At 34.1% G+C, this 115,343-nt stretch carries 95 protein-coding genes and 2 tRNA genes (2 of these 97 cut by a window edge); 63 read left to right on the forward strand and 34 right to left on the reverse strand.

Features of this window, described 5'->3' with window-relative positions:
• The 4 genes from BLP44_RS07235 to BLP44_RS07250 form a co-directional block, all read left to right on the forward strand.
• Positions 1 to 389, forward strand: the 3' portion of a protein-coding gene (locus tag BLP44_RS07235) for an alpha/beta hydrolase (RefSeq protein ID WP_091131022.1). It extends 409 nt beyond the left edge of the window; the window shows 389 of its 798 coding nt (coding positions 410-798); its start codon lies beyond the left edge, outside the window; the stop codon is at positions 387 to 389.
• 30 nt (positions 390 to 419) lie between these two features.
• The gene (locus tag BLP44_RS07240; RefSeq protein ID WP_091131025.1) at positions 420 to 1,430 is read left to right on the forward strand and encodes a dipeptide epimerase; all 1,011 of its coding nucleotides are present in this window, start codon (positions 420 to 422) and stop codon (positions 1,428 to 1,430) included.
• A 2-nt stretch (positions 1,431 to 1,432) separates the two neighbouring features.
• Positions 1,433 to 2,467, forward strand: a complete 1,035-nt coding sequence (locus BLP44_RS07245; RefSeq protein ID WP_091131029.1) for an aminotransferase class I/II-fold pyridoxal phosphate-dependent enzyme — start codon at positions 1,433 to 1,435, stop codon at positions 2,465 to 2,467.
• Positions 2,468 to 2,565: 98 nt separating this feature from the next.
• Positions 2,566 to 3,030 (forward strand): DUF1456 family protein, encoded by a 465-nt coding sequence (locus BLP44_RS07250; protein ID WP_091131032.1) that lies wholly within the window; start codon positions 2,566 to 2,568, stop codon positions 3,028 to 3,030.
• A gap of 91 nt (positions 3,031 to 3,121) precedes the next feature.
• Here the strand turns inward: BLP44_RS07250 and BLP44_RS07255 are convergent, their stop codons facing one another.
• Together BLP44_RS07255 and BLP44_RS07260 are read right to left on the reverse strand one after the other, a co-directional pair.
• Positions 3,122 to 3,829, reverse strand: a complete 708-nt coding sequence (locus BLP44_RS07255) for a LytR/AlgR family response regulator transcription factor (RefSeq protein ID WP_091131034.1) — start codon at positions 3,827 to 3,829, stop codon at positions 3,122 to 3,124.
• A gap of 3 nt (positions 3,830 to 3,832) precedes the next feature.
• Complete coding sequence (locus tag BLP44_RS07260) at positions 3,833 to 4,873, reverse strand: sensor histidine kinase (protein ID WP_091131038.1); 1,041 nt, start codon at positions 4,871 to 4,873, stop codon at positions 3,833 to 3,835.
• Positions 4,874 to 5,094: 221 nt separating this feature from the next.
• Here BLP44_RS07260 and BLP44_RS07265 point away from each other — a divergent pair, with 221 nt between their 5' ends.
• Complete coding sequence (locus tag BLP44_RS07265; RefSeq protein ID WP_091131397.1) at positions 5,095 to 5,892, forward strand: DUF5694 domain-containing protein; 798 nt, start codon at positions 5,095 to 5,097, stop codon at positions 5,890 to 5,892.
• A gap of 207 nt (positions 5,893 to 6,099) precedes the next feature.
• On the opposite strand, the gene sucC is transcribed toward BLP44_RS07265, so the two are convergent.
• Positions 6,100 to 7,293 (reverse strand): ADP-forming succinate--CoA ligase subunit beta, encoded by a 1,194-nt coding sequence (gene sucC, locus BLP44_RS07270; RefSeq protein WP_091131042.1) that lies wholly within the window; start codon positions 7,291 to 7,293, stop codon positions 6,100 to 6,102.
• 416 nt (positions 7,294 to 7,709) lie between these two features.
• Here sucC and gltB point away from each other — a divergent pair, with 416 nt between their 5' ends.
• The 17 genes from gltB to BLP44_RS07355 all read left to right on the forward strand — a co-directional run bounded on the left by gltB (position 7,710) and on the right by BLP44_RS07355 (position 24,751).
• The gene (gene gltB, locus BLP44_RS07275; RefSeq protein WP_008462119.1) at positions 7,710 to 12,227 is read left to right on the forward strand and encodes a glutamate synthase large subunit; all 4,518 of its coding nucleotides are present in this window, start codon (positions 7,710 to 7,712) and stop codon (positions 12,225 to 12,227) included.
• 179 nt (positions 12,228 to 12,406) lie between these two features.
• Positions 12,407 to 13,861 carry a glutamate synthase subunit beta gene (locus tag BLP44_RS07280; RefSeq protein ID WP_091131046.1) on the forward strand — a complete coding sequence of 485 codons (1,455 nt, stop codon included), beginning with the start codon at positions 12,407 to 12,409 and terminating at the stop codon, positions 13,859 to 13,861.
• Positions 13,862 to 14,340: 479 nt separating this feature from the next.
• Complete coding sequence (lysA, locus tag BLP44_RS07285; protein WP_262494190.1) at positions 14,341 to 15,633, forward strand: diaminopimelate decarboxylase; 1,293 nt, start codon at positions 14,341 to 14,343, stop codon at positions 15,631 to 15,633.
• A 345-nt stretch (positions 15,634 to 15,978) separates the two neighbouring features.
• On the forward strand, positions 15,979 to 16,293 hold the full coding sequence (locus tag BLP44_RS07290; protein WP_008462115.1) for a GIY-YIG nuclease family protein: 315 nt from the start codon (positions 15,979 to 15,981) through the stop codon (positions 16,291 to 16,293).
• A 112-nt stretch (positions 16,294 to 16,405) separates the two neighbouring features.
• Positions 16,406 to 16,939: a hypothetical protein gene (locus BLP44_RS07295; protein ID WP_091131049.1), complete on the forward strand. Its 534-nt coding sequence runs from the start codon at positions 16,406 to 16,408 to the stop codon at positions 16,937 to 16,939.
• 87 nt (positions 16,940 to 17,026) lie between these two features.
• Positions 17,027 to 17,416 carry a helix-turn-helix domain-containing protein gene (locus tag BLP44_RS07300; protein ID WP_091131053.1) on the forward strand — a complete coding sequence of 130 codons (390 nt, stop codon included), beginning with the start codon at positions 17,027 to 17,029 and terminating at the stop codon, positions 17,414 to 17,416.
• Positions 17,417 to 17,516: 100 nt separating this feature from the next.
• Positions 17,517 to 18,038 carry a hypothetical protein gene (locus BLP44_RS07305; RefSeq protein WP_091131057.1) on the forward strand — a complete coding sequence of 174 codons (522 nt, stop codon included), beginning with the start codon at positions 17,517 to 17,519 and terminating at the stop codon, positions 18,036 to 18,038.
• Positions 18,039 to 18,074: 36 nt separating this feature from the next.
• Positions 18,075 to 18,527: a hypothetical protein gene (locus BLP44_RS07310; RefSeq protein WP_091131059.1), complete on the forward strand. Its 453-nt coding sequence runs from the start codon at positions 18,075 to 18,077 to the stop codon at positions 18,525 to 18,527.
• 59 nt (positions 18,528 to 18,586) lie between these two features.
• Positions 18,587 to 18,952, forward strand: coding sequence for a hypothetical protein (locus BLP44_RS07315; RefSeq protein WP_008462110.1), 366 nt, complete (start codon positions 18,587 to 18,589; stop codon positions 18,950 to 18,952).
• A 235-nt stretch (positions 18,953 to 19,187) separates the two neighbouring features.
• Entirely contained in the window at positions 19,188 to 19,511 is a 324-nt protein-coding gene (locus BLP44_RS23135; protein WP_244511695.1) for a hypothetical protein, read from the forward strand.
• 265 nt (positions 19,512 to 19,776) lie between these two features.
• Complete coding sequence (locus tag BLP44_RS07325; protein ID WP_091131064.1) at positions 19,777 to 20,244, forward strand: DUF1572 domain-containing protein; 468 nt, start codon at positions 19,777 to 19,779, stop codon at positions 20,242 to 20,244.
• Between the two features lie 19 nt (positions 20,245 to 20,263).
• Positions 20,264 to 20,974 (forward strand): M949_RS01915 family surface polysaccharide biosynthesis protein, encoded by a 711-nt coding sequence (locus BLP44_RS07330; RefSeq protein WP_091131068.1) that lies wholly within the window; start codon positions 20,264 to 20,266, stop codon positions 20,972 to 20,974.
• A 107-nt stretch (positions 20,975 to 21,081) separates the two neighbouring features.
• A complete protein-coding gene (locus tag BLP44_RS07335; protein WP_091131072.1) occupies positions 21,082 to 22,269 on the forward strand; it encodes a hypothetical protein in 1,188 nt (395 codons plus the stop codon).
• A gap of 152 nt (positions 22,270 to 22,421) precedes the next feature.
• Entirely contained in the window at positions 22,422 to 22,748 is a 327-nt protein-coding gene (locus BLP44_RS07340; protein ID WP_008462100.1) for an ArsR/SmtB family transcription factor, read from the forward strand.
• Entirely contained in the window at positions 22,738 to 23,235 is a 498-nt protein-coding gene (locus BLP44_RS07345) for an SRPBCC family protein (protein WP_066032476.1), read from the forward strand. The genes BLP44_RS07340 and BLP44_RS07345 overlap by 11 nt, the downstream gene beginning before the upstream one ends.
• Positions 23,236 to 23,281: 46 nt before the next feature.
• Positions 23,282 to 23,785, forward strand: coding sequence for an SRPBCC family protein (locus BLP44_RS07350; RefSeq protein ID WP_091131075.1), 504 nt, complete (start codon positions 23,282 to 23,284; stop codon positions 23,783 to 23,785).
• Between the two features lie 96 nt (positions 23,786 to 23,881).
• A complete protein-coding gene (locus BLP44_RS07355) occupies positions 23,882 to 24,751 on the forward strand; it encodes an alpha/beta hydrolase (RefSeq protein ID WP_091131078.1) in 870 nt (289 codons plus the stop codon).
• A gap of 55 nt (positions 24,752 to 24,806) precedes the next feature.
• Here the strand turns inward: BLP44_RS07355 and BLP44_RS07360 are convergent, their stop codons facing one another.
• The 3 genes from BLP44_RS07360 to BLP44_RS07370 form a co-directional block, all read right to left on the reverse strand.
• On the reverse strand, positions 24,807 to 26,342 hold the full coding sequence (locus tag BLP44_RS07360) for a YifB family Mg chelatase-like AAA ATPase (protein ID WP_091131082.1): 1,536 nt from the start codon (positions 26,340 to 26,342) through the stop codon (positions 24,807 to 24,809).
• Positions 26,343 to 26,424: 82 nt separating this feature from the next.
• Entirely contained in the window at positions 26,425 to 26,835 is a 411-nt protein-coding gene (locus BLP44_RS07365) for a hypothetical protein (protein ID WP_091131085.1), read from the reverse strand.
• A 28-nt stretch (positions 26,836 to 26,863) separates the two neighbouring features.
• The gene (locus BLP44_RS07370; RefSeq protein WP_091131088.1) at positions 26,864 to 27,838 is read right to left on the reverse strand and encodes a Gfo/Idh/MocA family protein; all 975 of its coding nucleotides are present in this window, start codon (positions 27,836 to 27,838) and stop codon (positions 26,864 to 26,866) included.
• Between the two features lie 316 nt (positions 27,839 to 28,154).
• Between BLP44_RS07370 and BLP44_RS07375 the strand changes: the two genes are divergently transcribed.
• A complete protein-coding gene (locus tag BLP44_RS07375; protein WP_008462063.1) occupies positions 28,155 to 29,471 on the forward strand; it encodes an ammonium transporter in 1,317 nt (438 codons plus the stop codon).
• 181 nt (positions 29,472 to 29,652) lie between these two features.
• On the opposite strand, the gene BLP44_RS07380 is transcribed toward BLP44_RS07375, so the two are convergent.
• The 3 genes from BLP44_RS07380 to BLP44_RS07390 form a co-directional block, all read right to left on the reverse strand.
• On the reverse strand, positions 29,653 to 31,734 hold the full coding sequence (locus tag BLP44_RS07380) for a protein-disulfide reductase DsbD family protein (RefSeq protein WP_091131091.1): 2,082 nt from the start codon (positions 31,732 to 31,734) through the stop codon (positions 29,653 to 29,655).
• Positions 31,734 to 33,044 carry a tRNA lysidine(34) synthetase TilS gene (gene tilS / locus BLP44_RS07385; RefSeq protein WP_091131095.1) on the reverse strand — a complete coding sequence of 437 codons (1,311 nt, stop codon included), beginning with the start codon at positions 33,042 to 33,044 and terminating at the stop codon, positions 31,734 to 31,736. Before tilS ends, BLP44_RS07380 begins: the two co-directional genes overlap by 1 nt.
• 314 nt (positions 33,045 to 33,358) lie before the next feature.
• Positions 33,359 to 34,645, reverse strand: coding sequence for an anthranilate synthase component I family protein (locus BLP44_RS07390; RefSeq protein ID WP_091131098.1), 1,287 nt, complete (start codon positions 34,643 to 34,645; stop codon positions 33,359 to 33,361).
• Positions 34,646 to 34,943: 298 nt separating this feature from the next.
• Here BLP44_RS07390 and BLP44_RS07395 point away from each other — a divergent pair, with 298 nt between their 5' ends.
• On the forward strand, positions 34,944 to 35,318 hold the full coding sequence (locus tag BLP44_RS07395) for a DoxX family membrane protein (RefSeq protein WP_008462057.1): 375 nt from the start codon (positions 34,944 to 34,946) through the stop codon (positions 35,316 to 35,318).
• A 58-nt stretch (positions 35,319 to 35,376) separates the two neighbouring features.
• Here the strand turns inward: BLP44_RS07395 and BLP44_RS07400 are convergent, their stop codons facing one another.
• The gene (locus BLP44_RS07400; RefSeq protein WP_091131101.1) at positions 35,377 to 35,919 is read right to left on the reverse strand and encodes a lipocalin family protein; all 543 of its coding nucleotides are present in this window, start codon (positions 35,917 to 35,919) and stop codon (positions 35,377 to 35,379) included.
• A 149-nt stretch (positions 35,920 to 36,068) separates the two neighbouring features.
• Entirely contained in the window at positions 36,069 to 37,472 is a 1,404-nt protein-coding gene (lpdA, locus tag BLP44_RS07405; protein WP_091131106.1) for a dihydrolipoyl dehydrogenase, read from the reverse strand.
• Between the two features lie 298 nt (positions 37,473 to 37,770).
• On the opposite strand from lpdA, the gene BLP44_RS07410 reads away from it, so the two are divergent.
• A complete protein-coding gene (locus tag BLP44_RS07410; protein WP_091131110.1) occupies positions 37,771 to 38,787 on the forward strand; it encodes an SseB family protein in 1,017 nt (338 codons plus the stop codon).
• A 233-nt stretch (positions 38,788 to 39,020) separates the two neighbouring features.
• Here BLP44_RS07410 and BLP44_RS07415 read toward each other — a convergent pair whose 3' ends face one another.
• Positions 39,021 to 39,479, reverse strand: a complete 459-nt coding sequence (locus BLP44_RS07415; RefSeq protein WP_008462051.1) for an Lrp/AsnC family transcriptional regulator — start codon at positions 39,477 to 39,479, stop codon at positions 39,021 to 39,023.
• A 280-nt stretch (positions 39,480 to 39,759) separates the two neighbouring features.
• Between BLP44_RS07415 and BLP44_RS07420 the strand changes: the two genes are divergently transcribed.
• Positions 39,760 to 41,010, forward strand: a complete 1,251-nt coding sequence (locus tag BLP44_RS07420) for an aminotransferase class I/II-fold pyridoxal phosphate-dependent enzyme (RefSeq protein ID WP_091131400.1) — start codon at positions 39,760 to 39,762, stop codon at positions 41,008 to 41,010.
• Positions 41,011 to 41,167: 157 nt separating this feature from the next.
• Here the strand turns inward: BLP44_RS07420 and BLP44_RS07425 are convergent, their stop codons facing one another.
• The 3 genes from BLP44_RS07425 to BLP44_RS07435 form a co-directional block, all read right to left on the reverse strand.
• Entirely contained in the window at positions 41,168 to 42,262 is a 1,095-nt protein-coding gene (locus tag BLP44_RS07425) for a DUF695 domain-containing protein (protein WP_091131114.1), read from the reverse strand.
• A gap of 266 nt (positions 42,263 to 42,528) precedes the next feature.
• On the reverse strand, positions 42,529 to 42,981 hold the full coding sequence (locus BLP44_RS07430) for a hypothetical protein (protein ID WP_139159184.1): 453 nt from the start codon (positions 42,979 to 42,981) through the stop codon (positions 42,529 to 42,531).
• Between the two features lie 49 nt (positions 42,982 to 43,030).
• Positions 43,031 to 44,962: an amino acid permease gene (locus BLP44_RS07435; RefSeq protein WP_091131121.1), complete on the reverse strand. Its 1,932-nt coding sequence runs from the start codon at positions 44,960 to 44,962 to the stop codon at positions 43,031 to 43,033.
• A gap of 293 nt (positions 44,963 to 45,255) precedes the next feature.
• On the opposite strand from BLP44_RS07435, the gene BLP44_RS07440 reads away from it, so the two are divergent.
• Entirely contained in the window at positions 45,256 to 46,416 is a 1,161-nt protein-coding gene (locus BLP44_RS07440; protein WP_091131125.1) for a Gfo/Idh/MocA family protein, read from the forward strand.
• A gap of 150 nt (positions 46,417 to 46,566) precedes the next feature.
• Here the strand turns inward: BLP44_RS07440 and BLP44_RS07445 are convergent, their stop codons facing one another.
• Positions 46,567 to 49,473 carry an FAD-binding and (Fe-S)-binding domain-containing protein gene (locus BLP44_RS07445; protein ID WP_091131128.1) on the reverse strand — a complete coding sequence of 969 codons (2,907 nt, stop codon included), beginning with the start codon at positions 49,471 to 49,473 and terminating at the stop codon, positions 46,567 to 46,569.
• A 200-nt stretch (positions 49,474 to 49,673) separates the two neighbouring features.
• Between BLP44_RS07445 and BLP44_RS07450 the strand changes: the two genes are divergently transcribed.
• Positions 49,674 to 50,486 carry a mechanosensitive ion channel family protein gene (locus BLP44_RS07450; RefSeq protein ID WP_091131131.1) on the forward strand — a complete coding sequence of 271 codons (813 nt, stop codon included), beginning with the start codon at positions 49,674 to 49,676 and terminating at the stop codon, positions 50,484 to 50,486.
• A 296-nt stretch (positions 50,487 to 50,782) separates the two neighbouring features.
• Here the strand turns inward: BLP44_RS07450 and BLP44_RS07455 are convergent, their stop codons facing one another.
• From BLP44_RS07455 to BLP44_RS07465, 3 genes are read right to left on the reverse strand one after another with little or no spacing between them, the layout of a single operon-like run.
• Positions 50,783 to 51,025, reverse strand: coding sequence for a hypothetical protein (locus tag BLP44_RS07455; RefSeq protein WP_091131133.1), 243 nt, complete (start codon positions 51,023 to 51,025; stop codon positions 50,783 to 50,785).
• 7 nt (positions 51,026 to 51,032) lie between these two features.
• On the reverse strand, positions 51,033 to 51,509 hold the full coding sequence (locus tag BLP44_RS07460; RefSeq protein ID WP_091131136.1) for a leucine-rich repeat domain-containing protein: 477 nt from the start codon (positions 51,507 to 51,509) through the stop codon (positions 51,033 to 51,035).
• A 14-nt stretch (positions 51,510 to 51,523) separates the two neighbouring features.
• The gene (locus tag BLP44_RS07465; protein ID WP_091131139.1) at positions 51,524 to 51,817 is read right to left on the reverse strand and encodes a hypothetical protein; all 294 of its coding nucleotides are present in this window, start codon (positions 51,815 to 51,817) and stop codon (positions 51,524 to 51,526) included.
• Positions 51,818 to 52,093: 276 nt separating this feature from the next.
• Here BLP44_RS07465 and BLP44_RS07470 point away from each other — a divergent pair, with 276 nt between their 5' ends.
• The 24 genes from BLP44_RS07470 to BLP44_RS07585 all read left to right on the forward strand — a co-directional run bounded on the left by BLP44_RS07470 (position 52,094) and on the right by BLP44_RS07585 (position 74,798).
• Entirely contained in the window at positions 52,094 to 52,327 is a 234-nt protein-coding gene (locus BLP44_RS07470) for a hypothetical protein (protein ID WP_066035086.1), read from the forward strand.
• Between the two features lie 307 nt (positions 52,328 to 52,634).
• Positions 52,635 to 53,843: an anhydro-N-acetylmuramic acid kinase gene (locus BLP44_RS07475; RefSeq protein WP_091131143.1), complete on the forward strand. Its 1,209-nt coding sequence runs from the start codon at positions 52,635 to 52,637 to the stop codon at positions 53,841 to 53,843.
• A gap of 124 nt (positions 53,844 to 53,967) precedes the next feature.
• Positions 53,968 to 55,539: a glycoside hydrolase family 10-like protein gene (locus tag BLP44_RS07480; RefSeq protein ID WP_091131404.1), complete on the forward strand. Its 1,572-nt coding sequence runs from the start codon at positions 53,968 to 53,970 to the stop codon at positions 55,537 to 55,539.
• Positions 55,526 to 56,848 (forward strand): MFS transporter, encoded by a 1,323-nt coding sequence (locus BLP44_RS07485; protein WP_008462038.1) that lies wholly within the window; start codon positions 55,526 to 55,528, stop codon positions 56,846 to 56,848. Before BLP44_RS07480 ends, BLP44_RS07485 begins: the two co-directional genes overlap by 14 nt.
• A gap of 21 nt (positions 56,849 to 56,869) precedes the next feature.
• The gene (locus tag BLP44_RS07490; RefSeq protein ID WP_091131146.1) at positions 56,870 to 57,211 is read left to right on the forward strand and encodes a tetratricopeptide repeat protein; all 342 of its coding nucleotides are present in this window, start codon (positions 56,870 to 56,872) and stop codon (positions 57,209 to 57,211) included.
• Between the two features lie 191 nt (positions 57,212 to 57,402).
• Positions 57,403 to 57,852, forward strand: a complete 450-nt coding sequence (locus BLP44_RS07495; RefSeq protein ID WP_066032493.1) for a GNAT family N-acetyltransferase — start codon at positions 57,403 to 57,405, stop codon at positions 57,850 to 57,852.
• Positions 57,853 to 57,854: 2 nt separating this feature from the next.
• A complete protein-coding gene (locus BLP44_RS07500; RefSeq protein ID WP_091131150.1) occupies positions 57,855 to 59,468 on the forward strand; it encodes a glycoside hydrolase family 3 protein in 1,614 nt (537 codons plus the stop codon).
• Positions 59,469 to 59,591: 123 nt separating this feature from the next.
• Positions 59,592 to 60,230, forward strand: coding sequence for a peroxiredoxin (locus BLP44_RS07505; RefSeq protein WP_008462031.1), 639 nt, complete (start codon positions 59,592 to 59,594; stop codon positions 60,228 to 60,230).
• A 224-nt stretch (positions 60,231 to 60,454) separates the two neighbouring features.
• Positions 60,455 to 60,763 carry a thioredoxin family protein gene (locus BLP44_RS07510; RefSeq protein WP_008462030.1) on the forward strand — a complete coding sequence of 103 codons (309 nt, stop codon included), beginning with the start codon at positions 60,455 to 60,457 and terminating at the stop codon, positions 60,761 to 60,763.
• 109 nt (positions 60,764 to 60,872) lie between these two features.
• Positions 60,873 to 61,130 (forward strand): DUF6952 family protein, encoded by a 258-nt coding sequence (locus tag BLP44_RS07515; protein ID WP_008462029.1) that lies wholly within the window; start codon positions 60,873 to 60,875, stop codon positions 61,128 to 61,130.
• 371 nt (positions 61,131 to 61,501) lie between these two features.
• Positions 61,502 to 61,999 (forward strand): thiol peroxidase, encoded by a 498-nt coding sequence (gene tpx / locus BLP44_RS07520; protein WP_091131153.1) that lies wholly within the window; start codon positions 61,502 to 61,504, stop codon positions 61,997 to 61,999.
• A gap of 13 nt (positions 62,000 to 62,012) precedes the next feature.
• The gene (locus tag BLP44_RS07525) at positions 62,013 to 62,387 is read left to right on the forward strand and encodes a diacylglycerol kinase family protein (protein ID WP_008462024.1); all 375 of its coding nucleotides are present in this window, start codon (positions 62,013 to 62,015) and stop codon (positions 62,385 to 62,387) included.
• An 18-nt stretch (positions 62,388 to 62,405) separates the two neighbouring features.
• The gene (locus BLP44_RS07530; RefSeq protein ID WP_008462022.1) at positions 62,406 to 64,865 is read left to right on the forward strand and encodes a DNA translocase FtsK; all 2,460 of its coding nucleotides are present in this window, start codon (positions 62,406 to 62,408) and stop codon (positions 64,863 to 64,865) included.
• Between the two features lie 7 nt (positions 64,866 to 64,872).
• A complete protein-coding gene (locus tag BLP44_RS07535; RefSeq protein ID WP_083219897.1) occupies positions 64,873 to 65,565 on the forward strand; it encodes an outer membrane lipoprotein periplasmic chaperone LolA1 in 693 nt (230 codons plus the stop codon).
• A gap of 8 nt (positions 65,566 to 65,573) precedes the next feature.
• Complete coding sequence (locus BLP44_RS07540) at positions 65,574 to 67,028, forward strand: LptF/LptG family permease (RefSeq protein WP_066032497.1); 1,455 nt, start codon at positions 65,574 to 65,576, stop codon at positions 67,026 to 67,028.
• 2 nt (positions 67,029 to 67,030) lie between these two features.
• Positions 67,031 to 68,164, forward strand: coding sequence for a 3,4-dihydroxy-2-butanone-4-phosphate synthase (ribB, locus tag BLP44_RS07545; RefSeq protein WP_160783599.1), 1,134 nt, complete (start codon positions 67,031 to 67,033; stop codon positions 68,162 to 68,164).
• 1 nt (position 68,165) lies between these two features.
• Positions 68,166 to 68,564 (forward strand): acyl-CoA thioesterase, encoded by a 399-nt coding sequence (locus BLP44_RS07550; protein WP_008462012.1) that lies wholly within the window; start codon positions 68,166 to 68,168, stop codon positions 68,562 to 68,564.
• A 150-nt stretch (positions 68,565 to 68,714) separates the two neighbouring features.
• Positions 68,715 to 68,799 (forward strand) — tRNA-Ser (locus tag BLP44_RS07555).
• Between the two features lie 144 nt (positions 68,800 to 68,943).
• Positions 68,944 to 69,028: transfer RNA gene (locus BLP44_RS07560), tRNA-Ser, on the forward strand.
• Between the two features lie 496 nt (positions 69,029 to 69,524).
• Complete coding sequence (locus BLP44_RS07565; protein WP_008462003.1) at positions 69,525 to 70,361, forward strand: SDR family NAD(P)-dependent oxidoreductase; 837 nt, start codon at positions 69,525 to 69,527, stop codon at positions 70,359 to 70,361.
• Positions 70,362 to 70,454: 93 nt separating this feature from the next.
• Positions 70,455 to 71,405, forward strand: a complete 951-nt coding sequence (locus tag BLP44_RS07570) for a helix-turn-helix domain-containing protein (protein WP_091131161.1) — start codon at positions 70,455 to 70,457, stop codon at positions 71,403 to 71,405.
• A 233-nt stretch (positions 71,406 to 71,638) separates the two neighbouring features.
• The gene (locus tag BLP44_RS07575; RefSeq protein WP_091131165.1) at positions 71,639 to 72,211 is read left to right on the forward strand and encodes a Crp/Fnr family transcriptional regulator; all 573 of its coding nucleotides are present in this window, start codon (positions 71,639 to 71,641) and stop codon (positions 72,209 to 72,211) included.
• Positions 72,212 to 72,288: 77 nt separating this feature from the next.
• Complete coding sequence (locus BLP44_RS07580) at positions 72,289 to 72,678, forward strand: RidA family protein (protein ID WP_008462000.1); 390 nt, start codon at positions 72,289 to 72,291, stop codon at positions 72,676 to 72,678.
• A 638-nt stretch (positions 72,679 to 73,316) separates the two neighbouring features.
• Positions 73,317 to 74,798, forward strand: coding sequence for a ComEC/Rec2 family competence protein (locus BLP44_RS07585; protein ID WP_091131167.1), 1,482 nt, complete (start codon positions 73,317 to 73,319; stop codon positions 74,796 to 74,798).
• Positions 74,799 to 74,905: 107 nt separating this feature from the next.
• On the opposite strand, the gene BLP44_RS07590 is transcribed toward BLP44_RS07585, so the two are convergent.
• From BLP44_RS07590 to BLP44_RS07625, 8 genes are all read right to left on the reverse strand, one after another.
• Positions 74,906 to 75,805 (reverse strand): ROK family protein, encoded by a 900-nt coding sequence (locus tag BLP44_RS07590; protein WP_091131172.1) that lies wholly within the window; start codon positions 75,803 to 75,805, stop codon positions 74,906 to 74,908.
• 22 nt (positions 75,806 to 75,827) lie between these two features.
• Positions 75,828 to 77,291: a glycoside hydrolase family 125 protein gene (locus BLP44_RS07595; protein WP_091131176.1), complete on the reverse strand. Its 1,464-nt coding sequence runs from the start codon at positions 77,289 to 77,291 to the stop codon at positions 75,828 to 75,830.
• Between the two features lie 6 nt (positions 77,292 to 77,297).
• The gene (locus BLP44_RS07600; protein ID WP_091131179.1) at positions 77,298 to 79,583 is read right to left on the reverse strand and encodes a GH92 family glycosyl hydrolase; all 2,286 of its coding nucleotides are present in this window, start codon (positions 79,581 to 79,583) and stop codon (positions 77,298 to 77,300) included.
• A 196-nt stretch (positions 79,584 to 79,779) separates the two neighbouring features.
• Positions 79,780 to 82,041: a GH92 family glycosyl hydrolase gene (locus BLP44_RS07605; RefSeq protein WP_091131183.1), complete on the reverse strand. Its 2,262-nt coding sequence runs from the start codon at positions 82,039 to 82,041 to the stop codon at positions 79,780 to 79,782.
• Positions 82,042 to 82,141: 100 nt separating this feature from the next.
• Positions 82,142 to 84,130 carry a beta-mannosidase gene (locus tag BLP44_RS07610; protein ID WP_244511697.1) on the reverse strand — a complete coding sequence of 663 codons (1,989 nt, stop codon included), beginning with the start codon at positions 84,128 to 84,130 and terminating at the stop codon, positions 82,142 to 82,144.
• 431 nt (positions 84,131 to 84,561) lie between these two features.
• Entirely contained in the window at positions 84,562 to 86,076 is a 1,515-nt protein-coding gene (locus BLP44_RS07615) for a SusD/RagB family nutrient-binding outer membrane lipoprotein (protein ID WP_008461989.1), read from the reverse strand.
• A gap of 11 nt (positions 86,077 to 86,087) precedes the next feature.
• Entirely contained in the window at positions 86,088 to 89,180 is a 3,093-nt protein-coding gene (locus BLP44_RS07620) for a SusC/RagA family TonB-linked outer membrane protein (protein ID WP_091131189.1), read from the reverse strand.
• A gap of 252 nt (positions 89,181 to 89,432) precedes the next feature.
• Positions 89,433 to 90,443 carry a LacI family DNA-binding transcriptional regulator gene (locus BLP44_RS07625; RefSeq protein WP_091131192.1) on the reverse strand — a complete coding sequence of 337 codons (1,011 nt, stop codon included), beginning with the start codon at positions 90,441 to 90,443 and terminating at the stop codon, positions 89,433 to 89,435.
• A gap of 392 nt (positions 90,444 to 90,835) precedes the next feature.
• Here BLP44_RS07625 and BLP44_RS07630 point away from each other — a divergent pair, with 392 nt between their 5' ends.
• A complete protein-coding gene (locus BLP44_RS07630; RefSeq protein WP_091131197.1) occupies positions 90,836 to 92,440 on the forward strand; it encodes a class I SAM-dependent methyltransferase in 1,605 nt (534 codons plus the stop codon).
• Positions 92,441 to 92,497: 57 nt separating this feature from the next.
• Here BLP44_RS07630 and BLP44_RS07635 read toward each other — a convergent pair whose 3' ends face one another.
• The 5 genes from BLP44_RS07635 to BLP44_RS07655 form a co-directional block, all read right to left on the reverse strand.
• Positions 92,498 to 94,315 (reverse strand): alkaline phosphatase, encoded by a 1,818-nt coding sequence (locus BLP44_RS07635; protein ID WP_091131200.1) that lies wholly within the window; start codon positions 94,313 to 94,315, stop codon positions 92,498 to 92,500.
• Positions 94,316 to 94,457: 142 nt separating this feature from the next.
• Entirely contained in the window at positions 94,458 to 95,993 is a 1,536-nt protein-coding gene (locus BLP44_RS07640) for a RagB/SusD family nutrient uptake outer membrane protein (RefSeq protein ID WP_091131204.1), read from the reverse strand.
• Positions 95,994 to 96,012: 19 nt separating this feature from the next.
• Positions 96,013 to 99,381, reverse strand: a complete 3,369-nt coding sequence (locus BLP44_RS07645; RefSeq protein WP_091131207.1) for a TonB-dependent receptor — start codon at positions 99,379 to 99,381, stop codon at positions 96,013 to 96,015.
• 71 nt (positions 99,382 to 99,452) lie between these two features.
• Positions 99,453 to 100,373, reverse strand: coding sequence for a FecR family protein (locus BLP44_RS07650; RefSeq protein WP_091131212.1), 921 nt, complete (start codon positions 100,371 to 100,373; stop codon positions 99,453 to 99,455).
• A gap of 113 nt (positions 100,374 to 100,486) precedes the next feature.
• Positions 100,487 to 101,044, reverse strand: coding sequence for an RNA polymerase sigma-70 factor (locus BLP44_RS07655; protein WP_091131216.1), 558 nt, complete (start codon positions 101,042 to 101,044; stop codon positions 100,487 to 100,489).
• 458 nt (positions 101,045 to 101,502) lie between these two features.
• Between BLP44_RS07655 and BLP44_RS07660 the strand changes: the two genes are divergently transcribed.
• Positions 101,503 to 102,420 (forward strand): bifunctional helix-turn-helix transcriptional regulator/GNAT family N-acetyltransferase, encoded by a 918-nt coding sequence (locus BLP44_RS07660; RefSeq protein ID WP_091131220.1) that lies wholly within the window; start codon positions 101,503 to 101,505, stop codon positions 102,418 to 102,420.
• A gap of 83 nt (positions 102,421 to 102,503) precedes the next feature.
• Here the strand turns inward: BLP44_RS07660 and BLP44_RS07665 are convergent, their stop codons facing one another.
• Positions 102,504 to 103,496, reverse strand: coding sequence for a toxin-antitoxin system YwqK family antitoxin (locus BLP44_RS07665; RefSeq protein WP_091131223.1), 993 nt, complete (start codon positions 103,494 to 103,496; stop codon positions 102,504 to 102,506).
• Positions 103,497 to 103,526: 30 nt separating this feature from the next.
• A complete protein-coding gene (locus BLP44_RS07670; protein WP_091131227.1) occupies positions 103,527 to 106,541 on the reverse strand; it encodes a hypothetical protein in 3,015 nt (1,004 codons plus the stop codon).
• A 471-nt stretch (positions 106,542 to 107,012) separates the two neighbouring features.
• Between BLP44_RS07670 and BLP44_RS07675 the strand changes: the two genes are divergently transcribed.
• The 9 genes from BLP44_RS07675 to BLP44_RS07715 form a co-directional block, all read left to right on the forward strand.
• Positions 107,013 to 109,079, forward strand: coding sequence for a Clp protease/crotonase-like domain-containing protein (locus tag BLP44_RS07675; protein WP_091131232.1), 2,067 nt, complete (start codon positions 107,013 to 107,015; stop codon positions 109,077 to 109,079).
• A 5-nt stretch (positions 109,080 to 109,084) separates the two neighbouring features.
• Complete coding sequence (locus BLP44_RS07680) at positions 109,085 to 109,510, forward strand: hypothetical protein (protein WP_091131235.1); 426 nt, start codon at positions 109,085 to 109,087, stop codon at positions 109,508 to 109,510.
• A 3-nt stretch (positions 109,511 to 109,513) separates the two neighbouring features.
• Positions 109,514 to 109,885, forward strand: coding sequence for a hypothetical protein (locus BLP44_RS07685; protein ID WP_008461958.1), 372 nt, complete (start codon positions 109,514 to 109,516; stop codon positions 109,883 to 109,885).
• Positions 109,886 to 110,275: 390 nt separating this feature from the next.
• Positions 110,276 to 113,191: a hypothetical protein gene (locus tag BLP44_RS07690; RefSeq protein WP_091131238.1), complete on the forward strand. Its 2,916-nt coding sequence runs from the start codon at positions 110,276 to 110,278 to the stop codon at positions 113,189 to 113,191.
• Positions 113,192 to 113,243: 52 nt separating this feature from the next.
• Positions 113,244 to 113,435 carry a hypothetical protein gene (locus tag BLP44_RS07695; protein ID WP_091131241.1) on the forward strand — a complete coding sequence of 64 codons (192 nt, stop codon included), beginning with the start codon at positions 113,244 to 113,246 and terminating at the stop codon, positions 113,433 to 113,435.
• A gap of 326 nt (positions 113,436 to 113,761) precedes the next feature.
• Positions 113,762 to 113,956 carry a hypothetical protein gene (locus tag BLP44_RS07700; protein ID WP_008461955.1) on the forward strand — a complete coding sequence of 65 codons (195 nt, stop codon included), beginning with the start codon at positions 113,762 to 113,764 and terminating at the stop codon, positions 113,954 to 113,956.
• Positions 113,957 to 113,973: 17 nt separating this feature from the next.
• On the forward strand, positions 113,974 to 114,444 hold the full coding sequence (locus BLP44_RS07705) for a hypothetical protein (protein ID WP_091131244.1): 471 nt from the start codon (positions 113,974 to 113,976) through the stop codon (positions 114,442 to 114,444).
• Between the two features lie 21 nt (positions 114,445 to 114,465).
• Positions 114,466 to 115,023 carry a DUF6046 domain-containing protein gene (locus BLP44_RS07710; protein ID WP_008461951.1) on the forward strand — a complete coding sequence of 186 codons (558 nt, stop codon included), beginning with the start codon at positions 114,466 to 114,468 and terminating at the stop codon, positions 115,021 to 115,023.
• Positions 115,016 to 115,343, forward strand: the 5' end (the start) of a protein-coding gene (locus BLP44_RS07715) for a hypothetical protein (protein ID WP_091131247.1). 974 nt of this gene lie beyond the right edge of the window; 328 of the gene's 1,302 nt are visible here — the first part of the coding sequence; the start codon lies at positions 115,016 to 115,018; its stop codon lies off the right edge, out of view. The genes BLP44_RS07710 and BLP44_RS07715 overlap by 8 nt, the downstream gene beginning before the upstream one ends.

Raw genomic sequence — 115,343 nt, forward strand, 5'->3', positions numbered from 1 at the left:
TCGATAAAAATTACAGAACCAAAACAAAAGCAAAAAACACTATTCTTTTTGGAAGCTCACTTGGCGGATTGGTTTCGTATTACGGTGCTTTAAAATATCCAGAAGTTTTTGGAAAAGCAGGCGTTTTTTCGCCTTCATTCTGGTTTTCTCCTGAGATTTATACTTTTACAGAAAAACAACCTAAAATCAAAACGAAAATTTATTTTCTGTGCGGCGATAAAGAAAGTGATGACATGGTAAACGATTTGACCAAGATGAAACGTTTACTAGATACAAAACGCTGTTATTGCCTTCATCTAGACAAAACTAAAATTGTAAAAGGCGGAGAACACAATGAAAAACTTTGGCGAGATCATTTCGCAGAAGCAATTCTTTGGCTGGGCTATTAATTGAAAAAAAAATAAAAACATCGCATACCAATGAAACTAATTTTAAGAGAATACAATCTCAAGCTAAAACACACTTTTACTATTTCAAGAGAGTCTATTGATTTTCAGCCTTCGCTAATTGTAGAATTGCAAAGCGATGGTTTTTCTGGTTTTGGAGAAGCCACTTCAAATCCGTATTACAATATCACGGTTCCAATGATGATGCAGGATTTAGAAAAAATCAGATCTATTATTGAAAATACTGAGAATGAAACTCCAGAAGTATTTTGGGCAAAAATCCATCCGCATTTAAAACAGGATATGTTTGCCTTGTGCGCGTTGGATTTGGCTTATAATGACTTGTATGCTCGCAAAAAAGGCAAAAAACTTTATGAATTGTGGAATTACACCACCGAAAGAAATCCGATGACGGATTATACAATCGGAATTGCTTCTATCGAAAAAATGGTGGCTAAAATGCAGGAACTTCCATGGCCGATTTATAAAATTAAATTGGGAACCAAAGAGGATATCGAAATTGTAAAAGCACTTCGCAAACATACGAATGCCGTTTTCAGAATTGATGCCAACTGCGGATGGGGAGTCGAAGAAACCATCAACAACGCTGTAGAATTAAAAAAATTGGGCGTAGAATTTCTAGAACAGCCAATGAAAGCGGATAATTGGGAAGGGCATAAAGAAGTTTTCAAACATTCTGTTCTTCCTGTAATTGCAGACGAAAGCTGCATTATTGAAGAAGATGTAGCAAAATGCCACAATCATTTTCATGGTGTGAATGTGAAATTGGTAAAATGTGGCGGTTTAACTCCTGGAAAACGCATGATTGAGGAAGCTAAAAAACTAGGCTTAAGAACAATGGTGGGTTGTATGACGGAATCTACTGTTGGAATTTCTGCCATTGCGCATTTGCTTCCGCAATTGGATTATGTAGATATGGACGGCGCACTTCTTTTAGCAGAAGATATTGCGACGGGAGTAACCATAAAAGATGGCATTGTAAGTTATTCAGATCTTAACGGAACTGGTGTTACACTTTTATAAAAATGACAGTCGATAAATTTCCAGATCGAGTTATTGAAATTGACCAAGAACAGTATTTGTATTTTGGCGGAACTGCTTATTTGGGACTTCCAACAAACAAAGAGTTTCAAGAATTAGTAATTCAAAACATTTTGAATTGGGGAACTACATACGGAAGCTCCAGAACGGCAAATATTCAGCTGTCAGCTTATGACGCAGGCGAAAGCTTTTTGGCTTCTCATATTGGTTCTGAAAAGACTGTCACAGTTTCTTCAGGAATGCTGGCTGGAAAACTGGTTTTAGAAAAATTAAAAAAAGAAACCGATTGCTTTTATCATTTAAATGAAATTCATTCGGCTATTCAGATTGAAAATAGTTTTCCAATATTGTTAAACGGAAAATTAAACGATCGTCTGTTAGATTCAAAACCTGAAAAAATAACGATTTTAACCGATGGCGTTCCGTCTTTCGAAACAAAACCTGCTGATTTATCATTTTTAGAAAAAATTTCAAAAAGCAAAGCAATTACTTTAGTAGTCGATGAATCGCATTCGCTAGGAATTACTGGCAAAAATGGTAGTGGAATTTATTCTTCAATTGAATTTCCCGTTAAAAGAAAAATAATGGTTTCTTCATTAGGAAAAGCTTTCGGATTAACTGGCGGTGTAATTGCTTCCGATTCTGAATTTATAAATCAAATCAAAGAATTGGAAACTTTTACAAGTGCCGCAGGAATGAATCCTGCTTTTGTGCAGACACTTTCTGATGCCAGAGAAATATATAAAATACAGCATCAAAAACTGCTGGATAATCTAAATTATATTGATTCGATTTTAATCAAAAACAGCACTATCTTATTTGATAAAAACTATCCTTTAATTTATCTTTTATCGAATGAATTAGTTGAAAAACTAAAACACGAAAACATTATTATTGCCAGTTTCAGATATAAAAAAGAAGCTGAGCCTTTAAACCGAATTGTGATTACTGCCAATCATCTTAAACAGGATTTAGACAAACTTTTAAACGTTTTAAATGATTTTAATTATCGTTTTTAATCATTTAAAAAAACTACCTTTGCAAAAAGTAAATAATGGTTTTTTAAGTTCAAGTAACGATTGGAAAAACCTGAAACTTTAAACATGAAACAAAAATTATGACAAATAACGATATACTTAAAAAACTTCGCGTGGCTTTGATGCTCCGTGATGACCAAATAGTTGAAATTTTAGAATTAGTAGATTTTAGAATTTCGAAATCAGAATTAGGCGCTTTTTTCAGAGCAGAAGATCATCCGAATTATATGGAATGTGGCGATCAGGTTTTACGCAATTTCTTAAACGGATTAGTAATCCATTTAAGAGGAACGAAAGAAAACCCTAAAAATCCAAACGAGGTTTTAGCAAAGCATAAAGCTGAAATTCCGAAAAGAGAAACTTCTAAAGAAAGACCAGAATTTAAAACTACACCAAAAGATTCTGAAAAATACAGAGGCGATAAAAGTCCATCAAAATCAGGTTCAGCAGCCGGAAAGCCTAAAAAGAAATCATTCCCAAAAGGAAATGGAAAACCGGTTGTTGTAGAAAAAGTGGTTTACAAAAACGGGAAGAATAAGAAATAATTTAACCTTAAAGTTTTATAGCCACGAATTCACGAATTATTTTTGATAATCTTTGAAAATAAAAATTCGTGAATTCGTGGCTATCTTTTTTTTAAATTTTATTCTCCTCGATTTTATCAAAAAAAGCATCTTTAAAAGTCGCTCCTATCGGCAGTTCTTTTCCATTGATAAATACCGAAAAATTATCTGTCGATTCAACGTGTTTTAAAGAAACAACATATGATTTATAAATCTGTATAAACTCATTTTCCGGTAACGATTCAATTACATTTTTCAAAGACGAATGCGTTATAATCTGTTGTTTTTCTGTATGAATGCAAACATAATTCTGGAGACTTTCTATATATAAAATGTCTCTCAAAAACACTTTCTGAAATTTATTCTTCCCATCTGTTTTAACAAAAAGAAAATCAGGCAGATTGCTCTGATTTGAGATTTCTATTTTAGGTTCTGAATTCAGCTTTGAAACCGCTTGATAAAAACGTTCAAACGAAATCGGTTTCAATAAATAATCGACTGCATTCAATTCAAAACCTTCTAAAGCAAAATCTGGATAAGCGGTTGTGAAAATGACTTTTATATTTTTCGAAATGATTCTAGAAAGCTGCAATCCCGTTAACTGAGGCATTTGAATATCCAAGAAAATCACATCAACAGATTGTGTGTTTAAAAATTCCAATGCTTTTAATGAATCATTAAAAACTCCAACTTTTTCAAGAAAATTTACTTTTCCTATATAGTTTTCCAATATTCTGGTTGCAGGCGGTTCATCGTCTACAATAATGCATTTAAAAGCCATAGATTATTTTTTTAGCGGTATTTTTAAGTACGTTTTAAAGGTATTATTTTCTTCTGTTTTTTCAAGAATAAATCGATCTTTGTACATATACTCAAGTCTTTTGGTAAGGTTTTCAAAACCAATCCCGGTAGAGGAATAATTTTCTCCGCTTACATTATAATTGAAAGTTGAAATCTCTAAAAAACCGTTTGTTATTTTGATAGAAATAAGAGCTTTTTCCTTTTCATCATTTAGTTTCCCGTGTTTAAAAACATTCTCCACAAAATGTACCAAAGCCGAAGAAATGAGTTTTTCGTTTGAATAATTCCCTTCAATTGTAAAATCTAAAAAAAGCTGATCTTCAAAACGTTTTTTCTGCAAATGAATATAGTTTTGAATAAACTGAATTTCTTTTGAAAGTATGGCTTCATCTTTATCTGTTTCGGTAATAACGTATCTAAGCAAATCGGAAAGCACCAAAATATCATCAGCCATTTCGTCTTCTTTCAAAACCAACTGACTATAAAAAGAATTCAACGTATTAAACAAAAAATGTGGGCTAACCTGTGCTTTAAGCATTTGAAACTCTGCTTTTTTATTCTCCAAAAGCAATTCCTGGTTTTGATGCTGTGCGGTTTGGAACTGCCAAAACAAAAAAGTTAATGCACTTAAAATTACAGCTGGCAATCCGAAGAAAAAATTGTCTTTTATGTAATAGGTAATTTCCCTTGCTTCTTCATAATAGTTGTGCATTCCTGTGATACTATACAAAACAACTTCTTCCAAAAAATAACGAACAGCAGTAAATAGCAATAACGAAACTGGAATTGTTAGAATATAAAAGAGTAATTTCTTTTTGTTTAAAAACCAATTACAAAAAAGATAAAAATTAAGAATATAGATAATAAAGACAGCCAATAAATAAGCTGGAGTAATTCCTAAGTAAATAGATTGCAATACGAATTTTACTTCTCTATTATTTAGTCCAATATCCCAGAAAATATAGGTTAGAAGTAACAAAAAGAAAAGAACAATATGATAGTAAAAAGGAATTTTTGATTTCATAGTTTTTTGATAATTAACTCAAAAATACGATTATGACTTTAAAAGAAAATGGTATTTATATGAAACCTTATTTTTTTGATGACAAACGGCTAAAAACTTTACACGAACATTTTGAAAGTGAAATTTGGATAGTTGGTCTAATGGAATCTACGTTTCATCAAAAATGAAAATTAAGTTCTAAATCTGCTGATACATTTGCCATGAATTTAAAAACAAACGTCATGCAAAAAATCATTTTATTACTCGCAATTATCACATTAAATTTAACTTCTGCTCAAACCAAGAAAAAACAGATATTATTGGTTGGGACTTTTCATTACGCCAATCCTGGTCTGGATGTTGCTAAACTGAATAGTTTCAATATCATGTCTGAAAAGAGCCAAAAGGAACTCGAAATAATGAGTGACAAGATCAAAAAATTTGGTCCTGATAAAATATTCGTTGAATGGGAGTTTACCAAACAAGCAGAATTAGATAAGCTTTATAATAAAAACACGGATAGTCTTTTTAAAAACGATAAAAACGAAATAACACAACTGGCAATTCGCACGGCTAAAAAACTGAATCATAAAAAATTGTATGGAATGAATCTTTATACTCCTTTTCGATATGATAGTTTAATGATAGCCATGGAAAAAGCAAACCAAAAGGAGTTAATGGAGAAAAACAAAGTTACAACAGGAAATTTTGAAAAAGAACATAATGAAAAAATAGCAAAAAGCTCATTACAAGAAATGATGTTGTATTACAATACAAAACAAACCGAAAATGAAAATCTTCAATGGTATTTGGAAATAGCAAATAGAGCTGGAAATCCAGATGATTTTTCAGGACCTTCTTTAGTTGCAAATTGGTACAAAAGAAACTTGTACATGTATTCTCTAATTCAGAAACTAACCGAAAGCACAGATAACAAAATAATGGTCTTAGTTGGTGCAGGTCATGCTTCAATCATTCGAGGCTTTGTAGAAAATGATCCAACATTTGAAATTGTGGACTTATCAACTGTTTTGAAATAATATTTTTTTAACCGCAAAGGACGCAAGAATTTTACCAAGTAATATATAGAAACGCAAAGTTCGCAAAGCTTTATCCATATAGCTTTGCGAACTTTGCGTTTATGTATATTCTTATACGTAGAAAATCCTTGCGCCCTTTGCGGTTAAAACAAAAAAAATCCACTCCTTTTGGAATGGATTTTCTATATAAATTGATTTCTTATTTAATTAAGAAAGAGCAGCTTTTACTTGGTCAGCAGCTTCTTGGAATTGAACTGCAGATAAGATTGGCATACCAGAGTTGTCAATTAATTCTTTTGCAATTTCAGCATTTGTTCCTTGCAAACGAACGATAATTGGCACATTGATAGCGTCTCCCATATTTTTGTAAGCGTCAACAACACCTTGAGCAACACGGTCACAACGAACGATACCTCCAAAGATGTTAATTAAGATAGCTTTTACGTTTGGATCTTTCAAGATAATTCTGAAAGCTGTTTCAACACGCTTAGCATCAGCAGTTCCTCCTACGTCAAGGAAGTTAGCAGGCTCAAAACCAGCATATTTAATTAAGTCCATAGTTGCCATTGCAAGACCAGCTCCGTTTACCATACATCCTACAGTACCGTCAAGGTCAACATAGTTAAGACCAACTTCTTTAGCTTCAACTTCGATTGGATTCTCCTCACGAATATCTCTCATTTCAGCATATTTTGGTTGTCTGTATAAAGCGTTATCGTCGATGTTAACTTTAGCGTCAACAGCTAAGATCTTGTTATCAGAAGTTTTAAGAACTGGATTGATTTCAAACATTGAAGCATCAGAACCAATGTAAGCATTGTAAAGTGCATCGATGAATTTCACCATTTCTTTGAAAGCGTTTCCAGAAAGACCTAAATTGAAAGCAATTCTTCTAGCTTGGAAACCTTGTAATCCTACAGAAGGATCAATTTCTTCAGTAAAGATTAAGTGTGGAGTGTGCTCAGCAACTTCTTCGATATCCATTCCACCTTCAGTAGAATACATGATCATGTTGCGTCCTGTACCTCTATTCAATAAAACAGAAACATAAAATTCAGAAGTTTCGCTTTCTCCAGGATAGTAAACATCTTCAGCTACTAATACTTTGTTAACTTTTTTACCTTCAGGCGGAGTCTGAGGAGTAATTAATTGCATTCCGATGATTTGTTCTGCTAACTCTTCAACTTGTTGTAAGTTTTTTGCCAGCTTAACTCCACCACCTTTTCCACGACCACCTGCGTGAATTTGTGCTTTAATTACATGCCATCCTGTTCCAGTTTCGGCAGTTAATTGTTTTGCAGCAGCCACAGCTTCAACTGCATTATTAGCCACGATTCCGCGTTGCACACGTACTCCGTAACTCGCTAAAATTTCTTTTCCTTGATATTCGTGTATGTTCATAATATAGAATTTGTCTGGTTCTGAATTTATTTCAGAATAAAAGTGCGACAAAAGTAACAAAATACAACTGAATAGTAAAATCTTTTTCAATTAAATAAATGTTATATGTAGGTATTGAGCGTTGATAATTTTTCAAAGCAAACAAATCGTTAACGGAACAATTTGTTAATGTTAACACAATTCTCAGAAAACGTTTGATATTTAACAAAAAATTCATTGGTTTTATTGGCCTCCCGACGATTTTTCCTAATATATTTTAAGAGTAATTATATTTTTAGCAATTCGGGATGCCTTCTATAATAATATTAATAATTAAGAACCCTTTTTCTAATATTACAGCAAAAATGAAAGCAAAAGCACTATTTCAATACATTATGTTTAACGAAATCTGTATTTTTGTAAAAAAAATATCAAGAATGAGAGTTAAAGAACAAGGGCTTTATCTGCCTGAATTTGAACACGACAATTGTGGTGCAGGATTTATTTGTAATTTGAATGGTATTAAGTCAAATGATATTATTCACAAAGCATTAGACATCTTAATTAAATTGGAACATCGTGGTGCCGTAAGTTCTGATGGAAGAACTGGTGACGGAGCCGGAATTTTATTCGACATTCCTCATGATTTTTTTAAGAAAGTTTGTGACTTTGAAATCCCAGAAGCGCGTGAGTATGCAGTAGGAATGGTTTTTTTACCAAAAAGCAAAAACCAGGTTTCTTTTTGTATTAATGCATTTGAGGCTACTATTAAAGATCAAAACTTAAAAGTTTTAGGTTGGAGAGATGTACCTGTTGACGTTGAAAATTTAGGTGAAATCGCCGCAGAAAAAGAACCAACAATTAAACAAGTTTTCGTTTCTAAAAACGGACAAGATTTAACTGAACAAGAATTTAATGCAAAACTTTTTGCAGCTAGAAAAATTGCTGAACATGCCGTAAGAGGATCTAAGACCTCAGAAAGCCACATGTTTTATTTTACTAGTTTATCGACAACTACTATAATATATAAAGGTCTATTGATGCCGGAAGACATCAGCCGTTATTATATAGATTTGAAAGATCCGGACTTGGTGACACGTTTAGCACTTGTACACCAACGTTTCTCTACAAATACATTCCCATCTTGGGACTTAGCTCAACCATTTAGATACATGTGTCACAATGGTGAGATCAACACACTTCGTGGAAACGTAAGCCGTATGCGTGCTCGTGAAGAGCTTATGCAAAGCGCAGTTTTTGGCGATGACATCAAAAAATTATTCCCAATTATCTTAGAAGGAAAATCAGATTCTGCTTCTATGGATATGGTGATTGAACTTTTATTAATGACTGGCCGTTCTCTTCCAGAGGCAATGATGATGGTAGTTCCTGAAGCTTGGGAAAAACACCAAACAATGTCTCCTGAGAAAAGAGCTTTCTATGAATACAATGCTTGTATCATGGAACCTTGGGATGGTCCTGCTTCTATTCCGTTTACAGATGGTAACGTAATTGGTGCTTTACTAGACAGGAATGGATTGCGTCCTTCTCGTTATACATTAACAAAAAGCGGCTTCGTAATTATGTCATCTGAAATTGGTGTATTAGACATCGATCCAGAAGATGTAATTCAGCACGGTCGTCTTGAGCCAGGAAAAATGTTCTTGGTTGATATGAACGAAGGGCGTATCATCGAAGACGAAGAAGTAAAGAAAGCGATCGTTACAAAACGTCCATACAAACAATGGGTTGACGAAAACTTATTGCCATTGGCTAGCGTTCCTTACACCAACAACCCTACTCCTGTTGAAAAATTAGATTTCTTAACAAGACAGCGTTTGTTTGGTTATACTATTGAAGATTTAAAAACAATCATCAACCCAATGGGTAGCGACGGAGCTGAAGCGATCAGTTCTATGGGTAACGATACACCTTTGGCAGTTCTTTCAGATCAGCCTCAGTTGTTGTACAATTACTTCAAACAATTGTTTGCTCAGGTTACTAACCCGCCATTGGATGGTATTCGTGAAGAAATCATTACGGATATCAGTTTAGCGATTGGTGGAGATTTCAATATTTTCGAAATCGAATCTAAACAATGTAAAAAATTAAAAATCCAAAATCCAGTTATTTCTAATGAGGATTTGGATAAAATCAGAAATATCGATCATGCAGATTTCAAATCGGCTACTATTTCTACTTTATATAAAATAGAAAAAGGAGTTAACGGTTTAGAGCGCGCGCTTGAAAAATGCGTTCAGGCGACTTTTAAAGCGGTTAATGAAGGATGCAACATCATTATCTTATCTGATAGAGGCGTTAGCGAAGAATTGGCTCCAATTCCAATGTTATTGGCTTGTTCTTATATTCACCACTCATTAAACATTTTACAAGTTCGTTCTAAATTCGGAATCATCATCGAATCTGCTGAACCACGCGAACCGCATCATTTTGCTTTATTGTTCGGATACGGTGCAAGTGCTATCAATCCTTACATGGTAAACGAAATCATTCACGATCAGGTTGAAAAAGGTTTCATTACAAAAGTAAAAGCAGATTATGCAGTTGTGAATTACAACAAAGCGATTGCAAAAGGAATCGTGAAAATCATGAACAAGATTGGTATCTCTACTTTACATTCATACAGAGCTGCTCAGATTTTCGAGATTTTAGGTTTAAACAAAACATTTACATCTAAATACTTCCCTTACACTCCATCAAGAATTGAAGGAATTGGTTTAATGGAAGTTGAAAAAGAGGTTAAAAAACGTTTCCAAAAAGCGTTCCCAAATTCAAAAATTGCAAACTTGCTTTCTCTTGAAATTGGAGGTATTTACAGATGGAGACGTGGTGGCGAAAAACACATGTTTAACCCAACTACGATTTCTAAATTACAACAAGCAGTTCGTTTAAACAGCCCAGAAAGCTATAAAGAATATGCAAATGCTGTAAACGAGCAAAGCTCAAACTTAATGACTATTAGAGGTTTGTTTGAATTCAACAACTTGGATCCAATTTCTATTGACGAAGTAGAACCTTGGACAGAAATTGTGAAGAAATTCAAAACCGGAGCAATGTCTTATGGTTCTATCAGCCAGGAAGCGCATGAGAACTTAGCAATTGCAATGAACAGAATTGGAGGAAAAAGTAACTCTGGAGAAGGTGGAGAAGATCCAAGACGTTTCCAGAAAGAAATTAACGGAGATTCTAGAAACTCTGCTATTAAACAAGTTGCGTCTGGACGTTTTGGAGTTTCGATCAACTATTTGACAAATGCCAAAGAAATCCAAATCAAAATGGCTCAGGGAGCAAAACCTGGAGAAGGTGGACAGTTACCTGGAGAAAAAGTAGTGCCTTGGATTGCTGAAACGAGAAACTCTACTCCTTATGTAGGTTTGATTTCGCCTCCACCTCACCACGATATTTATTCTATTGAGGATTTATCTCAGTTGATTTACGATTTGAAAAACGCAAACCGTGAAGCTCGTATCAACGTGAAATTAGTTTCTGAAGTTGGAGTTGGAACCATCGCTGCCGGTGTTGCCAAAGCAAAAGCTGACGTTATCTTGATTTCAGGTTATGACGGAGGAACGGGAGCTGCTCCATTAACGTCTTTACAGCACACAGGTATTCCATGGGAACTTGGTTTAGCTGAAGCACAACAAACTTTGATCTTAAACGATTTAAGAAGCCGTGTAGTTTTAGAATGTGACGGACAATTGAAAACAGGACGTGACGTTGCTATCGCAGCTTTATTAGGTGCAGAAGAATTCGGATTCGCAACGGCTCCGCTTGTAGCTTCTGGATGTATCATGATGAGAGCTTGTCACTTAAATACTTGCCCGGTTGGTATTGCAACTCAGGATCCAGAATTGAGAAAAAATTTCAAAGGAACTCCAGAGCACGTAATCAACTTCATGTATTTCATTGCTGAGGAGTTAAGAGAAATCATGGCACAGTTAGGTTTCAGAACTTTAAAAGAAATGGTAGGTCAGTCTCAAAAATTAAACGTAGACAAAGCGATCAAGCATTATAAAGCTAATGGTTTAGATTTATCAACTATTCTATACAAACCGGAAAAAGCGAAAACAGTTCCAAATCACAACACAACGACTCAAGACCACGCTCTTGAGAATGTATTGGATTTTGACATCATCAAAGAAGCTATTCCATCTATCTATAGAAAGGAGAAAACGAGAGTTACATTCAAAATTAAAAATACAGACCGTTCTGTAGGTGCGATTTTGAGTAACGAAATCTCGAAAATTTATGGCGCACAAGGATTACCAGATGACACTATTTTAGTTGATTTTGAAGGTTCTGCCGGACAAAGTTTTGGTGCATTTGCCACAAACGGATTGTCATTTAAAATTCACGGAAACTGTAATGACTATTTAGGAAAAGGTCTTTCTGGAGGAAAACTAATTGTAAAAGTACCTCCTACTGCGACTTTCAATCCTGAAGACAACATCATTATCGGGAACGTTGCCCTTTACGGAGCTATTACGGGAGAGGCTTATATTAATGGTATCGCAGGAGAACGTTTCTGTGTGAGAAATTCTGGAGCAACAGCAGTTGTAGAAGGAATTGGAGATCACGGATGCGAGTACATGACTGGTGGTACAGTAGTAGTTTTAGGAAAAACAGGAAGAAACTTCGCAGCTGGTATGAGCGGTGGTGTGGCTTATGTTTACGATCCAAATAAGAAATTCGATTCTACAGTTTGCAACATGGAAATGGTTGCATTCGATCCAATGGAAGAAGAAGATCTTACGAAACTAAGAAAACTGATCAAAAACCATTCGTTGTACACTAGCAGTCCATTAGCAAAAAGAATTTTAGCAGACTGGGAAAACCAACAACAGCACTTCGTAAAAGTAATGCCAACTGATTACAAAAAAGCATTAAAACGAATTGCAGAAGAAAAACAAATAGAAGAATTAATAGCGGGATAAATGATTTTAGAATTCAGATTTTAGATTTTAGATTTTAGATTGAAGTTAACCTCAAAGCTTTGCGAACTTAAAACACTCCAAAAAGCAAAACAAAGAACCTTGCGTACTTTGCGGTTAAAAAAAATGGAATTTGGAATTTAAGAATCGGAATTTAATCATTTAGATTTAATAAAAAAGTCATGGGTAAAATAGGCGGATTTAAAGAATATAACAGAGCCGACGAAAGTAATTTAGCAGTTGCAGAACGCGTTTCGAACTACAACGAATTTACTATTCCGGTACCAAAAGATAAATTAAGAGAACAAGGATCAAGATGTATGGACTGTGGTATTCCTTTTTGCCACAGTGGTTGTCCGTTAGGAAATTTAATTCCTGACTTCAACGACATGGTACATCAGGAAGAATGGCAGAGCGCGTTGGAGATTTTACAATCTACTAATAACTTCCCTGAATTTACAGGACGCTTGTGCCCTGCTCCATGTGAGAAATCATGTGTATTAGGAATCATCAAAGATCCGGTTTCTATCGAAAACATCGAGAAAAGCATCGTAGAAAGAGGGTTTGCTGAAGGATGGATTAAACCTCAGCCACCAAAAACAAGAACTGGAAAAACAGTTGCCGTTATTGGTTCAGGACCTGCAGGTCTTGCAGCAGCTCAGCAATTAAACAGAGCGGGTCACACTGTTACTGTTTTTGAAAGAGACAACGCAATTGGAGGTTTATTGCGTTACGGAATTCCAAATTTCAAATTAGAAAAAGGAATTATTGACCGTCGTGTAGCTATTTTGGAAGCAGAAGGAATCACTTTCAAAACAAATGTAAATGTTGGAGTTAATTTCAGCGTTGAAGAATTAAACCAATTCGATTCTATTGTTTTATGTGGAGGAGCAACTGAAAGAAGAAGCTTGCCAACTAAAGGAATTGAAAGCAAAGGTGTTGTTCAAGCAATGGATTTCTTAACGCAACAAACTAAAGTTTTATACGGAGAATCTATTCCAGACCAAGTTAAAGCTACTGGAAAAGATGTAATCGTTATTGGTGGTGGAGATACTGGTTCTGACTGTATCGGTACTTCGAACAGACACGGAGCTAAATCGGTAACTAACTTTGAGATTTTGCCAAAACCTCCAGTTGGAAGAAGCGAGTCAACTCCATGGCCTTTCTGGCCGTTGCAGTTGAAAACATCTTCTTCTCACGAAGAAGGTTGCGACAGAAACTGGTTAATCAATACTAAAGAATTCATTTCTAACGAAAAAGGTGAATTAACTGGATTAAAAACAGTTGAAGTGCAATGGAAAATGACTCCAGGTCAGCGTCCAGAATTAATCGAAAAAGAAGGTTCTGAAAAAATCTGGCCTTGCGATTTAGCTTTATTGGCTCTTGGGTTTACGGGTCCAGAGAAAACGTTAAGCGAGCAGTTAGGAATCGAAATTGACGCGAGAAACAACTATAAAGCACATAACTATCAGACAAACGTTCCTCACATTTTCACTGCTGGTGATATGAGAAGAGGACAATCATTAATCGTGTGGGCTATTTCAGAAGGTCGCGAAGCTGCAAGAGAGGTAGATTTATTCCTTATGGGATCTACAAACTTGCCTACTAAAGGAAAAGGAGATCTTCCTAGCCTGTAAAAAACCGAAAAAAAATACAACACATACTATCACAAACCCTTGATTTTATATTCAGGGGTTTTGTTTTTTTACCACTCCCGATAGTTATAGGGATAAAATGATTAGCACAGATTATTTTTGTCTGCCACGAATTGCACAAATTTTCACGAATTTTTATTTTCTGGTCGATTTCTATTTCAAACATAGCTCGTGGTTTCAACCACCGGGACGCAATATATGATTACGTCCAATCCGTACTCTTCCCATGGTTGAAACCACGGGCTATATTTTAGCATTTTGCGAAATTCTAAAATTAAAAATTTGCGAAAATTTGTGTAATTTGCGGTTAAAACATTTCAACAGCATTTATAAATTAGAGAAATTCGTGAATTCGTGGCAAAAAACTTAGTCCCGATAGCTATCGGGATAGTATCTTAACAAAGGTTATAAAATTTCAAAAACAGCAACTTTTTGTTTGAAATAAAACAATTTGTTATATTTTGTTATTTTTCTACAAATTATTTGCTGGTAATCAAAAGTGTAATAACTTTGCCCAAAATGATTTAAAAATGCAAGCAAAAGATTTACTGCAGTTAGCAGACCAATTTGGAAGTCCATTGTATGTTTACGATGCTGAAAAAATCCAATCTCAGTACAACCGATTAACTAAAGCTTTCTCTAAGGTGGAGAACTTAAGAGTTAATTATGCCATGAAGGCATTGTCTAACATTGCGATTCTACAGTTATTAAAGAACATGGGGTCTGGCTTAGACACTGTATCTATTCAGGAAGTTCAGTTAGGGCTTCACGCTGGCTATGAACCCGAAAGAATTTTCTTTACACCAAACGGCGTTTCTTTAGAAGAAATAGAAGAAGTTGCTGCAATGGGAGTACAAATCAATATCGACAATTTATCTATTTTAGAGCAATTCGGAACAAAACATCCACATATTCCGGTATGTATTCGTATCAATCCACACGTAATGGCGGGCGGAAACGCTAACATTTCTGTTGGACATATCGATAGTAAATTCGGAATTTCTGTACACCAGATTCCTCATATTTTGCGAATTGTGGAGAACACAAAAATGAGCATTATTGGAATTCACATGCACACAGGATCTGATATTTTGGATATCGAAGTATTCTTGTATGCTGCCGAAATCTTGTTCGATACCGCTAAGCATTTCAAAGATTTACAATTCTTAGATTTCGGAAGCGGATTCAAAGTTCCTTACAAAAAAGACGATATCGAAACAGACATCGAAGAATTAGGTAAAAAATTATCTAAAAGATTCAATGCTTTCTGTGCAGAATACGGAAGAGATTTAACGCTGATTTTCGAACCAGGAAAATTCTTGGTGAGTGAAGCAGGTCATTTCTTAGTAAAAGTAAACGTAGTAAAACAAACAACATCAACAGTTTTCGCTGGAATCGACAGTGGTTTCAACCACTTAATCCGTCCGATGTTTTACGGATCTTCACACCATATCGAAAACATTTCTAATCCAAAAGGAAAAGAGCGTTTTTACTCTGTTGTAGGATACATTTGCGAGACTGATACTTTTGCCAACAACCGTAGAATTGCAGAAATCACTGAAGGTGATATTTTAGAATTCAGAAACGCTGGGGCATACTGTTTCTCAATGTCATCTAACTACAACTCAAGATACAAACCAGCAGAAGTCCTTTGGATGAACGGACAAGGAATCTTGATTCGCCAAGCAGAAACATTTGAAGATTTACTTAAAAATCAAATTCCGTTGCCACAAGAAATTGCTGCTACGGTTTAACAATAGAAAAAAAAGGAATATCACCAAAGTCCCGTTTCTTAATTGAGGCGGGATTTTTTTATTTTAGATTTCTGACTTTAGATTTTAGATTGCTGTACTTTGTCAGGCTGAGCGAAGTCGAAGCACGCAAAGTAACTAACCGTCCAGTTTTGTCATTTCGACGGAGGAGAAATCTTCACAAGAAACTCCGCAAAGTATTTCGCTCAAATCATACACAAAGTAGCCACTAAGTTTGTCATTTCGACGAAGGAGAAATCTTCGCAAGTAGCTCCACAAAGATTAGAAACAAAACCGTATAAAAGAAAGAAAAATCTTAAATAATTATCTATCTTTAGCATTAAAAAAATGCTACATCAAGAAGGCTATCACACATACTACATATACATCCTAACAAACAAATACAAAACCGTTTTCTACACAGGAGTCACAAATAATTTAAGAATCCGCTTAAGTCAGCACAAAGCAAACAATACAACAGAAAACAAAACCTTTACTGTAAAATACAATGCTACTTATTTGTTGTACTACGAAAAATTCACATGGGTTCAAGAAGCAATTGCTCGTGAAAAAGAAATAAAAGACTGGCGCAGAGAAAAGAAAATCGAATTGATAAAAATTATTAATCCTGATTTGGATTTTCTTAATTATTTATTTGAATAACATTTCCAATCTTTGTAGAGCTACTTACGAAGATTTCTCCTTCGTCGAAATGACAAGATTGTGGATAAACTTTACTTAATCAAAACTAAAAAAGTATTTAATACCTAAACAAATGGACTTTGAAGTACTTAACATACGTAAAATAGACTCTTCAACAGGAAATTTCAAATTACATGAAGACTACATTCTTTCTTATGATCATTTTGATGGTTGGTCAGAAAGATTATTGAGTTTAGGGATTTATATAGATATCATTTTTGAATGTAAAGTTCGATTACATTTTCTTGATAAAAATATGGAACAAATTGAGAAACAATTTGAATGTGAAATACCATCAGAAATTAAAACCTTAATTTTAGGATTCATAAATCTCGACCAAGTAGTATTAAAACATTACTATGCAGATATGTTTTTAGAAGATGAAACTAGACAAAATTATGTTATTAATCATTCTGGAAAATCACATAACATTACCATAGGGACTTTACTCAAAAAACCGCAACCAGAAAATATACCCGAAGAATTGTTTTTTAATCTAATAGATCTTTTCAAAAAATGGCGAGAAGATATTTATCAAGAATGTTTAAAAGAATTAGCTCTATCTAATCAAATTACCATTCACGAAAAGCGTAAGCGAAGAAAATAAAAGCTTTTAAAATCATTAAGTATTACCTCAGATAAATCATATATTTACTCTTCAATAAAATCAAAAAAATTAAATACCTTTGAAATTATGAGTACAACAACAAAACCAAAACATATCGGCAGAAACATAAGCCGAATCAGAGAGCTTAAAGGTATGAAACAGGAAGCACTTGCAATTGCAATTGGCGTAAGCCAGCAATCTGTCTCTAATTGGGAAGCGAGCGAAACGATTGAACAAGAAAAACTTATAGAAATTGCAAAAGCTTTAGGCGTAACTAAAGAAGCAATCGAAAATTTTTCAGAAGAAAATGTGATTAATTATTTCAATACATTTAACGAATCCGTTTCTGGAAGTTTCATAACTAATAATGAATGCACATTCAATCCACTTGATAAAGTTGTAGAACTTTACGAACGTTTGGTTCAGGCAGAAAAAGATAAGGTTGAATATTTAGAAAAATTATTAAAAGGGAAATAATTTACTTGATAAGATAAAATTACAAACGCACAAATATCACTTTGACTTTTGTGAGTTTTTTATAATGTGAGCTTTAATTCAACAGCTATCTATTTCTTCGATGAAAAAACTTCAATTTCTTTTTATTGTTTGGTTATTCCCACTTTTATTGATATCTCAAAACAAAATTTCCAAATCTGAAGTTCAAAAAATAATTAAAGAAAGTCAAATACAAAAGAAAAATGGTCGGATTAGTTTACCTTCAATCAAATCATGGAAATTTAACAATGTAGATAGTCTATATTTTAAAAGCGACACTTTAATAGCAATTCAAAATAAGACAAATACACAAAATGATTTTTGCAAATTTATTGATTGGACTTTTTATCAAAAAAAGGCATTTATTTTAGGTCGCTGTTCTTTTTGTAAAGAACCTCCGTCACGAATGGTTACAAAATATCCTAAAGATTATTTTTCGATTGCAATCTATGAAGTTGAAAACAAAACAATGATAGATATTCTCAGATATGACAAAATGATTGTGGAATCCTTTAAGGTAATAAAAATTGAAAGTGATGAAAAATTTATTAAAATAAAATTAGTTCGAAGATTCATTCCCAAACCATATGATGAAGTTTATTAGATATATTTACATTCCAAATCAAACCCCAAAAACCAAATGAAACCTACAATCCTACTATCAACATTATTACTATTATTTTCAACCAATTCGTTCAGCCAAACCCTAGCTGATTTAAAACTAAAACCAAAAGAAATTCCGAAAGGCGGTTATATGGTAAGCGACGGGAATGTTTGCATTACGCCACAAGCCTGTAGTTTTTATAATGATATTGAAACCTACAGCAATATTGTTGGAACTGTAAAAAGTAAAGCCATCCAGAGTTTTAAAAGCAAAGCCGATCGCGGTTCTATTATGTATTTTGAATTCGATCACGTTTTTAAAGGAGATCGTTTTCTGCAAGGTTTACTTTGGGGAAAAGCAGGCGAACCAACAGATGAACATCCAGAAGAATATGTTGTAAAAGGAAAATTTCTAATCATTTGGAGTTTGAAGGCTGATAGCCCGCTAAAGGAAAAATCGGAAACCAAAATAGAAACGCTTTTGCCGTAAAACCTAATCAGAGCTTCATTTTAAATGCTTAATTTTGCTCGATAAAAAATCAATACAAAATGAAACCGCAAGTACGAATCCTCATTTATTCAATTCTTTTCTTCTTATACCTTACTTCTACACAGCTCTTGCTTGAATTAAACGAAAAGTTTAAAGGAGATGCATTTGTAACTTTAGGTGCTGGTTTTGGTATTTTGAATCTTATTTATGCTTTTACAGCCTTAAAATGGAAACCTTTGCTTAACGTACTTTGCGCTGTCGGAATTGCAGCTTTGGCTATGTTTCTAGCTTTACAGTTTACCAATTTGCACCTACTTGTCAATTACGATCCTTATCAGGTTAAAACTGCCATTTTTGCTAATGCTGTTTTTTCAATTATCTTTTGGGAGATTGTATATCAGGTGAAGATCAGAAAATCTAAATAAATACATTTTCAATTGCCTCCAGCTTTAGCTGGAGGTAAATAAAAAGTCATAAAAGGGCTTTAGCCAAATCGTTTTTTTTGGCTAAAGCCTTTTTTATATCAATATTCTACTTCCAGCTAAAGCTGGAGGCAATTCATAAAATAATTTAAAAGGATGATATTCAACAATTCATAAAGCTATATATTTTCGTACGTAATTTTTTATATTAGCATTTTAAAATTTATCTAAGCCTAATATGAAAATTAGAACTCTACTCCTTTTATCTGTACTTGCCATTTCTTGTAAAAAAGAAACAAAAACAGAATTAGAAACTCCTAAAATTGTTTCAAAAGATTCTTTGGAAGTAACTGAAAAGAAAAAGCCAGAAACACAAAAAACAGATACAATTGTACTTTCCACAAAACATAAAACCAATAAAATTTTATGCGATCTTGACGGAGATAATCTAGATGAAACTGTAGAAATCTTTAGAAGCAAAAACAACCAAAAAAGCGGTTTCAAAATCACTTACGGAAACGGAAAAAGAACTGATTATTTAGGTTTTGGAAATGATATTTAAGACAAGGTTTTGACGAAATTGATTGGGCAGGAATATTTGAAAAAGCGCCTAAAAATGAGGTTTACTTTAACAATGTAAATGAAAATGGCGATATTATTGGCGAAGAACAAGTTGCAGAAGAAGACAAAATAAAACTGCCAAATGACGGAATCTTTATTCATGCCGAAGAAAGCTGCGGAGGCGGCGTTATCTATCTGAAAAATGGAAAATACGAATGGATTCAGCAGGAATAAATTCTTAATAGTAACTCCTAAATTTATGGAACATGAAAAGTACAACAGAAATTGCCAATCGTTTCAGAGAAGTTATTTTAAACGGAACTTGGATTGCAAACACCAATTTTAAAGATCAGCTAGAAAATCTGGATTGGAAAATTGCAGTTAGTCCGATTCAGGATTTAAATACGATTGCAGCTCTGGCTCAGCATGTTCATTATTACATTAATGGAATCAATCAGGTTTTTAAAGGCGGAACATTGGACATAAAAGATCAATTTAGTTTTGACTTTCCTCCCATTTGTTCGCAAGAACAATGGAACAATTTTCTAACTAAATTTTGGAATGATGCAGAAGAATTTGCTTTGCTAGTAGAACAAATGTCTGATGAAAAACTCGATGAAGGTTTTGTAGATGTTAAATACGGAACTTACAAAAGAAACATCGAAGCTATGATTGAACATAGTTATTATCATTTAGGACAAATTGTATTAATCAAAAAACAACTCACACATTAAAATTGCACATAAGCCCTTTATGAAAAAAATCACGATCTTATTACTGTTTATTGTTCTGTTTTCAAATTGCAAACCAGAGAAAAAAGATGACGTAAAAACTGCCGTTTCAAATGGAAAACCTTCAACTGAAGAACCTTTTGTCTTAACGGTTGAAAAAATCGATTCAACTCAATTTCCTGCTTCAATTAAATACGAAGGTTTTGTAAAAAATGCTGTTAGATGGAAAGATAAATTGGGCGATAATATTGTAATTACTACAGAAACTGGTTATCACATCAACAAAAAATTTACGCACGAAACAGAAGGCTCAGATGCTGAATTATTTGGGTATCATTTTATAGTTTCAGGCAATGAAGTGAAGCAAACTTGGAAAGTTTACGATTACATTTCAGATTGTCCAGTTGACATTGTTGCTTCATTTGTCAAAAACACTTTTCAAGTTACAGATTTAGACAAAAATGGAATTGCCGAAACTTGGCTCATGTATAAAACAGTTTGTCATGGCGATGTTAGTCCTTCTGACATGAAGATTATTATGTATGAAGGGAATACAAAATATGCCATGCGTGGCGAAAATAAAGTCGCAGTTGGCATTGACGATAACGGCAAAAAACAATTTGAAGGAGGCGAATATAAACTGGATGAAAACTTTAAGAAAGGAACGAAAGTTTTTAGAGAATTCGCTGAAAAATTATGGAACGATAATGTAATTGAAAACTGGGAAGACTAATTTTTTCCTTCTTATAAAATAGCTTATTCTGCTCCTCAAATAAATTAGAAAAAGGCATAGTTGTTGAAAGTTAAAAAAGATATATTTACACCTTCAAAAAACAAACTATGCAAAAAATTACTTTTCTCATTTCTATATTGTTTTTAGCTCTTTCTTCTTGTGGGGTAAAGACAACACAATCAATGCTTAGCGATGGAAATTATGATGGCGCAATTGATCGCGCTGTTGAAGCACTTCGCACCAAAAAAGATTCTAAAGGAAAACAAGATTATGTTTATTTATTGGAAGAAGCTTTTACAAAAGCCAAAGATCGTGATCTTCGAAATTTGGAAATGCTGAACAAAGAAAACAATCCTGCCAATACAGAACGCATTTATAATACTTATTTACAGCTAAATAATCGTCAGGAAAAAATTCGTCCATTATTGCCTCTGCCTTTATTGAAGCAGGGAAAAAATGCTTATTTCCCATTTGATAATTATTCGAATGAAATTGTAAACAGTAAAAATGCACTTTCGAAATATTTATATGAAAACGCTTCAATGCTTTTGAAATCAAATAACAAATTAGATTTTAGAAAAGCTTATGATGATTTTGCGTATTTGGAAAGCATTAATCCAAATTACAAAAACACCAAAAAACTGATGGATGATGCGCAGTTTAAAGGAACTGATTTTGTTGATGTTTATGCTAAAAACGAAACCAATATGGTCATTCCGAAAATGCTTCAGGATGATTTACTGGATTTTAAAACCTACGGATTAAATGATAAATGGACCGTTTATCATAGTGCTAGACAAAAAAATGTGAATTATGACTATAGTTTAATTTTGAGTTTTAGACAAATTGCGATTTCGCCAGAGCAGATTAAAGAGAAAGAATTTGTAAAGGAAAGACAAGTTAAAGATGGCGTAAAAACACTTTTAGATAGTCGCGGAAGACCTGTCAAAGACAGTTTGGGCAAAGAGATTAAAGTAGATAATTATAAAACGCTTCGTGCTACGGTTTACGAATTCAGACAATTTAAATCTTGTCTTGTAACAGCAAAAGTGGATTATGTAGATTTAAAAAGCAATCAGCTAGTACAAACTTTCCCCATAAGCAGCGAATATGTTTTTGAAAATATTTATTCTACTTACAAAGGAAACAGAGGTGCTTGTGATGATAATTATCTGGCATATTTTGACAAACGAGCCGTTGCATTCCCAAACAACGAACAAATGGTTTACGATACTGGTGAAGACTTGAAAGCCAAACTAAAAGATATCATTGTAAAAAATAAGTTCAGGAAATAATTATATAACTCCCACATAAAGAAAAGACGCATTTTTGATGCGTCTTTTTTTGTTTAGAATATTCTAATTAAAAAAAATCGTGTTTTTTTATTGCGCAACCAAAAAGTTGCGTATATTTGCAACTGATTAGTTGCGAATTTATATTTAGAAAAATGAAAAGAGATATTTTTCAAGCTATTGCCGATCCGACGAGAAGAGCAATATTAGTTTTGATTTCTTCGAGTGCATTAACCCCAAATGCAATTGCAGAACAGTTCCAAACTACAAGACAAGCGGTTTCTAAACACATTAAAATATTGAATGAATGTGATTTATTGGAAGAAAAGAAATTGGGCAGAGAAATTTACTATCAGCTCAAAATTGAAAAAATGAAAGAAGTTGATCAATGGCTAGAGCAATTTAAAGCAATTTGGGAACAGCGTTTTAGCCAATTGGATCAAGTATTACTAAACTTAAAATCTAAAGAAAATGAAGACTGATTTATTAATGATTTTTTCTGTAGACAAGGAAAATAAAAGAGTGAATGTAAAACGCGAATTCAACGCTCCGTTATCAAATGTTTGGTCTGCATGGACAGAACCTGAAATTCTGGATTTGTGGTGGGCTCCAGCTCCGCTAAAATCTGAGACAAAAAGCATGGAGTTTAAAGAAGGCGGACGAAGATTGTACGCAATGGTTGGTGCTGAAGGTGTGCAAGGCTGGAGTACTTTTGATTATACTTCGATTTCTCCTAAAACAAATTTTAAATACACTTCTACTTTTTGCGATGCTGACGGAAATCCAAATTCTGCTTTTGGAAGTTCTTTTTGGGATGTTTCATTCTCTGAGCAGGGAGATTCTACCATTGTTGATATTGTAATTACAAGAGACAGTTTTGAAGAACTTGAAAAAATAATCGAAATGGGATTCAAACAAGGATTTACATCAGCGATGGAAGGTTTGGATAAAATCTTAGCAGAAAAATAAAATTATTTCAACCGAATTATTATTAACGAATTAAAATCTAAAAAAAATGAAATCAAATCTTTTAATGAATTTTACTGTAGATAAAGAAAACAATACTGTAAACGTAAAACGAGAATTTAACGCTTCGCTGCCTCAAGTTTGGTCTGCTTGGACAGAACCTCAAATTTTGGATTTGTGGTGGGCGCCGACTCCGTGGAAATCTAAAACCAAAAGCATGGATTTTAAAGAAGGCGGACGCAGATTATATGCTATGCTGGGACCTGAAGGCGAAGAACATTGGGCCATTGCAGATTTTACTTCAATTAGTCCGAAAACTAATTTTAAATATCTAGATGCTTTTAGCGACAGCGAAGGCAATTTAAACAAGGAATTTCCACGCTCTGACTGGAATGTGACTTTCTCTGAAAAAGACGGATCTACCTTTGTAGATGTTGTCATCAAACATGAAAAACTATCTGACTTGGAAATGATCATTCAAATGGGATTCAAAGAAGGTTTTACCATTGCAATGGAAGGTCTAGATGCTATTTTTGCTGAAAAAGCAAAATAATTTTCAATTGTATATAAAAGGCCAAAACAAAAGAAGAATTTACTGATATTAAAGTTGTATTTTCGTTTTTATAAAAACATTTTTACTTTACTATCAATGAACAAATTTTTTGCTCTGGTCTTTTTACTTTTTTCTTCTACTTTCGCATTCAGCCAAAAGAATAAAGCCAAAAACATAGAAACTTCAAAGCCTTTTGTATTGGGAGTTATTGATGAAATTCAATCCAAAGAACTAAACGAAAAAAGAATTTTAAACATTTATCTTCCTGAAGGTTATAATCCAGCAGAAGACACAAAATATCCTGTCATTTACTTATTGGACGGTTCTGCCGATGAAGATTTTATTCATATTTCTGGGCTAGTTCAGTTTAATAGTTTTGAATGGATCAATCAGGTTCCAAAATCAATTGTAGTAGGAATTGCAACTGTTGACAGAAAAAGAGATTTCACTTTTCCAACTACAATTGAAAAAGACAAAACTCGTTTTCCAACCACAGGGCATTCTGATCAGTTTATTGCTTTTATTGAAAAAGAATTGCAACCATTTATTGAGAAAAAATACAAAACAAATGATTCCAAAACCATCATCGGCCAATCTCTTGGCGGATTATTAGGAACCGAAATCCTGCTTAAAAAGCCGACTCTTTTTAATAAATATGTTATTGTAAGTCCGAGTTTATGGTGGAACAATGGCTCTCTTCTAGATTTAGATTCTGAAATGCTAAAAGAAAATTTCAATCAGCAAATCGAAATCTATATTGCTGTTGGCAAAGAAGGACTAGCTCCAACAGCAATTCCGCATGTTATGGAAGTTGATGCCAATTTACTGGCAGAAAAACTAAAAGAATCTAAAAGCAAAAACGTGAAAACTTATTTTGATTATTTCCCAGAAGAAAACCACGGTTCGATTCTGCATACAGCTGTTTTTAATTCTTTTAAATTCTTTTACCCGAAAAGTAAAGAATAATATTTTTTACAATTATCAATTATCAATTGTCAATTGACAATTGATAATTGATAATTTATCCCAGCCATCCCTCTCGATCCAAACTTCTATATTGAATTGCTTCTGCAATGTGCGATGAAACAATATTTTCTGAATGATCTAAATCGGCTATAGTTCTGGAAACTTTCAAAATTCGATCATAAGCTCTGGCAGAAAGATTTAATCTTTCCATAGCTGTTTTAAGCAATTCTTTTGAAGGTTCGTCTAAAACACAAAATTCACGAATCAGCTTACTGCTCATTTGCGCGTTGTAATGAACATTTTCAACGGTTTCAAATCGTTTGGTTTGGATTTCTCGCGCTGCTGTAACTCGTTTACGAATTTCGACACTGCTTTCTGCTTTTCGCTCATCTGATAATTTCTCAAACGGGACTGGAGTAACTTCTATATGAATATCGATTCTATCTAATAACGGACCTGAAATTTTACTCATATAACGCTGCATTTCGTGTGGCGAAGAAGTATTCGGCATACTTGGATCGTTAAAAAAACCGCTAGGACTTGGATTCATACTTGCCACCAACATAAAAGATGATGGATAAGTAATCGTAAACTTAGCACGGGAAATTGTTACTTCACGATCTTCTAACGGCTGACGCATTACTTCTAAAACATCACGTTTAAATTCTGGCAATTCATCTAAAAATAAAACACCGTTATGCGCCATCGATATTTCGCCAGGCTGAGGATAACTTCCGCCGCCAACCAAAGCCACATTAGAAATAGTATGATGCGGACTCCTGAATGGTCTTTGATTCATTAATCCGACTTCTTTTAATTTTCCGGCAACGCTATGAATTTTAGTAGTTTCCAAAGCTTCGCGTAAAGTCATTGGAGGCAAAATACTCGGAACTCGTTTGGCCAGCATTGTTTTTCCTGCACCAGGCGGACCAATCAAAATAATGTTATGACCGCCAGCTGCTGCGATTTCCATACAGCGCTTAATACTTTCTTGTCCTCGGACGTCTGAAAAATCATGCTCTGGAAAATCTAGTGTTTTATAAAATTCTGCTCTTGTATCAATAACTGTCGGTTCTAGTGTTCCTTTGCCAGCAAAAAAATCAACAATTTCTTTTAAATTTTCAACTCCGTATACATCCAGACCCGCCACAATAGCTGCTTCTTTTACATTTTGAATAGGAAGAAAAAATCCTTTATAACCTTCTTCTTTGGCTTTGATTGCTATGGGCAATGCTCCGCGAATAGGCTGTAAACTTCCATCGAGAGAAAGTTCACCCATAATAATATATCGTTCAATTTCTGGAGCTTTTATCTGATCTGAACCAACCAGAATTGCCATAGCCAATGTCAAATCGTATGAAGAACCTTCTTTTCGAAGGTCGGCAGGCGCCATATTGACTGTAATTTTCTTTCCCGGAAAAGTAAATCCGTTATTTTTTAAAGCCGCGGCAATTCTAAAACTACTTTCTTTAATTGCATTATCTGGAAGCCCAACTAAATGATAACCAATTCCTTTGTCCATATGTACCTCAACTGTAATCGTTGTGGCCTCAACACCAAATACGGCGCTTCCGTAAACTTTTACTAACATAAATAAATTCTTATAAAAAGTAAAAGTATTTAATTAAATAGAAGTAAAAAATATTATTTGTAAATATTTTACTACTTTATATTTAAAATCTATTTATGTCATTTTCTTTGTCTAACCATTTCTGATCATCTAAGTCTTTTTCATATTCAGATGTTCCGGTAAAACCATATTTTTCAAGCTTTTTCAAATAGGGAGTATAATCAAAAAAAGGTTCGTTCCACCCTTCTGTTTCCCAAATACTATCAACTACTGACGCCAACCATCTTGGTGGTGGATTATATTTCTTAAAATAAGCAATTCTTTTTTCAGTTGTTTGACAATTTTCTTCAAACCAAATATAAAAACAGTCACAAAATTCATCACCACTTCCATATCTCCAAATAATACTGTAAGGATGTGAATCTGGTTTATAAATCCAATGTGGAGGCACTTCTCCATATTTCTCAATAAACTCATTTATTTTATTCGCTAGAAATTCTGTTTTTTCAATCATATAATTACACTATTACAACAATAGATACTTAAAATGGAAGTTTAACTTGAGTTTTAATCTCCTCTACTATTCTACTCAAATCCAAACAATTCTGATGCGACCAAAGTTTACTTTCAATTTCATTATTCAGAATACAATTTTGACATTCGATTATTTCATGAGAATATCCTTTTCCTAAAGCTGGAAAAGTAAAAGTAGCTTCTTTTTCTTCATTTATAAATAGAGAATAACCATCAGCAATAAACCACGGTGCATTTAATTCTATTCGCCCTTTTGTTCCCGAAATGATGGCTTTCATATCTGATTCTGAAACTATAGAAGCATGCAAAACCGATTGAGCTGTTTCGTATTGCAAAATCATAGAAGTCTGCAAATCGATATCGTTTTTATGCTTGATTGTCTTTGCTAAAATCTCTTTTGGTTTTCCTAATACTATATAAGACAGGAATAACGGATAAACGCCAATATCAAACAATGCACCTCCGCCCAGTTCTTTATCAAAAAGCCTTTTGTTTTCTGTTTCACTTCCGTGAAAGGCAAAATCGGCTTTTATATAATTTACGTCTCCTATTATTCCATTGCCAATTTTCTGAAGAAGATTTTGAATTGACGGAATAAATCTTGTCCAGAACGCTTCCATAAAGAATGCATTGTTTTTCTTTGACGCCTCTACCATTCTCTGCGCATCTTGATAAGACAAAGCCATTGGTTTTTCGCAAAGCACATGTTTACCTTTTTCTAATGCTTTTATAGATAATTCGGCATGCGAATTATGAGGAGTTGCGATGTAAACAATCTCAACTTCCAAATCTTCAAAAAGTAAATCATAAGAATTGTACATTCTTAAAGCATTAAATTTTCCTCCAAATTCTTCGGCTTTAGTAAAATCTCTAGATGCAACTGCCGTCAGTTCAGCATTTTCAATCAATAAAAGATCTGATGCAAACTGGCTTGCAATATTTCCCAATCCTACTATTCCCCATTTAATACTTCTATTTCCCATCCTTATATTATAATCATCAAATTTGTTAAAAAGATTAAAAAATATCCATTACAACATGCAACAGACGTTTTTTAAACAACAAATATCTATTATCCTACAAAAAATAGCAATCAATTACCCTAAAAATTATCAAAAATGACAGTAAGTGAAAAAAAAATGTTGCCAAATTGTAAATTTTAAGTTTGTTTTAAGAAATTCACGCAAAATCATAGGGGTTAAATTTTAAATTTAACAAAAATTAAATAACAAACCCTATTTTTTTAGGGGGTATTAAATCATTTTATACTTTTATAAAAAATTTTAAAACTAAATAACTATGCGAAAAATTATTTTAAGTGTGATTCTTATCACGATTTTAGTCCTAAGCTTTATTTCGAACTTTATCATTGCAGACAACCCAATTCCTGCAGAAGCTGTAAAGTTTGATACTGGAGATACTGCCTGGATGATCGTTGCAACTGCTTTTGTATTGCTAATGACACCTGGACTAGGATTTTTCTATGGAGGTATGGTAGGTAAGAAAAACGTAATTAGTACTATGCTTCAAAGTTTTATGGCTATGGTAATTGTTACTATACTTTGGACTGTTGTTGCTTTTGGATTGGCTTTTGGACCAACAATTGGAGGAATTATCGGAAACCCGTCTGAGAATTTGTTCTTTGCAGGAGTTGGAACTAATACAGCTTGGAGCCTTGCACCAACAATTCCATTTATATTATTCGCATTATTTCAGGCAAAATTCGCTATTATTACTCCTGCTTTAATCACAGGTGCTTTTGCAGAACGTATTCGTTTCTGGGCGTATTTGTTATTCATGGTTTTATTCATATTATTAATATATGCTCCACTAGCTCACATGACATGGCATCCTGATGGAGTTTTCTTCAAAATGGGAGTTCTTGACTTCGCTGGAGGAACTGTAGTTCACATGAGTGCTGGATGGGCTGCTTTGGCTGGAGCTATGTTCTTAGGAAAAAGAAAAGTTCAAAAAGTTAATCCTGCTAGAATTACTTATGTATTATTAGGAACTGGTCTGCTTTGGTTCGGATGGTTTGGTTTCAACGCTGGATCTGCTTTAGGAGCAAATGGCCTTGCTGCTCAAGCTTTAGGAACAACTACTGTTGCCGCTGCTGCTGCTGCAATGGCTTGGGTTTTCCTTGATAAAATATTAGGACATAAATTATCTGCTCTTGGCGCTTGTATCGGAGCGGTTGTAGGTCTTGTTGCCATTACACCTGCTGCTGGTTTCGTAAGTATCCCTCACGCAATCTTCATCGGTTTATTCTCTGCAATTGTAAGTAACATTGTAGTAAGCAAATTCCCTAAAGGAAAAATCGACGATGCTCTAGATGTATTTGCTTGTCACGGTGTTGGTGGTATGGTAGGTATGCTTCTAACTGGTGTTTTTGCATCAAAAGCAATCAACCCTGCTGTTGGAGATAATCAAGGTTTAATCTTCGGAACTCCTACATTATTCATCAACCAATTAACTGCTCTTGTTGTAGTTTCAATCTTTGCTTTTGTTGCTTCTTATGCTTTATTCTTCATCGTAAATAAAATCACTCCTCTAAGAGTTACAGAAGAAAAAGAAGAACTAGGATTAGACATCTCTCAACACGGAGAATTCTTATAAGAAATTAATTTTCACTTTCGCTTGATAAATAAAAAAGCACTCTAAATTTGACTTAGAGTGCTTTTTGCTTTTGAATTAAACGCCTTTTATATGTTAGATTATAGATTTTAGAATGTAGCTTTTAGATTTCTGAATCATCCTCTCTCTTCTATTCTCTTGCTTCTATTCTCTTTTCTCTTGATTACTTAAAATTCGAAATTCCTTCTTTCAGCCATTGCAAATATTCTTCTGTACTCACATAACTGATTGTTGGCTTTGTGCTGTTTAAATTATTTCCTTCTAAATCCGTAATAACATACAAAGGCTGTGTATTGGTTTTATATTTGGAAATCATAAAATCGGTCCATTTATCTCCAACTGTAATGATTTTATCTCCTGCTTCAGTTGTAAACTGTTCTTCCTTTGGCAATTCACGCTTATCATCAACATAAAGTGAAATCAAAACCACATCGTTTTTAAGAATTGGTAAAACGGAAGGATCTGACCAAACATTATTTTCCATTTTTCTGCAATTCACACAAGCATAACCTGTAAAGTCAAGCATAATTGGCTTATTGATTTCTTTAGCATAAGCTAAACCTTCTTCGTAATCATGGAAAACCATAATTCCGTGAGGTCCTAATTCAGCACCTTCTGGCATACCTTTAATAGAGCCTGCCGAAACCGCTCCGTTTCCTGAACCTCCTACTCCAAACGGACTTTCGCTATACTGCGGCGGCGGCGGGAATGCACTGATTAATTTTAAAGGCGCTCCCCAAAGTCCAGGAATCATATAAATTGTAAAACTTAAAACAATTAATCCTAATGATAATCTTCCGACTGAAATATGATGAGTTGGGCTATCGTGCGGCAATGTAATTTTTCCGAATAAATAGAATGCAAGAGTTCCAAAAATAGCAATCCAAATCGCTAAGAAAACTTCTCTTTCCAAGAAATGCAATTGTAAAACCAAATCGGCATTTGACAAGAATTTGAATGCTAATGCCAATTCTAAAAATCCTAAAACAACTTTTACAGTGTTTAGCCATCCACCAGATTTTGGTAACGAATTCAACCACCCCGGAAACAATGCAAATAACATAAATGGCAAAGCTAATGCAGAAGAGAATCCTAACATTCCAACAATTGGCGCGATCCCTCCATTTGAAGCTGCTTCAACCAACAATGTCCCTACAATTGGTCCTGTGCACGAAAACGACACGATTGCCAAAGCCAAAGCCATAAATAATATCCCAACCAAACCACCTTTATCTGCTTGCTGATCAGCTTTGTTTGCCCATGAATTTGGAAGCATAATTTCGAATGCTCCTAAAAATGAAACAGCAAAAATGATTAAAATCACGAAGAAAATAAGATTGAACCAAACATCTGTCGATAACGCATTTAATGCATCTGCACCAAATATTTTGGTTACAATCAATCCTAAAATCACATAAATAGCAATGATTGATAATCCGTAAAAAATAGCATTTCTAATTCCTTTTGCTCTGCTTTTACTTTGTTTTGTAAAAAAGCTCACTGTCATTGGAATCATTGGGAAAACACATGGCGTAAATAAAGCTGCAAAACCACCTAAAAATGCAAGAAAAAAGATCGACCATAAACTTCTAGAAGGAGCTGGCGCAGGAATTTCTGCTGCTGCCGTTTCTGCTGTTTTCTCTATTTTTGGCTGTACTGCCTCTTCTTTTTTAACGGTATCAACCGCCAAACCAACTACTTTTGTTTCGTCCAATTTAGCCTCTGAAACAACTGGAACTTCGTCCATTTTAAATGATGAAGGAACAGCGATAGAGAATTTCTTGCTTGAATTGATACAAACTTCTTTACAAACCTGAAAATCAAAATCTACATCAACCGTTTTTAAATTTGGGTTAATGATTTTTATCTCTTGTTCAATATGTGCTTTGCCTTCAAAAAAAGTTTCATCTACGCCAAAAACATCGTTAAAAGCTGTTCTTGTTTTGCCTTCTTTAGCTTTTCCAATTAACTCGTAATTTCCTTTTTGGTTTTTAAACGAAATTTCCAAAGCAAGCGGTCCGCCGTCTGGAGTAAACTGAGAATACATATGCCAGTCTTTTTCGATCGTTCCATCAAAAATTAGAATAACCTTATCTCCTTTTTTCTCTATTTTAGAAGTCCATTTTACTGGTTCTAATATTTGAGCATTACTTGCTAATGCAAAAAAGAAAAAGAGTAAAAAAACGTTTATTTTATTCCAGATACTTTTTGAAATTATGGACTGATGGGCTTGTGTAAAGTTCATTATAGTAATTCTATTTTAAGTATTTTATTTGTGGCTTTTTCTATTTTAAAACGTTCGTCTTGTCTCATTCCGACTACCCAGACGATTTGATCATCTGAGCATAAAATCCAAATTTTTTCCTTTTCAATCAAAGAAAGTTTTTCATCTTTAAAAAGCTTGCTTACCTTTTTTGACTTTCCTTGCATTCCAAATGGCTGAAAAACGTCGCCTTCTCTCCATTTACGCAAAATCAAAGGATAACGGATTTTATCAGAGTCGACAAATATAACTTTATTTGAACCGAATGTTGTGTGACCTACGTTACAAAGACTCATTTTTAAGGGAAAATTAACTTCTGTAGCGTTTTCATTAATTTCATATTCGTCCTTTTCTGATGTTTCAAAAAACGGACTTAAAATAAGTGTTTCTCTATTTTTCAACAATCTAAACTCCTCAGAGAGAACTTGTTTACCAGATTGCCCTTCAACCAAATCGTAAATATCATTCCAAGCAGAAAAACCAAATTCTTTCAGCCATTGATACAAATACGATTTATAATTTGGAAGTTTTTTTAACTGATTTAAATCGAAATGAATATCATCTCCTTCTTCTTTTGCTACTTGTTGATAAACAATAATCGATGCATCTTCAACCATTTCTTTTGATTCTTGAAGAAAAGATTGCGTCTTCTGAAAAGCATCCAAAAAATTCGGATTGATTTCTTTTAAAACTGGAACCAAATTATGGCGAATCTTATTTCTGAGATATTTTGTTGAAGCATTACTGCTGTCTTCTCTCCATTCTATCTTATTTTCTTCTGCATATTTCAAGATTTCTTCTCTTGAAAAAGGAAGCAACGGACGAATTATTCTATGATTTTGTTCGGGAATTCCAGTCAAACCTTCCAAACCAGTTCCGCGAGTTAAGTTAATGATAAAAGTTTCCAGATTATCATCGGCATGATGAGCAGTTAAAATGTAATCAAAGTTTTTTTCTTCTAAAAGTTCATAAAACCAACTATAACGCAATTCTCTCGCTGCAACTTGCGTAGATAGCTTATAATCTTTAGCAAAAGCTTCGGTATCAAAATGAGTGGTGAAAATTGGAATATTATTTTGATTGCAGTAATCCTGAATAAATTCCTGATCTCCAAAACTTTCAAGTCCGCGAAGCTGGAAATTGCAATGCAAAACGGCAATTTCATAAGGCAGTTGATTCATCAAATGCAGCAAAACCATACTGTCTAGTCCGCCACTTACAGCCAGAAAAAGCTTCTTTTCGGCTAAAAAAGGAAATCTTGAAACGATATGATTTTGAAATTTTGAAAACATCTGATAAAAGTAAAAAATTAAATTCGAACTATTTTTAAACGAAATGTTAAGCGCTGTTTTTTTCTGCCGCGACTCGAGTGATAGCAAGCAGACGAAGCAATTCACGAATTATTTTTTTATGCCGATGGCGCATGTTTTCTTTTGCCACAAATTACACAAATTTCCACAAATTATTTTCTTCAACTAATAGCCACAGATTAAAGGATTAAAAAAAATCTGTGCAAATCTTTTTATCCAGATAGCTATCGGGAATGGCAAAAAAATATGCATCACGATTATGAAAAATAATTCGTGAATTAGTGGCGGAAAAAAAATTACTGCAAAACTTCGTGCATTGCTTTTGCCTTCAGCAAACATTCTTCATATTCTTTTTCTGGAATTGAAAGCGATGTGATAGCACTTCCTACGGAAAAAGAAACATATTTATTTTCCTGATTGTATAAAATACTTCTGATCACGACATTAAAATCAAAATCACCTTCTGGCGTAAAATAACCAACTGCACCACTGTACAATCCTCTTTTAGTTTCTTCTAGATTCTCAACAATTTCCATTACCGAAATCTTTGGCGCACCAGTCATGCTTCCCATTGGAAAAGTTGTTTTCAAAACATCTACTGCAGAAAATTTAGAATCTAATTTTGAAGTCACCGTAGAAATCATTTGGTGCACTTGTAGAAACGAATAAATTCCGCAAAGTTCTTCAACCTCAACCGAACCTTTTTGCGAGGTATGTGACAAATCATTTCGAACCAAATCGGTTATCATGATATTTTCAGCACGTTCTTTGGTATCAGAGGCTAAGATATTTTTTGATTTTTCATCTTCAATTGGATCTGAAAAACGCTTAGAAGTTCCTTTGATTGGCTGTGAAATAATCTTATCACCTACTTTTTTTAAATATCGTTCTGGCGAAGCCGAAAGCAGATATTGTTTGTAATTTTTAAAGAAAACAGAAAAAGGCGCTTGTGATATTTCGTTCAGTTTTTGAAACTTTTCTAACGGATTTATTATCGCATTTTCCGCATAAAATTCCATACAGAAATTCGCTTCGTACATATCACCAATATGAATATGTTCGAGCATTTTATTTACTTTCTGAATGTATAAATCTTTAGAAATGCGTTGCTTAATTTCTAAAGATTCCAAACTTTGGAATTTGGAATTTGGGCTTTGGATTATTTCACCAAAATCTTCTTCAAGTTCATCATCGCACAGCAATAAATATTGAATTTCAAGTTCATATCCTTTTAGTATAAAAACCTTTTTAGGCTGAAAGAAAAACAAATCAGGAAAGTTCAAGCCATCAAAATTATTGGACTGGAGGTTTTCAATATCATTCTTCAAATCATAAGAAAGATATCCAAAAAGCCAGTCTTTTGTGTTTTGCTGATATTGTTTTAAATCTTCAAAAGCGTTGTAATAATCAGTTTTTAAAGACGTAAAAGCGTCAACTGCCAACATGCAGTCAAAACTAGAATATTGCTGCGGATAAGAATTACTGTCTAAAAAAACAACTTCGCGAAATTGTTGCGCCCAACTTAAAAGCTGCTCCTTAAACAGTTTTGGATTGGCAATATTTTTACGGATGGAAACTCTCAAAAATGGTAATTTTAAAGGTCAAAATTACGACAAAATTATTTCATTAGAGGAAAACAAAAAAATAATCAAATGTTTTGAATTACATTACAAAACTGTTAAAAAGACATTCATTTTATAAGAAAAAATTCGTTATATTTGATATACAATTAGATTAATCCCAAAAGAGCATTAATTTAATTATAATATCCTTAAAAAAGAACCTCAAAAAAAACAATTTGCGATTCTAATTTAAGCTTATAGATTGTTTCTTTTCCAATAACTTAATTATGTTTTTTAACCTTAAAAAATCCTAAGTATTATGAAAATTGCCACAATTATTGTCCGCGTTTTAATTGGCCTTTTGCTACTGTTTGCCTCTATCAGTTATTTTTTCCATCTCATGCCCGAACCAGAAACTACGGGAAACTTTAAGGCTTTTAACGTAGGTTTAATGGCTTCCACGTATTTAATGCCAATGGCAAAATCTATCGAGTTATTGTGTGGAATTGCATTTGTGACTGGGCGTTACGTAACTCTAGCAAACATCTTGATCTTACCCATTACGGTAAATATTTTGTTTATCAATTATTTCCTCACTCCAGATGGTCTGCCTATCGCAGTTCTTCTTTTTCTAGGAAACCTTTTCTTGATTTACAGATACTGGGATAATTACAAAAGTGTTTTTACTGCATAAGTATTTTTCAAATCGAAATAAAAAAGTCCGTCAGCATTATACTGGCGGACTTTTATTTTTAATTTGCCTTATCGTGTTTTACCCACACCAAATCGGTAACATTATACCCAATTTCCTGAGCTTTGATAAGAAAATCTGCTTTTATACTTTCTGGAATTGTTTTTTCTCTAGAAAGTATCCACATATATTTTAAACTTTCTCCAGCTACAAGTGCGTACTTATAATCAGGGTCGATTGCTACGACATTGTAACCAGAATAAAAAGGACCAAAAAATGAGACTTTCAGCATACCAATATTGTCTTTTTTGACAAATCTAGCTTTCCCGACACTTTGTTCCCACTTGTCTTTTTTGACATTATAGCCCTTATTATCGACTTTTATTGTTTTATCTTCATTTAAAGAATACTCGGCAGTCACATTGTCCAGATCTCTTTCCCATTTATAATCCAATCTAGCAATTTCGTACAACTTACCGAGATATTTTGCACTGTCAAAGTTTGTTACAGCTTTTGCGTTTTTTGGAATTCCGCCTCCGCAAGAATATAATGCGAATCCGATTCCTGCTCCAATCAAAATTGGAATTATATATCTGTTTTTCATAACACTATCTTTTTAGTTATCATAAAGATAGCACCTAAAATATACATCTAATTTACAAAATTATTTTTGATTATTATATTATATGGAGCACAAAAAAAACCGTCTCATTTTTTAACGAGACGGTTTGTAAATATGATTTAACGTAAAAATTATACGTGTAAAGCTCTATTTTCAGTAGCTGCCAATGCGGCTTCTTTTACCGCTTCCGCGAAAGTTGGGTGCGCATGGCTCATTCTTGAAATATCTTCAGCAGATGCTTTGAATTCCATTGCAGTCACCGCTTCAGCAATTAAATCTGCTGTACGGGCACCAATCATGTGAACTCCTAAAACCTCATCTGTTTTCTCATCAGCTAAGATTTTTACAAATCCATCTAAGTCAGCACTTGCTCTTGCACGTCCTAAAGCTTTGAATGGGAAACTTCCAGATTTGTATTTTACTCCAGCTGCTTTCAATTGCTCCTCAGTTTGTCCAACTGCAGCAACCTCTGGCCAAGTGTAAACTACACCAGGAATTAAATTATAATCAATATGCGGTTTTTGACCTGCTAAGATTTCAGCAACCATAACTCCTTCTTCCTCTGCTTTGTGCGCTAACATTGCCCCACGAACAACGTCACCAATTGCATAGATATTTGGAACATTAGTTTGCAAATGATCGTTTACTTCAACTTGTCCCCTCTCTGAAATTTTAACTCCAGCTTTGTCAGCGTTTAATCCGTCTGTGTACGGACGACGACCAACTGAAACTAACGAGTAGTCTCCTTCAAGAGTGATTGTTTCTCCTTTTGCATTTTCAGCCTGAACTACAACAGCATCGCCATTTCTTTCAACTGATTTTACTTTGTGAGAAACGTAGAATTTCATTCCTTGTTTTTTCAACACTTTTGTCAATTCTTTAGAAAGAGCTCCATCCATTCCAGGAATGATTCTGTCCATGAATTCCACTACAGAAACCTGAGCTCCTAAACGAAGGTAAACTTGTCCAAGCTCAATTCCGATAACTCCACCACCGATGATAACTAAGTGTTTTGGAACTTCTTTTAAAGCCAAAGCTTCAGTAGAAGTAATGATTCTTTCTTTATCAATTTTAATGAATGGCAGAGAAGATGGTTTTGATCCTGTAGCGATTACAGTATATTTTGCTTCGATAGTTTCAGATGTTCCGTCAGCTTTTGCAATAGCAATGTGAGTTGCATCTACGAAAGAACCTAAACCATTGAAAACAGTAATTTTATTTTTATCCATTAGGTAGTTGATTCCACCCACAGTTTGATCTACAACAGCTTGCTTGCGCGCGATCATTTTCTCTAAATTGATTTTTACATCACCAGAAACTTCGATTCCGTGATCTGCAAAATGAGCAATTTCTGAATAATGATGAGAAGAAGATAATAATGCTTTTGAAGGAATACAACCTACGTTAAGGCAAGTTCCGCCTAATGAATTATATTTTTCTACAATTGCAGTTTTGAAACCTAATTGTGCGCAACGAATTGCTGATACATATCCTCCAGGACCTGAACCTATAATGACTACGTCAAATGAACTCATAGTATTTGTTTTTATTTTAGCGGTTACAAAATTAAGCAATAAAGTTCTGTTTGAGGTTTAATTTTCAATGTTTTTTGTGTGAAATTTTGGAGGAAGGTTTTCTGCCACGAAGGCTCGAAGATGCAAAGTTTTTTCTTTACACTTAATTTTGCTTCTAAATAATATAAACCTAAAAAGTAGTATGATTTACATATAAAACTATTCATTAAAAAAAATTAACGATTCTTTTCCCATTTAAGAAAAACAGTTAAATTAGTCTTACTTTAGAAACAATTTAAGACGATCTAAAAGACAATCAATGGGATTATTTGACATATTCAAGAAAAAGAAAACAGAACTTCAAGAAAATGAACTTGAAAAATTTTTGAGGCAAGCTACGTCCAATTTTTCTGCTCAAAAAGAATTTTATCAGAAATTATTAGAAAATCAATTATTTATAGTTACTAGTAAAAATTCCATTTCTGAAATTGGAAGGAAAACTGAAAAAGAGAATACAACTGTTCAGTGTTTTACTTTTGAAAGCGGTCAAATTCCAATCTTTACATCAGTAAATAGAATATTTGAAAAAGGAATAATGGAAAAAAATGTTCCATATCTTAGTTTAAAAGGACAAGATTTGTTTGAAGTTTTGAATGGAGCAACATTCGTACTAAATCCATTTTCAGATTTTGTAAAAGAATTAATTCCACAAGAAATTGAAAATCTATTAAATGGAACAATCTATAATAGAATTGACAAGCAGGAATTTGAAAATAAAAAAATTCAAGAATTTAATGAAATTTTTGAGCAAGCTGGAAAAAAGCAAGAAGGCCTAGTTATATTAGACGGATATAGAAGAAAAGAATTAAATAAATTTGAAAAACTAAAGCTTGAAGAGTCCATACAAGACTTCCAAAAATGTCTTGATATTGTTCCTGAACATTGGCAAAGTATGGTATTGATGTCTAAAGCTTTTCAAAGATTAGAAAGACACCACGAAGCACTTGAACAATTGGAATTGGCATTTAAACTTGAATTAGAAAATCATATAATTCCTATGGAAGCTTCACTAGAAGCTATGCATTTAAAAGACATTGATAAAGCTATCTTTTATTCTGAAGAATCTCTAAAAAGAAAACCAAATGATTATGCATTATTAGGTAATCATGCAATGAACTTACTTGTTGCCCGAAAAGACAATGAAGCAAAAGAAACGATTGATAAAGCAATAAAACTACAGCCAAATGATTCTATAAATAAAAATATTGAATCTATTATAAAAGATGTTATAGCTGAAAAAAGGCAAAGACCTACTTTTGAAGATGCTGTAAAATAAAAAAATGATTTTAAAAACCATATTTCGCATTCAAACGTTGCTCTGCTTCTTCCTAACAACTTGCCTTTATTTCTCCAGACAAATATTTTCTCTTTCTTCGGTAACTAAATTGTAATGTGAATCTGAACGATTGACTCTTTTTCATCGTGCTTGATAACGTAATGTTAGACGCACTGCAACGCTTCTCTACAGAAAAACCTTTCCCCCTTTGCCTCTCTGAACCTTTGAACCTGCTAAAAAGAAATCACCGTAGAATTCTTCACTTCGCTAATCATAAACATACTCTGCGTACTTCCTATATGCTGTAATGAAGTAAGTTTGGTTACTAAAAACTCTCGATACGCTTCCATATCTTTTACCAGAACTTTTAGGATATAATCGTAATCGCCGCTTACGTGATGGCATTCTAGAACTTCATTGAGTTTAATGACTTCGCTTTCAAATTTGGTTAGAAATTCTTTTGTATGTTGAATGAGTTTTAAATGGCAAAAAACCACAAATCCTTTTTCAATTTTGGATTTATCGACTAAAGCCACATAGTTTTTTATTATGCCTTCGCGTTCTAACTTTTTAATTCGTTCATATACCGCTGTAACCGAAAGATCAAGTTTTAATGATAATTCTTTGGTTGTTTTTTTACTATCGGTTTGAAGTAAAACCAGAAGTTTCTTATCTATAGCGTCTAAAGTCATTTTAGTTGATGGTTTTTGGTTGATGGTTAATAGTTTCTTTGCATTCGAAAGAAAATCTATATTACATTGTTTTTTACTTCAAAATTAGATTAAAAATAACAATTAATGCCTTTTTATAGTTTTAAAATCTAATTAATTGACGCATTATTGATTAATTATCTAATTCCTTTTTCCTTTGAATAAAATTTCATTTCAAGCAAACTTGAAACTTGGAAACAAATAAAATTTTAAATAATTAATCTTGAGGATGAGATCGCTTCGTTCTCGCAATGACTTAAAAATGAGAAACTTCAACCCATCAGATAAAATTCAGGATTTGCAATATTTTGGCGAATTTGGCGGTGTGAATCCGTCGATTTCTGATTCATCGACTTATACTTTTCTTTCGGCGAAAACCATGTTTGATACTTTCGAGGGAAATATGGAAGGCTGTTATTTATATTCGCGTCATTCATCTCCTAGTAATTTATACTTAGATCAGGCTTTGGCAGCGATGGAAGGAACCGAAACAGCAAATGTTTCTGCTTCAGGAATGGGAGCTATTACGCCTACTCTATTACAGATTTGCGGTGCGGGCGATCATATCGTTTCAAGCCGAACAATTTATGGCGGAACTTATGCTTTCTTGAAAAACTTTACACCAAGATTCGGAATTGAAACGAGCTTTGTTGACATCACAAAATTGGATGTTGTCGAAGCGGCGATTACTCCTAAAACTAAAGTTTTGTATTGCGAAACGGTTAGTAATCCGCTTTTGGAAGTAGCTGATATTCGCGGTTTGGCTAAAATTGCTAAAAAACACAATTTAAAATTGGTTGTTGACAATACGTTTTCGCCATTATCGGTTTCTCCTGCAAAATTAGGTGCTGATATCGTAATTCATAGTTTGACCAAATACATTAACGGAAGCAGCGATACGGTCGGTGGTGTCACTTGTGCTTCTAAAGAATTTATTAATTCGTTGAAAAATGTAAATACTGGCGCGAGCATGCTTTTAGGGCCAACAATGGATAGTTTGCGTTCTGCGAGTGTGATGAAAAATCTTCGAACTCTTCATATCAGAATTAAACAGCATAGTCATAATGCGCATTATTTGGCTGATATGTTTGAAAAAGACGGTTTAAAAACAGTTTATCCAGGATTAAAAAGTCATCCGAGTCACGAATTGTATAAAACCATGATTAATCCAGAATATGGTTTTGGCGGAATGCTAACCATTGATGTTGGTTCTTTGGAAAAAGCCAATGAATTAATGGAATTAATGCAAGAAAGAAATTTAGGATATCTCGCAGTAAGTTTAGGCTTTTACAAAACGTTATTCAGCGCGCCGGGAACTTCAACTTCTAGCGAAATTCCATTAGAAGAACAAAAAGAAATGGGATTGACAGATGGTTTAATTCGTTTTTCTATCGGATTGGATAATGATATTCAGCGTACTTACGAAATGATGAAAGCTTGTATGGTTGAACTTGGAGTTTTAAAAAAAGATTCTAAGGTTCTGAGTTGCTATCCCGATAGCTATCGAGACTAAGTTTTTTTTACTTCCCTGTAAATAAGAAACATCACTCTATAAATAAATTTGCACATTTTTTTTAGATTGTTTTGAATCCGCTTGAGATTTTTCTTTAAGCGGATTTTTTTTGGAAATGAAAAAGCCGTTCTAAAATCTTAGAACGGCTTTTTGCAATTTATCTTGGCTCAAAATGTCTAAACGATTGCCAGTATTTATCTTTGTAGATTTCGTAGCTTATTTCAAAAACACCGCTGTATTTTTTAATTAATTCATCGGCAATTTTTGATGGTTTTCTAAAGTCTTTGCAAGTAAAAAAGATTTCCCTTTTATTGTTTGCGGTTTCTCTTCCCACATTTAAATAGCCTTCGGAATCTGGTAAACTATAGACAATTTCTTCTTCGATTTCATCCAATAGTTTGTATGTCTTTTCATCTGGTAACCCGCCATTATCGCAATCATCAAAAGAAATTCCGACTATAAAAACCCAAGGATGAGATGCTTTTTTATCCCATTCAATAATTGTGGTATTGATTAAGGCCAGAACGATTGAACCATCTTGCTTTTTGCCTTCAAAATTAGCATAACTGTCATTCTCTGTATTATGTCGGGTTCCTTCGTATTTCTCAACAAATTCTTTTTCTCTCCAGATTAAATAATCTTTTAATTTCTCGATTGGTATTAGCTCCTCAGAAGTTTGTTCTGGCCCTGCAACAACCAAATTATCAATTAAGGTAACAGAATGCAGTTCGCCCAAATAATTATCAAGAAAAATATAAACTCCATTGGCTATATTAGATTTTTTCTCTTCAACAAAATGATCATAAACAATTACCAAATCTATTTCGTCTGGATAATCTTCGTGAACACGAGGATAAAATTTTAGGTTTTCTTTACTGAATTCAAAATCCTGATAAGTAATGCCTATATTATTGACATCTGAAGCCGGTTTTAGAGCTGTAAACTTCCAGCCGTCAATTTTAGGAGCGTTCGCAACCAATTCTTCTATAGCATAAATATTTCTAATTGCCCCATCTGGCGTCAAAACCAGTTCGGCTGTATGATCGTCAAACATTCCAGTAAGGAAATAAATTCCTTCGTGTATTTCATCCAGCTTTGGAGCTAGTTTATCAAAAAAACCTTGATGTATATTTTCTCCGCTTTGAACCGTTTTAAAAAACGCTTTTTCATTTGCCGAAAACCAATTCCAGAAATCATTATAAGATTGTATTGGAGCTTCTTTTTTGCCCAATATTTTATCGAGAAAACTCATGTATTTTCATTTAAATTTAAAATTTTACTGAAAACAAACTTAAGGAAAAGCGCTTTTAAAACATAAGAATATTTCTATAAAAACATCAAGAATGCAAAAAGCCGTTCTGAAGTATTCAGAACGGCTTTTTAACTCATAATTTATTAACGTTTTGGAACTACACCCCGATTTGCAATTAAAGATGTGCGAATTTTCAAAGCACAAAACGATATTTAAATTCGGTCTAATGCCCTAATCTCGTTTAACTGCGGTTAGTGGTATCGCATTTATTTATCTCTCAATTTGGGATTCGTTATTTCTTGGCATTGGCTCAGACTTGCTTTATATTTTAATATGTTTATTATTTCAGCATTATCAATATTGATCTTATTATTCAGCATGACAATTCTAGAAAGAAGTTTCGTCGCTTCTCCGTTATTTTCTTTTGGAATATTTTTATTTATCCAATTTTGTATTTTCTGGTCATTTATATTTTCTTCGTAAAATACAAACTCACGCAATTGATTATTTTTGTTTGCTATTGAAGAGAGTTTTTCAATTTTATTTTTCATTTCAATAAAATCCTCACTAGCAACGTATTTATCATAAAGAATTATTGCCCTTTTAAATTCAACTTGTGTTAAAGTTCTTCCATCGGGAGAATCATCCTCTACATCAGCCATTATTTGAGCATGAAGAAAATTTGTAAAAAAAAGGATAAAATAAAAGATATTTTTCATTTTCATGTTTTTAGATAAATGTTTATTTGCTTTACCACTAACTCTTAACTTACAACTTATCCAAGTTAAGTTTACTGTTTTTTCTACTGTATGTAAAGTAAATTAGCAATCCGATAATTAACCAGACAGTAAAATAAATCCAATTCCAAACGCTTAATTCGGCCATCATATACAGACAGCAGATAAGTCCTAAAAGCGGAATCAAAGAAAGATTTTTTCTGAAAGCCCAAACCGATAATCCAACTAAAACGAATAAGAATATCCACATTGGAATTTTGTGTTTAAATAACCCAAAACCTGATTCGTATTTTGCAGAATCAGCAATTGGAAGACCTTTTACAACCTCAGCATATTTGGTTTCATCATCCTGATATTGTCCTAATAAATGTTCTAAATCTGAAGTTTCGGCAGTTTTATTGTTGACTTCGATACTTTCTAGATATTTGAAAACTTGTTCCGATTCTGATTTATCTAAAGAAGTGACAATCGAAGTCGCATCATAAATCTGCGGATCGTTATTGATAAACGCCATTGTCGCTTTATTATTGAATGCAAAAGCATAATACAATCCAGCAATCATCAAAACTGGCAAAATATATTTTGAATTGATATAAGGCGTCTTAAATTTTCCTCTAGGAATTTCAGGTTTGTTCTGCAATACTAAAACTCCTGCACAAACCAACACAAAAGCAAACAAAGTCCCTATACTGCATAAATCGGTTACCATGGTAAGGTTTAAGAATAATGCTGGAATCGCCACAACAAATCCTGTTACGATTGTAGCAAACGAAGGCGTTTTGAATTTTGGATGAACGGTTGAGAATTTCTTTGGCAATAAACCATCACGGCTCATACTCATCCAGATACGAGGCTGTCCCATCTGAAAAACCAATAAAACGCTCGCCATAGCCACTACTGCACTAACGGCAATAATTCCAGACATCCATTTTAAGTCTAATTTATCGAATACAAATGCCAAAGGATCTCCAACGTTTAATTCATGGTATTTTACCATTCCAGTTAAAACCAAAGCAATGGCAATATATAAAAGTGTACAAATAATAATCGCCCACATCATACCTCGCGGTAAATCTCTTTGCGGATTTTTACATTCTTCTGCTGTTGTCGAAATAGCATCAAAACCAATGTAAGCGAAGAATACTGCTGAAACTCCTTTTAAAACGCCGCTAACTCCATTTGGCGCAAACGGACTCCAGTTTGCCGTATCTACATAAAATATTCCAACTGCGATAACTAAAAGCACCACGCAAAGTTTTACCACAACCATTAAGTTGCTTGCGTTACGAGATTCTTTCATTCCTCTATAAACCAAAGCTGTAATCAAAATAATGATGAATAAAGCTGGTATATCGGTTACAAAATGGAAAGATCCTATTGTTGGTGCTGTGGTCCAAGCTGTGTGTGCCTGTTGTAACGCAACACTTAAATTTTCGAATGATTTTCCGCCTCGCATTAAAGCTTCGGCATCCTTAAAACCGTTTGATGCAGTTAGGTAATCCATTTGAATCCATTGCGGTAAATGAATCCCGCCACTCTGGAGCAGTCCTGTAAAATAATCGCTCCACGAAATGGCGACGGTTATATTTCCAACGGCATATTCCATGATTAAAGCCCAACCGATAATCCAAGCAATTAATTCTCCAAAAGCTACATACGAGTAAGTGTATGCACTTCCAGAAACTGGAACCATCGAAGCAAATTCTGCGTAAGCAAAAGCGGCAAAACTACATGCCAAAGCAGTAAATAAGAATAAGAAAATTACGGCTGGCCCACCGTCTGCACTGGCTTTTCCAATGGTACTGAAAATTCCCGCTCCAACAATAGCTGCGATTCCAAAAGCCGTTAAATCCTTAGTTGTCAAATGTTTTCCTAAGGCATTATGACCGTCTGTTTCGTTCTGTGCAACCTGCTTCAGAATATCCTGTACTGTTTTCTTTCGGAATAAACTTGAAAATGCCATATAATGTTTTGCTGTTATAAATTAATTTAATTCAGTGCTTTTTGTTTTATTTTGCAAATAATGCAAAAATTATCCTGATTTCAAATATATAAAACGATTTTGTTTTTACAGGTGTTTTTTCTGCCACGAATTCACGAATTATTTTTTCAAATCTTTGTCTATAAATTTTCTCACGCTCCCGATAGCTATCTGGATTGCGCTCTTTGCGGTTAAATCTATTTCAATCACAAATGTAACATTTCCTCAAATCGGCTTACTAATTAAATAGTATTTAATTTTTAAAGAATCATTTTATGGAAAAAATAACAAGACGTTCTTTTGTAAATAAATTAGGACTTGGTGTTGGAGCTTCGGCTGTAATGATTACGCTTCCTTCTTTTCTAACCGAAACAGAAAAAACACATCAGCCTTATACTGGAAAAAAATTAAATATTGCTTTGTGCGGTTTAGGAAACTATGCTTCATTGCTAGCTGAAGGACTTCAGGTCTCTGAATATTGCCAGCTTGCTGGAATAGTTACCGGAACACCATCAAAAGCTGAAACATGGAAAAAGAAGTATAATATTCCTGAAAAAAATATCTACAATTACGAAAATTTTGATTCAATCGTAAAAAATAAAGACATTGATTTAGTATACGTCGTTACTCCAAATGCATTGCACAAAGAATTTACTGTACGTGCCGCAAAAGCAGGAAAACATGTTATTGTCGAAAAGCCAATGGCCATTACGATTGAGGATTGCGAAGAAATGATCAAAGTTTGCAATGAAAATAACGTACAACTGGCAATGGGATATCGTTTGCATTACGAACCGAATCATTTAGAAGTAAAGCGATTGGGACAAGAAAAAGTTTTGGGACAAGTCCGCTACATCGAAACAGGTCTTGGTTACAGTACGTATGATGTTCGTGATATCAATAAACCTGTCGATCTAAATGCCCGTAACGAATGGCGATTGACTAAAAAATGGGCAGGCGGTGGTGCCTTAATCAATTTGGGAGTGTATTGCATCCAAGTTTCGCGTTATGTTTTAGGCGAAGAACCAATAGCGGTTACGGCACAATTTGGACATATAAACAACAAAAACAGATTTGCACAAGTTGAGGAAAACATAACATGGCAAATGGAATTTCCTAGCGGAGCCGTTGCAAATTGCAGCAGTTCTTATGGTTTTGGCATTGACCGATTTTATGCCGCTGCTGATGAAGGTTTCTTCGAAATGAGTCCCGCAGTAAGCTACGGACCTTTTGTAGGCAAAAGATCTGATGGAAAACCATTTAATTTTCCCGTTATAAATCAACAGCAAACCCAAATGGATGAGATTTGTAAAGTGATTTTAGCCAATAAAAAACTCCCAACTCATATTACAGGCGAAGAAGGAATTAAAGACGTTAGAATTATCAATGCTATTTATAAAGCCGCTGAAACTGGTAAAAAAATAAGTTTGAAATAGTTATATTTCTCTCGCAGATTTGGCAGATTCCGCGGATTTTTTATCATACAAAAATAAATCTGCTCAATCTGCCAAATCTGCGAGAAAAAAATCTTTGCGCCCTTTTCGCGTAGTTCCTTACTCCCGATAGCTATCGGGATTGCCATTAAATTATTTCAAGCAATTTCTCAAAATACTAACAGGATGCTGTGCTTCACGCTTCGTCCCATCATAAATTTGATGACGACAACTTGTTCCAGCAGCAGCAATTTTTACATTTTCCGCTGTATTACGCACTTTTGGAAATAAAGTATCTTCTCCCATTTGCATGCTCACCTGATAATGCTCTTTTTCATAACCAAAAGAACCTGCCATTCCGCAACATCCAGAATTGTAAATCGTAACCGTGTTATTTTTAGGAAGATTTAGCATGGCAAAAGTAGCTTCAACAGAACTTAAAGATTTCTGGTGGCAATGTCCGTGGATTTTAATTTCTTTAGCTTCTTCAGAAAAAGAATCTGAAGTTATCTTTCCGTCTATGATTTCTTTTTTGAAAAATTCTTCAATTGTAAATGCATTTCTAGACAACTTTTCTGCAGCTTCTTTATCATCGGCTAAACGAAGATATTCATCTCTAAAAGTCAAAATCGCCGAAGGTTCAATTCCAACCAAAGGCGCATTGGCTAAAACCAAATCTTTAAAAATATTTACGTTGTGATTAGCTATTTTCTTCGCCTCTTCCAGAAATCCTTTTGAAAGATACGTTCTTCCACTTTCTTCATGATCTACAACCAAAACCTGATAACCCAATTTAGTCAACAATTCAAAAGCATCAATTCCAATATTTACGTCGTAATAATTCGTAAATTCATCAACAAACAGATACAATCTTCCGTTTGGAAAATCGGTTTGTGAAGGTTTATTGTTTTGATACCATTTTCTAAAAGTCTTTTTCGCTAATAATGGAACTTGTCTTTCTGGCGCAATTCCCATTGTTTTTTTTACCAATGACTGATTCGAAATAAAATTCGTAATCGAAGGGAATTTGCTTCCCATTTTGTTCAATTTGGCATTGTTGGCAAAAATTTTATTTCGGGTCGAAAATCCGTTTGCTTTTTGGTATTGGTATAAAAATTCTGCTTTAAGAGTTGCAACGTCCACATTACTTGGGCATTCGCTTGCACAGGCTTTACAGCTCACGCACAACTCAAAAACTTCGTATAATTCCTTTTGGTCAAATTTGTTTTCTTTTTCAGAGTACGTCAAATATTCGCGTAAAGCGTTTGCTCTTGCACGAGTTGTCTCTTTTTCATTTCTGGTCGCACGATAACTCGGGCACATCGCTCCGCCCGCCGATGGCATTTTTCTACAATCGCCAGAGCCGTTACATTTTTCGGCTGCACGTAAAATTCCCAAACTGTCTGAGAAATCCTGAAACGTTTTAATATCTGGTTCTACCCTGCCCGAAACTACGCGATGATTTTCGTCCATTTTCAAAGCATTGACAATCTTCCCGATATTTAAAACCGAATTTGGATCGAATGCCAGTTTTAACCTTTTCAGCAATTCGTAATTCTTATCGCCAATCATAAACGGAATAAACTCTCCGCGTACAATTCCGTCACCGTGTTCACCGCTTAACGAACCTCTGTATTTTTTCACCAAATGCGCTACTTCCGTCGCAATGGTTCTGAATAATTTTAAGTCAGATGTTTTCTTCAAATTCAAAACAGGACGCAAGTGCAATTCTCCCGCACCCGCATGTGCGTAATAAATCGCTTCTTGTCCGTGACGCAACATCATCGCTGAAAACTCTGCAATATAGGCTGGTAAATCACTTAATTCTACTGCCGTATCTTCAATAGAATCGGCAGCTTTATCATCGCCTACAATACTTCCTAAAAGTCCTAGACCCGCTTTTCGCAATTCGTTTGCTTTTTCAATATCGGGACCGTAAATTTTTACGAGCGCATAACCAAAATTGTTTTTTTCTAAATCGGCAATTAAAGCATTTGCCTGATTTTCGGCATCTTCCAATGTATCAGATGCTACTTCAAACAGCATAATCGCTTTTGGTTCTCCAACCAAAAAGAAACGGTTTTTAATATGTTCGCGATTGGTTTTCGTACAATCCAAAATCGTGTCGTCGATCATTTCGCAAGTGTACAAATGATGTTTCATTGCCACCACAACAGATTCCAAAGATTCCTGAATCGTATGATAATGCGCCACAACCATAATACTATGAGGTGGCGGTAAATCGTCAACTTTTAAAGTTACTTCGGTTGTGAAGGCCAAAGTTCCTTCGCTTCCGCAAAGTAATTTTCCTAAGTTTATTGTTGGTTCAGTTCCGCCAAACAATTCAGATTTTAGCAGAATATCAACTGCATAACCTGTATTTCGTCTGTGAATTTCTGGTTTCGGAAACTCTTTAATAATTTCTTCCTGATTTTCTTTTACCGAAAGTTCGTCGTAAACGCTTTTGTAAATTTTATTTTCTAAAGAATCGCCTTTGGTTTTCTCAATAAATTCCGCCGAAGTCAATTCGCCAAAAGCAACTTCCGTTCCGTCACTCAAAATCGCTTTTACCTCAGCAATTTTATCGCGCGTCACACCGTATCGAATCGAAGTTGTTCCAGATGAATTATTTCCCACCATTCCGCCAATCATCGCACGGTTTGATGTTGAAGTAATTGGAGCAAAAAATACACCGTGAGGTTTTAAATACAAATTCAGTTCATCACGAATAACGCCAGGCTGAACAGTAACCGTTTTTTTTTCGGCATCATAACCCAATATTTTGGTAAAATGTTTCGAAACATCCACCACAAGGCCGTCGCCAACAGCTTGTCCTGCCAATGAAGTTCCTGCAGTTCTTGGCGTAATCGAAATATTATGTTCTGCCGCAAAGCGAATTAACCTGCTGATATCTGCTGTAGATTTAGGCAAAGCCACCGCATTTGGCCGAATCCGATACACCGATGCATCTGTCGAATAAAGTGTTTTATGAAGATCATCGTATAAAAGTGTGCCTTCGAGTTCGCTGGCTAATTGCTCTAAATGAGATTGGGTCAACATATTAAATGGTGCTTTTTCTTTAAAATAATTCCTCAAAAATTGAGACAACAAATATAAAGATATAGCAGTTTAAAATGTACAAAATGGGAATTTATCTAAACCTCAGCCTCGCATTTTTATAAAATTAAAGTCGAATTCTATAAACGCTCCCAATATCGAAATCGTAATTTTAAGAATTTACATATTACGGCTTTATTATCATGGAAAATTTCGTTCAGGACGTCTTTAAACACTTAGAAAACTATTATTACAGCATTGTCGATCTTACGCCAAAATTTATTCTGGCGATTCTCGTCGTTTTAATTTCATGGTTTATTGCGAGCCGTGTTGGCCTTTTTGCTGGAAACCGACTCAAAGCCAAAATGCACGATCGCCTTTTGGCAGTTTTTATTGCCCGATTAATTAAATCGGTTTTAATTATCATCGGAATCTTGTTTATGTTCCGAATCATTGGTCTCGAAGGCGTTGCACAAAGTATGCTTGCTGGCGCTGGAATCTCAGCTTTCGTTATTGGTTTTGCGCTGAAAGATATTGGAGAAAATTTCCTTGCGGGAATTCTGCTCGCTTTCAAACGTCCGTTTTCTATTGGTGATATTATCGAAAGTAATGGCGTAAAAGGCGAAGTCATCAATCTCAACCTGCGCGATACTGAAGTAAAAAGCGATTCTAAAATCATTTATATCCCAAACGCGCTTCTTATAAAAAACACTTTAATTAACTACAACAGCGAAGGTTTTCTGCTTCAGACTTTCACAGTCGGACTGGAATATGGTTCTGATTATACCCGCGCCATCGAACTCGTAAAAGAAGTTTTAGGCAACAGCGAAGAAGTAACCGAAAAAGACCACGAAAACGCCGCCGTAATTACCGATGTCGCCGCTGCGGGTGTTATTCAGCTGAATGTTCGCTATTGGGTTAAAACCGCATCAACGATTCAAAATTCTGAATGCCGTTCTAAGATTATTGCAGCGGTTTTGAAGAAATTGAAGGAGAATGGGTTTGTGTTGAAATAAGGTACAAAGACCCAAAGTTGCAAAGTGACAAAGGTTTCTCTCTAAATAAATTGTCATCTTGAGTGATCTTATATCCATCGAAAAAGGCTCATAAAAACATAAAAAACGATTGTTACCCTGAGCAGAGTCGAAGGCTTATGAAAACGAAAACCTCTTCTTTTGGGATTTGGAATTTAAAAATTGGAATTTAGGTAAGAAGCTATTTCCTGCTGTCCGCTATATCTTTTACGCCGAACCTCGGCGCAAAAGGATGCCGCTTCCATCAGGGCTAGGGCACTTGGTTTCATTAATAGATTTTAATGAAATATAAATAGATAAAGTCGTTTTAAGATTTCAAATAACATCGCAATAATTCCAACCCCTGCAATGCCATAAACTTTCCAACTACGCATTTTTGTCAGAGAGTCCATTTCTAAACCTTCTTTTTCCAGTTTTTTAGATTCTTTTATATCTCCAGATCTAATCCACCAAATAAGTAATGTAAAAACAGTAATTCCTCCAAGTAGTACAAAAATACTTTCGTCTTGTATATATTTCATTTATATATTATTTACAGTCAAATGGTGGCAATACCTCTGAATAAGTACCATATAATTCACCACCTCGGTCTTTAAAAGCCTTTATACTAGGATGATTACACATAATAAAACTATCCAAATAAAGCCTAACAAGTCTGCTATTTGGATCTACAATAATTACAGTATTACGTAGATTATCTTTACAATTCAGTTCTATCAATCCTTTGTTTTGTCTAATGTCCAAAACAGAAAGTTGATTATATGGACAATAAATTTTTCTCAAAACATCATTTTCCCCAAACTTAATAGTGGTCAGCAAATTACAACAACAAAAAAGCTCAATTAAATTGAGATTTTTACTAACATCAAGAGTAGTGAGTTTATTATTACTGCAGTCAATTTTTATTAAATTTATATTCTTACTTACATCAATATGCGTAAGCTGATTATGCCCACAATAAAGATTCGTCAACGCCAAATTTTTGCTTACATCAATAGTTGTCAACTGATTCTACACAATCAAGTTTTTTTTAAAGATGTAAAATATTCTATGCCTGATAAAGAAGTTATATTTTTATTTCTGATACTCATTATCTCATCATAAGAAACAACAGAAGGATGATTTGATATAAATTTACCATCCGCTGTAAAAGCCAACGGCACTATCTTTCTTAAACAAGCTTTAAAATTTGCGTCTGGAATTTCAGCATAAATAGGAGTAACATTATTTTTTTCTGAACAGCTATAAAATGTATTAATTACTAATAATGCTGTACAAAACAAAGTAATACGAATCAAAATTCTATTTTTCATTATTTGATTTATTTGGATATTCTCTTTTGTAAAAATATCGTTTTATATTTACAAAGCGCAAATGATTTTTTTAGTGTAAAAAATCATTTTAAGAATATAATATTTTTCTTACTTAAAATATTTTTTTGATATCTTTACAATCCTAAACACAAAGAAATATGATATCAAAAAAACTTTTGCCCGTGCGGTATGGTGGCGGTATTGGAAACAACTGCAACGCACTTTGTGGCGTAGGACACCTTAGCTGTGCGGGTTCTTTTCCTAAACACAAAGATTATGAGTACCAACACAATTTCAAAACAAACCGAAATCAAGCTTTTGAATTTTTTCAACGACAGAATCGATCCTGTTGAAATGGCTAAAACATTAAGGCAGGTAAATTTTACGCTCGCTTTATGTGTTTTGAGCGAACATGAAACATTTCAAAGCGAAATCATCAAATTAAGAGACAGCTTTTATTGGCTCAATGAATTAGCAGAAACTTTAAATCCATATTTGGAGGTGGAGTAGAATTTAAAAAGAAAAACCTCGATTTTTTAAGTCGAGGTTTTTTATTTCATTAATTAAGATTACAATTGTAATGCCTTTCGAGTTATTTCAAACTAGCTTCGGAGAAGCAAAATATTTATAGCCATTTTGATTCGTCGTCACAAAAGCTTCAGCAGAGCGACATATTTAAACACTAATATTCCATCTCTATTGATTTTTTGTTAATTCTTGTAAATAGAAACAATAAAATCTCTTTTTTCTAAATTTATACGCAAATAAATCCCATTTTAGCGTTTCCAAATTAATTGCGTTTTTAAGATTACTCGAAATGAATAAAAACATAAAAGCTCTCTACGAAATTGCTCAAAAAGAGACTCGAAAAATATTAGGTTTAATGTCAGGAACTTCTCTTGATGGACTCGATTTGGCTCTTTGTGAAGTTTCGGGCGAAGGCGGAAATACGGCTGTAAAAATACAACAATTTGAAACTATCGATTACGACGACGATATTAAAACCGAAATCAGAAAAGTATTTGCGCAGAAAACAATCGACTTTCAGCATTTGGTCTTATTAAACGAATGGATTGCAGATTTGCACGCTGGAATGATAAACGATTGTCTTGCTAAATGGAATATTCCCGCAACCGAAGTTGATTTGATTGCTTCGCACGGACAAACTGTTCTGCATGCGCCAAAGTTTTTACATCAGCAGGAAAAATTTCCAAATGCTACTCTGCAAATTGGGGACGGCGATCATATTGCGGTAAAAACGGGAATTATCACACTTTCAGATTTTAGACAAAAGCACGTTGCTGCGGGTGGCGAAGGTGCGCCTTTGGCGGTTTACGGCGATTATTTATTATTCAGCAAAAAAGGAGAAAACCGAATTATGCTCAACATGGGCGGAATCGCAAATTTCACTTATTTGCCCGCTTCACAAAATGCCGAAGAAGTTTTTGTAACCGATACTGGAACAGCCAATACTTTAATCGATATTTTCACCAAACAGTTTTTCCCTCAAAAAAGCTTCGATAAAGATGCTGAAATCGCTAAAAAAGGAACGGTAAATCAAGAACTTTTAAACGAATTAAAAAGCGATGCTTTCTTCCAGAAAAGTTTTCCAAAAACGATTGGTCAGGAATTATTTAATCATGATTTTGTGAATTCGGCTTTGGTAAAATTAGGATTACAGAATATTTCGGCACCAGATTTGCTGGCCACTTTGACACGTCTGAGCGCAGAAACGATTGCCGAAGCGGTTTTGTTTGTTGTAGAAAATACTAAAACTCCAATCGAAGAGTTTACAGTTTATATGTCTGGCGGTGGCGCTCGAAATCCGTTAATGGTGAAGTGGTTGCAGGAATTATTGCCTTGTAAATTTGAAAAAAGCGACATTCTCGGAATTTCAGGCGATGCCAAAGAAGCAGTTTTGTTTGCCGTTTTGGCCAATGAAACCGTTGCTGGCGGCAATTATAATTTTGGTTCACAAAAAGGAATTCCGTCAGTAACAATGGGGAAAATTTCTTTCCCAGATTGAAAATAAAAAAAATAGCCACGAATTCACGAATTATTTTTTAAATACTTTGCGTAAAATAAAATTCGTGAATTTGTGGCAGAAAAAAAATTAAGCCTATTTTTGGTTTTTGTTTAAAAAGATTGAAATGCATAAAAATCAGCACTTATTATACTCTATTATATTTTTATTTTTCTTTGGATGGAAATCTTTTTCACAGGAAAAAACAATGCATCCAAAAAATGAATTTAGAGGTGTCTGGATTGCAACCGTTGTAAATATCGATTGGCCAAAAACAGCAACAGACAACGTAGAAAAAGAAAAAGCTGATTATCTTGAAATTTTAGAAGCCTACAAAAAACTAAATTATAACGCTGTAATTGTTCAGGTTCGAAGTGTGGGTGATGCTATCTATCCATCTGAATTTGCTCCTTGGTCACGCTTCTTGACTGGAAAAGAAGGTTTGGCCCCAAATCCGTATTACGATACTCTGGCTTGGATGATTGAGCAGGCGCACAACCGTGGATTTGAATTTCACGCTTGGTTAAATCCGTATCGTGCCACTTTCGACTTAAATAAAAATCTTCTAAGTCCAAATCATGATCTTTTTAAGCATCCAGAATGGATGATTGAATACGGCGGAAAATATTATTATGATCCTGCTTTGCCTGAAGTTCAGGCACATTTAACAAAAGTGGTAAAAGAAGTCGTTGATAAATATGATATCGACGCGATTCATTTTGACGATTATTTTTATCCGTACGCTGTTCCAGGAAAAGTTTTTAACGATTCTGCATCTTACAAAAAATATGGAGCAGGTTTAAGCCTCTCCGATTGGCGTCGTGCGAATGTGAGCAACTTTGTGCATGCGATTTCCAATACAATCAAAGAAAGCAAACCTTGGGTTCAATTCGGAATTAGTCCGTTTGGGGTTTGGCGAAACAAATATCAAGATCCAAGAGGTTCTGAAACGCAATCTACTTCAAATTATGATGATTTGTACGCCGATCCGATGCTTTGGATGGATCAAAAATGGATCGATTATATTTTGCCGCAATTGTATTGGAGCATGAACAACACTAGAGCTTCTTATTCTAAATTGGTAAAATGGTGGTCGGAAAATGCTAATAACACAGCCATTTACATCGGGCATGCTACATATAAAATTAGAGCTGACGGCGATAAAAACTGGAATTATATGACCGAAATTCCAAATCAGATTGATTTTTTAAGAACCTTTAAAAATGTTTCTGGAAGTGCTTATTTCAGTTCAAAATGGTTTATGGGCAAAAACTTTGATGTGGTTCGCCATTTAGAAGAAAATCAATATAAATATCCTGCACTTCCTGCAGCGGTTCCAAATTTAAAACATGTTATTATCGATACTCCAAAGGTTTTGGAGTACAGTAAAGACAGCATCAAATATAATTTCACATTCCAAAGTCCGCTAAATACAAAAGTTCGTTATATGGTGGTTTATGGAGGCGAACATATTTCGAAAATCGACATTAACGATGCGACAAAAATCATTGAAAAAGTTACCATAAAAGAAGTTGACGGCAAAATCAATTTTGCTATTGCGGCCGGAAAACTAAATCTTTACAAAGCCTGTGCGGTAACTTTTATTGATTATTATGCCAACGAAAGCACACCAACGGCTATAGACCTCAAAAAACCATTTAAAAACTATACACCAAATCAACCTAATGAAAACAGATAACAAACCTTGGTTCTGGATTCCGCTTCTAAACTTTGCATCTGGATTGCCTTATGCCATAATTATTTCGGTTTCGGTAATTATGTACAAAAATCTAGGAATTTCAAATGAAGACATCGGAGTTTATACCAGTTTATTATATCTTCCTTGGGTGGTAAAACCGCTTTGGAGCCCGCTTATTGAATTAATCGGAACCAAGAGAAAATGGTTTTTATGGATGCAGTTAATAATTTCAATTGCCTTTTTATTGGTCGGATTAACGATTCCCACAAACGGTTTCTTCATGATGTCATTAGCCATATTTTGGGTTGCTGCCTTTGCATCGGCTTCGAATGATATTGCGACTGACGGTTTCTATTTATTGGTTTTGCCAGAAGACAAACAATCTTTCTTTATCGGAATCAGAAGCACTTTCTACAGACTTTCTATGCTCGCAGGAAATGGTTTGGTAGTACTTTTTGCAGGATATTTGGAACATAAATATGGCGACAATACAAAAGCTTGGTCTTATACTATGATTTGTGTTGGTTTATTGATGACATTTATTACCGCTTACAATTTCATTTTTACACCAAAAAACGAAATCAATGCCGTTAAAACCGAAAAAGAAACTCCTCATCAAAACTTCGGAACTATATTTATCAGTTTCTTTAAGAAAAAACAAATCGGATTAATTCTGACTTTTATCTTGGTTTTCAGATTAGGAGAATCGCAATTGCTAAAAATGTTAAGTCCGTTTTTGCTTGATAAAAGAGAATTGGGCGGAATGGGATTAGACACCGAAGCTGTTGGAATTATTTATGGCACTTTGGGAATTTTTGCTCTTACCGTTGGGGGAATTTTAGGAGGTATTGCAATCTCTAAACACGGTCTTACGAAATGGATGCTTCCAATGTTTTTGGCGATGCACCTTCCTATACTTGGTTTTATTGGTTTAGCTCATTTTCAGCCACAAGAGCTTTTTCATCTTCATATAAATTTATATTTTTTCGAAATAAATTCTCCATTAAATCTTTATACTTGCATAACGGTTGTTCTTGAACAATTTGGTTATGGTTTTGGATTTACAGGTTTTATGATGTATTTAATACATGTTGCAGAAGGAGAATCAAAAACGGCACATTATGCACTTGCAACTGGTTTTATGGCATTAGGAATGATGCTTCCGGGAATGTTAAGCGGTTATATTCAGAAATTTTTAGGCTATCAAAACTTCTTTGTATGGGTTTTAATAGCTACAATTCCAGGTCTTATTTTATCACGTTTTTTAATATTCCCAAAAGATTTTGGGAAGAAATCAGAAGAAGTTTAATCCCAAATCAAACTTTAACCTATGGAAATCAATGAGAATTTGCAGAACGAACGAAATCTGAAAGGATCAGAGTTCGAAAAAAACGGAAATCTTGAAAAAGCGATTGAGTTGTATGAAGAAAATGTTGCAGAAGGCTTTAAAGGAAACCATCCTTACGATCGATTAGCAACGATCTATAAAAATGAAAACGATCTGGACAATGAAATCCGGGTTTTAGAAAAAGCAATTGTGGTTTACGAAATCATCACAATTGAAGACCGATTGGAAGGATTGCCAAAACTTTTCCGTTTTAAAAACCGATTAGAAAAAGCAATTGAAACCAAGAAACAATTGGCTAAACAAAAGAAAGCAAAGTTGAAATAATTTTCACCATTAAGACATTAAGTAATTTAAGCCAAGCTTTATGAACTTTCTTGTTGAAAAGAAGAAAATAAAGTAAAACTAAGACGCTAAGCTTAATTTTCTTTTACCTCGAATAGGTTAAGCAATTTAAGCCATAGCTTTATGAACTTAATGCCTTAATGTAAAAAACAAGATACCTAAATTTATTTGACATGGTTACTTTAAAACGCACTAATTCAGACGATACCGATTTTATAAATCTGGTTGTTTTATTAGATCAAGATTTAGCGATTCGAGATGGCGAAGATCATGCGTTTTATAATCAGTTTAATAAAACCGACAAAATAAAACATACAATCGTGTATTATGAAAATGGAATTCCTGTTGGCTGCGGCGCTTTTCGCGAAAAAGAACCAGATACGACAGAAATTAAACGGATGTACGTTCGTCCAGATCATAGAAAAAAAGGAATCGCTTCTGCTATTTTAGCAGCACTTGAAATCTGGGCAAAAGAAGTCGGTTATACTTATACGATTTTAGAAACCGGAAAAAACCAACCGGAAGCCATCAACTTATATCAAAAATTAAATTATAGCATAATTCCTAATTATCCTCCATACGAGAAAATGGATAATAGTGTTTGCATGAAAAAGACTTTATAATAATGAAAATTACCGCCGAAGCATTACGACAAAAAATAGGACAATTTTTCTTTCCAGCAGTATTCATCAATGATACTGAAGAAAATATTCAAGAAATCGAACGCCTCATAAAAGAACATAATATTGGCGGACTGACTTTTTTTCACAGCCGTGCGAGTGCTGCAACCAATTACGAAAGCAAGAAAAAAGTAGTTTTTAATGATGACAGCTATGATAAAATCAAAGCTTTGATCGTACGTTATCAAAAAGCCGCTTCTACTCCACTTTTAATCAGTATTGATGCGGAATGGGGATTGGCCATGCGAATTGAAAAAACACCGCAATATCCGTATGCAATTACGCTTGGCGCTTTGCCAGAAAACAAAGCCAATTTGGTTTACGAAGTTGGAAAACAAATCGGTTTAGATTTAAAAGCTGCTGGAATTCAGTATAATTTATCGCCTTTGGCCGATATCAACAATAATCCAAATAATCCTGTTATTGGATACCGTTCTTTTGGTGAAAACAAACAAAAAGTAGCAGATTTTGCTATCGAATATTTAAAAGGAATGTCAGAAGTTGGCGTTTTAGGCTGTCTAAAACACTTCCCTGGACACGGAAATACTAATGTCGATTCGCATTTAGGATTGCCTGTTTTAAAACAAACTTTAGAAGAATTATTAGATAACGAATTATATCCATTCATTAAAGGAATTGAAAACAATGTCGATTCGATCATGATCGGACATTTATCGGTTCCGAGTTTAAATGACGGAAAAGATATCTCAGCAACCTTGTCAAAAGCAATCATTCAGGGTCTCTTACGTGATAAATTAGGTTATGATGGTTTAGTAATTTCTGATGCTTTAAACATGCACAGCGTTTCTAAATTGTACGAAACCAAAGGACAATTGGAATGGGAAGCTTTTAATGCTGGAAATGATATTTTATGTTTCGCCGAAAATGTTCCTGAAGGAATTGAGGCGATTTATAAAAATGCTTCGCCAGACCGTATTTTTGAAAGCTACAACAGAATTATGAAAGCCAAAGAAAAAGCCGGAATTCTTTCTGGAAATATTGTTGCTTTGGGCGAATTAGATTTCGAAAAAACATCAAAAATAAACCTAGAAATTGCTCAAAATGCCATTACTAAAATTATAGACAACTCAAGTTCAGATTTGGCTTTTGAAGCTCAGAAAAACAACAAATTAGCCAAACTGAGTTTATATAAAAATACTGAAAATACATTCTTCAAAACTTTAAATACAAAACTCGGTTCTCCAGAATTCGCTTTTGAAAATCTAGAAGTATCCAATATTTCATCTATCAAAAAAGAACTAGAAAATTTTGAAACGATTATCATTTCATTATTTGTTCCAAAAGCAAAACCACTGAATAATTTCGAAATTGACAACGAAGTTTTAGAACTGCTTTCTGAATTATTACAGACCAAAAAATGCATCATTTTTGTTTTTGGAAATCCTTATGCATTGCCTTTAATTCCTAACCTGAAAAAAGCTTCAGGATTAATTCAGGCATATCAAGATTTTGAAGAATTTCAAAAAACAGCGGGAGTTCAATTTTTAGAAAAAAATATGTTCAACGGCGTTTTACCAGTAAATATTGATATTCAATAAGTTAAAACATTAAATAGTCAAAATTTATCAACTTATAAATATTTATAATCACATCTTATTGTAAGAACCTGTACTTATGCCCTACTTTTGCACCAAATAAATTTTTAACGTAAAACGAATATTATGTCTTTAGTAGGAAAAAAATTCCCAAGTATTGCAGTAGATGCTATCTCAGAAATGGGTGACAATTTAAAAATCAACATTTTTGAAGAAGCAGTAAACAACAATAAAAAAGTACTTTTATTTTGGTACCCAAAAGATTTTACTTTTGTATGTCCAACTGAATTACACGCCTTTCAAGCTGCATTACCAGAATTCGAAAAAAGAAATACTATCGTAATTGGTGCTTCTTGCGATACTAACGAAGTTCACTTTGCTTGGTTAAATACTCCAAAAAACAATGGTGGAATCGAAGGTGTTACTTACCCAATCTTAGCTGATACTAACCGTAACTTAGCTAACATTTTAGGTATTCTTGATATCGAATCTACAAGCTACAGCGAAGATACAGATTCAGTTATCATCGAAGGTTCAAACGTAACTTACAGAGCTACTTACCTAATTGACGAGACTGGAAAAATTTTCCACGAAAGCGTAAACGATATGCCATTAGGACGTAACGTAAACGAATACTTAAGAATGGTTGACGCTTACACTCACATCCAAACTAAAGGTGAAGTTTGTCCTGCAAACTGGGAAGCTGGTAAGGAAGCTATGACTGCAGATAGATTAAGCACTGCTGAATACTTAAGCGCTAATTAAGCTGCTAAGATACTAAGGTTCTAAGTTGCTAAGTTTTTAAACTTAACTTTTTGAATCTCAAATACAATTCTACAATAAAAGTCAAGAGATTCTAAGATTAAACTTAGATCTTAGAATCTCAATGACTTAAAAACAATCAAATAAATCCACACAAAGTTATTCGGTTCGAGAGCAAACTTAGCATCTTAGAACCTTAGCGACTTAGTGTCTTAAAAATAAAACTTATGTTAATCGACTTAAACGAAGATACGTTAGCAGATTTAGTTGCTAAAAACGAAAAAGTAGTAGTGCAATATTCAGCATCATGGTGTGGAAATTGCCGTATTATGAAACCAAAATTCAAAAAATTAGCCACAGAAAATGAAGCTATCACTTTTGTTTTGGTTGATGCAGAAAATTCTCCTGAATCAAGAAAATTAGCTAATGTGAGCAACTTGCCAACATTTGCAACTTTCGTAAACGGACAATTAGTGGGCGAAACGCAAACTAACAAACAAGAAGTTTTAATCGATCTTGTAAACGCAATTGTTTAATTTTAGATCGTTAGACTAACTTAGATTTTTAGACTTCTTAGAAGTTGTCTACAAACTAAAAAAGGTCTAAGAAGTCTAAGAATGTCTAAAAATCTAAGAAGTCTAAACTATGAAATTACCAGTAATTAAGCATTTAACACAATTCATCGAAGAAAACGATCAGGATTATATCATTGAAACGATCGAAGTTCTAGAAGCGATGACGGAAATTCCTTCTCTAAAAGACGAAGAATTAGATGTAATCGGTGAATTGATTTCAAATATGTATGGCGCCCTTGAAGTACAAAAATTAGTTGCTCAAGGAACAGACAAAAAAGAAGCTTTAAATACGTTCATGAAACGTGTTTTAGGTTCAATCGATAAGTAAATCGACCCCTTCCCAAGAATAAATAAAAAAACAAAGCTGAGAAAGCGTTTCTAATTTAGAGACGCTTTTTTTAGTTTACAGTATCAGTGGCATTCTGTTCCATTCTAGATAATCTTTGTCAAGCTGAGCGGAGTCGAAGCCCGCGTAAAGTTAATGCTACAAGGATTAATGATTTACCATGCCGAGCTGCTTATTTGGGCTTCGACTTCGCTCAGCCTGACAGACGTACTAACTCTAAAATTATTAGATAAATTGATGAATTCGTGGCTATCCAAAATCCATCCTTAATCTCTCCTTAAACCCTTAACAAATACTTTTAGATTCAAATATTAATCCTTACTTTTGAGCCTCATTAATTTTAAACAAAAATCATGGCATCTATCACATTAGGAGGAAATCCAGTTCATACATCAGGCGAATTACCAGCTGTTGGATCGCAATTAGCTGACTTCAAATTAGTACAAAACGATTTATCAGTTGCTTCATTAAGCAATTTCGCTGGTAAAAAATTAGTTTTAAATATTTTCCCAAGTGTTGATACAGGAACTTGTGCAGCATCTGTTAGAAAATTCAACGAAAGCGCTAGCGGATTAGAAAACACTACTGTTTTATGTATTTCTAGAGATTTACCTTTTGCTCAAAAACGTTTCTGCGGTGCTGAAGGCTTAGAAAATGTGGTAAACTTATCAGATTTCCAAACTGGTGCTTTTGGTAAAGCAAATGGATTAGAGATTGTTGACGGACCATTAGCAGGTCTACACTCAAGAGCGATCATTGTTGTTGATGCTAACGGAAAAATCGTTCACACAGAACAAGTAGCAGAGATTGCAAACGAACCAAATTACGAAGCAGCTTTAGCAGCATTATAATATTTTCCTGTAAATGGAGTTTCAAAAAGATAATACATTTGTTACAGGCCGTTTAAAAAGCATGACTTATGCTTTTAACGGCGCTGTAAAATTAATTAAGACTGAACACAGCATTATGGTTCAATTTTCATTGGGAATCATAGTGACTATTTTAGGCTTTTATTTTCATATTTCACAAACCGAATGGCTTTGTCAAACCTTGGCAATCGGTTTAGTTTTAGCTGTCGAAGGATTAAATACAGCAGTTGAAAAAATTGCCGATTTTATTCATCCTGATTACAGCAAACGAATTGGATTTATTAAAGATATTGCTGCCGGAGCGGTATTTTTTGCCGCAATGACTGCAATTGCAATAGGCTTGATTATTTATATTCCAAAATTTATTTAGGCAAAGGAAAACGCAAGAATGGCAAAAAATAAAAAAGAAACTGTAGATAAAAAAAACGACAAACAAGAAGGAAATAAAAGATCTTTTAAAATATCTAAACAACAAAAATTTGTTTTAGGATGTCTTTTGGTTCTTTTTTCTATTGCACTATTAGTTGCATTTATTTCTTTTTATGTTAATGGACAATGGCAAAACGACCAAAGTGTTGTAGACCAACTTGGAGACCGCACTGAAGTTGCAGAGAACTGGCTCGGAAAATTCGGGGCTTATCTTGCCGATTTAATTATTTACAGAGGCTTCGGACTTGCCTCTTTCATTTTTGTACGTTTATTTTTCCTTACCGGAATGTTTTTAGCGCTAGAGCTTTCGACTCAAAAACTTAAAAACACTTGGTTCTGGGATATCTTTGCTATTATAGTAGTTTCTATCTTATTTGGTTTCTTTGCTACTTCTGCGCCAGAATTAGGAGGAACAATTGGTTATGAATTAAATTTATTCCTTCAAGATTATATCGGGAAAACAGGTACTTTGCTTACACTGCTTTTTGGTTTAATCGTCTATCTGATTTTCAAAATCAAATTATCTCCAGAAAAAATTCAATCGTATTTTGATTCTACTAAAAAAGAATTCAAATCGGAATTAGACACTTTAAAGCCAGCTGTAAATCAGCCGGAAAGTGCTTATAATTTGGAGGAATTTGCTATTGTAGAAGAAAAACAAGAAGAAAACGACCCTGAATTAGACAACATCCACATCAAAACTGTCGATTCTCAATTTGAACTTAATAAAGAAGCTTTAAAACCGACAATCTCTCATCCTTCGGAAATTGATTTAAATCCAACTTTAAAACCAATTACTCCAAAACAAGAACTGCCATTAGTTAATCCCGATGAAGCTTTTGTAATTGAAAAGGCAGAAGAAGAGGATATTATTGAAGAAAATTTAGCTTCTCGTCTAGTTGCAGATTTCGGTTTATTTGATCCGACTTTGGATTTATCAAATTACAAATTCCCGACCATCGATTTATTAAAAGAATATTCGACTGGCGGAATTACAATTAATCAGGAAGAATTAGAAGAAAATAAAAACAGGATTGTAGATACGCTTCGTAACTACAAAATTGAAATTGCACAAATTAAGGCAACCGTTGGACCATCGGTTACTTTATATGAAATTGTGCCAGAAGCAGGAATCAGAATTTCTAAAATTAAGAGTTTAGAAGATGATATCGCTTTATCATTATCAGCACTAGGAATTCGTATTATTGCACCAATTCCAGGAAAAGGTACTATCGGTATTGAGGTTCCGAACAAAAACCCAACCATGGTTTCGATGAAAAGTGTTATTGGAGCAGCAAAGTTCCAAGAAGCAGAAATGGAATTGCCAATTGCATTAGGAAAAACCATTTCAAACGAAACTTTTGTTGTCGATCTTGCCAAAATGCCTCACTTACTGATGGCTGGAGCAACTGGACAAGGAAAATCTGTCGGACTAAATGCGGTTTTAACTTCACTTTTATACAAAAAGCATCCAGCAGAAGTAAAATTTGTTTTGGTCGATCCGAAAAAAGTTGAGCTTACACTTTTCAATAAAATTGAAAGACATTATTTAGCCAAACTTCCCGACACAGAAGATGCTATTATTACTGATAATGCAAAAGTTGTGAACACTTTAAATTCGCTTTGCGTGGAGATGGATAATCGTTATTCTTTGCTAAAAGATGCGATGGTTCGTAATATTAAAGAATACAATGAAAAATTTAAGTCTAGAAAATTAAATCCAGAAGCTGGACATCGATTTTTGCCATACATTGTTTTGGTTGTCGATGAGTTTGCCGATTTGATTATGACCGCGGGAAAAGAAGTCGAAGTTCCGATTGCTCGTTTGGCTCAATTAGCCCGTGCTATTGGTATTCACTTGATTATCGCAACACAAAGACCGTCTGTAAACGTTATTACAGGTTTAATTAAAGCCAATTTCCCTGCCAGAATTGCGTTTAGAGTAACTTCGAAAATTGACTCTAGAACCATTTTAGATACTCAGGGAGCCGATCAGCTTATTGGACGTGGAGATTTATTATACACTAATGGAAACGACGTAATTCGTGTGCAATGTGCTTTCATTGACACTCCTGAAGTGGAAAAAATTACAGATTTTATTGGAGGACAAAAGGCATACGCTACAGCTTATTTGCTTCCAGAGTTTGTTGGAGAAGAAAGTGGCATCAATCTTGATATAGATATTTCCGAAAGAGATACTTTATTTAGAGAAGCGGCAGAGATTATTGTCAATGCACAGCAGGGTTCTGCTTCTTTATTGCAACGAAAATTAAAATTAGGATACAACAGAGCGGGTCGATTGATCGATCAACTTGAGGCAGCAGGTATTGTTGGTCCATTTGAAGGCAGTAAAGCACGTAGTGTGAACATCTTAGATTTAAATGCTCTTGATCAATTTTTTAATAATGAACAAAATTAATCCAATCATGAAAGCAAAAATTCAAGAAATCAACAACAATTCTATCACAAACATGACTAAAAAGTGTTTTCAAATGGCAATTATTTTGCTTTTGAGCTTCACTTCTATTCAGGCTCAAGATAAAAAAGCGAAAGATTTATTGAACGAAGTAACTTCTAAAATAAAAAGCTACGACAATATTGTTATCGATTTTAAATATTCTTTGAATAATGCCAAAGAAAATATCAATCAAGACAGTAAAGGAAACGTAACTATGAAAGGAAATCAATATGTTTTGAATTTCATGGGCGTTACTAAAATCTTTGACGGTCAAAAAACATACACTATCGTTCCTGAAGACGAAGAAGTTACCATTTCTAAAGTAAACGAGAAAGATGATAATGCAATTACTCCTTCAAAAATGCTTACTTTCTTCAATTCTGGCTACAAATACAACATGGACATCGTTCAGAATGTAAAAGGAAGAAAAATTCAATATATCAAATTAGTTCCAACTAGCGGAAAAGACCAAAGAAAAGAAATTTTGTTAGGTATTGACGTTCAGACAAAACACATTTACAATTTGATTGAAACTGGAAAAAACGGAACAAAAACAACTTTAACCGTTAATTCTTTTAAAACCAATCAGCCATTATCAAAAAATCAATTTACCTTTGTAGCGAGTAAATACCCGAAATACTACATCAATAAATTAGATTAATCAGAAGGTTGAAAATTCTAGACAAATACTTATTAAAAACATTCTTACTTACATTTACCACGGTATTTGTAATCTTATTTTTCATATTCATACTGCAAACAGTATGGCTATTTATATCAGAACTAGCAGGAAAAGATCTCGACTTAATTTTGGTCGTGAAATTCCTGCTTTTTTCTATGCCACGTATTATTCCGTTGGTTTTACCTCTTTCGGTTCTATTAGCATCCATCATGACTTTCGGAAATCTAGCCGAGAACTATGAATTCGCGGCCATGAAATCTTCGGGAATCTCCTTGCAAAGAGCAATGAGAGTATTGATTATTTTTATTTTCGTTTTAAGTATTGTTGCTTTTTGGTTTGCCAACAATGTGATTCCGTATGCCGAATACAAGTTTGTCAACTTTAGAAAAAACATTGCTCAAGCCAAGCCAGCTATGGCTATTGCTGAGGGTCAATTTAATGATGTAGGCACTTACAATATTAAAGTAAACAAAAAATCTGGCGAAAACGGCAATCATTTAACTGGTGTGACGATCCATGAGAAAGCGAATAATATGGGTGAAAATAAAACCGTAATTAAAGCTAAAACTGGTGAATTAGTCAGTAACGAGAAATCTAGCATATTAAAACTAGTTTTGAATGACGGCTACTACTACCAAGATGTCACTCCAAAAAAATATGAGGATCGTGCTAAAATGCCTTTTATAAAAGGAAAATTTAAGACACAGATTATCAATATCGATTTATCTGAATTAAACAAAGTTGATGATAGTAAAGAAAGTATTGCAGGAACAAATGCCATGCTAAATGTTAATGAGCTACGCTACACTTTGGACTCGTTGAGCAAAAATTTAGACAACGAAATTGTTTCTTTTTCTGAAAATATCAATCAGCGAGTTGGAATTAAAAAATTTCCTCAAAATTCTCAAAAAGACATCAAGAAAAAACCTATTCCAAACGATGTTTTGTCTATTTACTCTAATAAAGATAAAGTAGATATTTTAAAAATGGCAGGAAGCAATATTACCAGCAATATTTATTCTATCGAAACTACGCAGAAGGATTTAAAAGACAAAGAGCGAGAGATCAACAAACATTATAATGCGTTATACGAAAAATTTGTTATTGCGTTTGCCTGTTTCCTAATGTTCTTTATTGGGGCTCCGCTTGGTGCGATTATTAGAAAAGGAGGACTTGGCCTTCCTATTGTATTTGCGGTTTTAATCTTTATTACTTTCCATTTCATCAATACATTCGGAAAAAGATTATCTCAAGAAGGCGGAATGACTCCGTTTATGGGATCGTGGATGTCGTCTTTTATACTCTCTCCTCTAGCAATTTTATTAACCTATCGTGCTACAAACGACAACGGTTTAATTAATTTTGATGCGATTACAACTCCGATTTCACAACTAATTCAGAAAATCTCTGAGCGGTTTTTACCTGCTCAAAAGCAAAAATAATTATGTCAACAACAAAAATACAATTGAATACCATTGAAGAAGCTATAGAAGATATTCGTCAAGGTAAAGTAATCATTGTAGTCGATGATGAAGATCGTGAAAATGAAGGTGATTTTTTGGCTGCTGCCGAAAAAGTAACTCCAGAAATGATCAACTTTATGGCTACCCATGGACGCGGTTTAATTTGTACACCACTTACAGAAAGCCGATGCAAGGAACTGGATCTTCGCGCAATGGTAACCAACAATACAGATCATATGGAAACAGCTTTTACGGTTTCTGTTGATTTGAAAGGACAAGGCGTTACAACTGGGATTTCTGCTGCTGATAGATCAAAAACAGTTCAGTCATTAGTTGACCCAAATACAAAACCTCATGATTTAGCTCGTCCTGGTCATATTTTCCCTTTAATTGCCAAACAAGGCGGAGTTTTGAGAAGAACCGGCCATACTGAAGCTGCAATTGATTTTGCGCGTCTAGCTGGATTTAAACCTGCAGGGGTAATATGCGAAATTTTAAACGAGGATGGAACAATGTCTCGTCTGCCAGAATTGATTAAAGTAGCTAAAAAATTTGATTTGAAATTAGTTTCTATTGAAGATTTGGTTGCTTATAGAATGCAGCACGATAGCTTAATCGTTAAAAAAGAAGATTTCGACATCGAAACTCGTTTTGGAACTTTTCGTTTAAGAGCTTACGAACAAACAACAAACAAACAAATTCATATCGCTTTAACGAAAGGAACTTGGAATCTTGGCGAACCAATTTTAACCAGAATACACTCTTCTCAAGTGAATAACGATTTATTAGGAACTTTGACTAATAATGCTGAACAGCAGTTAGATGATATGTTTAAAGTGATTAATGAAAACGGAAAAGGCGCTGTTATCTTTATCAATCAAGACATGACGGCTGTTAACCTTTTAAACAGAATTTCTGAGCTAAAGTCATTGCAAGCTAACGGAACTTTAAAAGCTCCTAAAGTTATTATTGACAGTAAAGATTACGGTATCGGAGCTCAAATTCTTCATGATATAGATATTTCTAAAATCAGATTGGTTTCGAACACAGAACAAACAAAACGCGTTGGTATGATTGGATACGGACTTGAAATTACAGAATACGTTAATTACTAATATGGGAACAGTAGAAGAAAGAATTCAAAAATCAGAAACTCGTATTTTTAAAGCCGTTTTTCCTAGCACAACAAATCATTACGATACTTTATTTGGTGGAACTGCTCTTCATTTAATGGATGAAGTTGCTTTTATCTGCGCTACACGTTTTAGCCGTAAAAAAGTAGTTACGATTTCTACGGGCCAAATTGATTTCAAAAAAGCAATTCCCGCAGGAACCTTAATCGAATTAGTAGCAAAAGTGGATAGCGTTGGAAGAACCAGCTGTAAAATTCATGTCGATATTTTTATGGAACAAATGTATACTGAACTTCGAGAAACGGTAGTTTCAGGAACTTTTTCGTTTGTTGCCGTCGACGAACATAAAAAACCAACGCCAATTTTAGACGATTTAGATTAATTTTTTAAAAAATATCACTTCGGAAATACTGATAATTAGACACTTGAAAATTATCTTAAAAAACTTCAAAAAAAAGTCCGAAAAAAGTTTTTATAACCGAAAAACCGTCTTATATTTGCACCCGCAATCAGATAATGATCGCGACATACTGGAGAAATGGCAGAGCGGTCGAATGCGGCAGTCTTGAAAACTGTTGACTGTAACAGGTCCGGGGGTTCGAATCCCTCTTTCTCCGCTGACTTTTAAAACCTTTAACTTTGTTAAGGGTTTTTCTTTTTTATAGCATATTTTTTTTTTAGAAATAGTTCAAAAAAAATTTTCACAATTCAAAAAACAACTTATCTTTGCACTCGCAATCAGAAAATGATAGCGACATACTGGAGAAATGGCAGAGCGGTCGAATGCGGCAGTCTTGAAAACTGTTGACTGTAACAGGTCCGGGGGTTCGAATCCCTCTTTCTCCGCTGAGAGCTTAAAAAGAGACTCAAAGTTTACAAAAAAGGCTAAAATTCACGGAAAACCCTGCAAATCAAACGATTTGCAGAGTTTTGCCTTTTAGGTGCATTTTCATTATTTTCAAAACCGCAAAGAAGTTTCGTGTCAGAATCGTGGCAGAAAAACGCAATAGAAAAATGAACAAAACCAACAATACTGAACTTTGGTTCGAATCTGCAGTGAGTTCGGAAATATTCAACTCAAAATTTGGTTTATTTTACAAACAAGTTACTTATAATCCACTGATATCCAAAAACTTGATGTAACAAAATCCCAACAAAATAATTATATTCTCGCCAAAACAGCAATGTCCCTGCCAGTTAAACCCTCCAAATCTTGTTTTTACCATTACCATTTTCGAATCTAATTATCAATTTTTCATTTTGGTTATGACAATCCTCATTTAAGCAACGCCATTATCTCTATTTGGAACCAACTTTGCCGTTATATTTATACAATTAAAAAATGGAAAATAAACAGAAAGAAAAAGTTTGGTTCATTACAGGATCTTCAAGAGGTTTTGGAAAAATATGGACAGAAGCCGCCCTAAAACGCGGAGACAAAGTCGCAGCTACAGCACGCAACATCAATAGCATTGCCACATTAAAAGAAATGTATGGCGATCAGGTTTTGGTTCTTGAAGTGGATGTAACCAATGCCTCGCAAGTGCAGAATGCCATCAGTGAGGCCAATAGATATTTTGGAAGATTAGATATTGTGTTCAATAATGCAGGATATTCTCTGGTGGGCACCATCGAAGAGAGCAGCACCGATGAGATAAAGGCCATGTACGAAACCAATATTATGGGAGCTATCCATATAATTCAGGCGGCATTGCCTATACTGCGGGCTCAAGGTTATGGCCATATTTTGGGGACATCCAGCGCCGTTGGCATTTATAGCAATCCTCTTATTGGTTATTACTGTTCTTCAAAATTTGCGTTTGAAGCTATCTATGATAGTTTATCGAAAGAAGTTGCCACATTTGGCATCAAAGTAACGCTGATTGAACCTGGGGCATACAGCACTGAATTTGGCAGTGCCGAATCGCTAAAAATAGCCAGCAAAAAAATAGCGGATTATGATGATTTAAAAAGCAGGTTGATTGAAAATTTACAAAAGCTGGAACGAGGAAATCCTATTGCCACTCCCGAGGCTATATTTGCAGTTGTAGATGCTGAAAATCCACCATTGAGATTGCTTTTGGGTAAAAATGATTTGCCATATATTCAACAAACCTATGCTGAACGTCTTCAGGAATGGGAAACTTGGAAAACTGTTTCAGAAGCAGCTCAAGGCTAATCCCATCTATGATGTTTTTGACGTGCTTTTATTCGCTTTTTTTCTAGGGAAAAAGCGAATATTGCTTAACTTGTATTCTAGAATTTTTATAACATGGTTTCAAAAAAATCGAATCAATCCATAAAAAGATTCAATACGCTGGCTGACGTAATGGAGACATCTGGTTTTCCGCCTCCAAAGCACCCTTTAATCGTTTTGCTAAACGGAGTGGACAAGCCGCTTAAAGGCCATGCGCCTAAAAAATCGCATGTGTTGAATTATTATAAAATAGCTTTTAAACCAAATGCCGGAGGAGAGTTGATGTACGGCAAGACTAAATTTGATTTTAAAGAGGGAGGTTTGTTTTTTGTAGCTCCACAGCAAATTCTATCTTCAATAGAAGATAATGATAAAGAGGAAACTGCACAACAAAAAATACTTAGTCCGCAGATCACACTGCTTATAGATCCTGATTTTTTACTGCAATACCCATTGGCACAAAAGATCCATCAGTATACCTTTTTCTCTTATGCTGCCAATGAATCGCTTCACCTTTCGACAAAAGAAAAAGAAACTATTCTATCGCTATTCAGAAATATTGAAGAAGAGCTTGAAAACCGTATAGACGAAATGAGCCATAATGTGATCATATCTCAAATTGAACTATTACTAAACTATGCACAACGTTTTTATAATAGGCAGTTTCTTACGAGAAAACAAAACTATTCTAGTCTTACCGATCGTATTGATCAGTTGCTGGAGGATTATTTTAATAGTGATAAGGCCTTGAATGCTGGAGTTCCAACCGTTAATTATTTAGCTGATCAGCTGCATATGTCAGCAAGTTATTTAAGTGATCTATTAAGAAAACTTACCGGGCAAAACACCCAACAAATTATTCATGATAAAATGATTTATCGTGCTAAAAATAAGTTATCTGCTACAGCTCTTAGCATTTCTGAAATTGCATTTGAATTAGGTTTTGAACAGCCTCAATCCTTTAGCAGATTATTTAAATTAAAAACCAAACAGAGCCCACAACAATATAGAGCTCAATTCAATTAATTTTTACAATTTGCTCATTTCAGTAATTTTTTTTTTAAAGGAGTGTGGTAACAGCGTACGTTTACCGGAAATCTATACTGGTAAAAGCTTTAGGAATTTCCTATCTTCCATTTTTACATATCCAAGATCTTTGTATAATGTACTAGCGGCATCTTTATAAAGCTGTATATTTGATATGGATTGGAATAAATTAAAAACAAACCGAAACAGCCACAATTGGTACCTAGAATCCAATGGAAGATAAATATAATTTGCTAAAAGAACATATAGAGAAAGTCGTTCCCCTTACTGACGAAGAATTTGCATTTGTAAGAGAATGTTTTATTCACAAACAATATAAAAAATCTGAATGTATTTTTAAGGAGGGTGAAGACGTAAAATATATATACTTTGTTTTGTCCGGTCTTATGAAGTTCTATTATACAGACAAGAATATCAAACAGCATATTGTTTCATTTGCAATGGAAGATTGGTGGGAAACCGATGTTTCGGCCTTTTATACGAGGGGGTATGCTTCATTTACTTTAGAATGTTTGGAAGACACTGAATTACTTTGTCTATCACTAGAAAATTTTGAAATGTTGTGTAATCATCTACAAAAGATAGAACGCTTTTTCCTTCGTAAATCAATTGCCGGTCATATCGGTTCTCAGCAACGGATTTTATCATTTTTAACCTTGGGGGCAAAAGAAAGATATGAGCAGCTGATAGCCCGAAATCCAGCTTTGGTACAACGAATTCCAAAATTACTGCTTGCTTCTTACCTTGGCGTGTCCAGGGAAACCTTAAGCCGTCTGTTTTCTTGATTTTATTAATTGTGAGGTTTGTCACACGGGTGAATGAAAAAATATCTTGAGCTTTGTCTCATAATATTTTTATAGAAATGGAAAAGAAAGTAATCAATCCTTGGAACTGGCAGGATGCCAGAAATTATGTGCAGGCAGTTGAAGTTAAACATGCAGATGCCACTTTATATGTGTCAGGCCAATGTGCCATTAGTGAAGACGGAATATCGAGCAATTCTGATATGAGGACGCAGATTATCCACACCATTGAAAATCTTGAAAAAGTTATTCGATCAAGTGGATATGAAGCTCGAAATCTCGTTCGTCTCAATATTTATACCATTGATTCTTCTGAATTATTTGAGAACTTCGATGTTATACAGCAGTGGCTCAGCAAAAATCAGGTACAGCAAACTAGTACAGTTTTGGAAGTCAAGTCTCTTTTTGAAACTTTAAAGGTAGAGTTTGAAGCGACTCTTGCCAGATAATTTCGGTAAGAGTTAAAAATGGCAATTATTTCACTATTTGCCATTTTTATTTTTGTGATTTTTCGTGCTATTATAAATTAAAAACGCATTTTTTTTAATCAAAAAAAAGAACTATAACTAATTAAAAAGCAATACATTACACATTAAAACGTCACATTTTAAAGTTAATGGTAGAATTGTTGCGTAGTACATTAGAAAAAATTAGAAACAGTATAAATGGGATGGGAAAATTTGTCCCTTTTTCTCCTAACTTTAAAACCCATAAATCTGGTGAGAGGCTTTCTTTTTTAATATTTTCAAGAAATCGAGAAATACAACAATCCCCTTCAAATTAAATAATTTGAAGGGGATTGTCTTTTACACGAATATCCAATATTTACAAAATTTCTCAAAAAGTTTCGCAATTTTTTTTGTGCGCTATTTTATTGCTCTATTAAAGATTATCGAATCACGATTCAAATATAGTAAGGTTTTAAAACTGCATCTTTAATTTTCATAGCTGCTAATCAGGTAGTTATACTTGAAGCCACAAGAATCATTTTAAATAACTTTGTGTAAATCAATATTTTAAACACTAAGAATACAAAAATATTAGCACTCAAAAACAAAACACTATTTCTAACCAATATCACAAAAAAATGGATCAGAAAATTATCAATAACAAATATGGATTTGCCACGTTCCCTTCTGTAAAAATAATGGACTATGTTACAGACAAAAAAGGCAAAACAACATTTAAATGGGTAAAACACTTATTATTTGGAGATTGGATCGGTCTTCTAACAGGACCTGATGGTCTTCCTGTCTACAAAGAACATAATAACAAACAATATGTCAAGGTTAGAGGAAGAAATCAAAGCGGCTGGATCAGACCTGAAGAAATACAGCCCAACAGAATACTAGAGGTTAATTTTGTTGATGTCGGTCAAGGAGACGGCTGTCACGTAGTTACCCCCGAAGATCAGCATTACATTATAGATGCAGGTGCCTCTGATAATATGTTCCGCTTTTTAAAATGGAGATTCAATCTTAACAAACCTGGCAAGTTTCCACCTCCCATGGATATCATTATTTCACATTCAGATGAAGATCATTATGCTGGTTTCACCAAAATTTTCACACATGAAAAAGAAGGACGTAAAACCTTTACAATAAAAAAAGTATATCATAACTGCATGATCGAAAAAAGCGGAGAAGATCCATCTTCACTCGGGACATTAATCTCTCATCAAGGTAAAGATTACATTACTGATCTTTGTGAATATAACTCAGACTTTCAAAACAGAGTAAGCTCTCCCACAGGACAAGGGAATTACATTAAAATGCTGTTAAAAACCACGGCAGATAAAATCGGGCTGCGTGCTGGACTAACTGCTCTTGGCAGTCAAAATACAGTTATGGAAATTTTAGGACCTGTTACGGAAAACATTCAAGGTAAAAGAGCTTTACAGGTTTTTAAAGACAATAAAGGCAAAACTAAAAATGGTCATTCTATTATTCTAAAACTTAAAATAGGCAAAGTCAAACTGCTCATTGGAGGAGATTTAAATGAACCCGCTGAAGATCATTTGATGAAACATTATACTGGAGCAGATATTCCAGCACTTCGAGCTGCACTTAAATCAGCCACTGCGGCCCAAAGACAGGATGCTGAAAATGCTCTTCGTGCCGCAATACTTCAAGCAAGGACAGTTTTTCAAACTGACATAGCCAAATCTTGCCATCATGGTTCATCTGACTTTACTAGCGAGTTTATGGATGCGCTAAACCCTATTGCCACCATTATTTCTAGTGGAGATGAAGAACCGCACTGCCATCCGCGTCCAGATACGCTTGGAACCATTGGAAAGTATAGTCGTGGTTTAAGATCATTGATATTTTCAACAGAGCTTTCCAGATCTACACCAGAATTTTTGCAAAGAACTCAAAACAAAACTTCTTCAGCCATACCAATAGACAAAGAGCGTTTAGTAACAGTTTACGGTATGATTAACGTGCGCACTGACGGTGAGAAAATAATAATTGCTCAAAAATTAGAAGCACCCTCAAACAGAGGCTCATGGGATATCCAAGAAATCTTATGGAATCAAGCCTTAAATGACTTTGAATATCAATTCTGACAATAGTTTTTATTTGGCTTGTATTCATCCGTTAATAATTCAAACTAGGATTTGAAATTACTTCTTAAAACAAAAAAGGATGAACTAAACCTCATCCTTTTCTGTTTTTAATCACATAGAAAACTGACCGCTCCTAATAAGGCAGCGATTTCATTGTCATTTGAAATTGAAATTTCGATTTTTAAACCAGATTCCTGAATTACTTTATCAAATGAAAACAGAAACAAATCACTTGCATTAGCAATTTTACCGCCAATAATAATATGGTCTGCTGCAAATTTTTTAATCCACGGAATAACAACTTCGGCTAAATCCTCTCCCATTCTTTCAAATACCAAGATTGCTTGCTTATCTCCGTTTTTTGCTAGATTATAAAGTTCTAATCCATTATTAAGATCTTTATTGCTCAAAGATTTATAATGCGACAAAAGACCTCTAACTGAAACATAATCTTCTGCAATTCCATCCCTATAAGGCAGGTTGTATATTTCTCCGTCAGTTGGAACAGAAGTTCCTGAGCTGATAGATGTTCCTTTATCAATAAAACAAGCTCCTAATCCTGTTCCTAATGTAACGGCCATTAATTTTTTAGAAAGATTTTCTTGTTGTTTAAAAACTTCTCCTTTTCCAAAGCAAACCGCATCATTTTCAAAAAGAACTGGAAAATCTGAAGGAAAATCAAGAGTTTCGAGAAGCAATTCTCTAATGTTCAATCCGTAAAAATGTTCGTATTTAGACTGATCTTTAATCCAGCAAATTCCGGTTTTATAATCAAATGGTCCAGGCATGCAAATAGCAATTCCTGTAATGTCATTAATCTTAGAATTTTCAATTGAGGTGCTGATTACTTTTTTCCAAATGTTCATAACCTCGTGTACTGGCCTATTCGAATCGAAGGATTCTTTACAGAGCGAAAAGTCAAGCACTTTCATCTCTGTTTTATTAATAACCGCAGCTGTAATATGCGTTCCTCCTATATCTAGCCCAATGGCGTGTGATGTATTCATTTTTAATTATTAAGCTTTAGTACTAGATATTTTTATCTTTTAGAATTTGAGGAAAATGTATACTGGTATGTACAATCATTTCGCCAAATAATGTATTCGCCCAAGCAAACCATTTACGGGTAAATTTATTGACATCGTCTTTATGGAAAGATTCGTGCATAAATCCAGTATCTGCATTGGTTTTAATCAAATTACTGATACAAGCTTTTATTTCATTTTCGTCTACACTCGTAATGGCTCTCAAAACAATACTCATAGGCCAAATGGTATCAACTCCTGTGTGCGGACCTCCGATACCTTCTCCTGCTTTTCCTTTATAGAAAAACGGATTATTTTCAGACAATACCACTTTTCTTGTGTTAAGATATAAAGGATCATTTGGAGCAATCGCACCTAAATATGGCAATGATAATAAAGAAGGTACATTAGCATCGTCCATCATATGGAAACTGCCGTAACCGTTTACTTCAAAAGCAATGATTTTTCCGAATTTTGGATGATTGATAATTCCATGTTCTTTTAATCCGTTTTGAACCTCATCTCTTAATTTTGTGGCTTTCGCTACTAAATCATTATCTTTTAAAGCTGGAAGAGAGAAAATTTCAATCAGATAGCCTAATATTTCAATAGCGAACATATTGCTCGGAATCAGGTAACCGAATAAAGTAGAATCGTCGCTTGGTCGGAAAGTCGAAACGATTAATCCGCAAGGTTTTACGGGATAACCATAACCGCCTAACGGAACTCCATCTGTCGCCCAAGCCGTCTGACGCTGAAAACTATAAGGACCGCCCTTGCCATCCATTCGCTGCTGTTCTTTAAAAGTCTGCAGAATCAAAAGCATGGCTTCTTTCCATTTGGTATCAAATAAGCTGATGTCTCCCGTTTCTTTCCAATATCCGTGCGCTAATCGAACTGGATAACACAAACTGTCAATTTCCCATTTTCTTTCATGAATTCCGGGTTGCATCTTGGTAAGATCGTTTTTCCACTCACTTTCCTTAGTGAAATCTTTATAAAAAGCATTCGCATACGGATCCAGCAAAATACATTTCGCTTGACGATTAATTACTCCTTTTACCAATTCTGCCAATTTTGGATCTTCTTTTACAAACGGAATATAAGGCCAGATCTGAGCTGTACTGTCTCTAAGCCACATGGCATCAATATCACCCGTAATTACATATGTATCTGGTTTTCCGTCAATAATTTCAAAATCTACTGTTGTATCTAATGTATTTGGAAAACAGTTTTCGAATATCCATGCCAATTCTGGATTGGCAATTTGTTTTTTAATGCGCACGATCGCAGCTTCAATCGCTTTACTTGTAAATTTTCTTTCAGCAACTGGAGGCCTTTTAGAAACAAAATCTTTTAGCGGCAACTGAAAGGCATCTGAATTAAATCCGAAAGCTTCTGTTTGAAGTGCTAATACTCCTGCGGAAAAAATGCCTGCGTTTTTTATAAATTTTCTACGTGACTGCATATCTTTTTATTTTGAATTTGAATACGAATATGGGTAGGCTTCTTTTGTTGTACCTCTTTTTAAATTCGGAGAACTTGTCATATCAAAATTTAATTCGCCTCCTTTTAATACATCAAAATGGTTGATGTAATTTTTAGAATGAGAAGCATTATCCCATTTCAATTCGTTTACATATTTGTTGGTTTCTGAATTATTCGGTGCATTGATAATAAGCTGTTTTCCGTTTTCTAACTGTAACGTTGTTTTCTTAAACAAAGGCGCTCCCAAAACATATTCGTCTGTCGCTGGACAAACTGGATAAAATCCCATGGCTGAGAAAATATACCATGCAGAAGTTTGTCCGTTATCTTCGTCTCCGCAATAACCATCTGGAGTTGGTTTGTACAAACGGTTCATCACTTCTCTTGACCAATATTGCGTTTTCCAAGGTTCTCCTGCATAATTATATAAATAAATCATGTGCTGAATTGGCTGATTTCCGTGAGCGTATTGTCCCATGTTCATAATCTGCATTTCACGGATTTCATGAATAACAGCTCCATAATAACTGTCATCAAAAACTGGAGGCATTGTAAATACATCGTCCAATTTTGCAGTGAAATTCTTTTCTCCTCCCATTAAATCAATTAAACCTTGAATGTCGTGAAAAACGCTCCAGCTGTAATGCCAGCTGTTACCTTCTGTAAAAGCGTCTCCCCATTTGAACGGATTAAAATTGGCCGGAAAACTGCCGTCTTTATTTCGTCCGCTCATTAATCCAACAGAAGGATTATAGAGATTTTTATAATTCATCATTCGCTTTTCAAGCAAATTGATTTCTTTTTTAGGACGATCTAAAGCTTTTGCCAATTTCCAGATTGCAAAATCATCATAAGCATATTCTAATGTTCTCGCTGCGTTTTCATTTATTCTGACGTCATAAGGAATGTATCCTAAAGTGTTGTAGTACTTAACTCCTTTCCTTCCTACAGCATCCATTGGTCCTTCATTATTGGCTCCGTGCTGTAAAGCTTCGTACAAAGTATTGATATCATAACCGCGCAATCCTTTCATATAAGCATCAGAAACTACAGAAGCAGAATTATTTCCAACCATGACATTTCTAAAACCTGGACTTGACCATTCTGGCAGAAATCCGCCCTCTTTATAATCGTTTATTAATCCTTCTTGCATTTCTTTATTTATCGAAGGATAAACCAGATTTAATAAGGGATACAAGGCACGGAAAGTATCCCAAAATCCAGTTCCTGCATACATATAACCTGGTAGAACTTTTCCATTATATGGGCTGTAATGTACTATATCGCCGTCTTTATTGATTTCATATTGTTTTTGAGGAAAACAAACTGTACGGTACAAACAAGAATAAAAGGTTTTTAATTGATCTTCATTCGTATCTTCTACGGCAATTTTTCCTAAAACTTTATTCCATTCTGTTTTAGATTGCGAAACCGTTTCTTCGAATGAAGCATTTCCTAATTCATTTTTTAAGTTTAATTCAGCTTGTTCAAAACTTATAAAAGATGATGCTATTTTTACATTTACTTTTTCACCTTTCTTAGTTTTAAAACCGACTACAGCGCCAGCATGTCCAGCCGTTAATTCTAATTTTCCTTTTTCTATAGTTTTGTCGTTAAAAGTAGAATTTGCTGTAAATGGCTTATCAAAATAGAGTACAAAATAGTTTTTGAAATTATCTGGAACACCACCACTATTGCGGGTTGTGTATCCTATAATTTTATTTTCTGATGGGATAATTTTAATGTATGATCCTTTATTAAAAGCATCAACGACAACATAAGAGTGTTCGTTTTCTGGAAATGTGATTTGAAAATGTGCAGCTCTTTCTGTTGTTGTAATTTCAGTCGTAACATCATGATCTGCCAGATAAACGCTGTAATAATAGGGTTTTGAAACTTCTGCTTTATGACTGAACCAACTCGCACGTTCGTCTTCAGCGAAAACCAATTTCCCCGTAACAGGCATAATCGAAAACTGACCGTAATCATTCATCCAAGGAGATGGCTGATGAGTTTGTTTAAATCCTCTGATTTTTTCTGCCGTATAGGTATAAGCCCATCCATCGCCCATTTTTCCCGTTTGAGGTGTCCAGAAATTCATTCCCCAAGGTCTGCAGATGGCGGGATAGGTATTTCCGTTTGAAAGATTATGCAAAGACTGCGTCCCCATTAACGGGTTTACATATTCTACAGGATCTAAAGATTTTACCTGCGCATTTAAAAAAAGACAGGACTGTACTATTCCTAAAAAAATTAAACTTTTTATTTTCATATTCTGTGTTGCTATCCTAACAGGTTTAAAAACTTGTTAGGTATTTATTTTTTTATAAAATGCCAATTTTTATTATCCAAACTTTGTCAAAGTTTTAAACTTTGACAAAGCGACCATAAATCTTAAACTTAAATCATGCCTAACAGTTTTCAAAAACTTGTTACGAAATCTAAAATCAGAACTCTTAAATCTTAAATTATTGAGGTCTATCTTCTTTCTTCACTCCAAATGTTGCTGACGGTTTGCTTCCCATATACAATTTAAGTTCACCGCCTTTTACAATCATATCATGTGTGATGTATGATTTTGTGTACGGCTTCCCATTATATTCTACTTTTTGGATATAAATATTTGAAGCACTGTTATTAATTGCACTTATTGTAAATGAAATGCCTTTTTTGTGATGGATAACGGCTGAATTTACCAATGGACTTCCTAAAACATAAATTCCGTTTGCTGGATTAACTGAATAGAATCCCATAGAAGACAAAACATACCAAGCCGACATTTGTCCTAAATCTTCGTTACCGCATAATCCGTCTGGTTTTGTTGAATAGAATTTCTCATCGATTTCTCGAATTATTTTTGCTGTTTTCCAAGGCTGCCCTGCATACGCATACAAATACGGAATATGATGATTTGGCTCATTTCCGTGCGCGTATTGGCCTATTAAACCGCTGATATCTGGCGAAACATCCTCTCCTTCTACTTTATCTGTCAGAAGAAAAAGTGAGTCCAGTTTTGCGATAAATTTCTCTTCGCTTCCAAATAAATCGATCAAACCGTATGGATCTTGAGGAACCAGCCAAGTGTATTGCCACGCATTTCCTTCTACATAATCGTCTTTACGGTGTGCAGACGAAAGCGGATTAAATGGTGTTCTCCAATTTCCATTTGTCAATTTACCACGCATAAAAGTAGTTTCTTTGTCAAAATACTCTTTGTATAAATTGGCTCTTTTGGTGAAATAATTATAATCTTCTGTTTTGTTTAAAGCTTTTGCCATTAAAGCGATGCAATAATCATCAATAGCATATTCTAAAGCGTTTCCAACAGACTCTAAAAGTTTATCGGCAGGAATATATTCCAATTTCTGAACGTAATCCATTCCGTCACGGGTTTGCATTGCCGTTTTTTTAATCGCTTCATATGCCAAATTGATATCATAATCACGATATCCTTTTAAATACGCATCAACAATAACCGCTATTGAATGGTTTCCATTCATGGTATTGGTTTCATTGCCCATTAAATGCCAAACAGGCAATCTTCCTTGCTGCTGATAAATCGCTAAAAACGATTTTACAATATCATTGATTTTTTCTGGCTGTGTAATGGTGTATAACGGATGCAGTCCGCGGTACGTATCCCAAAGTGAAAAAGTAGTGTAATTGGTAAAATTGGCTTTTTCGTAAACCTTTTTATCTGTTCCTAAGTAATCTCCATTCGCATCATTAAAAATAGAAGGTGCAAACATGGTATGATACAACGAAGTATAGAAAACTTTCATTGTTTTTTCGTCTGCTTTTATCTGAACTTTATTTAGCTCTTTGTTCCATTTTGAATCTGCCAATTTTACGATCGCTTCAAAATCCCAATTCGGAATTTCTGCTTTTATATTGGCAGATGCATTTTCTGTGCTAACTGGAGAAATTCCGACTTTTACCAGAATCTGTTTGCTTTTTAAGTTTTTAAAATCTAAAACCGCTTTTATTTTCAGGCCTTCGCCTTCTGTTCCCTTTACTGTAGCTGTACTATCATAAACCATAATATTTGTAATCGGCTCAGAGAATTCCATTGCAAAATAAATGCGCTGATCGGCAGCCCATCCTGCAGAATAACGATACCCTTCAATTTTGGTTTCGCTAATTTTTTTAATGAAAGTTTTTACGGGTCTGTCCCAGCCGATTCCGTCAGCAAGATCAATTAAAATGTGTGAATCGTTTGGGTTCTCAAAAGTATATTTATGAAAACCAACTCTTTCACTTGCCGTTAATTCAGCTTTAATTTTATATTTATCCAATAAAACGCTGTAATATCCTGGTTTTACCACTTCGTTTTTATGAGAGAAATACGAACCGTAACCGTTTACCATATCTTCTTTTGTTCCTTTGGTCAAACCAACTTTTCCGCTTATAGGCAAAACGAGAATATCATTTAAATCCCCAATTCCGGTTCCGCTTAAATGCGTGTGCGTGAAACCTAAAATCGTATTACTGGCATAATTGTAACCGCTGCACCAATCCCAACCTTCAAAAATATTTACCGGTCCCAACTGTACGGCTCCAAAAGGAACATTTGCGCCTACAAATACGTGACCATGCCCCGCCGAACCAATTAGCGGATCTACATATTGTGTATAATTTACATCTGCTTGTTTTGCCTTTTTTTGCTGTGAAATTATCGGATTGGCAAAAAGTAGACTTAAAGCCAAAAAACCGCTAAATACTATTCTCATATATTTTAATTTTTAAATTCTGTGGGTGAGACGCACTGAAGTGCGTCTCTACGAAAGACCTTTGCCGATTTGCAACTTAGAACCTCAGCACCTTAGAACCTTAGTACCTTTCCAAAACCTCATACAAGGAATAAATCTTAATCTCTGGCTTCGCTATTTTACCTTCAAACGAAATTGTTTTTTCTTCTCCCGCTTTTAGATCAAAATAATTATTGCTCCATTTTTCATTATACCCTTTCATCGAAATGCAAACATATTTTGCCCTTTTCTGAGCTTTTACAACTACGTTATTTCCTTTTATTTTCCAGCTGATTTTTGGGTCTTCTAATGCCAAATCTTTCGGATGTGTAAAATCGGTTTCTGGTTTTATGTCGTCTCTATAAGCTTCTTTTATGGCATACCAAGCAGCTTTTGGCTGTCGATTATTGTAATCTGTAATGCTCCAACTTGCAACAGGCCAACAGTCATTTAACTGCCAAATTAAAGTTCCCATATTATAAGGCGCTTTAGCACGATGTATGCCAACAATATTTTTTATGGAATAATAATGCAGACACTGGCTCAAATAGGCATAATCTTCCAAATTCATCTTTTTTATTTTAGATTCATCGATAAAATATTTGGCGAGATAGGAATCTAATTTTTCAAAACCTTTGCCTGCTTTTAAATGTACTTTTAGTATATCTGAATATAATTGTCGGTCTTCTGACGAAGTGAAACTTTCAATTGAATTATAATTTGGCAAAGACAGCATTCCGTATTCGCTCACAAAACGTCCTGTTTTTTTCTGAACGGCTTCAATATCTTCTAATCCCCACCAAATTCCCCAATAGTGGCTGTCTCCTTCGGTCACGCTTTTTGCTTTTGACCAATGATATAATGGTGAAGAGCTTAAATACGGACGTTTTCCATCGACTTCTTTTACCCATTTTGGGATACTGTCATGAAATAAACGCGTATAATCTTTCCACAAACGGATTGAATCTTGTTTTGAAATTTTAAAACTTTTCATCCAGCCCCAATTCTTAAAAGCTTCGTCTGATTCATTATTTCCGCACCATAAAACAATGCTTGGATGATGGCGCAATCTCTTTACCTGATATTGGACTTCTTTTTTTACATTATCAAAAAAAGCGTCGTCTCCAGGAATCATTGTACCTGCGAACATAAAATCCTGCCAAACATTTATACCGTATTTATCGCATAAATCGTAGAAATAATCATCTTCATAAATACCACCGCCCCAAACGCGAAGCATATTCATATTGGCTTCTTTGGCAGATAAAACTATTTTCTCGTATTCTTTTTTGGTCACTCTCGAAAGAAAAGCATCTGACGGAATATAATTGGCTCCTTTCATGTAAACTGGTTTTCCGTCAATCTTAAAATAAAAAGAGCGGCCAAGACTGTCTTTGTCTTGTATCAATTCGATTTTTCGATTTAAAACATACGGTTTCTCAGGCTCTTTTTCATCATAAGCTTCAAATCTTGGCGTTTTCCATATTCCGCAAGTGGTGAATTTTGGTCCCCAATCCCAGCCAAAATGGTATTGCGCTTTGCGAACATAGGCGCGTGGATTGTCTGGAATTATAAATGGATAATCTTTTTTAGCCAATGAATCGACTACATTTTGTGCTGATTGAAATACGATTCGCAAATCATTATTTCCCGATTTCAAGACTTTTTTAACGTCAACACGCCATTGACGAAACATATTATCAGCTTTTAAAACCAGCTTATCGTTTACATAAACTGATGCATAAGTATCTAATCCGTCAAAAACTAATTCTGTATTTTTCTTTTTCAGCATATTTGCCGAAACCTGAAAAGCAGTTTTATATTCCCAGTTTTTGCGTTCGATCCATTGCAGTTTTTTTTCATTATCTCTGTAAAATGGATCTGGAATTAATTTGCTGTTTAGCAAATCGGTATGAATTTCTCCTGGTACAGTAGCCGAATACCATTTTTGTGTTTTTTCTTCACGATACTTCCAATTGTTTTTTAAATCAATTTTCTGCGAAAAGGAAATTGACGTAAAACCAGCCAGAAATAAGGACATTATCCAATGAAGTTGTTTTTGATAATTCATTTACAGAGTACTATTTTAATACCTTCTAAAATTACTAAAAAAGGTAAGTAATTTGGCAGTTTTAGAGAAGGAAAGACTGACCGCACTATTCCTTCTCTTGAAAATTTATTCTTTGTTAGTAACTCTAAAATACAACTAGAAATATTTTCTTTTCCACTGCCTTATGTTTTATTTTATTTTGATGTGGGTTGTTTTTAAATTCAAATAATTGAAATAAACTTTAAGTATACTATTTTGAAATTTTTAAAATCCAGAAAATAAAATCCATCTTTTTCAGCAGAATCCTATTGTTTGCTGCGAAAAAAAAGCATTTAAATCTGTACCATAATTTTTCAATTTCTTACTATCAGATCAATCAATTAAACGATTTTAAAAATAAGCCGGGTATGCTCAGTACCCGACTTATCTTAACTAACCAACCAATTTAAAAATTATTTATCCCACCAGATTCTTGTGGTCATTAAATCTAAACCTTGACGTTGAATTGCTGCTTTATAATTAGCCTCATTTGTGATAAGTTCTGACTGATCATAAATTAATCTTCTCGGAATTGTTCCTTGTGTTTCTCCTGTTGGATCATTAACAGGAACTAAAACTGGGTAGCCTGTTCTTCTATATTCTGAGAATGCTTCAAAACCGTTGAATAACAATACAATCCATTTTTGAGTGATAATCTGTTCGATTTTCTGCGCTTCTGTTCCTGCAGATTTAAACGGATACGTTGTAATATAAGTGTTGTATTCTGCTGGAGTTACCGCAGGCACTTTATCTCCAAAAATGGTTAAGATATTCATCGCCGCCTTTACTCCGTTTTCATAGTAAGTCTGAGCCGATCCGCCAACATTCCATCCTTTTACTGCTGCTTCTGCCAATAAAAACTGAACCTCAGCATAAGACATAATTAATGTTGGAGCATCTAAACGCAATACTGTAGAAGTATTTGGGTCTGAGAATAATTTTTTGTCTCCTCCTGGAAACTCTTTTGCATCATTTGCCAAACCTTGCTGGCTTGCCGGATTATTATCTCCTGTTGCTTCCAATTTTGCATAAATTCTTAAACGTGGATCGTTTGTGTTTTTCAACATATCGATAAACGTTTTACTGAATTTAATGTTAGATTCTCCTCCGTTCAAATCGTTTCTAACCCAAGATGATGTAATTGGATTGGTTTTAACACCTGCAGGACCTGCGTCATGTTTTAAAACCAAACTGTCATCATTTGAAGTAAAAACTCCTTTTGCATAAGCTTTTTCTACAAATTCTTTTGCTTTTGCAGGATTTACTTTAGATAGACGCATTGCTACTCTCAGCATTAAAGAGTTTGCTAGCTTTTTCCATCTTGCAACATCACTTTGGTAGTACAAATCGGCACTTCCAACGAATGGTTTGCCTGCATCAAGTGCAGTTCCAGCTTCGTCTAATTCTTTTAAAAGATCATTGTAAATAGCCTCTTGTGTATCATACTTTGGAGAAAACACGTTTCCGTTATATCCTTTTCCAGCTTCAAAATAAGGAACTTCACCATAAGTATCCGTTAATTTTTGGAACAAGAAAACTTTCATGATTCTTAATGCCTGAATCATATTGGTATTTTCTGGCGTATTTTCTACTACAGATAATAATTGGAAAATCTGATTTAATCCTTTTCCGTACGTTTCACCAAAAAGAGCGGCAGAATACTCAGAAGAATACGTGTATTTTGAACCCGGCCCTCCAAGTGAAGAAAACTGCTGTACGATTTGTGCAGCGTATAAATTGTTTCCTCTTGTGTTAGAAAAATCTTGTCCGTCTACATAAATCTCAGCAAGCGTAAACATAGATTTTACAGCTGGATCTGTTAAGGCATTTGGATTCTTATTCATTTCTTCGAATCCTTTATCGCATGAAGCTAATGTCAAAGCACCAACAATTGCGACACAAAATATTTTTATATATCTATTTTTCATCTTTTTTAGAATTAGAATTTGACATTAAGTGCAAAACCATAGTTTCTTGTCAATGGCATAGAAGCTCTCTCCATACCTTGAGCATTACTATTTGAGTAATTTGACTCAGGATCGATGTTTGGAACTTTGTCATAAATAGTCCATAAATTATGAGCTGAAAATGCTAAACTAACAGACTGGAATGGTGTTTTTTGTAAATACGCTTTTGGGAAATTGTAAGCAAATGAGATTGCTCTAAGCTTAACAAAATCAGCATCGTAAACAAAGTTTGACGTTACATCACTGTAGCTTCTCCAGTAATTGTAAGCAGAAACGTTTGTATTAACTGGGTTTCCGTTTACATCTGTTCCGTTTACTTGAACACCATTTTCACGTCCTGGAAGCGTAATTTCAGATAATCCGTAACGTGTTCCTAACTGGTTTGTAGCTGAATAGATTTCTCCTCCAAATTTAGCATCAACAAAAACAGAAAGTGTGAAATTTTTATAAGAGAAATCATTTGAAAGTCCCATTGAAGTTGGCGCAACACCTTGTCCTGCAATGATTAAGTTTCCTCTTAAGAATTTTCCGTCTGTGCCAAGCACTATATTTCCATTAGCATCTCTTAAATAGTCATACGCTTTAATCACTCCAAATGGCTGTCCTTTTTCTAAAACTACATTAGCTCTTCCATCTCTGTTTCCTTCTAATGTTTTCGTCGTAATTTTATCAGAAAGATTTAAAACTTCACTATCATTGTATGCAAAATTATAAGCTACGTTCCAAGAAAAACTTGGCGTCTTGATAGCTTTCACATTAACAGCAAACTCCACCCCTTTGTTTAAAATTTCTCCAACGTTAATTTTTGTTGTTCTGTAACCAGAAGCTTGAGAAACGTCAGCATCTGTAATATCATTTGTAGTTTTTTTGCTGTAGAAAGTCAAATCTGTACTTACTCTGTTATTGAAGAATGTATTTTCGAAACCAAACTCAATTGTACTTACATTATAAGGTTTTAGAGTTCTGTTTGGAATTGTTTCTCCGTTTACACCCAAAATTGGCTGTCCTAATGAATCTGTCTGTCCGTCTGGTGTAGTGTAAGTTAATGCTAAAGCATAAGCATCTGGCAATGCACCTCCAACGTTACCCCATCCTACTCTAACCTTACCATAAGACATCCATTCAGGAAGACCGATAACTTCAGAGTAAATAAAACTTGAGCTTACAGAAGGATAGAAAGTACTGTTGTTTGCAGGATCTAATGTTGAAAACCAGTCTTCACGACCCGTTAAACTTAAGAATAAGAAATCTTTATACCCGATATCTGCAGAATAGAAAAGAGAGTTTACTTCGCTTTCTGAGAATAATTTTTCAGTTTTATCTGGCTGTGTATTTCCGTAGAAATATTTGAACGGAACAATAAAGTTGTTTCCTTTCATTTTGATTCCGCTGTATCTGTTATGCTGACGGTTTGCGCCAATAAAAGCATCCAATGAAATATCTTTAGCAATATCTCCTTTGTATCCTAAGAAACCAGAAGCATTTACTTCAGAACGAGTTTCGATTCTGTTTTCGATAGATCCTCCTGGATTATAGTTTATTCCAGTAGGTTCAATTTCAGTATATTCATAATTAATATCATCAATACCAATAACAGCCTTAGCATAAATTTTATCTGTAATGTTGTAATTTACTTTTGCAGAACCAATAAAACGCTTTCTAAGATCATCATTTAATGGAGATTTCGTAGCAAAATAAGGATTGGTATGATATACGTTTGCTCCTAAAAAGTCTTCTTCGCCGCCATTAGCATCATAAGGATTGCTTAACCATCTAATATCTGAACCTGGAGTCATGAATGTTGTCGGGAAAGATGGGTTTCTTGGCGAGTCATTTAAATACGGACGGTTATGGCTTTTCTCTGAAATATATTGAGCATTACTTTCAATGCTAATTCTTTTATTTGGAGCCGAATTTAAGCTCAAAGCCACGTTGTTTCTTCCAAAAGTAGTTTCTGGCATAATCGATTCGTCTTTAGTATTTCCGAAAGACAATCTAAAATTTGTTGATTCATTTCCTCCAGAAATTGCTAAAGTATTGCTGAAAGAATATCCAGTTCTGTAGAAATTCTCCACATTATCTTTTCCATAAGCTTGATAAGGTCTTGTTTTACCGTCAAGTGATAAAGATGGCGTTCCGTCATATTTATCCCCCCATGCAAAATAGTATGAGTCTCTAAGTTCTTGCAAATTGTTAAATCTAGTTGGCACACCACTTGCATTTGGAGCTCCAGCACCATATTGATCTTGCCATTTCAAAAGGCTTGCAGGCGTATTAAAAGAAGAATTTGTGCTGAAATCTACTCCTATTCCTGTTCCGTTTTTACCTTTTTTAGTTGTAATTAAGATAACGCCATTTGATCCTCTGTACCCATAAAGAGCAGAAGCGGCACTACCTTTAAGAACCGACATCGAAGCGATATCATCTGGGTTAAAAGATGACATACCGTCTCCTTTATCCGCACCTCCCCACATACCTGCATTTCCTTGCTGTGTATTGTCAATCGGAATTCCATCAACAACATACAACGGCTGATTAAGCCCTGATGCAGAAGTTGCTCCACGAATTACCACACGACTAGAACCTGACGGTCCAGTAACTGGTGCCGAAACGTTTACTCCGGCAATTTTACCTTGAAGCGCGTTTCCTAAGTTAATTTCTTTATTTTTTGTCAGGTCCTCTCCTTTTAGTTCTCCAACTGCGTAACCTAAACTTTTCTTTTGTTTTTTAACTCCAAATGAAGTTACAACAACATCTTTCAATTCTTGCGTTGTTTCAACTAACGTAACGGCAACTCTTGTATCTTTTTCTTGAACTGCCACTGATTGTGACTGAAACCCTATAGAAGATACATTAAGGGTAACTTTACCTTCGGGAACATTCATTCTAAATCGGCCTTCGGCGTCTGAAATAGCACTAAATGGTTTTCCCTGAACTTCGATTGATGCACCGACAATTCCCTTGTTCTCTGCATCTGTAACTATACCGGTTATTAATCGATTTTGCGCGGCAGCACTCAAACTGCTAAGCAATATCACTCCTAACACTGCTAATATTCGTCTCATAAGCGTTTTTTTGGTTATTGGTTTTGATTTGTTTTGTGTTTTGTTGTTAAGTTGTTTGTTTTTAAATAATTAATAAAAAATTGTACTCTATTTCAATATTACAGCTCGAATAACAAGTAATCTCAATAGCTGTTTTAGTTTTTTAAAGTCTAAGAAAATCCAGAAAAAATCTTACTAAATCGTTTTAGTGAAATGATTAAAAAAAAAGTCACACTTTTTAATTTCTAATTTTCGTTTTTAATTTTCGATTGCTTAAACAGATTCTCTTATTATCAAAGTTCCTTTCTTGAGAACCTTTTCTATTTTGAAATCTTCCAAATTTGTCATCTGGCTCATTAGCAACTGTATCGATTTGACGGCAATTTCTTCAATGGGCTGTGCAATAACTGAGATTGTGGGCGTGTGCAACTTGAAGCTGTCATGATCATCAAAACTTATGACGGAAACATCTTCGGGAATTTTACATTTCAAAATCCTAAAAGCCTGAAGTCCTGCAAGTCCGAGATAGTTGGCTGAAAAAAGAACTGCATCTATTTCTTTATTTTTCTTGAAGAAATTTACAATGGCTTCAATTCTGCTTTGCTCACTTGAATGATAATCCAAATGAAGTGTATACTTTTCGTTATAAATTCCTTCTTCTTTTAAGGCTTCTACATATCCTTTTTCTCTTAACTTCATCTGAATCATTCCAGACTCATTATTCACAACGGCGATATTCTTTTTTCCTTTCCCGATTAAAAATTTAGTGGCCGAATAAGATGCTTCGTAATTGTCCATTAGAACGTGACTTACTTTTTGGTTGGCAAAATATCGGTCAATCAAAACAACAGGTTTTTGCAATTTTAAAAGCTGTCCGATTGTTTTCTCTAAATTACGAGTCGGCGTAATAATAAAACCCTCCACATTGGCTTGCAAAAGACTCTGCACTAATTCTTCAGAACGGTTATTATCATCACCAGTACTGCAATAAAAAACTCTGTAATCTATATTTTTTGCTTCGTCTTCTATAACTCTAGCCAAATCCGCAAAAAACTGATTGGATATGTCCTCTACAATAAGTCCAATTGATCTTGTTTTTCCAGTTCTCAAACTACTAGCAATCATACTTGGCTTATATTGCAATTTTTGCGCTACATCCTGAACTTTTTTAATTACCGTTGGGCTAATAGCCATTTTTTCGCCCTTTCCGTTGATCACAAAAGAGACAGTAGAAATAGAAACTTCTGCCTGTTTCGCAATATCTCTAATTGTAATCTTTTTCATCGGACAAAAAATGTATTGTTGAATATTTTAGTACATCGCAAATATATGCAAGTGAAACTTACAAAAACGTTTTAGTAAAATTTTTTTTCAATAAATCGTTTTTTTAAAGCGAAAATAAAGCGAAAAATTTAGCAAATACTGGTTTTTGGTTAGTTATTGTCAGTTTGACTTTTAATATGTACTTTATAGATTTTATGCTGTTTTAGCTGATTTTTGATAGTATTTTTAAAGAATTTTAGTATTTATTTTTTTGAAAAAAATTTAAAAAATTGACGATTATTGCAATTGCCTTTTTCAGAAAAATCAAAAACAAAATTCAATGTAACCAAAAAACATCATGCAATAAATAAGAAAAAATCACTATTTTTAAACTAACCTTCATTCTTTGCATTATGAACGATAAATCTCAGCTTTTAGATTCCATTTTCAGACATCTTGACGGATTGGTTACAGCTCCTGTAGCGATAGCATTCAAAAACAAATCGGTTTTAGAATTTATATTAAGTAAAGAAAAGCACACTTTATCTGAGCTTACAGCCGCTTTTAAAGCCAATGAAGGTTATCTGAATGTCGCGTTGCGAGTTTTGGCTTCTCAGGGTTTTCTGGATTATGAAGTTGATAATAAAAAACAGGAAATCACGATTTCTGTAAACGAAAAAACAAAAACAGCTTTTTCACTGTTTTATCTCTATGAAGATGTGGTGAGTTTGTTACAATTGTCTATTCAGTTTCATCCGCGTTTGTTTGAAGATGTTCCTTTTGAAAAGCTCAATATTATTTTTGAAAAATATAAAAAAAGATACGGAATTGAACCTTCAGATGATCCGCTGAAAAACAGTATCCAGGAGCAGATCTTAAAACATATTGAAGGTTATCTGATTGGTCCGACAATTGTACGTTTGGCAATGAACGGAATGTTTCATAAGTATTTTATGGAAACTTCTTTCAGACCCGAAGAATTTCATAAATCACCAGAAAATTTTAAAAAAATATTAGACTTTTTTGTTCATCTGGGCTGGTTTCTAGAAAAAAATGGCAATTATCAATTTACCGAAGCTGGTTTGTTTTTTGCTAAAAGAGCCAGCGCTTATGGCGTTACGGTTTCTTACTTGCCAACTTTTGCCAAAATCGAAGAATTAATTTTTGGCAATCCAGATATTTTGAGAACAGCTGAAGGTGAAAACGAACTTCATGTAGATCGCGAAATGAATGTTTGGGGAAGCGGTGGCGCTCACGACACTTATTTTAAAGTGGTTGATGAAATTCTGATCAAACTTTTCAATCTCCCTATTGACGAACAGCCAAAAGGAATCCTAGATATGGGTTGCGGAAATGGCGCTTTTCTACAGCACATTTTTGAAGTAATTGACAGACAAACTTTAAGGGGAAAAATGCTCGACGAATATCCGCTGTTTCTAGTTGGCGCCGATTACAATCAAACCGCTTTGAAAGTAACCAGAGCCAATCTAATCAATGCAGATATTTGGGCAAAAGTAATCTGGGGCGATATCGGACGTCCTGATTTACTGGCCAACGATTTGAAAGAAAATTATAATATTGACTTGAAAGATCTTCTGAATGTGAGGACATTTCTAGATCATAATCGAATTTGGCAAGATCCGAAACAGATTAATGAAAATAGAGTCAGTACCTCAACGGGTGCATTTGCATATCGAGGAAAAAGAATTAGCAATAATCTAGTTGAAGATAATCTTTTGGAACATTTACAAAAATGGTCACCTTACGTACACAAATTTGGTTTGCTTCTGATTGAACTTCATACCATAAATCCTAAATTGACAGCCAATAATCTAGGCAGAACTCCTGCAACTGCTTATGATGCTACTCACGGCTTTTCAGACCAATATATTGTCGAAATTGATGTTTTTAATACTATCGCGGCAGAAGCAGGATTATTTCCGGATAAATCCATTTTCAAGCGATTTCCAGATGCTGATACGGCAACTGTTAGCATCAATTTATTGAAAGGAAAATAATTTTAAAAAGCCTCCCAAAAGAGGCTTTTTTTATTGAATTTATCATTTGAAAACAAATCATTTCCCTCCAATCAACTCCATAATCTTGTCGTAAATCGCAGTATTCTGATAAACACCCATGAATTTTTCAGAACCTGGTCCATAAGCAAAAACAGGAACTGGAATTGCTGTATGATCGTTTGTACTGAAACTTCCATGAACATATCCTTTTTCAATGCTTCCGTCAATTAGAGATAATCCGCCCGTTTCGTGATCTGCAGTTACGATTAGCAAAGTTTCCGGATTTTTATCTACAAATTCCATTGCCTGGCCAACCAATTTGTCAAAATCCAACATTTCTCTCACCACATATTCTACATTGTTTTGGTGTCCGCCGTAATCGATTTGAGCGCCTTCAGCCATTATAAAAAACGGTTTTTTGGTTTTTGAAAAAGTAGTTGTCGCTTTCGCTAAAGATTTGGTTAGAAAATCTCCTCTTCCGTTTTTCATAGAAACCACCGCTGCATCTTCTAAAACTACAAATTTGTTATTTTTAATCGTATCCAAACTCGCAAATTTATCTGAGAAAGTATAACCCTTTTCAATTAAGATTTTAGACAAATCTTTTCCATCTTTTCTGGAAATAAATTCTTTCTGCCCTCCTCCTATTAAAATATCTGACGGATTCGAAAGAAAATCATTTGCAATTGGCTCGCTTAAACTTCTTTCTGGCTGATGTGCATAAAACGCCGCTGGAGTTGCATCGGTAATATTTCCAGCAGAAATAATGGCCGTTTTATAGTTTTTCTTTGCCAATTGCTGTGTAATCAATTCAAGAGGTCTTCTGTTTTCATCAACACTTATAAAACGGTTATTGGTTTTATGTCCCGTAGCCATTGCCGTTGCGCCTGCAGCAGAATCTGTGATATAACTATCCGAAGCTTTTGTGATTGAAAATCCTTGAGTCGGAATATTAAATAAATTCAACTGTCCTTTGTTTGCCGTGTAACCAGAATAGATTTGCGCTAATCCCATTCCGTCTCCAATTAAGAGAATAACGTTTTTTGGACGCTTATTCTTGAAAACATTTTTAGGAACATAAGCTTGATGAAATTCTGTATTCTGGTAAAATGTCGTTTTAATATTATTTATAAATTCAGTCAGTTCGGCTACTTTATCCGTTCCGATAAAGTCAACTTTTAAATTCATCAAAGTCATATATGTATTCACGTTGTCTTGAGTGGCCCAGAATCTTATCTTTTTGTTTTGATCGTGGACTTTTTTGATAATGGCCTGAATTTTTTCAGAATCGGGCTGCGTCAAAACACCTTTTCCGTTCCAAACTGTGATTTGATGCAAATCTTCACTAATCATTTCAACTCTCGCCAATTGATCTGGAGTATAGCTTTCATTCAGCCTTCCGTCAAAATAAATAAAATCTGGATATGCCGCCCATAGTGACGGTAAAGGTCTATTTCCAGAAATAACCACTTTTATGTTTTTATTCGAAATAATATCTGGAAAAGTCTTTAACTGCTGTGTAATTGCTTTTAGAGTCGAATCGGCATCAGACTTAATATCAATCATTAAAATCAATGGCTTATTACTTGGATATGCTTTTCCTCCCAACGTTTTTAATTTATTAGAAAGCGGTTCTAAATACAAACTTTTTAATGTATTGTGAGTAACAATTTCCTTAGAAGTGTGTGCGACAAATAGTTCATTATTTACTAAAAAGACATCGGCTTCTATAACGCCTGTTTCGTTAGAATAGGCACCATAAAATGGCAATTTGCTTTCGTAATCGTTATGAGAATGAATGTTAGACGAACTGTATTCTTGCGCTTGAGCGAACAAGCAAAATTGAAGGCAAAAAAGGGTGATTATTTTTTTCATCGAAAATAAATTAAACAGCAAAAAGTCGTAGGTTACTCCTTGCTATATTGAAACAAAAAATGTCTTATTATTTTTTTACAACTGCAGTCTCCTGACTAAGACTGCAGCGTAAAAAACTAAAAAAACACAACAAAATTTTTTATTACCAGCCTTGGTTTTGAGTCAAAGCTCCTTTACTCACTGCAATTTCATCTGGCGGTATTGGCCACACATGATGAATTGCAGGATTGAAATTACGAGCAGGATAAATAACGCTTCCGTTATAATGGTGCAATGGTTTTGCGTAAGTTTCCTTTGCATCTCCCCAACGCACTAAATCAAAATGGCGGTCTGTCCACTCGCCTGCCAGTTCGCATCTTCTTTCTCTTTTTAAATCGACCATTGTAGCTCCAGAAATATCTGCAAGACCTGCACGGTGACGAATCATATTGATTTCTGTATCTGCATTTTGACCTTTCATTAATTTCGCTTCCGCTAACATTAAAATCACATCAGCATAACGTAAAAGAGGAACATTTAAAGCTGTTGAAGGCTTGTCTCCATTAGCATTTACATAACGAATATCTACTCCACCCGATGTTGTTTTTGGATAACTGAATGGCTCCATATATTTTTTAAACTGATACCCCGTTCTGTTACTTGAACTTACTACGTGGTTTCCTTCATTAAAAGTTACAGTTTCTCCGAAGTAAACAAATTTGTCTCCTTTTTGTAAAATCGTAGCACTGCGTCTTTTGTCGTTTGAATCATAAGCATCAAATAATTCTTTTGTCGGATAAAAATTTCCCCAGCCGTTGTAAACTCCCCAACCTTTATCTTCTAGACAAACTCCAGGAAAAATAGAACCTAAAGATGTATTTTCGGCACTTGAAGTCACAGACCAGATATATTCTGAAGACCAATTGTTGCTGATTTTAAATACATCTTCAAAATTGTCCAACAATTTGTGTTTTCCGCTAGCCACAATCATATTCGCATATTTAATGGCATTGTCCCAATCTTTTGCATACAAATACGTACGCACTAAATATGCCCAAGCCGCAGTTTTGTGAGCGCGTCCGCGATTGTCTGGTGTAAGCTGATCAAAATAAGGCAATAAATCTGCTGCTTTGATTAAATCAGATGCAATGTAAGCGTAATTTTCAGCAACGTTTTTAGCGCGAGGCACATATACATTTGTCGGGTTTTCTCTGTCTTGAATCGGAATTCCTGCACGATCGTCTCCATAATGGTACGCCAATTCTAAATGCATTACAGCGTGATTAAAATAAGCTTCTCCTAACATTCCGTTTCTTGTTTTTTCATCCAAAGCAATATTTGGAATATTACGAATAACGTCGTTACAACGCTTCATAATTTCGTAGTGAATTCTCCAGATATCTTTAGTATCCGATTCTGATCCGTCTACAATAAAGTTTTTGATACGTTCTGCATTTTGTCTTGGTTTTGTACCAATATCATCGCTGGCATTATTTAGCCAAAAGAAACCGCGACCGTACATATTATCATCAGAATACAAAGCATAAATTGCATTTACTCCTGCTTTTGCATCTGCTGGTGTTTTCCAGAAATTCCCGCTCGAAGGAGCTCCTTGCGGCACAACATCAAGTTCGCTTTCGCAAGCTGAAGTGCTTACCAAAAGCACAAAACTCAATAATAAAAGACTTATTTTTTTCATTTTAATTGTTTTTTATTTTTTAAAAAGTTGCGTTAACACCTGTCATGTAAATACGAGAAAGCGGATAACGTCCTAAATCCATTCCGAAGTTTTTAAGTCCAACTTCAGGATCCATTCCAGAATACTTAGTAATCGTAAATAAGTTTTGTCCTGAGATGAAGAATCTCAATTTTGCTTTTCCGTTCAACCAGCTTTCTTTAACGGTATAACCAATAGAAACGTTTTTTAATCTTAAGAAAGAAGCGTCTTCGATGTATAAATCAGAAATACGTCCGAAGTTGTTATTATTGTCTGTTGACGAAAGAATTGGAACGTTGGTATTGGTGTTTGTTGGAGACCAAGCATCTTTTGAATCTGCCAATAAATTGTAACCTGGGAAAGAAGCATTTAATCCTGTATGCTTTACAGCATTGAAAACGCTATTTCCTGCAGCACCCGTGAAGAAAATATTCATATCAAATCCTTTGTATCTGAAATTGGCATTCAAACTATACGTTGTTTTTGGGAAAGGGCTTCCTAAAACTACTCTGTCGCTGTTGTTGATTACGCCGTCTCCATTTTCATCTTTAAATTTAATATCTCCAGCAACCGCATTTGGCTGATACATTACGCCATCTTTGTTTACATAAGCTTTTACCTCATCATTACTTTGAAATAATCCATCAGTAGCATATCCGTAAAACGCACCAACTGGGCTTCCCACTTGGTAAATATTCGCTAATGGTAAACTACGAACTCTGCTTAAACCTAGAGGTTCTAACGAATTCAAATCGTCTTTAATAGAAACAATTCTATTGCTTAAGAATCCAGCATTTGCCGTTACATCAAATTTAAATTCTCCACGAGTTTTTTGATACGTCAGACTCACCTCGATTCCTTTATTTTTAACATCTCCTGAGTTAACGATTCTTCCTTGCGGCGTTCCAGAAACTCCAGGCAATTGGTCACGAACCAACATGTCTTTGTTTTTCTTTACATAAGCATCAACAGATCCTACTAAAGTGTTATTTAACATAGTAAAATCTAAACCAATATTAGTCTGCTCGGAACTTTCCCATTTTAAATTCGGATTTGATAATTCGCTTTCAGCATAACCATAATTGATTGATGGCACAGCGCCAATTAAAGCTTGAGTCTGAACTAATGGCACACTAAATTGGTATGGTCCAAGATTTCCTAAATTCCCAATTTGTCCCCAGCTTGCACGAAGTTTCAAATTGCTGATGATTGGCTCAATACCTTTCATAAAATTTTCTTCAGAAATTAACCAACCTGCAGAAACTGAAGGATATACTTTCCAGCGATTATTTTCTAATAATTTTGAAGTTCCGTCACGACGAACAATTCCGGAGATTAAATATTTCTGATTGAAATCGTAATTGATTCTTCCCACATAAGAAGAGATAATTTCATCTGATCTTCCTGCTGCCGTCTGCTGAATTAATTTTGCATTCAATAAATAACGCTGTGATGGATCTTCGTTGTCAAAACCAGTTCCTTCAACGGTATAGAAATCTCTTTTCGTTTCTTGATACGTATATCCAGCTAACGCTTTCAAATTGTGTTTTCCGAATGATTTCTCATAAGAAATCGTCTGTTCGCTCAATAAATCGGTAACTGTTGAGTTTTTCAACGTCAATCTATTGAAATCGAATATTTTTCCTGGCTCAGTAACTTTTACTGTAAAATCTGTCGCATTGTCCTGAATTCTGGTATATCCCCAATTCGATTTTACTTTTAATCCAGAAACAATTTCCCATTCTGCATACGGATTGATCAAAATGGTAGAAATTGGATTTTTATTGTCTAATCTTTTCAAATACGCTACCGGATTGATAACGTCTCCATAAGAACCAACATATTTTTCTGGAACACCACCAAATTGGCCTGATCCATCTTCTCTATAAATTGTCGCGTTTGGCGGATACAAAATCGCTGCTTGAATGGCTCCTGTGTACGAGCTTGAAGTGTTAGCAGTCTGACCATCAGTTAAAGAGTATGAAATATTTTCTCCAATAGTGAAATTATCCGCCAATTTAAAAGAAGAATTTGCTCTTACTGTGTAGCGTTCTCCGTAAGTATTTAACAAAATACCTTCGTTTTTTCTGTAGCTTCCAGAAAGAAAGAAATTAGATTTTTCTGTTTTTCCGTTTACGGAAAGAGACAAATCTTGAATTTCTCCTGTACGGAAAATTTCATCCATCCAGTTTGTTTTTGTTGTTCTTGCAGTTGGTTCAAATGCCGGATCGAAAGCAGGAATTCTTGGCAAGCCTGCATTATCTCTCGCAAGATTCATAGCATCAGCATATTCTGCAGCATTTAAAACCTCTAATTTTTTCGCTACATTCTGAAAACCTCCTTGATAGTTTACATTCACATTAATTTTATCTGAAATTCCTTTTTTAGAAGTAATTAAAATTACTCCCCCAGAAGCTCTTGCTCCATAAATTGCCGCAGAAGCCGCATCTTTTAGAACATTTATCGAAGCAATATCATTTGGATTTATAGTATTTAAAGAACCGCTGTAAATGATTCCATCCAAAACGATTAAAGGTGTTTCGGCATTCAAAGATCCAATACCGCGAATGTTGATTGTTGGCGATGCTGTTGGGTCACCACCATCGTTAATTACCGTAACTCCGGCAACCGTTCCTTGCAATAATTCAGCGGCGTTATTGTAGGTTCTGCTTGAAGTTTCTTTCATAGAAACAGAACCAACGGCTCCTAAAACTTCATTCTTTTTTACGCTACCGTAACCCATTACTACAACTTCTTGAAGCTGTTTTACGTCAGCTGCTAATTTTACCGTGATATTTTGTGAACTCGTAACTTTTACTTCTTGCGTTATATAACCCACATAAGAAAAAATAAGAGTGGCTTCAGAAGCATTTACTTCTAATTTAAATGTTCCATCAAAATCTGTTGCTGTTGCTACGTCAGAACCTTTATCTTTAATTCCAACTCCTGGCAATGGCATATTATCATCTCCGCCAAAAACAGTTCCCGAAACAATAATTTTATTCTGATCGACAGAAGCAACTTTCTGATTCTTCTTGATTACAATATTGTTGCTCACAATCTCATATCGAAGCACATTGCCGCAAATTTTATCCAACGCCTGTTCTAGCGTTACATTATTCAGTTTTAAACTTAATTTTTGATTAGCGTTTACTTGGCTGCTTTCGTACATAAAATGCACATCAACCTGATTTTCAATTTTTTGAAATATATTTTTTATACTCTCATTATCAACTTTTAAAGTGACTCTTTTGTTAATGTCAACATTCCCGGCTTTTACTGTTAGTGCAGCAAAAAACAAAGTCATAAACAGGAATAATTTTGCTCCTATTGTCCTTATGCTGGCATACCGCATTTGTTTTTCATTCATAGTTTTTAGATTTAGTGTAATTGTTTTGTTTATTAGTTTGCTACGTAGTTTTATTTTTATTGCTTAAAGAATTATTCGATTTTATAAACCCCAGAATCCATTTTGTATTGAGCGTTGATGATGTTGCACACCAACACAATCACTTGATCGGCAGTCAGTTCCTTAAAATAAGCGCTAATCTTTAAATCGTTTAAACTCTTGTTTTTGACTTCGATCGAAACGTTATAATTGCGATTGATCGTGGCTACAACTTCTGGTAGAGGCGTTTCTTCAAAAACCATAATATTTTTTCGCCATAACGAAATGGTATTAACCGGAACATCTTTAAAAGCCTGAAGCTTATTATCTTGCGATTTAAAAACCACTTTCTGTCCTGGAGTTACATATACATTCTCTTCTGTAACAGTCGATTTCACGTTTACTCTTCCAGTTGCCACCGAAACTTCTTGTGTGGTCTGGTCTGGATAAGCTTGAACATTAAAACTGGTTCCGAGAACTTTGGTATCCATTTTATTGGTATGAATAATAAAAGGATGTTTCTTGTCTTTGGCTACGTCAAAAAAAGCTTCTCCGCTCAAATACACTTCTCTAGTATCTCCTTTAAATTCCTTCGGATATTTAAGAACACTTCCAGCGTTCAGCCAGATTTTTGTTCCATCACTTAATTTTATCTGAGCATGTTCGCCTAGTTTTACTGCAAACTGTTTGCTTTCTGCAGCATTTTTTGTCGAATAGAAAAACACAGATAATCCAACAAGGAAAACTAAAGAAGCTGCAACAGCCCAGTTTTTATATTGAAGTGAAATAACTTTATTGGTATTCTTTATTTGTCTTAATTCTTTTTTCAGTTTTGAGCGGTCTGATTGAACCAGTTCCATATTATCAAAAAAATCATCTGTACGATCGTACCATTTATTCCACATTTCTTGTCCTTTTGGGGAATACTTTCCTTCTAAAAAATTTTTGATTTCGTTATTTGAATTTTCAGGCATTATAATTTCTTTATGTCTATACTAGTATGTCTTGGGAATTGTAATTTTAGGTAGGCGCAAAAGGTTACGCTTCTGTTAAGAAAAAAGTTGGGTTCTTAATCTGAAGTTTACTTTTAATTGAATTCGCCTAAATAGGTGCGCATGAATTTCAGCGCATAAGTAATATGGTATTTTACCGTTTCAATGGAAACATTCAATTCTTCGGCGATTTCTTTATTGGTGTACTGTTTTACTCGGCTGAGAATAAAAACCTCTTTTGATTTTTTAGGAAGTAATGATGCCGCTTCATCAACCGCTTTTTGCAACTCGTCATAATAGATACAATCTTCGATCGCATTATAACTGGTTTGCGAAACAGTGTTTTTTTCTAAAACTTCTTGAATGTATTGATCGGTAACTTCATGCGATTTGATATAATCTAAAGTCATGTAGCGAACCGAAGTGTAGATGTACGCCGCAAAACTTTTCTGGATTACAATTATTTTGCGTCTTTCCCAAATAGAGGTAAAAACTTCCTGCACAATTTCTTCTGAAATGGCGATTGATTTCATTCGGAGATATACAAACCGAACAAGCAGATCTCGATACCTAAAATAAAGTTCATCAAAAGCTTTATCCTTGCCCGATTTTAATAATTCGACAAGTTCTTCGTCTGTAAACTTCTTATACATGATTCATTATTTTATGATTAATCAAATCAAAAGTGTGAGCCAAAACACTTTTTCTGATTTTGTCTTGATAATGATCCTGTTGTTTTAAAATTGGCATATACAAAGTATTGGTTTCTTCTTATATGTCTCCAAAATTAAAGCTGAGGGTAGGTCGATTAGGTTACGTTTACATTAATAAAACCTTTCTAAAACGAAACATATTATTAACATTTGAAGTCAAAAGCCAACTGAAAAATAAGGGTTTGCAGTATTTCGCGTAAAAAATGAAATATTTTGTTTGGTATAACAATCTTTCTCTTACAAAAAGCAGAAAAAGTGCTTAACAAATAATTAATGAGAATGCATTAAGATGGGTTTATTCTTTTCAAAATTCTTTCCAAAAAAATAAAAATCAAAAACTAGTTGACAAAAGCAACTAAATTTATATATTTGTACCTCAACAATACACTATTTTAATCATGAATACTACAACTTCAAAAATCAGAAGTTTCAACCGATTTTATACGGCACATTTAGATATCTTAAGTCAACATTATTTAGATAGCGAATATTCTTTAACAGAAATACGAATCCTTTATGAAATCAGCGAAAGCAAAACCATAACAGCACAGAAAATCACTGAAATTTTAAATCTCGACAAAGGTTATTTAAGCCGAATTTTGAAACGTTTTTTAAAAGAAAACTTAATTGAAAGAGTTGCTTCAGAAGACGATAAACGCGCTTTTGACATTAAATTGACAGATTCTGGAACTGAATTATTAAGCGTTTTAAATGCTAAATCTGAAAACAAGATTGAAGGTAAAATTGAGAAACTAAATTCTTCAGAAAAAGAAATTTTAGTTGATTCAATGAATACTGTACGAAATCTGCTGACAGAAAATAAAATAGCGCGAGAAGATATTACGTATCGCCATGAAATAACGCCAGGAGATATTGGCTACATTATTCATCTGCATGGTGCTATTTATGGCAAAGAATATAATTTTTCGACTGATTTTGAGAAATATGTGATCAAGACTTTTTACGATTTCTTAGAAAAATATTCTCCAGAAAATGACCGAATTTGGATGGCAGAATACAATAATAAAATTGTGGGATGTGTTGCCATTGTGCATCAGCCAAACGAAGAAGCCCAACTGAGGTGGTTTCTTCTGGATTCTGCTTTTAGAGGCCTTGGAATTGGCAAAAGATTATTGACTGAAGCTGTAGATTTTTGCAAAGAGAAAAAGTTTAAAAATGTTTTCCTGCTTACTACAAACATGCAAGACAAAGCGCTTCGAATGTATAAAATGATGGGGTTCGAATTGACGAAATCGGAAGAGGTTGAGGAATGGGGAAAGACGTTTTTTGAGGAGCGATATGATTTGAGGCTTTAAAAATAAACCTCCAAAATCAAAATTGATTTTGGAGGTTTTTACTATTGAACCGTATAGATTTATTGTGCCAATCAGTTTAAATACTACTTATTTTTTAATGAAGCCTTATAATCCTTATAGTACTTGTCTTCTTTTTTAATAAGTTCTTCACGTTGAAAAATAACACTTTGCTTATCCTTATTTTCACTCCATGTTAAATATAGACTGTCATATGCCTTTTCTCTAGAAGGAAATTCTTTGGTCCGAATTAATTTTCCATCAACATTATAGTATTTCCAGATTCCTCTTTTTTGGGTTATATAATATTTAGAACTAAAATTTTGGGGTATTTCATTTAATCCTGCTTTTTCTATATTGATCTGAATTCCTTTCTCTTTTAATTTTCCATTCTCATGATAATACTCCCACATTCCCACTTTTAAACTGTCCTGAAATGCTCCTAATTCTTTCAAATGGCCATTCTTGTAATAATTTTTCCAAATACCCATCTTTTTATTTGATGAATACCCTCCTTGCGATTCTAACTCTCCTGTAGGATAAAAGTGTTTCCAATCATAATTCTTAGCATCATCTTCTATGATTCCAATCGCTTTAATGGTCTTGCTATTAGGATAATAAAAAGTGTCTTTATCTTTTAGATAGGCTTTTCTTTCTGCTTCTATTTTCTTTCTTTCCGCCCTTACTTCTTCTACATCTTCTTCTTTTATGTAATCTGCATTATTACTCCCGTCTGGGGTAATATCAAGTCTTGCCCCATGTATCCAAAAAATCTGATTGCCAAGTGTACTGCCAAATTCTGCTTTTCCCATACCAGATATAATTTCTAAATATTCCTTACTGTATTCTTCCCAGTTTAGAATATGAATTTTATTGTCTTCTCGGGTCCAGTTCCCTGAATGGCTTCTCTCGACTGTATCCTTTTTATAATAATGATAAAAAGTACCGTCAGCCCTAAAATCTACATAATGTACTGCTTTATCGTCTTCGATATTATAGTATTTTCCTAAAACTTCTTTTTGGCAAGAAGTAAATCCGTAAACTATAATTAAAAAAAACAGTGCTATTTTTATTTTCATTTGTTTTAATTTTCCTGCAATATACTACTTTTATGGAAGCTCAAAAGTAAAATAAATCCTTTGTTTGATTGTTGATAGTTTGGCTTCTTTTCCTCCTTCATTATTCCTTTCTATATCACCTGCTATGTGAAGTATAAAGGATCTTCTTCCTGTTTGGTTAAAGACATATCCTTCAATTTTTTTGTTTCGAATATGTACTAAAGCGAAAGCTCCACCAATAAATATTTGTGCTAAATTAGAGTTTAAATGTTTGTCTATTGATTCAATAGCATATTCGAAAGTTGGACTGAACTCTAAATCAATTTTCAAATCTTTACTATCAGGTTTGTTTTCAAAATCATAATTGGTTTGTCGCAATAATTTTAAAGTCTCATCCATAATTTCTTCCATCATTCTACCTTTTAAGAGCTGTTGTGCAAATTTATGCTGATGGTAATCAAAATTACGGATTTCTGGTCCCTCACCCATTGCGAATTCATATAAGAGAATCGCAACCGTTTCTTCGTAACTTTTTTCAAATGATATTTTCTTTTTACCATCTCTAAGTTTTCCAACTCCAGGGTAAATATGTTCTGCCGTTTTAACCAAAGCATTTACAGCAATTTTATCTGGCAATCCTTTGCCTTCTTCTTTCACTACTTCTACTGTTTTTTGAATCTCTTTCGCTATTTTTTTTCTTAATTTTTCACTTATTTCATGAATTTCGCTCATATCATTAAATAAGTTTTCTACTAAATCAGTATAATCTTGATTACCATTTTTTTTACTTTCTGTTATTTCAAGTTCCTTTTTTAGGTACTCATAAAGTTCTTTCAAATCATTATAAAGTATGCTATCAATGGTAATAGCCACTTCTGAAACTTCGTCACCAATATCTGACAATGATTTTTTAATTTGTCCCTTTATAGCATTTATTGACTTTTTAATCTCTTCATTAATAGATTTTTTTACATCATCCTTAACTTTATTAAATCCTTTACTATTAATTGCACCCTTATCTATATTTGCTTTTATTCTCTCTAATCGTTCTAATATTTTATACTCTTTCAGATGTTTTACTTGCTCTTTTACAGCATTCTCTTGATTAATGATAAAGTATTCTTCTGTTTCAGCATTATAATTTTGAGGCTTTTTGATGATTTTATCGAGGCTTTCTGCTTTAAAAGTGTCGCTTAGTTTCAAATAATACAATTCTTTTACCATAACTTGGCCCAATTTTACCCTGTCATCATATTTTGCGAAATTGAAGGTTATTTTTCCGTCTACCGTAAAATACTTTTCCATAATATCCTGTGTTAGATCGGGAGCCATCCAAAGCGTAAAATTTTCGTTAATTTCTGCGACAATTTCATCTAATTCATCATTTCCAGTAACACCAGCTTCACTTAATGTTTTTTTCATTAGATTAATATCTAAATCTTGAAAAGAAGAGTTTATATAATCCTGAACCATAGTTTGTTCAAACTCTACTAATTTAAAATCTAATTCTTGTTTAGTTAGATTTTTAAAACTTTGTTTATTTCCTTTTGCATCAATAAATTCACCACTTAATCTACCTTTTCCTTCTAAAAGCAGTTTTACATTATTCATGTTTTCTGCAAAGAGATATTTATTACCTCCTTTCAAAAACTCATCGCTCTTATCGGATAAATACCATAAATTCATCATTTCGGCAGATCCTAATGCAATTTCTCCATCTATTGCGGATGCTATAGAGCCCATTGTAACTCTTGCTGCAGCATCAAACCATTCTGATATAATTCCTTTAGTTTTTAAATAAGCATCGACAAACTTGTAGTAAGCATGACGCTGTGCAATTGTATTATACAAATAATGTTGAGCATTCATTGTATTGTATATGGAAGCATTCCAGAAAGTAGAGCCGCTTTTATCTGGATAATCAATTCTATCAAAATCATACCACTGGCCTTCTTTTAATTTCGGATATTTTTTTTCTTTATTTCTTCTCTTTTCACCTTGTGCATATTTTATTTCCACTTCGTCCAGTAATGTTTCCGACCAGATATAATAAATACTTTGCACACCTATATCTGGATACACCTTTTTAGGGCTTAGATTCGGATATATTTCTTTTCTTGTTTGAATAGTAATTTTACTTGGAAGTTGTGGAAAAACAGATTTTAGGAGTATAAAAAGCTCATCATGTTCTGAAAAAAGTTTATTAATATCAATATCCGATCTTTTAATTTCAGAGATCAATCTTTTATAATAGGCTTTTATACGGGAATCTTCATTTTCTTTGGATAATTCTAATAATTTTAAAATCATTAATTCCTTGACGTCTTCCCAGTTTACATTATTGAATTCAGATTCGCCAATTACAGGAAGATGCCATTTTTGAAGCGCAAAATACATTTCTGTAAACAAAATTTCATTTGGTTTATCAATGAAATCTACTGCTATTGCACCTTCTTCAAAAGCTTTGCTAATACGTGTCCAATATTGAATCGCTTCAGGATTATTTTCTTTAATTGCCTGATCTAATTTCTTTTTGATTTCGGCTTTGATAAGTTCCATCGATGGTTCATTGTTATTTGATTGAAGCATTTGTGGTACTATCAGCATTTGTTTTGTATCGATACTTTCGTAAATCTGACTAAATGCATTGCTTAAAACTGTATTTTCTGCTTCTGAAACCGGAAGAGTATTGCCAGTTGATCCGAAAGAACTCATACTTGTACTTTCAGTACTATCAAAAGCGCCTCCTCCGATTGAAGCATTAAGCGTTGATCCAGGAAATAAATTTGACCCCGAAGCCGAAGAAGTATTGCTAAACGATGGGACTGTTTTAATTGCAGCATTGGTATCGAAAACGCCTTCTCCCGCCGAGTCTAAAGTATTGTTTACGACATTATTTGAAGCATTTTGCTCCTGCCAAATTTGTACGATATCTTTTTGCTCGTTGATTTCTTTTGAAACCTGAGCAAATTCTTTTATAAAGCTTTTTGTTAAATCTTCAGAGCTTTCTAAAGAAGAATTATTTTTTATTAAAATATTGAAATTGTGAACTGTATTTCTATTCATAATGAAACGTTTTTTCTGGAGACAAAAGTACGCCCATCATTTATGTTTTTAAAATTACAACGCCTTTGAATTCAGTAGTTTCAGCAGGTTTTCTTTTTACTGAAACTACTGAAAACCATCGACTTTTTTCAATCAAAAACATATTCTTTTTCCTACTTTTGCTTCTTCCAAAAACAAATAATCACATTGCATTTTTTTACCTCATTGCAATTGTGTCTTTGAATTCATAAAAAATACCACTCGACTTTTATTATTAATCAACTTAAAAATAACCGTTATGGATTTTTTATTTTCAATAGGCATACGGAAAATGCCTAAAATTCCCGACAAGAGTAATTTTGATTGTTTACTATCGAAAAAATCTTTCTCAAAAATTATTTACTCAACTCTAAAAATGATTCTTATATGTAAAGTCATTTTCAATACCTAATAAGAGTTGAATTATCAAAACCTTATAATTACAATTTAAACATGGCAATTCAGGCATTAAATACCATTAAAAAATGGTTTCAAACAGGTTTGAAACCCTCTCAAAATCAATTCTGGGACACTTGGGACTCTTTCCGTCATAAATTGGAGAAAGTTCCCTTAGAAGATGTTGAAGAACTTGAATCAATTCTAAATGCAAAAGCAGAAAAATCAGAGCTAGACGAACATAAAAATGACAATACAGCTCATTCTGAACTTTTCGCAGCTAAGGAAGATAAATCACAAAAAGGTATCGCTTTAGGTTATGCTCCTTTAGATGAGTTTTCAAAAATTGCTTATCAGTATTTAGAGATTGTAGATAATCTTACTTCTGGCGGTACAACATCAATGCTTTCAGCTGAGCAAGGAGTTATTTTACAAAACCAAATTGACAGCATCAAAACATTATTGTCTTCTGATAATCCTGAGCTTGATACTTTTCAAAAAATTGCTGATACGATTGAACAGATTCAAATGTCATTGAACACTATTTTGGTAAATGATTTAACAACGGGAGGCACTACAAAAGCTTTAACTGCCGAAATGGGTAAGCAATTAGAAGCCAGCAAAGAAGACAAATCGCAAAAAGGTGTTGCTGGCGGATATGTTCCTTTAAATGATCTAGCTAAAATTGCTAGCCAATATTTAACCATAATAAACGATTTGACTACTGGAGGTTCAGAATCTATACTAAGTGCTGAACAGGGAACTGTTTTACAAAATCAGATTGATAGCATTAATACTTTACTTGCTTCTGATAATGTTGATCTTGACACGATTCAGGAAATTGTAGATGCTATTGAACAAGTGCAAATGTCACTTGACACTATTTTGGTAAATGATTTCACTACTGGCGGCATTACAAAGGCTCTTACTGCCGAAATGGGAAAACAATTAAATGAAATTAAGCTTACGGCAACAATTGCAACTGATGCAGAAACACAAATAACAACTTCGGTTACAGAAGATAATAAAGTTGTTAGTCGTTCCAAACTGTTTAATTGGTGGAATTGGCTGAGACGTTTGCCTCTAATTTGGAACAATGACATTTCTACAACTGATTATTTAGGACAAGCAAAAAGTGTCATGAATTATCTTGGATTTACTATATACAATACATCTGGCACTAAACTTTTTTATGTTAATAAAAATGGAGTACACTTTAACTCTAACGGATCTGCAAGTGGTGGTATTACCTTAATGGATGACCTAAATAATGTGAACTCTAATTTATTGACACTTCCTAATAAGAGCGGAACTTTGGCAATTTGTTATGATGCTGTAAATACTTGTTATGGAACTGCTACAAAAGCTCCTCTTATTATTCCAAATGGAACATTAACTACTGTTCCTCAAAGTGGAGCAATCGAACGAGATATACAAGGAAATTTATATCATTCGACAGGTTCTACTCGCAAAAAAATAATAGATGAATCAGATGCAGTAAAATATCTACAGACTACTTATCGAAATTCGAAAACTAGTAACGTTACAAATAGTTATAGCCCTTACAGTACAACCATGTCCTCTTTTGCATCTTCAATAATGAATGCATTCGGATCTGCTGAAACTGGCAATTATTTGCTAAAAACTGTAGATCAATACGAAGATGGATATCTGCCTGTTGAACCTGGATTTTATCTTCCAGACAATGTAGTTTTTGAATTTTACTTAAAAGGGATGAACTGCAAATTTGGCGGTGAAAGCAAAATTAAAATGTATGGAATACAACGAACAGGTGCAACATCAACTAATTTAAGGTCTTATGAAATCCCTATTATTATTACCACAGCATCTGATGGAATTAATTCTTGGTCAATTTTATCATATGAAGAAAATTCATATGATATGAAAGGAAATATTATTGATACAGTTTATAGATCTTACCCTCTGCAAACCTATAGTTACACAGGTTACAATGGTAACGGAAATTTAAAATTCAATGATTCAATAATATCACTTGACCCAAGTATTACATTCTCTTACGAAGATCCATATAATGAAAATGGCATGAATGCAATTTCTGGATCATCTTACACAAACATTTCAACATCAATTATAAAATTATAAAAAAAATGAAAACACAAAAAATTGTCCAAAAAATTTCAAACAGTCCAGTATTTGAAACTATAGAAAGAGAAATTCAAATAGCAGGAATAGTTCTTAATTTTGACTTACAATTATTAGACTTGTATTATACAATTTCTTACTTTAAAGATGGTGAAAATGTCAGCCAATTATTAAAAAAAGAAGTTCCTGAATGGCATATTGATAATCAGCAAACTATTCTTGTTCGCGATGAAAATTTTAATCCTGTAGCAAATCCAGATTATGTTGAGCACAAAGATGAGAATGGCAATGTGAAAAATTTACAAGAAAAATTTCTTACTGAACCAGCTTTTGATTATGTTTCAAATATAATGCTCAACACACCTATGAATTTGAGTGATATTCTTAGAAATTATATTTTAGAAGAAGATAACTCAGGAAGATTCAATTAAGAAATGGGATTAATACTATATCTAATTGCTGTTATCTTATTTTTGCCTTTGACAGCATTAAACATCATTGTAGTTGTTTTAAAAAATGCAAGAGCAAAAGGCTTTCTCAGAACTCTAAATCAATATTTTTTTACTGGTGCAATTGGTTTGGACATTTTTGCAAATTATGAATTTCGTACTCTTTGGAATACATTTTTGCGAAAGAAAACCGGCTATCAGTTTGGTATGAAAGGCGAAACAATTTCAAGCGCACTTGGTAAAAATCAGAAAGATAAAACATTATCCGGTGCAGGTTGGGTCCTTGTCTATTTTCTTTGGGCTGTAGATTATCAGTATTGGAAAAAAGGAGGCCATTGCATCAATTCAATAATTTAAGAACCCAAATATTTTTTCTTTAAATAAAACCGTTAACAATGAGAGACAAAATCTCTTAATTGTTAACGGTTTTATATTCTACTGAAACTACAGAATACAGAGGTCTTTTTTTTCGTTTTTTAGTGTTCTTCTAACCTACTTTTACATCCTCAAAATTAAATAACAGCATCTCTTTTGCATAAAGAAATCTACTCCTGTTATTCTTAAAGCATTTCCAGAAGAACATATTATTAATTCAATTATAACAAATACCACTATGAGTTATGTATTATCAAAAGGTATTAGAAAAATACCTAAAATTCCAGACAAAAACTATTTGAAAAATTTTCTAAATCAGAAATCAAACCCCTAAAAAATCCAAAAACAACAACTTAATTAGACATTATTATCATGGCTATACAAACATTAAATACCATAAAAAACTGGTTCAAAACCACTTTAAAACCTTCTCAACAGCAATTCTGGGACACTTGGGATTCGTTTAGACATAAACTAGACAAAGTTCCAGTAAAAGATGTTGAAGGAATAGACGAATTATTGAATGCAAAAGCAGATAAAATTGCTTTAAATGATCACATTGCCGATATAAACGCACATGCTCCACAAGTAAACACAGATTGGAATAGTGAATCTGGCTTTAGCCAATTACTTAACAAACCTGATTTTAAAACGATTAATGGAGAATCTGTTATAGGTGATGGAGATATTACGATTGAAGAAGGCGGATTACAAAATTTAGATCAAACTTTAGCTAATGGAAATACCTCAACTAAAGAAATGATTTTTGAGTCAAATGGAGGAGCTACCACTACATATAACAATATGGGGGTTCTTCTTAGAGGAAACAATGGTACAAATTCTTCTTTATCTAGTCAAGGTTTCCACACAGTAGGAACGGATGGTCTTGTATATATTGAAAATAAAGGACAGATCACTGTTTCTCATTTCGGAGGAAGCACATTACAATTGGAAAACAATGAAATAAGACATACCACAATTGATGGCAATTCAAGTTTTTTACAATTTGATAATTCTGAGCAAGGGCATTTTATCCAAACAATTCAGCCTAAAACAGGAACAATTGCTTTATTAAGCGATTTAGATGATGTAAGTTCTCCTGATTTACAAAAAGTATTAGAAACTGGAAACGAAACATATCTTGAGGCATTATTTAAAAGCAGTGAAGATGGAGATACGTATGAAAATACAATTACGCCAAAACTGGTAGAGATAAAACGCTCAAATGAGTACACTCCAGATAAGAATGAAATAGTTTCTTTAAAAAGTGATTTAATTGAAATTACTAAATTAACTACAGGAGAAACTACAGCTTTATTTGCTGATGGGGTAGGATTTGGCAATTCAAATTCAAATAACTATTCTACTTTAAAATTGAATCCAAATACCACAGCAAATTACACAACTGTTTTAATGCCTGCAATTACAGAAGAAGGACAAACAAAAACTTTGGCTACTACTGAAGATTTATCTCTTCAAGGAATTGTAAATGCCAATACTACAGGAACAAAAAATTCAGGAAACGCTACCGTGGATATTTTAAAGGGCGAAGGTGAATTTGTAAATAGCAGAACAACTATTAGAAGTGCTGCAAATTATAATATTTTTTCTTCTCATGAAATGGGGAAAAATTATCATAATTTAACAAATAGAGGTGATGACAAAGAGGCTTCAATAGAAATGACTTCAGGAATATTCTCTCTTAACCAAACAAATTCGATAGATAGGAGTAAAATTACCACAGTAAATTTTTTACCGCCTACTGGAAATAATACCATCTCTTTCCCTGCACCTACAGGCAATGATGGATCTTACGTTTTAACAACTACAGACGATTTCAAAACCATCAATGGTCAGTCTATTATTGGAACAGGTGATATCAGCAGTGCTCCTACTTTACAACAAGTAATGGACGCTGGAAGCGCTGCTCTCATAAATGGAGAAGCTGGAATCTTAAGTAACTCACATAATGGCTACTCCAGATTTTATTTAAGTGGAGAAATGCTGGAATTGAATAATGTTGATACTGATTTGAAAAAAGCAGTATCAATATCTATGAAAGATGGAGAGCTAAAGATAACTAATCAAAATACTGCTACAGGGAAATATATGATGATTAATTCATCAGCAAATCCAATAGTAAATACTGAACTGTTTTTTCCAAATAAAGAAACAGCAGGTAATTACATATTAGCAACTACTGACGATTTTAAAACTATTAATGGAGAATCGATTGTTGGTGAAGGAAATATAGAATTAACTGCTGCAATTCCTGATGGAGCAATTAAAGTTGCAGATGGGTTAGCACTTGATGGAACATTTAGAAATTTAACTGATAACTTAGGAAATCCAACTAGATTATGGATTAACAACTCATCTATTACCAGTACAGCAGGCAACAATGCATTAAATAATGTCGCTTTTGGTCCTAATTCAATGATGAATATTTCGTCTGGTGTTGGCAATATTGCATACGGAACGGATACCTTGCTAAATAACACATCAGGAGATCGCAATACTGCCATTGGGCATTCCGCATTAAGAGCTAATACAACAGGACAATACAATACAGCCATTGGTGGCTACTCTTTATTGAATAATACTGAAGGTAGAGATAATACAGCTTTGGGGCATGGCGCTCTATATTTAAATGCGACTGGAAATGAGAATGTCGCACTTGGTTATGGTTCTCTGATGGCCAATACTTCTGGTAGTCGTAATGTAGCTATTGGGTATTCAGCACTATCTAACAATCAGTCTTTCTCAAATTTAGCGATAGGATCATGGGCAATGATGAATACTGTAAATGGGAATGGAAATATTGCTATTGGCGAAGAGTCTTTGCAATTTAATACTGATGGCTCATCTAACACAGTTATTGGACGTACTGCTTTAAAAAATATGACTGCTGGTTCTTGGAATATTGCTCTTGGAATACAAGCAGGTAGATACACCTCTAAAAATGGAGACAACCTTTCTTGTGAGGGCTCAATATTTTTAGGATCCGGAGCAATGCCTTCAGAAGATGCTGGCTCTAACGAGATAGTAATTGGAAACTTTGCTGTAGGTGCAGGAAATAACTCCGTTACTTTAGGAAATAATACTATTACCAAAACCATATTGAAAGGTGCTGTTAGTGCAAAATCATATAAACTAGATACTTTAAACACAGCGCCAACTAGTTCAACAGATACTGGTAATTTAGGAGAAATAAGAGTAACAGCAAATTACATATATGTGTGTACAGCAACAAATACATGGGTTAGATCTGCCTTAACAACTTGGTAATTATAGATAAAATGAAAAAACAAATCACAAAAAACATTTTAAATTAATTATTATGAACAAAGCAAAAATTACTGTAGCTATTAGTCTTTTAATTGTTTTGACAGGATTAATTGACACCAAATTCGACCTTTTACAAGATGCAGGATTATCATTGATAACAATCAATAGAATCAAATTGGCAGGTTTATTTTTATCAGCTGCGTTATCCAGTATTATTCCACTGTTTTCTGAAGAAGAGATGTAACAGAGGTTTGTAGAAATTGAAAATTGTTCTACTCAAAATAAAAATATCCCAGGATCATTAGAGGAATATAAATCCCCCATTGATTCTGGGTGTTTTTTTTTACAAAAACATAGCGTTTTTTTTCTACTGAAACTACTGAAAACCAAGTGCTAATTATTCTTTTTTCGGCTTCACATATTCTACTTTTACATACTCTAATTCATCTATTAGAGCTCCCAAAAACACGCGATTATAGAATTTACTTTTAAGAAACTTTCCTAAAAGTCAGCACTTTAATTGCATTAATCATTCAAATAATTATATCAACTTTTAAATATTTATCAATCATGGATTACGTGCCGAAAGATTTAGGAGAAACGCCTAAAATACCAGACATGAGCAACTTTAAAAATCCTTTGGAATCAACATCCTCAGGTAGCATTTTTATTGAAAACTTCAATATTACTCCTTCAACTTCAATTGAAAAAAGTGAAAGTTTAGCTGAAATCATAAAAAAAGAAAGCAAAGACAGCTGTATTTAAACTATAAAAACAAAATAATGACAGACGAAATATTTATCCAAAACCTTAAAGAAAAATACGGTCAGATATTAAAACTTACTTCTGATAATCAATCAATTACAGCTTATTGTAAAAAACCAACTTTCGAAATCTATCTAAAATATCAAAACTTATACAAAGATAATCCACATGAAGCGATTCTATTTTTATTTAAAGAATGCCTACTTGAGAAAGAAAATTATAATGACGAGTTCATGCTTGCTTCAGGAAACTCAATCATCGAAATAATCAAAAAAGATAGTGAATTCAACATAGACTCAACACCTCAAAAAGATGAGTTTAAGAAATCGGCTGCTCTTATTCGATATGCTTTTCAGGTCGATCCATACAAACTTACTATGGATGAATTTTATAAACTTCTTGAGGAAGCGCTCTGGCTGCAAAAACACAATGACAACAGAATGGAAAACACTATGATGGCAGCTTTTGCTAAAACATTTTCAAACTAAAAAATAAAAAACAAAATCATTATGAAATTCAATTTTAATGTAAACGAAATTTTAGAAGCCAAAGACATCGAATACAGCGGTATTAATTATAACGAATCTGAATCGAAAGATTTTATTATTGACAAAACTGGCGGCGAATTTAATCTTCGCGTTTTCGCTCCTTTGGTTTTTGAACCTCTCGCAAAAAATGATCTTAATCTGCCAAGTTTAAGAGTCGACGCTGTTACTGTAAATCTAAGCCGTTCTAAAATAATTAAAAAAGAAAATGTTGAAGGAAGAGATTCAACCATTAAGGAACATATTACAAATGGCGATTTCAGCATTTCTATTGAAGGACTGATTGCCAATGAAACAGGAGATGAATATCCAAAAGAGAAGCTGTTTTTATTAAAACAATTCCTTAATGCTCCATATTCCTTAAGAGTAACACATGCCATTTTGAACCGATTTGGAATCTATGAATTAGTTATTGATTCTTATTCGATTCCTTCTATTTCGGGAACAAAAAATATTCAAAAATTTACGGCCAGCGCCACATCAGATGAAACTGTCGAACTAATAATTAGAGACAATGCTTAAACTCAATGCCAAAATTAAAGTTTACGAAACTGTACGCCTTATTCCCACGCCTAAATTTTATGAATTTAATTATGTAAAGAACGTAAACATAAATAGTTCGTACAAATCACTTACCGATACGGCAACTATTGTAATGCCACAGAAAGTGTATACTGATACAAAAGGATTTGATCAAAGTCTGTTTACAAATGCCAGCGGAGGAGAAAAAACAATCCATGATTTCTTTAAACTTGAAAGTTATATCGAAATATTCTTAGGATACGATGGCGACTACAAGCCTGCTTTTAGAGGATACATTACAGGAGTTCAATCAGATACTA

The organism is Flavobacterium anhuiense (genome assembly GCF_900101855.1).
In the GTDB taxonomy this organism is placed as follows: Bacteria; Bacteroidota; Bacteroidia; order Flavobacteriales; family Flavobacteriaceae; genus Flavobacterium; species Flavobacterium anhuiense.

Excerpts from the sequence above, each read along its gene's own strand:
- BLP44_RS07690 (WP_091131238.1), top strand. The coding sequence starts at position 110,276 with ATGGCTATACAAACATTAAATACCATAAAAAACTGGTTCAAAACCACT.
- BLP44_RS07670 (WP_091131227.1), bottom strand. The coding sequence starts at position 106,541 with ATGAATAGAAATACAGTTCACAATTTCAATATTTTAATAAAAAATAAT.
- BLP44_RS07245 (WP_091131029.1), top strand. The coding sequence starts at position 1,433 with ATGACAGTCGATAAATTTCCAGATCGAGTTATTGAAATTGACCAAGAA.
- BLP44_RS07505 (WP_008462031.1), top strand. The coding sequence starts at position 59,592 with ATGTCTTTAGTAGGAAAAAAATTCCCAAGTATTGCAGTAGATGCTATC.
- BLP44_RS07350 (WP_091131075.1), top strand. The coding sequence starts at position 23,282 with ATGAAATCAAATCTTTTAATGAATTTTACTGTAGATAAAGAAAACAAT.
- BLP44_RS07380 (WP_091131091.1), bottom strand. The coding sequence starts at position 31,734 with ATGAACTTTACACAAGCCCATCAGTCCATAATTTCAAAAAGTATCTGG.
- BLP44_RS07265 (WP_091131397.1), top strand. The coding sequence starts at position 5,095 with ATGCAAAAAATCATTTTATTACTCGCAATTATCACATTAAATTTAACT.
- BLP44_RS07500 (WP_091131150.1), top strand. The coding sequence starts at position 57,855 with ATGAAAATTACCGCCGAAGCATTACGACAAAAAATAGGACAATTTTTC.
- BLP44_RS07615 (WP_008461989.1), bottom strand. The coding sequence starts at position 86,076 with ATGAAAAATAGATATATAAAAATATTTTGTGTCGCAATTGTTGGTGCT.
- BLP44_RS07300 (WP_091131053.1), top strand. The coding sequence starts at position 17,027 with ATGAGTACAACAACAAAACCAAAACATATCGGCAGAAACATAAGCCGA.
- BLP44_RS07525 (WP_008462024.1), top strand. The coding sequence starts at position 62,013 with ATGGAGTTTCAAAAAGATAATACATTTGTTACAGGCCGTTTAAAAAGC.
- BLP44_RS07420 (WP_091131400.1), top strand. The coding sequence starts at position 39,760 with ATGAGAAACTTCAACCCATCAGATAAAATTCAGGATTTGCAATATTTT.
- BLP44_RS07310 (WP_091131059.1), top strand. The coding sequence starts at position 18,075 with ATGAAACCTACAATCCTACTATCAACATTATTACTATTATTTTCAACC.
- BLP44_RS07530 (WP_008462022.1), top strand. The coding sequence starts at position 62,406 with ATGGCAAAAAATAAAAAAGAAACTGTAGATAAAAAAAACGACAAACAA.
- BLP44_RS07575 (WP_091131165.1), top strand. The coding sequence starts at position 71,639 with ATGGAAGATAAATATAATTTGCTAAAAGAACATATAGAGAAAGTCGTT.
- BLP44_RS07435 (WP_091131121.1), bottom strand. The coding sequence starts at position 44,962 with ATGGCATTTTCAAGTTTATTCCGAAAGAAAACAGTACAGGATATTCTG.
- BLP44_RS07355 (WP_091131078.1), top strand. The coding sequence starts at position 23,882 with ATGAACAAATTTTTTGCTCTGGTCTTTTTACTTTTTTCTTCTACTTTC.
- BLP44_RS07415 (WP_008462051.1), bottom strand. The coding sequence starts at position 39,479 with ATGACTTTAGACGCTATAGATAAGAAACTTCTGGTTTTACTTCAAACC.
- BLP44_RS07665 (WP_091131223.1), bottom strand. The coding sequence starts at position 103,496 with ATGAAAATAAAAATAGCACTGTTTTTTTTAATTATAGTTTACGGATTT.
- sucC (WP_091131042.1), bottom strand. The coding sequence starts at position 7,293 with ATGAACATACACGAATATCAAGGAAAAGAAATTTTAGCGAGTTACGGA.
- BLP44_RS07260 (WP_091131038.1), bottom strand. The coding sequence starts at position 4,873 with ATGAAATCAAAAATTCCTTTTTACTATCATATTGTTCTTTTCTTTTTG.
- BLP44_RS07305 (WP_091131057.1), top strand. The coding sequence starts at position 17,517 with ATGAAAAAACTTCAATTTCTTTTTATTGTTTGGTTATTCCCACTTTTA.
- BLP44_RS07675 (WP_091131232.1), top strand. The coding sequence starts at position 107,013 with ATGGCAATTCAGGCATTAAATACCATTAAAAAATGGTTTCAAACAGGT.
- BLP44_RS07470 (WP_066035086.1), top strand. The coding sequence starts at position 52,094 with ATGAGTACCAACACAATTTCAAAACAAACCGAAATCAAGCTTTTGAAT.
- BLP44_RS07345 (WP_066032476.1), top strand. The coding sequence starts at position 22,738 with ATGAAGACTGATTTATTAATGATTTTTTCTGTAGACAAGGAAAATAAA.
- BLP44_RS07625 (WP_091131192.1), bottom strand. The coding sequence starts at position 90,443 with ATGAAAAAGATTACAATTAGAGATATTGCGAAACAGGCAGAAGTTTCT.
- BLP44_RS07445 (WP_091131128.1), bottom strand. The coding sequence starts at position 49,473 with ATGTTGACCCAATCTCATTTAGAGCAATTAGCCAGCGAACTCGAAGGC.
- BLP44_RS07640 (WP_091131204.1), bottom strand. The coding sequence starts at position 95,993 with ATGAAAAAAATAAGTCTTTTATTATTGAGTTTTGTGCTTTTGGTAAGC.
- BLP44_RS07475 (WP_091131143.1), top strand. The coding sequence starts at position 52,635 with ATGAATAAAAACATAAAAGCTCTCTACGAAATTGCTCAAAAAGAGACT.
- BLP44_RS07645 (WP_091131207.1), bottom strand. The coding sequence starts at position 99,381 with ATGAATGAAAAACAAATGCGGTATGCCAGCATAAGGACAATAGGAGCA.
- BLP44_RS07585 (WP_091131167.1), top strand. The coding sequence starts at position 73,317 with ATGGATCAGAAAATTATCAATAACAAATATGGATTTGCCACGTTCCCT.
- BLP44_RS07375 (WP_008462063.1), top strand. The coding sequence starts at position 28,155 with ATGCGAAAAATTATTTTAAGTGTGATTCTTATCACGATTTTAGTCCTA.
- BLP44_RS23135 (WP_244511695.1), top strand. The coding sequence starts at position 19,188 with ATGAAAATTAGAACTCTACTCCTTTTATCTGTACTTGCCATTTCTTGT.
- BLP44_RS07695 (WP_091131241.1), top strand. The coding sequence starts at position 113,244 with ATGAACAAAGCAAAAATTACTGTAGCTATTAGTCTTTTAATTGTTTTG.
- BLP44_RS07580 (WP_008462000.1), top strand. The coding sequence starts at position 72,289 with ATGGAAAAGAAAGTAATCAATCCTTGGAACTGGCAGGATGCCAGAAAT.
- BLP44_RS07425 (WP_091131114.1), bottom strand. The coding sequence starts at position 42,262 with ATGAGTTTTCTCGATAAAATATTGGGCAAAAAAGAAGCTCCAATACAA.
- BLP44_RS07485 (WP_008462038.1), top strand. The coding sequence starts at position 55,526 with ATGAAAACAGATAACAAACCTTGGTTCTGGATTCCGCTTCTAAACTTT.
- BLP44_RS07630 (WP_091131197.1), top strand. The coding sequence starts at position 90,836 with ATGAACGATAAATCTCAGCTTTTAGATTCCATTTTCAGACATCTTGAC.
- BLP44_RS07590 (WP_091131172.1), bottom strand. The coding sequence starts at position 75,805 with ATGAATACATCACACGCCATTGGGCTAGATATAGGAGGAACGCATATT.
- BLP44_RS07600 (WP_091131179.1), bottom strand. The coding sequence starts at position 79,583 with ATGAAAATAAAAAGTTTAATTTTTTTAGGAATAGTACAGTCCTGTCTT.
- BLP44_RS07455 (WP_091131133.1), bottom strand. The coding sequence starts at position 51,025 with ATGAAATATATACAAGACGAAAGTATTTTTGTACTACTTGGAGGAATT.
- BLP44_RS07620 (WP_091131189.1), bottom strand. The coding sequence starts at position 89,180 with ATGAGACGAATATTAGCAGTGTTAGGAGTGATATTGCTTAGCAGTTTG.
- BLP44_RS07410 (WP_091131110.1), top strand. The coding sequence starts at position 37,771 with ATGGGATTATTTGACATATTCAAGAAAAAGAAAACAGAACTTCAAGAA.
- BLP44_RS07495 (WP_066032493.1), top strand. The coding sequence starts at position 57,403 with ATGGTTACTTTAAAACGCACTAATTCAGACGATACCGATTTTATAAAT.
- BLP44_RS07440 (WP_091131125.1), top strand. The coding sequence starts at position 45,256 with ATGGAAAAAATAACAAGACGTTCTTTTGTAAATAAATTAGGACTTGGT.
- BLP44_RS07595 (WP_091131176.1), bottom strand. The coding sequence starts at position 77,291 with ATGCAGTCACGTAGAAAATTTATAAAAAACGCAGGCATTTTTTCCGCA.
- BLP44_RS07705 (WP_091131244.1), top strand. The coding sequence starts at position 113,974 with ATGACAGACGAAATATTTATCCAAAACCTTAAAGAAAAATACGGTCAG.
- BLP44_RS07315 (WP_008462110.1), top strand. The coding sequence starts at position 18,587 with ATGAAACCGCAAGTACGAATCCTCATTTATTCAATTCTTTTCTTCTTA.
- BLP44_RS07395 (WP_008462057.1), top strand. The coding sequence starts at position 34,944 with ATGAAAATTGCCACAATTATTGTCCGCGTTTTAATTGGCCTTTTGCTA.
- BLP44_RS07325 (WP_091131064.1), top strand. The coding sequence starts at position 19,777 with ATGAAAAGTACAACAGAAATTGCCAATCGTTTCAGAGAAGTTATTTTA.
- BLP44_RS07680 (WP_091131235.1), top strand. The coding sequence starts at position 109,085 with ATGAAAACACAAAAAATTGTCCAAAAAATTTCAAACAGTCCAGTATTT.
- BLP44_RS07700 (WP_008461955.1), top strand. The coding sequence starts at position 113,762 with ATGGATTACGTGCCGAAAGATTTAGGAGAAACGCCTAAAATACCAGAC.
- BLP44_RS07655 (WP_091131216.1), bottom strand. The coding sequence starts at position 101,044 with ATGTATAAGAAGTTTACAGACGAAGAACTTGTCGAATTATTAAAATCG.
- BLP44_RS07290 (WP_008462115.1), top strand. The coding sequence starts at position 15,979 with ATGCTACATCAAGAAGGCTATCACACATACTACATATACATCCTAACA.
- gltB (WP_008462119.1), top strand. The coding sequence starts at position 7,710 with ATGAGAGTTAAAGAACAAGGGCTTTATCTGCCTGAATTTGAACACGAC.
- BLP44_RS07480 (WP_091131404.1), top strand. The coding sequence starts at position 53,968 with ATGCATAAAAATCAGCACTTATTATACTCTATTATATTTTTATTTTTC.
- BLP44_RS07490 (WP_091131146.1), top strand. The coding sequence starts at position 56,870 with ATGGAAATCAATGAGAATTTGCAGAACGAACGAAATCTGAAAGGATCA.
- BLP44_RS07340 (WP_008462100.1), top strand. The coding sequence starts at position 22,422 with ATGAAAAGAGATATTTTTCAAGCTATTGCCGATCCGACGAGAAGAGCA.
- BLP44_RS07465 (WP_091131139.1), bottom strand. The coding sequence starts at position 51,817 with ATGAAAAATAGAATTTTGATTCGTATTACTTTGTTTTGTACAGCATTA.
- BLP44_RS07570 (WP_091131161.1), top strand. The coding sequence starts at position 70,455 with ATGGTTTCAAAAAAATCGAATCAATCCATAAAAAGATTCAATACGCTG.
- tpx (WP_091131153.1), top strand. The coding sequence starts at position 61,502 with ATGGCATCTATCACATTAGGAGGAAATCCAGTTCATACATCAGGCGAA.
- tilS (WP_091131095.1), bottom strand. The coding sequence starts at position 33,044 with ATGTTTTCAAAATTTCAAAATCATATCGTTTCAAGATTTCCTTTTTTA.
- BLP44_RS07510 (WP_008462030.1), top strand. The coding sequence starts at position 60,455 with ATGTTAATCGACTTAAACGAAGATACGTTAGCAGATTTAGTTGCTAAA.
- BLP44_RS07450 (WP_091131131.1), top strand. The coding sequence starts at position 49,674 with ATGGAAAATTTCGTTCAGGACGTCTTTAAACACTTAGAAAACTATTAT.
- BLP44_RS07605 (WP_091131183.1), bottom strand. The coding sequence starts at position 82,041 with ATGAGAATAGTATTTAGCGGTTTTTTGGCTTTAAGTCTACTTTTTGCC.
- BLP44_RS07635 (WP_091131200.1), bottom strand. The coding sequence starts at position 94,315 with ATGAAAAAAATAATCACCCTTTTTTGCCTTCAATTTTGCTTGTTCGCT.
- BLP44_RS07650 (WP_091131212.1), bottom strand. The coding sequence starts at position 100,373 with ATGCCTGAAAATTCAAATAACGAAATCAAAAATTTTTTAGAAGGAAAG.
- BLP44_RS07660 (WP_091131220.1), top strand. The coding sequence starts at position 101,503 with ATGAATACTACAACTTCAAAAATCAGAAGTTTCAACCGATTTTATACG.
- BLP44_RS07550 (WP_008462012.1), top strand. The coding sequence starts at position 68,166 with ATGGGAACAGTAGAAGAAAGAATTCAAAAATCAGAAACTCGTATTTTT.
- BLP44_RS07515 (WP_008462029.1), top strand. The coding sequence starts at position 60,873 with ATGAAATTACCAGTAATTAAGCATTTAACACAATTCATCGAAGAAAAC.
- BLP44_RS07610 (WP_244511697.1), bottom strand. The coding sequence starts at position 84,130 with ATGAATTATCAAAAACAACTTCATTGGATAATGTCCTTATTTCTGGCT.
- lpdA (WP_091131106.1), bottom strand. The coding sequence starts at position 37,472 with ATGAGTTCATTTGACGTAGTCATTATAGGTTCAGGTCCTGGAGGATAT.
- BLP44_RS07365 (WP_091131085.1), bottom strand. The coding sequence starts at position 26,835 with ATGATTGAAAAAACAGAATTTCTAGCGAATAAAATAAATGAGTTTATT.
- BLP44_RS07335 (WP_091131072.1), top strand. The coding sequence starts at position 21,082 with ATGCAAAAAATTACTTTTCTCATTTCTATATTGTTTTTAGCTCTTTCT.
- BLP44_RS07240 (WP_091131025.1), top strand. The coding sequence starts at position 420 with ATGAAACTAATTTTAAGAGAATACAATCTCAAGCTAAAACACACTTTT.
- BLP44_RS07360 (WP_091131082.1), bottom strand. The coding sequence starts at position 26,342 with ATGTTAGTAAAAGTTTACGGAAGCGCCGTATTTGGTGTTGAGGCCACA.
- BLP44_RS07710 (WP_008461951.1), top strand. The coding sequence starts at position 114,466 with ATGAAATTCAATTTTAATGTAAACGAAATTTTAGAAGCCAAAGACATC.
- BLP44_RS07400 (WP_091131101.1), bottom strand. The coding sequence starts at position 35,919 with ATGAAAAACAGATATATAATTCCAATTTTGATTGGAGCAGGAATCGGA.
- BLP44_RS07685 (WP_008461958.1), top strand. The coding sequence starts at position 109,514 with ATGGGATTAATACTATATCTAATTGCTGTTATCTTATTTTTGCCTTTG.
- BLP44_RS07295 (WP_091131049.1), top strand. The coding sequence starts at position 16,406 with ATGGACTTTGAAGTACTTAACATACGTAAAATAGACTCTTCAACAGGA.
- BLP44_RS07250 (WP_091131032.1), top strand. The coding sequence starts at position 2,566 with ATGACAAATAACGATATACTTAAAAAACTTCGCGTGGCTTTGATGCTC.
- BLP44_RS07430 (WP_139159184.1), bottom strand. The coding sequence starts at position 42,981 with ATGAAAAATATCTTTTATTTTATCCTTTTTTTTACAAATTTTCTTCAT.
- BLP44_RS07280 (WP_091131046.1), top strand. The coding sequence starts at position 12,407 with ATGGGTAAAATAGGCGGATTTAAAGAATATAACAGAGCCGACGAAAGT.
- BLP44_RS07370 (WP_091131088.1), bottom strand. The coding sequence starts at position 27,838 with ATGGGAAATAGAAGTATTAAATGGGGAATAGTAGGATTGGGAAATATT.
- ribB (WP_160783599.1), top strand. The coding sequence starts at position 67,031 with ATGTCAACAACAAAAATACAATTGAATACCATTGAAGAAGCTATAGAA.
- BLP44_RS07330 (WP_091131068.1), top strand. The coding sequence starts at position 20,264 with ATGAAAAAAATCACGATCTTATTACTGTTTATTGTTCTGTTTTCAAAT.
- BLP44_RS07535 (WP_083219897.1), top strand. The coding sequence starts at position 64,873 with ATGAAAGCAAAAATTCAAGAAATCAACAACAATTCTATCACAAACATG.
- BLP44_RS07255 (WP_091131034.1), bottom strand. The coding sequence starts at position 3,829 with ATGGCTTTTAAATGCATTATTGTAGACGATGAACCGCCTGCAACCAGA.
- BLP44_RS07565 (WP_008462003.1), top strand. The coding sequence starts at position 69,525 with ATGGAAAATAAACAGAAAGAAAAAGTTTGGTTCATTACAGGATCTTCA.